A 113,104-nucleotide genomic window follows, 5' to 3' on the forward strand; every position below is an offset into this window, starting at 1 on the left:
GCTGCACCGCCCCCGGCTGCGACCGACCCTTCGCACAAACCCAGGCCCATCACGCACCGGACTGGATCACCCCCGCCGGACGCACCGACATCGACGCCCTCGGCGCCGCCTGCGGACGCCACAACCGCGCCGTCGGCACCAAACGCGGACAATGGGAAACCACCATCCTCCCCGACGGACCCCACACCGGACGCATAGCCTGGCGACCAGCCACCACCGACCAACCCTGGCGACTCAACCCCATCCACCACGCCGGACAAGCGAAGAATCTGCATCCGCCGAATCCGCACCCGCCGGCCCGTGCGGATGCAGCCGCCGGGGACACGACACGTCTGACGGGTAGAGACCCCGATCGGCGGGTAGCGTCGTGACCGTGCTGGGACTCCCTGATGACATCACGGTTGCGCTCTTCGACCTCGACGGAGTGCTCACCGACACCGCATCGGTGCACCGCGTCGCGTGGACGGACGCGTTCAACACCTTCCTGACCCGACGAGCCGGCGGCGACATCGGAGGCCGGACCGACAGCCTCCGCCCGTTCACCGACCAGGACTACTTCGACTACGTCGACGGGAGGCCCCGAATGGACGGCGTGCGCACCTTCCTCGCGTCGCGGAGCATCACCGTCGACGACGACACCGCCGCATCGATCGCGGACGGAAAGAACGACGCCTTTCTCGCCGCGCTCGCCCGCGACGGCGTCACCGCCTACCCCGGTTCCGTCCGCTACCTGCACGCCGCCCGCGAGGCAGGGCTTCACATCGCGGTGGTGACCAGTTCCCGCAACGGCGAGCAGGTCCTCGAAGCCGCGGGACTGACGCAGTTCGTGGAACAGCGCGTCGACGGCAACACCATCGTCGCCGAGCGACTCGCGGGCAAGCCCGCGCCCGACTCGTACCTGCGGGGTGCGGAACTGATGGGTGTCGCTCCCTCCGCCGCGGCGGTCTTCGAGGACGCGGTGTCCGGGGTCGCCGCGGGCGCTGCCGGTGACTTCGGCTACGTCGTGGGCATCGATCGCGTGGGCAGCGGCCAGTCGGATGCGATGAAAGCCGCCGGTGCCTCTATCGTCGTCACCGACCTCGACGATCTTCTCGCCGAGAACTGACCGCCCACCGCGCCGCCGAACCGAGCAGCTACGAGCCCGAGAAGGACCGTCCGTGATCGAACCGACCACCAGCGAGCTGGCCCACACCACGCACGGCGACACGTCGAGCCACACGGACCCGGTCAACATCCCGCAGCACGGCGTGCACCCGGTGGAGGGATTCGACGTCAGCCCGTGGCAGTTGCGCTGGCGGGGACTGGACATCGACATGATCGGCCGCACCGAGACCCTGTTCGCGCTGTCGAACGGTCACATCGGACTGCGCGGCAGCTTCGAGGAAGGCGAACCCGTCGACAAGCCGGGCACCTACTTGAGCGGGTTCTACGAGTTGCGCGACCTGCCCTACGCCGAGAGCGGCTACGGCTACCCCGAGTCCGGACAGACCGTCGTCAATGTGACGGACGCCAAGATCATCCGCCTGCTCGTCGAGGACGAGCCGATGGACCTGAGGTACGGGCGCACCGTCGAGCACGAACGTGTACTCGATTTCCGCACCGGCACCCTGCGGCGCAGCACCCTGTGGACCTCGCCGACCGGGCGCACCGTCCGCATCCGATCCGAAAGACTGGTCTCGTTCACCAAGCGCACCATCGCCGCGATCCGCTACGAGGTGGAGCCGATCGGTGAAGACATGAAACTGGTCCTCCAGTCCGATCTGCTCGCCAACGAGCCGATGGGCGGGGCGGCCTCCGCCAAGGAGGATCCGCGGTTGGCGGCGGCGCTGGAGCGCCCACTGGTCGCCGATCTCGCGGACTGCGAAGACTTCTCCGCGGTTCTCGTCCACCACACCGCACGCTCGGGACTCGCCGTGGCGGCGGGCATGGACCACGAACTGGAACTGCCCGCATCCGCGGACACCTCGATCCGCGCAGACGGCGACCTCGCACGCCTCACCGTCGCGGCCGCCGTGCCCCAGGGCACCAAGCTGGTGCTCACCAAGTACATGGGCTACGGCTGGTCGGCCCGACGGTCGGTGCCCGCGCTGCGCGCCCAGGTGGACGCCGCGCTGGCAATGGCCAAGGAGACCGGTTGGGAGGCCCTTAAACAGGAGCAGTCCGACTACCTCGACGAGTTCTGGCTCGACGCCGACATCGAACTCGACGGCGATCCCGAACTCCAGCAGGCCGTGCGCTTCTCCCTGTTCCATGTGCTGCAGGCCGGTGCACGCGGGCAATCGCGCGCCATCCCGGCCAAGGGGCTCACCGGCCCCGGCTACGACGGCCACACGTTCTGGGACACCGAGAGCTTCGTGCTGCCGATGCTGACCTACACGGTTCCCGCCGCCGCGGGCGAGGAACTCCGCTGGCGGCACGCCACGATGGACAAGGCCCGGTCGCGGGCCGCCGAACTCGCACAGCACGGCGCCATGTTCCCGTGGCGGTCGATCAACGGTGACGAGTGCTCCGGCTACTGGCCGGCCGGCACCGCGGGAGTCCACGTGTCCGCCGACATCGCGAACGCCACCGCCCGCTACATCCGCGCCACCGGCGACGAGGCGTTCGAGGTCGAGTGCGGCGTCGAGCTGCTGGTGGAGATCGCCAGGTTCTTCGCCGGATTCGGCCACCACGATTCGGCGGGCAAGTTCCGCATCGACGGAATCACCGGCCCCGACGAGTACACGGCGATCGTCAACAACAACGTCTTCACCAATCTCGCCGCACAGCAGGCACTGCGCGACGCGGTCGCTGCGTGCTCGCGCCAGCCCGTCGTGGCACGACAGCTCGGCGTGACGCACGACGAGACCGCCTTCTGGACGCAGTGCGCCGACGATATGACCGTGCCCTACGACGACGCACTCGGCGTTCACCAGCAGTGCGAGTCGTTCACCAAACTCGACCGGTGGGACTTCGAGCGGTCGAAGGGCAGGTACCCGCTGCTGCTCAACTACCCGTACTTCGACCTGTACCGCAAGCAGGTGGTGAAGCAGGCCGACCTCGTCTTCGCCATGTACCTGTTCGGCGACCGCTTCACCCCTGAGCAGAAACTGGCGAACTTCGACTACTACTACCCGATCACCGTGCGCGACTCGTCGCTCTCGGCCTGCTGCGAGGCGGTCACCGCGGCCGAGGTCGGATACCTCGACCTCGCCTACGACCTGATGAGCGAATCGGTATTCACCGATCTGCACGACCTGCACAACAACGTCTCGTCGGGACTGCACATCGCGGCCCTGGCCGGCGCCTGGACCGACTGCGTCGCCGGATTCGGCGGGATGCGCGACTTCGACGGTCAGGTCACCTTCGCCCCGCGCCTTCCCTCGAAGCTCAGCTACATGTCGTTCCGCATGATGATCCGCGAATCGCGCATCGTCGTCGCCGTCGACTCCGACACCGCGACCTACCGACTGCTGTCGGGTCCGACGGTCGAACTCGCCCATCACGGTGAGCGATTCGTCCTCGGCGACGATCCGGTCACCCTCGGCATTCCACGGCTCGGGCCGCGCACCGCACCCGAGGCCCCGCCCGGATGCGAGCCGTACCAGCGCTCAGCGCGGTAGACGAATCGCGAGCACGTACAATCGGGCTACTATGCCGAGCGAGTCCTTTGGCGCGTCGTCGCCCTTCTACATCACCACCGCCATCGCGTACCCGAACGGCGCCCCGCATATCGGGCACGCCTATGAGTTCATCTCCGCGGACGTCCTCGCGCGATTCAAGGCGCTGGACGGCTTCGACGTCCGGTTCCAGTCCGGCACCGACGAGCACGGTCAGAAGATGCAGCAGACCGCGGAGAAGGAGGGCGTCTCCACCGCGGAACTGGCGAAGACCAACTCCGATCGCTTCGAGGCGCTGCACGCCGCGCTCGGCACCGATCTGAGCCGGTTCATCCGCACCACCGACTCCGACCACCACCGGGCGTCGGAGGAGATCTGGAAGCGGATGGAGGCGGCGGGCGACATCTACCTCGACTCCTACGCCGGCTGGTACGACGTCCGCGACGAGGCCTTCTTCACCGAGGACGAGACGACCGTCGACGAGGACGGCAACCGCGTTGCGACCGAGAACGGTCACGTCCTCACCTGGACCGAGGAGCAGACCTACTTCTTCCGCCTCTCCAACTATCAGGACCGTCTCCTCGCGTTGTACGACGAGCATCCCGAGTTCATCGGACCGGACGTGCGGCGCAACGAGGTCCGCAGCTTCGTCGCGGGCGGCCTCAACGACCTCTCCATCTCGCGCACCACCTTCGACTGGGGCGTGAAGGTCCCGGGCGCGCCCGAGCACGTGATGTACGTGTGGGTGGACGCCCTCACCAACTACCTCACCGGAGTCGGTTTCCCGGACGACCAGCAGACGCTGGAACGTTACTGGCCCGCCGACCTGCACATCATCGGCAAGGACATCATCCGATTCCACTGCGTCTACTGGCCGGCCTTCTTGATGAGCGCCGGCATCGACGTCCCGAAACGGGTCTTCGCGCACGGCTTCCTGTTCAACCGCGGCCAGAAGATGAGCAAGTCGGTGGGCAACGTCGTCGACCCGCACGAACTGGTCGAGAAGTTCGGGCTCGACACGGTGCGCTACTTCTTCCTCCGCGAAGTGTCGTACGGGCAGGACGGCTCCTACTCGGCGGAGGCGATCGTCTCGCGCAACAACTCCGATCTCGCCAACGAGTACGGCAACCTCGCCCAGCGCACCCTCAGCATGATCGGCAAGTACTTCGGGTCGCAGGTGCCCGAGCCGGGTCCGTTCACGGCCGAGGACCGAGCCCTGCTCGACGCCGCCGACGCTCTGCTGCCGCGAGTCCGTGAACAGTTCGACAAGCAGGCCATTCACCTCGGGCTCGAAGCACTGTGGTCGGTGCTGGCCGACGCCAACCGGTACGTCTCCGCGCAGGAGCCGTGGAAGCTCGCCAAGACCGACCTCGACCGCACCGCCACCGTGCTCTACGTATGCGCCGAAGTGGTGCGCATCGTGACACTGCTGGTGCAGCCGGTGATGCCGCAGTCGGCCTCCACCCTGCTCGATCTGCTCGCCGTCGGCTCAGATGACGCCGATCGCCGGTTCACCGCCGTCGCCGACCGGCTGACGCCGGGCACCGCCCTGCCGAAGCCCGCCCCGGTGTTTCCGCGCCAGGAAAGTCCCGCCGCGGACGCATGACTCGTGATCCGGCGCGGGGACCCTCCGCGCTCGACGTCCTCCGCTCATTCCACGCGGCCGCCGCCGATCGCGGACTGCCCGGCCCGGCCGGGCTGATCGGTGACTGGGCCGATGCCGACGCGGTGATCGCACCGTCGATCGAACTGGTCCCCGGGCTCGCGCCACCCGACCGGCCCGACGGGTACTGGTTCGGCGCACTCGGATTCCCCGTCCGGGCTGAGGAGTCCCCGCTGCCCTCGGTGGTCGGGGGCGTCACCGACGGAGTGCTGACGTTGTCGCACGGCGAATGGTCGTGGAACACCGCCACCGGTGCCCCGCTGCCGGACTGGGCCCGGGCGGCGCTGGAGGCGGCGGCTCCACCCGAGTCGAGGCGGTGGTCGGCCGAATGGGTCTCCCCCGACCGGGACCGACATCTGTTCGCCGTCCAGAAGTGCCTCAACGCCATCGCCGACGGCGAGGTCTACCAAGCATGCGTCTGCACGCAGTTCCACGGGCAGCTCGACGGCCGGCCCATCGATTTCTTCGCCGACATCGCCGCCGCCACGGCGCCGGCGAAGGCGGCCTGGTTGTCCGGGGGTTGGGGATCCGTCGCGAGCTTCAGCCCCGAGTCGTTCCTGGACCGGCGGGGCGACCGGGTGACGTCGTCGCCCATCAAAGGCACGGCTCCGGCCGCCGCCGACCCAGCGGTACTCGCCGCGTCCACCAAGGACGTGGCCGAGAACGTGATGATCGTCGACCTCGTCCGCAACGATCTCGGGCGCGTCGCGCGCACCGGATCGGTGACCGTGCCCGATCTGCTGACGGTGGTCGGCGCCCCGGGCGTGTGGCATCTGGTGTCGACGGTGGCCGCGACCCTGCGTGCGGAGGTCGGCAACCGCTCCCTGCTCGATGCCGCCTTCCCACCCGCATCGGTCACCGGAACCCCGAAGATCCGCGCGGCCGAGTTGCTCGCGGATTGGGAGGATCACGCGCGCGGGATCTACTGCGGCGCGGTGGGCGTCGCGGGCCCGGGCGGCCTGCTCGATCTCAACGTGGCGATCCGCACGGTGGCCGTCGGCCCCGACGGCGGCCTCACGCTCGGCGTCGGCGGCGGGATCACCATCGACTCGTCACCGGCGGCGGAGTGGCAGGAATGCCTCGACAAGGCGGCCTCGATCGTCGGCTTCACCTCGCATCCGGGCCCGCGTTCTCGATAGACCGCAGCGGCAGCAGCCGGGGCGACCGACCGGCCAGCGAAGCCGCGAACCCCGCGAAGGTCACGAACCAGGCCGCCGTGGCGATCCAGATCTCGACGTGCCCGATGTGATCGATCAGCGGGATACCGTTCACCGAGCCGATCTGGTGACTGCCGACTCCGTACATGCCGAGCGGGAACACGATGGCCCAGAACGAGGCGTCGTAGCGGAGTGGTATCCGGTGGCGGATATGCCGCCAGTACCCGGCGAACAGCAACGGCGGTACCAGCCAGGTACCGAACGCCCAGAAGAAGACCGACACCGATTCGACGGTTCCGCGCATCACGTCCAGCACCGGCACGTCCGCCATGCTCTCGATGTTCGCGCCCGCGACCACGGTGATCGCCGTCGCCCCCATCGCGATCCAGTACGCGCCGCTCAACTGGTCCGGTTTCGGATGGTGCATGAATATTCGCGCGGCCACGAACAGAGCCACGGCCATGTAGAGGAACACCCCGACCGCCCAGCACAGCGCGGCCAGCAGCGCGAGCTCGGCCCGACCGCTGGTGACGTGGGGCTGAACGGCGGCGGCGAGAACGGCCACCGACTGCGTCGCCACCACCCAGAGGAACCAGGTGCCGTCGGCCCGCTCGAGCTGCGACTGGCCGATGCGTGCGGTGAACGCCATCGGCGGCAGCGCATAACCCAGGACCAGCCACATCGAGGCGGCGAAGCCCAGCAGCACCAGGGCCGCGACGAGATGGCCGTCGAGCATCAGCCGGGTCCCGAGCACGCTCGTCGCCGCGACGACGGTGAAGAAGCCGAAAGTGCGGTTCGGCACCCGGAGGTCGAAGACCACCGCGTCGCGATGCCGGGCGAGCCGGGCCGCATTGAGCAGCAGCAGCACGCCGAAGGCGAGACCGGTGATCCACATCAGGATCACCGACAGCAGCCGCCAGCCTTCGATCTCGGTCGCGATCGACACGATCCCGGTAGCCATCACCAGGGAGAAGTAGGCGGGATTCAGCTCGCGAACCACGTCGTCGAGACCGCGCAGCCGTGCCACGCTCACTCCCCTCGGCTCTCCAGCACGGCCTGGTACACGTCCCGCCGCGAGTAGGCGGTACCGGCGGCGGCCCGGGCGGACGCGTCCTTCAGCCGCAGCCCCGAGTCTGCGAGCCGGCGGGCCCGCTCCACCACCTCGTCGAGTCCCACCGTCTCGTCCGTCTCGGACGCTCCGGCGATCACGACGGTGATCTCGCCTTTGACGCCATCGGCCGCCCACTCGGCGAGCTCGTCGAGCCGGCCACGCCGCACCTCCTCATAGGTCTTGGTGAGCTCCCGGCAGACCGCGGCGCGGCGGTCCGGACCCAGCACATCGGCGGCGTCGGCGAGAGTCTGCGCCAGCCGGTGCGGAGATTCGAAGAACACGACCGTGCGCGGCTGCGTGCGCAGTTCGGCCAGCCAGTCCCGGCGCGCGCCCTGTTTACGGGGAGCGAAGCCGTCGAAGCAGAACCGTTCGGACGGCATCGCCGACAGCGCCAGCGCGGTCGTCACCGCGGACGGACCCGGCAGACACGTGATCGGCAGCCCCGCGTCGGCACACGCGACCACCAGCCGGTAGCCGGGATCGCTCACCGACGGCATCCCCGCATCGGTCACCAGCAGCACCGTCGCTCCCCCGACGATCGCCTCCACCAGAGCCGGCGCTCTGGACGCTTCCACCTGGTCGTAGTAGCTGATCACCCGGCCGTTGATCTCGACGTCGAGCGCCGCCGCCAGCGCACGCGTCCGGCGAGTGTCCTCGGCGGCCACGATGTCGGCCGAACCGAGCGCCTCGCGGAGCCGGGGCGACGCGTCGCCGGGCTGTCCCATCGGAGTCCCGGCCAGCACCAGCCGTCCGGCCCCCGCTGCGCTCGACTGTCCGTCACTACTGGTCACCGACTCAGACTACTGATCCGGCTACCATCGCACAGGTGACCCCCGCCGCCATCCTCGACCGCGCGACCGCGGAAGACCGCGCGCTCACCGAAGACCTCGGCACGGCACCCGGTCCGCGCGTCCCGGAGCCGGTGTTCGGGCCCACCGACCGGCTCCGCGGCACCGTCGTCGGCGCGATCCTGGTCCTCATCGCGGTGGCCACCAGGTTCTGGGATCTGCAGCACCCGACCGACAAGGGCACACCGGTCTTCGACGAGAAGCACTACGTCCCGCAGGGATGGCAGGTCCTGACCGGCGGCAACTTCATCGAGGACAATCCCGCGTACGGCCTGGTGGTCCACCCGCCCGTGGGCAAGTGGATCCTCGCGGGCGGCGAATGGATGTTCGGCTACAACCCGATGGGCTGGCGTTTCATGTCGGCGGTCTCGGGTGTGATCATCGTGCTCGCGGTGTATCTGACGGTCCGGCGGATGGCGCGGTCGACGCTGATCGGCGCGATCGCCGGCGTCTTCGCGATCTGCGAGGGCGTGCTGTTCGTGCAGTCCCGCATGGGGATGCTCGACATCTTCCAGATCCTGTTCATCGTGCTCGCTTTCGCCGCCTTGATCGCCGACCGCGATCAGATGCGCCAGCGCATGCACCGGGTGTGGCTGCAGGGCCGGATGGACGACTCCCCCTTCGGTCCGCGCTTCGGCTTCCGCTGGTACCGGTTCACCGCCGGGGTGATGCTGGGGCTGGCCTGCGGCGTCAAATGGTCGGGCGCCTATTTCGTCATCGTGTTCACGCTGCTCTCACTGGCCTTCGACGTCTCGGCACGCCGCGCCTACCGCGTCCGGCGTCCGTGGGTCGGTGTGCTGCGACGCGACCTGATCCCGTCGGCGGCGTCACTGGGCGTGCTCCCCTTCCTCATGTACGTGGCGAGTTTCGCACCGTGGTTCTCGTCCGAGACCTCGGTCTACCGTTACGTGGTCGGAGAGAAGATCGGCACCGGCGGCCCGTTCTCCTGGGTGCCTGCGGCCGTCCGGTCGTTCTGGTACTACGAGTCGGGCATCCTCGAGTTCCACGCCGGGCTGACCAACGCGGCGGGCAATCACCATCCGTGGGAGTCGAAACCCTGGACCTGGCCCATGGGTCTGCGTCCGATGCTCTACGCCATCTCCTACGGGCCTGATCAATGCGGTGGTTCGGACTGCGTGCGTGCGCAGATGCTGATCGGGACGCCGGCGATGTGGTGGCTGTCGCTGCCGATGATCGTGTGGGCGCTCTGGCGCATCGTGTCCCGCCGCGACTGGCGCTACGCGGCGGTCCTGGCCGCATACGGCGCGGGCATCCTGCCCTGGTTCGCCGACATCGACCGGCAGATGTACTTCTTCTACGCCACGGCGATGGCCCCGTTCCTGGTGATGGGGTTGGCACTGGTCTGCGGCGACCTCCTGCGCGCCGCACCCCGCGGCGCCACATCGGAGAGACGGCTGATCAGCGTCCTGGTGGTCTCGCTGTACATCGCGCTGGTGATCGCGAACTTCGTGTGGCTCTGGCCGGTTCTGACCGGCGCGCCGATCTCTAACGTCGAATGGGGTCAGCAGATCTGGTTGCCGAGCTGGTCGTGAGCTGACGCGGTGTGACCAGCCACATCGCCAGGGCCAGCAGCACCACACAGCCCGTCACGATGAAGGCCGGGCCGAAACCGAAGACGTCGGCGACGAGACCGGTGAGGATCGGGCCCGACACCGCGCCGAGGTCGGAGGCCATGCCGTAGGCCGCGAGCGCGGATCCGCCACGCCGCTTGCCCGCCAGCATGTCGCCGAGCGCGGCCTGGTGCGTGGGTGCGAACAGGCCCGAGCCGACGCCGGCGACGGCGGTCAGCGCCAGCGCGATCCAGATGTCGGGCGAATAGCCCAGCAGCAGCGTCCCCGCAGCGGCCACGATCAGTCCGGGGATCATCACCGCTCGTCGCCCGTATCGATCCGACAACCGGCCCGACAGCAGGATCGCAATCATGTTGCCCGCGGCGTAGCACGCCAGAATGATGCCCGCCCAGGCCGTCCCGTAACCGAGCCCGTCTTGGACGAAGATCGGCACCAGTGCCACGCGGACCCCCATCGACGCCCAGCCCTGCGCGAAGTTCGAAGTCAGGATCGCGCGGTATTCGCGCTGTCGCAGCGACGCGAAGAACGCCGGCGCAGCGGGCAGGACCGCGTCGGCCGCGTCGGCGCGCTGCGGCTCGGGCGGAGGGGGCATGAACGTCGCCACCACAGCGGTCGCGACCAGCAACGCGATCGCGTACACCACGAACGGCAGACGGAGACCGAAGTCCACCAGCGCCGCACCGATCAGCGGTCCGGTGAGGTTGCCGACGAGAAAGCCCGCCGAGAAGTATCCGGAGGCCCGTCCCCGAACCTCCTGGGGCGAGAGCCGGATCAGCAATGCCATCGCCGAGACGGTGAACATCGTCGAACCGATGCCGCCCGCCGCCCGGAACACCAGCAGTTGCCAGTAGCTCTGCGCGAACGCGCAGGCCGCGGTGCTCAGCGCGACGATCAGCAATCCGGTCAGGTAGATCTTGCGTTCCCCGAGGATCGTCACCAGACGGCCGCCTGCGGGCGCGAACAGCAGCCGCATCAGCGCGAACGCCGAGACCACGAACCCGGCCGCCGCCGACGACACGTCGAAGGTCTTGGCGAAGATCGGCAGCGCCGGGGCGATGAGACCGAAGCCGAGCGCGATCACGGCGTTCGCGATCAGCAGGATCCACAGTCCGCGAGGCAGGTTCTTCATTGTGGACTCAGATTATCGGGTGCGCGCGACCGGCCCGCTCATCCGGTCGGCGACGGTCGGCGGCCGCCGCGAACGTGCAGGAGCCGGGCGCTTCCGCGCCCGGCTCCTGTCGAAACCCTGTCTCCCTACCGACGCTGCCGTCAGCGGCGGACGATCATCACCGGCACCTGCGCGTGATGGAGCACCTTCTGACTGCGCGATCCCAGCAGCAGTCCGGTGAAGCCGCCGCGGCCACGGCTGCCCATGACGATCAGCGAAGCCTTGTCGCCCGCGGCGTCGAGGATCGCCTTCGCCGGCTCCTCCGGAACCACCACGCGCTCCACCTCCACATCCGGGTAGTCCTGGCCGTATCCGGCCATGCGCTCGGCGACGGCCTCGACCGCCTGCTGCGACATCTCGTCGATCTCCTGCTCGTCGAGACCGAAACCGTGCAGGGCGTCGGCATCGAGCGGAGTCCAGGTGTGCACGGCGACCAGCTTCTTCTTCCGCAGATCGGCCTGGCGGTACGCCTCGGCCACCGCCGGGTCGCTGATCTTGGAGTCGTCGACGCCCACCACGACCGGTCCGTCACCGCCGAGGGCCCCGCCGGGCACGATCACGACGCGGCCCTTCGAGTGCGCGGCGACGCTGGTGCTCACCGAACCGAGGAACAGACCCTTCACACTGCTCAGACCGCGCGTGCCGAGCACAGTGATCTGGGCGTGTTCGCCGAGTTCGAGGAGCACGCGAGCGGCGTCTCCCTCGACGATCGAGCCGTTCAGCTTCACGTCCGGAGCCACCTCGCGAGCGGTGGCGGCGGCCTCCTGCACGAACCCGGTTGCTTCGCTGCGGATCGCGTCGATCACGTCCTGCGGGATCACGAGGCCGGGGGCGTAGTCACTGGTGGTGGAGCTGTATGCGGCGACGATCTTCAGATCGAGGTCCTCGAGGGCAGCCGCGGCAGCTGCCCACCGAACCGCATTGGTCGATTCGGGCGATCCGTCTACGCCGACCAGAATCAAGCTCATTTGCGACTGCTCTCCTTCACACCGGCCCGGAGCCCTTGTGTCAGCTTCCGTACTAAGCCTCGGCTCCCATTGTTCACCAAGAGCCCGGCCGCCGCATCGGTACTAGGTCCGGGTGTGTCGATCCGTACAATAGAGGTCAAACGTCCCCAACCCGACGCAATCGAGGTGTCCTGACGATGTCGACCACCACCGCCCCGCGCGAGATCCGCGACGCGGCGACGCATGTCTGCGTCACCGTCGCACTCGGAGTCGTGGTGCTGATCGCGGCGATGTCGACCAGCGGCGGACTCAACGAGTTCTTCATCCTCGCCGCCCCGAGCGTCGTGATCCTCGGGACCCTGGCGGCGATGGTCCGGACCTACCTGAACTGGAAATCGGGCGGCCGGTGGCAGATCTGGCAGGGTGCGACGTGGTTCCTGCTGGCGCTCTCGCTTCTCTGGTTCACCGGCGCACTGCCCAGCGTCATCGTGGACTGACCGGCCCGCAGCCGCTCACCGGCTCGCCTGCGCGTCGAGGCTGATCTCCTCCGCGTCGAGGCGCGCCAGCGCGGAGGTCAGGGCCTCCGAGCTGTAGGCGCCGCGGTCGCGGAGATCGATGAGTTCGGCACGCTGGCGGTCGATGATGACGCGTCGGACGCGCCGCATCTCGACCGCGTTGCGCAGACGCCGGTCCAGGACGTCGCCGGTGGGGTCGCCGTCGTCGGAGGCCTCCAGCGAGCGCACCTGTTCCACATTGCGGGCGAGCATGCTGTCGGAACAGACAGCGGGGTCGGTGAGCACTTCGACGCTGATGGAGGCCATCTCCCGGTTCAGCCGCTGCAGTTCACGCGCCGCGTCGGCACGGTGGTCGGGCAGCCTCATCCATTTGATGAACGCACCCAGCGTGCTGCCCTGGATCATCAGCGACCCGGTCGCGACGACGAAGGCGACGAGTACCAACAGCGAACGGTACGGCGTGTCGGCGGGGAGGGTCTGCGCCGCGGCCAGCGTGACGACACCGCGCATCCCCGCCCAGACCACCACGTGTCCTTCGCGGAAGCCGATCGACTCGGTCCGGTAGTACTCGATGTCCGCGAGCCGCCGGTCGATCCGGCGCTGGAACCGCCGCGTCAGCCGGTCGGCGGCCGCGTCGGGATCTCCCAGTCGGTCCTGCATCTGCTCGAGAATCGGCTCCCGGGCGATCACCCTGCGCGACCGCCGGGAGATGGCCGCGACCAGGGTCATCACGAATCCCCACCGGATCACCATCAACAGCACGAACGCGATCGCCGCGGGCCAGAAGGCGTGGATGACGCTTTCGTGGCTCGCCGTCACATCCATCACCAGGGCCTTCAGTTCGAGTCCCATGAGCAGGAAGACGCCGCCCTCCAAGAGCAACTCGACGGTTCGCCACGTCTGCTGGTCCGACTGCCGGTGCGCCGCGGTGAGCCTGCGCACCGACCCTCGGCCCGTCACCAGTCCGGCGGCCACCGCGGCCACCAGTCCGGAGGCGCCCATGATCTCGGTCGGCACGTACGCGATGTAGGGCGCGGTGAACGAGACCGCCGTCGCCACCGCGGCGTTCGAGATGCGCGCGCGGGCGACGATGAAGACCCAGCCCACTGCGCCGCCGACGATGACGGCGCCGATGATCGCCCAGACGAACGAGAGGGCCACGCCCACCATCGACAGTCCGCCCGCCATCGCGGCGATCGCGGCGCGGAGCACCACCAGCGCGCTCGCGTCGTTGAACAGACTCTCCCCCGAGAGCACCGTGATGAGCCGCTGCGGCGCACCGACCCGTTTGACGGTGGTGGTCGCGACCGCGTCGGTGGGACTGAGAATCGCACCGAGCGCCACGCCGGTGGCGTAATCCGCGTCCGGCAGTATCAGCATGAAGAGCAGTCCCAGCAGGAGCGCGCTGATCACGACCAGCACGATCGACAGTCCGCTGATCGCCTGGAAGTCGCGCTTGAAGTCCATCGCGGGCAGCGCCACGGCCGCGGCGTACAGCAGCGGCGGAAGCACGCCGATCAACACGACCTCCGGATCCACCCAGATAGGCGGGACTCCCGGCAGGTAGCTCACGGCGACCCCGAAACCGACCAGCAGCAACGGCGCGGCGATCCGCACGCGGGGGGCGAGTTGGTTGGCGCCGGCGACCGCCAGCACGCACACGACGACGATTCCCACGATCTCCACGCGGTCATTCTCCCTTGCCGGCGGTGTGACCCGCGACACCGCCATTTGTCCACGCTGACTGTGCCATCGAACATTGACAAGATCGGGCTGCGGTGCGACGCTTGGGACAACAAGTTCTACTTCGGCGGCCTTCGTCCACCGACGCAAGTCAGGAGAAGACAATGACGTCCACGCAGCCCCGGCCCACCACGTACACACCGCCTGCCAAGCAGGACACCGGGACCGACTACCAGCAGGTCCTCGAGGACCTCTCGACCGCGTCGGTCCGACGCAACTTCGACCCCTACATCGACATCGACTGGGACGCGCCGCACATGGCCGTGATCCCGAACGATCCGCGGTGGATCCTCTCGTACAAGGTGGACCCGATCGGCCGGCATCCCTGGTACCAGAGCCTCCCCAAGGAGAAGCAGATCAAGATCGGCATGTGGCGCCAGGCCAATGTCGCGAAGGTCGGTCTTCAGTTCGAGTCGATCCTGATCCGCGGCCTCATGCAGTACGCCGACCGCCTCCCGAACGGTGACAAGCGGTTCCGTTACACCACTCACGAGGCCAAGGAGGAGTGCAACCACACCCTCATGTTCCAGGAGCTGGTGAACCGCATCGGCATGGACACCAAGGGAATGCGCTGGTGGCTGCGCCGTGCATCGCCGATCATCCCGCTGTTCTCCACCTTCTGGCCGACGATCTTCTACTTCGGCGTCCTGGCGGGCGAAGAGCCGATCGACCACATCCAGAAGGACTTCCTGCGCGCACGCGAGGAACTGCACCCCGCGATGTCCGCGGTGATGGAACTCCACGTGGCCGAGGAGGCCCGGCACATCTCGTTCGCGCACAACCACCTGCGCAACACGGTCCCCCGCAAGGGCCCGATCACCAAGTTCGCACTGTCGATCGCGATGCCGATCGTCATGCGCGTGCTGTGCAGCGCGATCGTGGTTCCGCCGAAGGACTTCGAGCGCGAGTTCGACGTGCCGAAGAGCGTCATGAAGGACATCTTCTGGAAGTCGGAGCAGTCGCAGATCTTCCTGTCCGGCGTGTTCGGCGACGTCCGCATGCTCGCCGAGCAGTGTGGCCTGATGAACCCGGCCTCCCGCCAGGTGTGGCGCGCGATGGGCATCGACGGCCGTTCCTCTCGCTACCGCAGCGAGCCCACCTACAACGCGAGCTGAACAGACAACAGTGCCTCACGTCATCACGCAGGCCTGCTGCGGCGACGCCTCGTGCGTCTACGCATGCCCGGTCAACTGCATTCATCCCACTCCAGACGAGCCTGACTTCGGCATCTCGGAGATGCTCTACATCGATCCGTCGACGTGTGTCGACTGCGGTGCGTGCGTCAGCGCGTGCCCGGTCGGCGCGATCGTCCCGGGGCACCGACTTCCCGAGGAGGCCGCGCGCTTCGCCGACGTGAACGCCGGTCACTACCCGGATCCGGCGCCGACCGAGACGCGCTTCCCGGTCCGCACCGACTGGCGGCTGCCGATGGCGCCCATCGTCAAGCCCGCGGCGCTGGGCGGCGCGACACCCGACGAACTGCGCATCGCGATCGTCGGCTCGGGACCGTCGGCCATGTACGCCGCCGACGAGCTTCTGAAGCATCGCCAGGTCAGGGTCACGGTGTACGAGCGTCTGCCGGAACCCTTCGGTCTGGTCCGCTTCGGCGTCGCGCCCGATCACCTGTCCACCAAGACGGTGACCGACCTCTTCAACGAGATCGCGCGTCATCCGAACATCCAGATCCTGCTCAACACCGAGATCGGCCGCGACGTCTCGCTCGACGAGCTCCGCAGTGCTCACCACGCAGTGCTGTGGGCGGGCGGAGCACCCACCGACCGGCCGTTGCAGATCCCCGGTGTGGATCGCGAAGGCGTGCAGAGCGCCACCTCGGTGGTCGGCTGGTACAACGGCCACCCCGATTTCGCGTACGCCGCACCGGATCTCTCGGCCGAGCGAGCGGTCGTTATCGGCAACGGCAACGTGGCCCTCGACGTCGCGCGGATCTTCACCGCCGACACCGATCGGCTCGCACCGACGACGATCGATCCCACCGCCTTGGCGGCACTGCGCGCATCCAATCTGCGCGAAGTGGTTGTGGTGGCGCGCCGCGGTCCCGAGCACGCGGCGTTCACGCTCCCGGAGCTGATCGGCCTCGCCGACGGTCCCGCGCGAGTGTGGGTCGATCCCGCCGAGTTGTCCGGTGTCGACGCGACGAACATCGACGACCCGACGGTGGCGGCCAAGGTGAATCTACTGCGGGAGATCTCGCAGCGGAGCAAGCCCGCCGAGCCCTTCATCCGGCTGTCGTTCGGGCTCACCCCGGTGGAGATCCTGGGCGACGGGCATGCCTCCGGAGTCCGGTTCGTCAAGACCGGCGGCGACGAGGAGTCGGTGATCGACGCGGGTCTGGTGCTCACGGCCATCGGTTACCGCGGTCGCCCCGTTCCGGGTCTGCCCTTCGACGACGAGAAGGGCACGGTCGCGAACGTCGCCGGCCGCGTGGTGGAGAACGGCGAGGCGATTCCGGGCCTGTACGTGACCGGATGGATCAAGCGCGGCCCGACCGGATTCATCGGCACCAACAAGACCGACTCCGGCGAAACCGTGGCGAATCTGCTCGCGGACGCCGAGGCCGGCGCCCTCCCCCGGCCCGGAACCGCACCGGTCCCGGCCTGACCCGAGAGGAGACGGGCCACGCCGGCCTGTGGATGAACGATGGAGCCGAACAAGCTCCGCGTGCGTCTAACGAATGAAGAGTTCATCTCGATCATTCGGAGGCGTCCATGGGATTCGGCATCACTCCCGATCAACTGAACAGCATCGTCGCCCTCTGGCGACGGTCCAGCGATGAGATCGCCGGCCTCGACTGCGCGGCCGGCGATCTGTCTCTGGCGGGCAGCCGGTCGGCGGAATCACTGCGAGCGTGCGCCGCAGCGGTGCACGACGCCGCCGCGGCCCTCTCACGGCACCTCGCCGGCTCGGCCGCGGCGCTCGAGAAGTTCAACACGACGACGGTGGAGTCGGACCGGGCCTGCGCCGCCGACCTCGCCGCCCTCCGGAGGCCGCGGTGACCGGCGTCGCCCAGGTTCTCCGATGGCGTCCGGAGACCCTGCTGGCCACGGCCACCGCTTTCGACGTCGGCGGTGAGAGCGTCGCCAACACCGCCGATGCCGTCCGCCGGTCCTTCGACCTCGATCCGACCTGGTCGGGAGTGACCCGAACCAGTGCCGGGCACCGCGTCGACGCCGAAGTCACGGCGCTGCATCGATTCGAGCGGACGCTCGTCGACCTCTCCGACGCCACGCGAGAGGGACACGGACGGCTGTCCGCGGTGCGCGACCGCATCGTCGGCCAGATCCGCACGGCGCGGAGCTCGGGCTTCAACATCGGCGACGACGGCGCCGTCGCCCACCCGGATCCTCGACGTCGCGCGGACGCCGACTATCTCACCGAGCGGATCACCGCCCTCCTCACTGAGGCCGACGCCGCCGACACCGCGCTGAGCGGCAGGCTCACGATGCTGATGCGGCACCTCGACGGGTCGGGGAACGTGGTGCCCCTCCCGATCGGCGGATACGCTGAGGCCACCGAAGCGGGCCGACTGCTGGACCTGATGCCGCCGGACGTGGTGGAACGGTACTGGGAATCACTCGCTCCGGCGCAGCGACGCAATCTCATCGATTCCGTGCCGGAGGTTGTCGGGAACCTCAACGGCATCGACTTCGCCGACCGCGCGGAGGCCAACACCATCTCGATTCAGCGGACGCTCGACGCCGAAGTCGCGGCCGGCCGGCGCGACGGTGCGAAAGCCCGACAGCTGCGCGCCCTCCTGCGTCCCGCACCCGACCCGCTGCATCCCGGCAGGTTGGTTCCGCGGACCTTTCTGGGTTTCCGCGACGTGGGAGACGGCCGGTTCATCGAACTCGTCGGAGATCTGACAGCGGACGCCACCGGCGCGGCGGTGCTGGTCCCCGGCACCGGAACCGGGTTACACAGCGTCGACGTCTATCGGCGGCGCGCAGCCAACCTGTCGCACGCCAGCGGCGCACCGGTGATCGTCTACGCCGACGGCCCGCTGCCGCAGAAATTGATCGACGCCGATCTCAGCCCGATCGCGGGCACCGCCTCCGACGCCGAGCCCGCACGCCGGATGGCGCCGGGCCTGGTGGAGTTCGCCGCGGCGCTCGACCGGCAGATCGACGCGTCGGGGCTCGACCTGAAGACCACCGTCATCGGGCATTCGTACGGCGGAGCCGTGGTCGGCACGGCGGAACAGTCGGGGCTGCGATCCGATCGCGTGGTGTACGCCTCGTCGGCGGGCACCGGTGTGGAGGACCGGCCTTGGAACAACGCCGAGCCGCACGTCCAGCGGTACTCGCTCACCCCGCCCGGTGACCCGATCCAGTACTGGCAGCAGATGGGCTCATCGGTCCACGGCGGCGATCCGGACACCGCGCCGGGTGTGACACGGCTCGACACCGGGAACTACAGCGACGGCACGCCGGTAGCGGGACGCTCCGCGCACTCGGGCTATCTCGACGACGAGGGTTCCGGGGCGATGCGGGCGATGGCCGCCGTGGTGGCCGGGCGCTGTCCGCCCCCGTACATCGAACGCGCCCCGGATATCGACGCCGCGCAGGACGCCCTCGACGTCGTCGGCGGATGGATCGAGGAGGGGCTGAGCCTGGTGACGCCCGGAAGATGACTCCGCCGAGGCCCATGGAGGCCCATCGGGATCTCAGCCGAATACGTGGGGATCGGCGGCTTCGGTGTGCCGCGCCCATCCGGGATCTCCGGTCTTCGCGAACCGCACCCACGCCGCGTGCATCGCGTCGGCGACCGACTGGTCCGGGTCCGGTCCGGTGAGCGCGTGAGCCGCTTCCAGGTGATCGAAGACGAAGGGCAGCTCGACGGCGTGTCCGGCCCGGATGTCGCACACGGGGCTCTCCCAGGCGAACTCGTAGAGGTATGTCGGCGACTCGGGACGCAGTTCGGCGAGTGCTCTGGTGGGGTCGGCGAAGGCGATCGCCGTGATCGCCTCGCATAACGCATCCCCGGCGCTCACCCCGTCGGCGAGCCGTTCGTCCAGCAGTGCGGTCGGCATTCCGGCACGTGAGAGCATCGCCCGCGCCATCTCGGGAGTCGCCGCCTCGAGCACTCCGGTCGGAGCGAAGAAGAACCGGAACTCGGTGGCGTTCCAGCCGGCGAGCAGCCCGATCCCCGCGCCCGCGCCGTCGGCTATCCGATTCTGCGGAATGTCGGGCAAGATCTCGCCGTCGAGGACCGGGAAAATGTTCATGATGCCCATGCCGATGTCGGTGACGGTCTTGCCCCAGATCTCCGGGTCGGGGTTCATCGTGAACTCGAGGACCGCCTGAGTCTGCGCCTTCAGCAGATCCGCCGTCGGTATCTCGCCGAACGCGGCTGCGGCATGGGGGACTCCGAGCCGCTCGGCGAGTCGCGCGGTCACCTTCCGGGCGTCGTCGACGTCGGCCACCGTGATGCCGTTGCCGCTCTGCATCGCGGCCCGCCCGAACAGGCCGGTGACCCGTGGTGACGACAGCAGCGACGCGACACTCATCGCCCCCGCAGACTCACCGAAGATCGTCACGTTCGCCGGATCGCCGCCGAAGGCGGCGATGTTGTCGCGCACCCACTCCAGCGCCGCGATCTGATCGAGCAGTCCCCGGTCGTCCGGCGCGTCCGGGAAGGCGCCGAATCCCGGAACTCCCAGACGGTAGTTGACGCCGACGCACACCACACCGTCACGCGCGAACGTGTCGCCGGCATAGATCGCGATCCGGTTCGATCCTCGGGCGAAGGCACCGCCGTGGATCCAGACCATCACCGGCAGTCGACCTTCGGACGAAGGATCCGGAGTCCACACGTTCAGGTTCAGATAGTCGTCGCCGAGTTCGACGACGTTGTCGAGGATCGCGGCTATCGGTGCCGGATACCCGACCTGTGGTGCGGTGGGACCGTAGGAGGTGGCGTCGCGGACGCCGTCCCACGGCTCGTGCGGACGCGGTTCCTGAAAGGCGGCGGCCCCGACGGGCGGTGCGGCGTAAGGGATTCCGAGGAACGCGGCGACGCCGCCGCGGATCCTTCCGCGGACACGCCCGGTGGTGGTCGAGACCACCGGGGAACCGTCGCTCGGAAGTCCGGACGCACCGCCGCGTGCAGATGAGGTGTGGGTCACATGTCCACGCTACCCGGCGCGGCGGTCGGTCACCCGTTGCGCGCGAGCCGGATTCGAGGTCGGCGGCTTCGGCCGAAACCGGCCTCACGTCTTATAGGATTCGCTTGTTCACGACAGCTACGGGGTGAGGGACCGACATGTCAGAGCGCATGCACGTACCGGACGCCTTGCGCGGCACCGGCGTGATCTGGGTGTTCCTCGGCGGAATGGCCGGCACCTTCGTCCGCTGGCTCGCCGAGGAGAATCTGCCGTCGGGCAAGGGGCGGTGGCCGTGGGACATCTTCACCGTCAACATCGCCGGCGCACTGATTCTCGGTTTCCTGCTGCAGTTGCTGCTGCGACTGGGGCCGGACGCGGGTCTTCGCAAGAAGATCCGGCTCGGGGTCGGCACCGGCTTCTGCGGCAGCCTCACCACCTACAGTTCCTTCGCCCTGGACCTCTCCGACCTCGGTCGTGACGGTTTCCCGTATCTGGCTGCCGGGTACGCCGCGGCGAGCGTCTTCATCGGACTGATCGCGGTGGCGGTGGGGGTCGCCGCCGCGCGCCGGTGCGTCCCGCAGCCCGCGGAGGCGACACCGTGATCGTCCTCGCCATGATGGTCGGCGGCGGGCTCGGCGCCGTGACCCGCTTCGTCCTCGACGCGCTGATGCGCACACGCAAGCTGACCACCGCGATCGGTCCGACCGCCATCATCAACATCCTGGGTTCACTGCTCATCGGTCTGATCGCCGGGTGGGCGACCACCGGTTCGCTCGACTCGAACTGGAACGTCATCATCGCCACCGGCTTCTGCGGCGGGTTCACCACGTTCTCCACCTCGATGTACGAGACCCTGTTCTTCGGTCTGACACCCCGCGCGGTGATCTATCAGGCGTCGACTCTCGCCGGGTCGGTGGTCGCGTGCCTGCTGGGGCTGGCCCTGACCCTGTGAGCGACCGGCGGGTGTCGGGGACCTCGCGACGTCAGTCGCCGCCCGCGCCCGGATGTCGCGCGCTGTGCGGATGGCCGTGTACGTGGGCGATCCCGACTACGTCGTGCAGGATCTGGTGCACCACGGCGTCGTCGATCATCGAGTAGCGCACGCGGCGCCCGGCCCGGGCGGTCCGCACCCACCCGCTGTCGCGGAGGGCACGGAGCGACTGCGATGCCGCGTTCTCGGTGATCCCCACGCGCTCGGCGAGTTCGGCCACCGCCAGATCGGGCTTGCGATGCATCTCCACCAGGAGCGCGAGGCGGGTGGGATCACCGAGAAGAGCGAAACGGGTCGACCAGATCTCGATCTGTCTCGGCGTCAGCCGCTCCCGCGACTGCGCAGACCGTTCCGCCATGCGCATTTCCTCTCGAACTCGTGTGGTCATTCCATCACGGTCGGGGCCGCGCCCGCGACGGGTCCGTCGATCGTTTCCGCGAATCCGGCCGCGCCGCCGAATCTCTGATACACGTTCAATTCGACATATGTCAGTTCACACACATGTCCCGTCCTCCTTCGACGTCAGGCACAGCTCCATGCGCACCAGCCGCCTCCTGTGTCCCGCCCTCGTCCTCGTTCCGGCTCTCGTCCTCGGCCTCGCCGGGTGCACGTCGTCCGACGCCGGAGGCACCGGCCAGATCGTCCTCGCCGACGCCGTCGAGCTCGGCGGCTACAACCCCCTCGACGGCTACGGGACACTCGGCGTCTCGCCCCTCTACGAGGGTCTCCTCCGGCCGTCGGCAGCGGACAGCTCCCGGGTACCAGACCTGGTGCCGGCGCTCGCGAGTGAGCCCCCGCGCGCGGTGAGCCCGGGGGTCTGGCGGCTGCCGCTGCGCGAGGACGTCCGATTCTCCGACGGCTCGGCACTCGACTCCGCCGACGTGGTCGCCACCTACCGCGCGCTCACCGACCCCGCGGTCGCCTCGTCGATGAGCGCGGCGATCGGCCCTATCTCCGAAGTCGCGGCCGAAGGTCCGCACGCGGTGACCGTCCACGTGACCGGCGAGGCCGATCCGTCGCCGTATCTGCTGCTGGGCATCGTTCCCTCGGAGAAGGTCGAGAATCGTCCGGCCGCGGATTGGGACATCGGCAGGCATCCGGTGGGCACCGGCCCGTACCGACTCGAATCCCTGCAGCCCGATCAAGCGGTCTTCGTCGCGCGCGAGGACTACTGGGGGTCGGCGCCCGCCCTGAAGAAGGTGGTCTACACCTACACGCCCGACGACAACGCCCGGGCGCAACGGATCGTCAGCGGCGAGGTGTCGGGAGCGAACCTGCCGCCCAAACTCGCGAACAGTCTGGCGGACCGATCCGGCGTCACGGTGGTCGACGCCGACTCCGCCGACTGGCGCAGCGTGAGTCTGCCCTCGCAGAACGCGTTCACGGCGGACGTCGCCTCCCGGCTCGCGATGAATCTCGCGGTCGATCGCCGTGCGCTGGTCGACGATGTGCTCGGCGGTCGAGGCACCCCTGCCGCCACCCCGATCTCGGCGGTCTACGGCGAGAACTACGAGCCCGCCGCCCGGTTCACGGTCGACGTCGCTCGCGCGGGCACGATCCTCGACCGCGCCGGGTGGGTCCGCGGGCCGTCGGGCGTCCGCCGGTGCGGCGGCGACAAGGCCGAGTTCACACTGCTCTACCCCGCCGACGACACCCTCCGTCGCGACCTGGCGGTCGCGTTCGCCGCCGCGGTGAAACGCGTCGGGATCTCCGTGGATCCGCACGGCGCCAGCTGGGACGAGATCGAATCCCGGCTCGCCGACGACGCGGTGCTCCTGGCCGGCGGCGAGTTCCCGTACAGCATCGATTCCCAGGTCTACTCCGCACTGCACACCCGGACGCCCGGTGCGTCGCCGTTCTCCAATCCAGGTGACTTCGGCTCTCCGGAGATGGACCGACTGCTCGAACAGGCGCGCGCGAGCGCTCCGGGGCCGGCGAACGAAGCCCGCTACCGCGAGATCCAGCGGCTGTACCGGGAGGCGCCGTCCTCGGTGTTCCTCGCCTTCGTCCATCACACCTACGCCGTTCGCGACGACGGCTGGCGCTACGATCCCCCGGTGCTGGAACCGCATGCTCACGGGGTGGTGTGGGGGCCGTGGTGGAACCTGCCGTCCTGGCGGCGGTGAGACGATGACCATCGCGCCGAACCGGCCCGCCGTACGGGTACCGGCCTCCATCGACGAACCGCCCGAACCGCGCGCCGGCCGATCCCGGACGCGCCGCGCGGGCCGACTGCTCGTGCGCCGCGCCCTCATCGGGGTCCCGACCGTCGGCCTCATCTCGCTCGGCATCTTCGCGCTGGCCGCGGCATCACCGTTCGATCCCCTCACCGCGTATCTGGGCAGCCGGTATCAGAGCGCGACGCAGGCTCAGCGTGAGGCCACCGCCGCCGCCTATCACGTCGATCAGAGCTGGTGGTCGGCGTGGTGGCAGTGGTGGCGCGATGTACTCAGCGGCGACCTCGGCTGGTCCTCGACGCTGTCCCAGCCGGTCGCGACGGCGCTCACCGAACGCCTGCCCTTCACCTTCGGCATGGCCGCGGTCAGCTTGACGCTGGCGACCGTGATCTCACTGTCGGTCGGGACCGTGGCGGGCATGCGGAGGGGCGGACTGCTCGACCGATGCTGCACCGCGGGCGCCACCGTTCTCGCCGCCGTCCCGCCGTTCGTGGTTTCGCTGGTGCTGGTCACCGTCTTCGCCGTCGGTCTGAGCTGGTTCCCGTCCTCGGGTGCGCGAACCCCGGGCAGCCGCTACTCGCCGTCGGATCTGCTCGCGCACGGTGTGCTGCCGACGGTGGCGCTGACCGTGTCGATGATCCCGTGGCTGCTGTTGACCACCCGGGCCTCGGTGGTCGAGGCGACGGGCTCGGATGCCGTCCTCGCGGCGCGTGCGCGCGGGATCAGCGGGATGCGGCTGCTGCGCGGCCACGTGCTCCCGGTGTCGGTGCTGCCGACGCTCGCACTGATCGGGACCCGGCTGCCCGAACTGATCGCGGGCGCCGCGATCGTCGAGACCGTCTTCGGCTGGCCCGGACTGGCGAAGGCACTCGTCGATTCGGCCGTCGGACTCGACTTCCCGCTGCTCGCCGCGCTCACCCTGGGATCGGCGGTGCTGGTCATCGTCGGCTCGGCGCTGTCGGATGCGGCCGCCGCCTGGATCGACCCGAGGATCGGGCTCACCGCATGATCGGGCGAGTGAAGCTGCGCCCCGGCCGGACCGGATGGCTGGCGGCGGGCCTGGCGGCCGTCGCCGTCGTGGTGATCGCGCCGCTCGTCGCGGGCCCGCAGCAGCCCGACTTCGCGCGAGCGCTGACCGCGCCCGGACACGATTTCCTGCTCGGATCCGATCATTCGGGCCACGATCTGGCGATCCGGACCGCTCAGGGCCTGCAGATCTCCCTGCTCATCGCCGCGATCTGCGCCCTGGTGTCGACCGCCATAGGCATCGCCGTCGGCGTGGGAGCGGCCGCTTTCGGCGGCTGGTTCGACGCGTTGACCATGCGGTTGGTCGACGGTGTCAACGCCCTTCCCCATCTGGTGCTCGGGGTGGTCATCGCCGCGATGTGGCGGGGCGCCCCGCTCGCGATCATCGCGTCCATCGCGCTGACCCACTGGCCCGCGGTGGCTCGTGTGGTCCGCGCCGAACTCCTGAGTCTGCAGACCGCGGGATGGATCGAGTCGGCGCGGCTCGCGGGCGCGGGCCGCACTTTCATCGCCACCCGGCACATGGTGCCCGCGGTGACCGGGCAGGCCCTGGTCGCGATGGTGGTGCTTCTGCCCCACGCGGTCTGGCACGAGACCACACTGTCGTTCCTCGGCGTGGGTCTGTCGCCGGATCGGGCGAGCCTGGGCACCCTGCTCGACGACGCCCGCGGCGACGTGCTCACCGGTGCGTGGTGGACGCTGGTGGTGCCGGGGCTGGCGCTGATCGCCGCCGCGCTCGCGGTGACGCGCCTGGGAACACTGGTGGCGCGGCGTCACCGACCGCCGGCCGGGAGCGTCTGGTGACGGCGGCGGTCGCCTCCCTGGCCGGCGTCACGGTGGACGTGTCCGCGGACCGGGGCCGGCGGCGCACCGCGGTGCGCGTGCTCGACGACGTCTCGCTCGAACTCGCACCCGGCACGGTCACGGCGCTGATCGGCGAATCCGGCTGCGGCAAGTCGATGGTCGCCTCGGCTCTGTGCGGACTGCTCCCCGTCGGCTCGGTCGCCACCGGACGCGTGCGGATCGGCGACCGCACGCTGGACCCTCGCGACTCGGCGTGGCATCGGGTACGAGGACGAGAGGTGGGCCTGGTCCCGCAGTCGCCGGCCACGAGCTTCACGCCGGTGCGGACCATCGGAAGCCACTTGTCCGAGACGGTGACGGTACTGGGCGCGGACCGCTCGGTCCGTGAACTGGCCGACGCGGTCGCGTATCCGGCGCGGGCGCTGGACCGGTATCCGCACGAGGTGTCCGGCGGGATGGCGCAGCGTGCGGCGATAGCCGGGGCCGTCGCGGGCCGGCCGCGAGTCCTCGTCGCCGACGAGCCGACCTCGGCGCTCGACCCCGAGTTGGCCGCGGCGACCTGGCGGTTGCTCGCCGGAGCCGCGGCCGACGGCGCGGGCGTCCTCGTCGTCACCCACGACATCGAGACCCTCCGGCAGGTCGGCGTCTGCGATGCGATCGCCGTGATGCGCGAGGGCCGACTGCTCGCCCGGTTCTCAGCCGGCGAGTTCGACGGCCTCGCCGCCACGTCGGCGTCGGACGCGGCGGACGCTGCGTACTCTGCGGACGCGACGACGCGACTGACCGACGACGAGTACATCGCGCAGTTCCTGCAGGAGGTCCGGTGATCGAGGCGAAGGGTTTGACCGTCTGCTACGACGGTGTCGAGGTGGTGAGCGACGTGGACGTCCACGTCCGTCCCGGCTCGATCACCGGTGTCCTCGGGCGGTCGGGCAGTGGCAAGACCACGCTGCTGCGGGCTCTCGCCGGCCTGGTCCGGCCCGCTCGCGGATCGGTCACGTACGGCGGATCGGTCTGTCCGAGGCCGGGATCGATCGCCATGCTCGCGCAGCATCCGCGACAGGTGGCCGATCCCCGATGGACCCTGGCCCAGACCATCACCGAACCGGCGCGGATCGCCGGCAGGCGCGCCGAGCGCGACACCGCCGCCGTCGCGGCGCAACGCGCCGGGCTCGCCCTCGATCTTCTCGACCGGTTCCCGTCACAAGTGAGCGACGGTCAGCTCCAGCGCGCCTGCCTGGCACGAGTGCTCGTGCAGCGTCCGGGATATCTGCTGTGCGACGAGCCGACGGCGATGCTCGACCCGATCTCGGCGCGCGCCGTCGTCGAGGTGATCAGCGCGCTGGCGCGCGACGGGGTCGGCGTCGCACTCGTGAGCCACAGCCGCGCGCTCGTGCGAGCGCGCAGCCGGTGTGTGCTGGACCTGTCGGACGACGCTGCGGGTCAGCTGCCGGCCGTCGGCCGGACCGACGTGGAACCCGTCACCGACTCGTCGTCGTTGTAGGCGCAGGCCCCCTGTTCCACCTCGTCCATGCGGTCCTCGTCGGCCGGGTCCACCCGCAGCCCGACCGTCCACTTGATGAGAAGCGCGATGATCAACGTCAGGACGAACGAGTAGCCGATGACCGCCAGCAGTGCCACCACCTGGTGTCCGAGGAGTGCCCCGCCGCCGCCGAAGAACAGCCCGTCGTGGCCCGAGTCGTTGATCTCACGGCTGCCGAAGAAACCGACGGCGAGGGTGCCGAGAACGCCGCCGACGAAGTGGACGGCGATCACGTCGAGCGCGTCGTCGTATTTGAAGACGTCCTTGAGCCGCAGCGCCAGGTGGCAGACGGCGCCCGCCAGCACGCCGATGACCAACGCACTGACGGTGCTGACGTATCCGGCCGCGGGAGTGATCGTCGCCAGTCCGGCGACGCCGCCGGTCACCGCGCCGAGCACGGTGGCCTTGCGGGTCAGGACCCATTCGATGAACAGCCACACCACCAGTGCCGCCGCACCGGCGACGTGCGTGTTCAGCAGGGCCTGCGCGGCGAGCCCGTCGGCGCGCAGGCCGTCGCCCGCGTTGAACCCGAACCAGCCGAACCACAGGATTCCGGCACCGACGATCACGAACGGGATCGAGTGCGGCAGCGGAGCGCGGTTCCCGAACACCTTCCGCCGGCCGAGCACCAGCAGCAACGCGACCACGGCGGCTCCCGCCGACGCGTGCACCACAATTCCGCCGCCCAGTCCTGCGCTCCGAGTTTCACCAGCCAGCCGCCCGGGTTCCACAGCCAGTGCGTGATCGGCGGGTACACCACCACCGACCAGGCGATCAGGAACACCACCCACCCGAAGGCCTTCAACCGGCCGACCACCGCGCCGGTGATCAGCGCGGGTGTGATGATCGCGAACATCATCTGGTAGGCGACGAAGGCGAGCGTCGGAATCGCCAGATGCGTCGCGGCGTCGACCACGTGACGCGGGTTGGTGGGCACCGACCCCAGATCCGAGAGCCCGAACAGTTCGAGATCGCCGGTGACCCCGCCCTTCGACGGCCCGAACGCCAGGGTGTATCCGATGACGACCCACGTGAGAGTGACGATTCCGATCGGCACGATGTTCTGCTGCATCATCGTCAGCACGTTCCGCTTGCTGACCATGCCCGCGTAGAACAGCGCCAGACCCGGTGTCATGAACAGCACCAGGGCCGCGCAGATCAGCACCCAGCCGGTGTCACCCGGACTCACTTCCAGGGACGCTCCGGCGGCCAGCACGCTCGCTGAAGGTTCAGACATTCACTCGTCTCCTCGGCTTGTCGGAGTCTGCAGGCTCCTCCTGCAGGGGGTTGGCGAAACCGCGGGCGGGGTGAGCCGCGGCCGTCGTCACTGCTGGCCCCGCCACAGTTGTGCGGGGCCGATCGGTGCACCGAGCACTTCCTCGCGCACGATCGACCAGAAGGCCCGGACCCGTTCGGTGACGGGCTGGCGCTCCACGCCGAGCACCTTGAAGATGAGTCCGCAGTCGCCGGGGAGCCGGCTAGCGCCGCTGTAGGCGCCGTCGATGAGGCCGGTCGGCACTCGGACCAGGATGGCCTCGGCGTGCTCGGGCGGGGTCAGCACGACAACGTTGCCGAAGACGTCGTAGCGCCCCATGGCGCCGGGATGGCGGATGGGGCTGCGCTGCGGTTCGATCAGGATCTTCTCGGTGAACAACCGCGTCCCGTCGGGGCGCCGCGCCTTCATCAGCGAGGAGAAGACGTCGTACCCGAAGACCTCGTCGGCGCGGTGGTGCTTGCGGCCGGACAGCACGATCTCCGAGGACAGCAGGGTCGCCGACTCGGCGATCTCGATGTCGCTCGTCACCACGTACCGCGAGTTGCGGTGCGGGATCGTCGAACCCGGGAGGTACTCGACGTAGGCCCCGTCGCCGAGCACGAAGGTCTGCGCGTGCACGGCGTAGTTGGCGTCCATCTGCTGCACCTTGGTGGCCGACTGGGTGGTGATGTGGACGCGCGTATCGGTCTCGGCCACGACGTCGACCGACAGGCGGTCGCCCTGCACCACTCCGCCGGAGGTGGAGACGATGCAGACGCACGCCATGTCGGGGACGGCCTCGTCCCAGTACAGGGCCTGCTGCACCAGCAGCGGCGTCTGGCGGTACAGGTCGGCGAGAACGGTTCTGCCACGCCGTTGTTCGAATCGCATTCGCAACGCACCGATCTTTCCGGGGGTGCCCACCCGGGCCTGTCTGGGCTGATCCTGGTAGATCGCCAGCTCGGGCAGGTCCACGGCGCCCACGGCCTCGGTCAGCCGCCGACGGAGTCGAAGAGGACTCCGTGGGCGATCAGGTCGACGACCTCTTCGACACCCTCTCCGGTCTTGCAGTTGGTGAACACGAAGGGCTTACCGTTGCGCTGCGCGGCCGAATCGCGTTCCATCACCGACAGATCCGCGCCGACGTACGGCGCCAGATCGGTCTTGTTGATGACGAGGATGTCCGACTGCGCGATGCCCGGACCGTTCTTGCGCGGGATCTTGTCGCCGGCGGCCACGTCGATCACGTAGATGAAGAAGTCGACGAGGGCCGGGCTGAAGGTGAGCGTCAGGTTGTCGCCGCCGCTCTCGATGAACACGATGTCGGCGTCGGGGAAGGTCGCCTCCATCTCCTCGACCGCGGCCAGGTTCATGCTCGGGTCCTCCCGCACCGCGGTGTGCGGGCACGCGCCGGTCTCGACGCCGACGATCCGCTCCTCGATGAGCACCCCTTTGAGCGCCTTCTGCACGTGCTTGGCGTCTTCGGTGGTGACGACGTCGTTGGTGATGATCAGCACGCTGGTGCCGCGCTCCACGAAGTGCGGCGTGATCGCCTCCAGCAGTGCCGTCTTGCCCGAGCCGACGGGTCCGCCGACGCCGATGCGAGTGGTCTTCTTCATTGGGTCCTCAATTCAAGAACATGCGTACGTGCGATCGGACATGGATCGGCGCGAAGATGTCGAGCATGGGAGCGAACGTGGACATGTCGTCCAAGCTCAGGTCTTTCACCGCGTGGTAGTCCTCGTCGGCGGTCGCGCCGACATCGAAGAGGATCTGCTGGGTGTCCATGTGGTCCACGCGAACCACCCGCAGCGCCGCTCCCACCACGGTCGCGGCGACGCCGTACTGGTGGATGCCGAACGACTCCTGTTCGCCGGCACCGATTTCGGCGAGCACCAGGGCCCGGGTGGCGGGATAGGTGCCGGGCACCTCGCCCGATTTGATCCGCTCGAGCCAGTCGGCGATCGGCGCCAGACGGAGTCCCAGTTCGGCGAGCTTGCGGCCCATCCGCGTCACCATGACGCGGCCCTCCTCGTTGAGCTTGCGCTCGATCACCGCGAAGTCGGCATCCGCGAGCCCCGCGTCGTCGCAGGCGAGCGCGGCGCGGTGCGCGTGCAGCACGGCGATGCCGTCGCAGGACGCTCCCTGCTTCACGCACACCTGCACGAACTGCCGCAGGCTCTCGGCGTCGGTGACCAGGCCTTCGGCGACGGCCGTCTCCAGGCCGTTGGAGAAGGAGAACGAGCCGACCGGCAGCATCGTGTCGGAGAACTGCATCGCCCGCATGAAGCGGGTGATGTCGGGGACGGCGCCGGTCTCGGTCACGTCAGTGGTCGTCACCGGCGTGGCCGTGCGGATGCGTGTGGGTGTGGCCCCCGCCCTCGCGGGCCGCACCGCCGAACAGCCGTCGAGCCTCGTGCGGCGCGATGTACGGGATCACCTCGGCGCCGGGGATGAACCGGTGCACCACGCCCTCGAGTGCGTGCGTGCGCATCACCGAGTTCATCACCGGCTGCGCGACGGTGAGCGGCACGTACACCTTGACGCCCTTGACCACGGCGGGCCAGTGCGGGTTGCCGATCGCATGCCCCAGCTCCAGACAGGTCTGGATCACGGTGTTCTCGTCGCGTCCAGCCACCTGGCTCAGGTCCACCTCCATCACGTCCTGAAGGGTGATCCGGGCGATGATCGCGGTCTTTGCGTCCTCGTCGTATTCGAGCACGTCGCCGTCGCGGAGCTGCACGCCGCGGTCCAGCGACACGGCCACCTCGTCGCCGTTGGCGGTGGTCCGCCGCAGCCGCGACTTCTGCGCCTCCCACTGGTCGAGGAAGACGTAGTCGCAGTCGGCGTCGGCCAACCGCGCCTTCCATTCGTCGTCGTGCTCGTTGCCGAGAATCGACTCCACGACGTTGAGCCCGGTCGCCGGACTTTTCATGAAGAGTTGCCTCCGTAATACGGTCGGTAGCGGGTGCGGTCAGCTGATGAAGTTCAGCTGAAGAAGTACAGCTGGTTGAGACTGATGTGGGTGGCCGGTTCGACGTACGCGTGCTCGCCGTCGACGGTGACCGCGAAGGTCTCGGGATTCACCTCGATGTCGGGTATGTAGTCGTTGCGGACCATGTTGTCCTTGCTGATCTCACGGGTGTCCTGGACGGGGATCACCTGGCGTTCGAGTCCGTACCGTTCGGCGATCCCCGACTCGTACGCCGCCTTGGAGACGAAGGTCGCGGACGTCTCCTGCAGGGTCTTCCCGTAGGCGCCGTACATCGGGCGGTACATCACCGGCTGCGGGGTCGGCAGGGACGTGTTCGGATCACCCATCGCATGCCAGTTGATCACTCCGCCCTTGATGACGGTGCGGGGCTTGGCGCCGAAGAAGACCGGCTCCCACAGCACCAGGTCGGCCATCTTGCCCGGGGCGATCGAACCGACCGAGTGGGCCAGACCGAAGGTGATCGCCGGATTGATCGTCACCTTGGCGACGTAGCGGAGCACGCGGAAGTTGTCGTTGCCCGGCGCGTCCTCGGGCAGCTTGCCGCGGGACCGCTTCATCGCGTCAGCCATCTGAACGGTGCGCAGCCAGTTCTCGCCGATCCGGCCCATCGCCTGCGAGTCGCTCGACACGATCGAGATGACGCCCATGTCGTGCAGCACGTTCTCTGCGCCGATCGTCTCGGCGCGGACGCGGCTCTCGGCGAAGGCGACGTCGGACGGCACCAGCGGATTCAGGTTGTGGCAGACCATGATCATGTCGAACAGCTCCGCCTGCGAGTTGATCCCGTAGGGCAGCGTCGGGTTGGTGGACGCGGGCAGCACATTGCGTTCCGCGGTCACGCGGAGCAGGTCGGGCGCGTGACCGCCACCCGCGCCCTCCGAGTGATAGGTGTGAATCGTCCGGCCGTCGAATGCGGCGATGGTGTCCTCGACGTAGCCGGCCTCGTTCAGCGTGTCGGTGTGGATCGCCACCTGGATGTCGTAATCGTCGGCGACGGCCAGCGCCGTCTTGATCGCCTCCGGTGTGGAACCCCAGTCCTCGTGGATCTTGAGACCGCCCGCCCCGGCGAGCAGCTGCTCCTCGATCGGCGGACGCCGCGACGAGTTGCCCTTGCCGCAGTGCAGGACATTCACCGGCAGACCTTCGTTGGCCTTGAGCATCATCTCCAGATTCCATGCGCCGGAGGTGATCGTGGTGCCGTTGGTTCCGTCGGTGGGACCGACGCCGCCGCCGATCAGCGTGGTGATGCCGCCGGACAGTGCGGTGTACGACTGCTGCGGCGAGATCATGTGGACGTGCGAGTCGAGGCCCGCCGCGGTGAGGATCAACTGCTCGCCGGAGATCGCATCGGTGGCCGGCCCGGTGATCAGGCCCGGCGTGACTCCGTGCATGGTGGACGCGTTGCCCGCCTTGCCGATACCGGCGATCTTGCCGTCCTTGATACCGACGTCGGCCTTCACCACGCCCAGTTCGGCGTCGATGATGACGACGTTGGTGATGACGATGTCGAGGGCGCCGGTGTCGCTCGTCGACGACGGGTCCTGGCCCATACCGTCGCGCAGCGTCTTGCCTCCGCCGTAGATGGCTTCGTCTCCGATGACCCGGAGGTCCTTCTCCACCTCGACGTACAGATCGGTGTTGCCGAGGCGGATCTTGTCGCCGGCGACCGGACCGAAGAGTCCCGAGTAATCCTTCCGAGAAATGCTGGTCATCACTTGTCCTCAATTTCTGACGTACGGGCTTGTGCGGGCTGTGGCGCGGACTTGAAGCCTCGCTGCTCGAGCAGGTCCACCACGTGCTGATAGCGCGGCCGGTAGATGTCGCGCACCGGAGCCCAGCCGTTGACGATGCCGTTGAACCCGTACACCCGGCTCTTGCCGGCGAACGGAACCAGCGTCACGTCCTGTTCGTCGCCCGGCTCGAATCGCACCGCGGTGCCCGCCGGAATGTCCAGGCGCCATCCGAAGGTGGCGGGCCGATCGAACTCGAGTGCCCGGTTCGCCTCCGTGAAGTGGAAGTGTGATCCGACCTGGACCGGCCGGTCACCGGTGTTGCGCACGGTGATCTTCTGTCGGGGCCGCCCGACGTTGAGCTCGATCGGCTCGTCCCGCAGGACGTACCCGCCCACCGGGACTCCCGAGGGCACCCCATCGTCGTTCGTCGAATTCTCCGAGGCCATGCTGCGCTACCCTTCGTAAGCTCGCCGAGTGGTGGTCAACGAATCGGATTGTGGACCGTCACGAGACGGGTGCCGTCGGTGAACACGGCTTCCACTCGGACCTTGGTGATCATGTCGCCGACGCCTTCCATCACGTCGTCGACGGTGAGGACGTTGGCGGCCTCGCTCATGACCTGTTCGACGGTCTTGCCGTCGCGAGCGCCCTCGAGTGCGGCGGCGGTGATGATCGCGACTGACTCGGGGTGGTTCAGTTTGAGCCCGCGGGCTTTTCGACGTTCGGCCACCATCGCGAGATTCAGAATCGTCAGCTTGTCGAGCTCACGCGGCGTCAAATGCATGCCATCCCCTTGAAAGACATCGAGCGGTGATCCCGCCGCCGTCTCCGCACGGAAGACCGCGGTGTGACTCATGTGATTTGAACTAGCACCGGCTCCGACTCGCCGCTGAGTTCTGGACAACTCGCCCGAAGACCGGCGCACGGTAGCACCCGATGGCGCGGAATGTGTTCCAGATCAGTGGATTTCGGCCGTCCGAATGGTCACGCCACTTTCCGGCGTCGACGACCCCACTCGGCGATAAGACCTCGCCGTCAACCGTAGGTGCGGCGCACGGCGTCCGACTCGGTCGGCAGCGGCTGATCAGGGCACTTCTCGAGAACCCGGGAGATCGCGTCCTTCTCGGCGCCGGTGACCCACAGGCGGTACTTGAGTTTGACCGCCACCTGCCGCGCCACGTATGCGCAGCGAAAGCTCTTGTTCGGCACGAGCCAGGACGCCGCGTCCGAGTCGGACTTGGCGGAGTTGGGGGCGCGCGTCGAGGCGATCAGGTTCAGCGGATCGTTCGAGAAGGCGATCCGCTCGGCCCGGCTCAACTGCTGTGCGCCCTTCTGCCACCCGTCGCCCAGGCTCACGACGTGGTCGATCGGCACCAATGCCGATGTCTTGTTCCCGCGCACGAATTCGACCACCGAGCCGGTGTACGGGTCGTGCAGAGTCCCTGACTGCACCACGCACGGCGGCACGCGGGGCGAGGTGCCGCGGACCTTGCACGTCACATCGGTCAGATCGCGGGAGAGGATGTCCTCCCGCGTACTCAGCCCGTTGCGACCCCAGGCGGCGGTTTGGTCGTCGGTCCATGCCGGACCGAACTCGGCGCGCGCGTACCCCGTCTTCGGCGCCCGCCCCTTGACCGCGAGTCGCGCCAGCCCGGCCCGCGCCGTCCCCACGGGAGCGGGCGCCTGCGTCTCCGGCTCGACGGCCCCGGACGGGGACACCGGTACGGGAACGTGCGAGCGCGTCACCGAGGGAGTTGCCGGAGCCTGCGCGGCGGGCGCGGGCAGCGAGCATCCGGACACCAGGCCGGCGACGAGCGCTCCGGAGGCGACTGCCAGAGCTGTCCGTCGCGGCCTCCTCGTCATTCCCACATGCGCGAGAGTAGACGGCGCCTCGGACACCGGAACCAGCGAGTCTCGACTGCCACTCAAGACTTCCCCGGCGCCCCGTGCGTTAACCAGAAGTGAGGTCAGGTTAACTTCGGGTGTCCGGATCTCCGCGGAGCGCGGCGCGCACCAGATATTCACAGCAACCCCGCAGGTAAAACGCACTTTCTTTCATGCACGAACGGCACTGTGTTCGTAGCCACCACCGCAGGTGAATGTGATTCGGGTCTGCATAGAGATACCGATTCGACCGGTTGTGTAACGATTTTCTGGCATCGCCCGATGCGGCCAACTCCTACCGAAAGGCGAACACATGTTCCCCGCTCTGACCCAGTTCTTCAACGACTTCACCGTCTTCGGCGGCGACCTCCTGCACGTCGCCATCACCATCGGTTTCGGCGGATAGGCCACCGTTGGACGCCGGTACGCGGCCCCTCGACGCAGGGGCTTTGCGTACCGGCGTTCGCGTCCTGTTAGACTGATCTCCGGTCGTCGGCAAGACGCTCAGGGGCTATGGCGCAGTTGGTAGCGCGACTCGTTCGCATCGAGTAGGTCAGGGGTTCGATTCCCCTTAGCTCCACAGAAGTGAGGCCAGGTCAGAGGAAATCCTCGACCTGGCCTCACTCGTTCTCACGGCCGCATCCCCGGAAGCGCTTCCGCCAACAGACGAGCGATGAGAAGACGGCGCACGCCACCGCCACGCTGATCGGCACCGCCCACGCGATCACGCCGAGACCAGCCAAGATCAGCAGCATCACCAGGGGCACGAACAGCGGGAGGAGCGAGCCCGCACCGGGCCACGAGCTCATGAGCCGTCGCCGGCGGCGGCGTCGGGTAGGTGGACGCGCCGCGCGTGATCGACGAACTCCGCCAACGCACGCCACGGGTCCGCTACCTGTGCGGCCCCCCGACATGCCCGCAGGATCATCCCGCCACGCGCCGCGCACTGCGGCGCTGATCTCAGCGTCATCACCCGTGACCTGTACGGAGAGTTCTTCCATCCGGCTCACGAGCTTCTGCACGCGCGGGTCGTCGGCGGTCGCACCGGACAGGCGCAATTCCTCGACTCGTCGGTACAGATGAGGCCATTCGATCTCGGTCCGGTAGGCCAGGCCCGGACCGGTCTCCGCCGCTGCGGCAGCGAGGCGCTCGCGTTGCTCCCCGTTCAAGTGGCGGTCGAGCACCTCGCCCGCGCCGGTGCGAGCCGCTCGCATGAGCCGCAGCATCTCCGCAGGGTCGACGCACTCGACACTGGCGTCCCCGGCGGCGACCACTGCGGCCAGTCGTTCCCGCAACCGGCCCAGAGCGATCAGTTCCGGATCGACGCGCCGGAGTTGATCAGACAGCACCCGTAGCGGGGCGAGCCATCTCGTCCCAGTGATGCAGGGTCCGCACCGTCAGTCCGCTCGTCTCCGCGGCCTGACCGACGCTCCACCGCTTCGACACGTTCGCCATGTCTCCACCATGCAACCTCACGTCGCGTGAGGTGCAAGCCGCGCGAGACACACCGCGCGTGAGCTCCACCCCGAACTCCGGAAATCGGACGCTACCTGCGGTTTCGTGTCTCACCTCACAAACTGGGCGAGGCGCCGTCGTTGACCTGCATTATCACCGAACTACTACAAAGCACCATAGGCGCTTGGTAACGACCCAATAACGGTATCGCGACGAACTCATGTACGTTCGTCCGCAGTCCTCGAACAGCCGCCGTTCGCGGCCCGAATCGCCTGCGTGGCCGGCTGTCGAGAGGAAGCCACCCTCCCCGATACCAAGGTCTGACCATGCATCCGAATCGCAAACCGCTGAAGTCCGCCCTGCTCGTCGCGGCCGGCCTGGTTCCGGTCACCGGAGCCCTGATGGGCGTGACGTCGAGTTCCCCGGACCGCGTGGCATCCCCCGACCACGCCGCGGCCTCGACGCCCATCCGTGCCGAGGCCGACCCCCGTCCGGCACCGTCGACCACCCAGACCCCCGTCCGGCCGGTCGCCGCCACACGGCACGCCACCCCTCCCGCACCCGCGCTGCCCGCCTCGGTGACGACCGGCGTGATCCCGCGCATCAACTTCGAGGCCTACCGCTCGGCTGCGGCCACGATGGCCAAGACCACGCCCCGATGCCATATCGATTGGAAGCTGATCGCAGGCATCGGCCGGGTGGAGTCGCAGCACGCCAACTTCGGTGACGCCGACTCGCGCGGCCAGTTGCGGCATCCGATATACGGCCCCGTCCTCGACGGCTCGCTCGCCGGCAACCAGGTCATCGCCGACACCGATGGCGGACGCCTCGACGGCAACGCACAGTACGACCGCGCCGTCGGACCGACCCAGTTCCTCCCCGCGACGTGGGAACACTATGCGGCCGACGGCAACGGCGACGGCAAGGCCGACCCGCAGAACCTCTTCGACGCGGCACTGACGACGGCGCGCTACCTCTGCGACGAGAACCTGGACCTGGCCGATCCGGCCGGGCAGAGCCGCGCCGTCCTGCGATACAACAACTCCGCCGAGTACGTCAGCAACGTCCTCGGATTCGCGCGGAGTTACTGAGCGCGCCATTCCACCGCGCGCGTCCGTTCACGCGACGCCGTTCTGTCGTCCGACTAGACGACTTAAGCCGGTTTGTCCGACCCTTCGCATACCATCCCGGATGTCCGACTGAGGGGTTTCATCCCTCAGGCAACACCTTTCACAGGAGTCCGAGATGACAAACCCCGAGTCGCAGCCTCAGCAGCCGAATCCGTACGGTCAGCAGCCGAATCCGTACGGTCAGCCGTACCCGTACGCCCCGCAGCCGCCGGCGAAGAAGCGAAAGAAGTGGCCGTGGATCGTCGGCGGACTGGTGGTGCTGTTCATCGCCGTGATCGCGGGCTGCTCAGCAATGGTCGGCGGCGTCGCGAATGAGATCGACAAGGCCGCGAACAGCACCGCCACCGTCACCTACCGGGTCACCGGCGGGGGTACCGCGTCGGTGACCTACAGCGACAAGGACTTCAACATGGCCCAGGACACCGCAGCGCAGCTGCCCTGGACCAAGGACGTGACCCTGCAGGGGTTCGGCAAGATCGCCAGCCTCACCGCCACGAACGACTTCGAGGCCGACGCGAGCCAGACGATCACCTGCGAGATCCTGGTGAACGGCCAGGTGAAGAACACCCAGACCAGCAAGGGTCCGGCGGCCACCGCGAACTGCACCTACAGCGTTCCCACCGAGGAGAGCCAGCCGAGCAGCTAGTCGCCCGGGTTGTCCGCAGGTCCCGTCGCCATGACGGGACCTGCACGCCCCGGCCCACGACGATAAGCTCAGCGGCATGGCGCTCAGTGATACAGAGGTCGCGACGGTCCTCGACCGCGCGATCGCGACGATCGACCCGATGCTCGACGTGCTCATCACCGCCGATCCGCTGGACCTGAAGCCTCGGACGCACGCCTTCCAGAATCCGCGGAACTGCCTCGACCGCAGTGCCGTCGCAGCGTCCGGCGTTCTCAACGTCCTCGACTGGCCGGGTACCGCCGGATGGGACGACCTGCCACTGCGCGACCACGCCGACTGGTGGGTCTCCCGCATCGGTCTGGTGACGACCGGCGGCGTCGCGTTCCCCAGCATCTTCGGTCCCTGGACCAAGAAGCTGCCGATGTCCGATTACCTGGGATTCGCCAGCCAGGCGCTGGTGCTGCGTGCGGTGAGCCGTGAGTACGGCGTGGTGTCACGCGACGCCGCGGTCACGATGCTCGCATCGATCCTGTTCGGCCGGAACCTCGATGTCCGACTCGAATCCCCTGCCGACGCCGAACCCTTCGACGACGGTTCGACCCGCCGAGAGAAGGCGTTCGTGTCCCGGCTGTGGAGCGTTGGCCGCACCCTTCACGACCTGTCCCGGTCGCTCGGCGATCGACCGGGCTCTCCACGCCTGTTGAGCTGGCTGGGCTGGATCCCGTTCGTCGGCGGCGCCGCGAGCTATCTCGGTGAACTCATCGCACTTCGCCGCGCTGCCAAACTGTGCAGGGAATGGGTAGTCGCCCACCCCGACACGATCAGCACCGGCGAGCAGCCCTGACAGCGTGCATCTCGCGGAAGACGCCTACGACTCCTCGTCGTCCTGAGAATCGGCCGCCGCGTTGCGCGCGGCGGCGATCTCCAGCGCACGACGCGCCGTCGCCTCATCCGGATAGGGTCCCATCCGATTGAATACGTTGCCGATCTTGCCCTGCGTCACGTTGCCCGTGGAGAGATCGAAGTACCACTGGTCGTCGTCGCTCATGTCTCCAGCCTAGGGCGAATCATGCCGCACGGCAGCGTTACACAGCCGTTCGACGGAACTGCAGGCTGTCGTGATCATCGTCGGCGCTGTCGTCGTACTCGGACTGGTAGGCGAAGTCGTAAGTCGGGAGATGGTCGAAGGCCGGGTCCTCGTCGTCGATCTCGAGGACGATCGCTCCGCCGGGCCGGCGGAGGCGTGCGGGCGGCTCCATGTAGGTGGGTTCGGCTCGACGAGACTGCAGCCGCTCGTCCTCCAACCGCTGACGTCGGCGGCGAGCCGCGCGCTGAGCAGCTCGCGCGTGCTCCTCACGCACTGTTCTGCGCAGGAACACCAGGTACAGCGAGAACACCGCGACCATCGCGACCGCGGCGATGATCCCCCACGGCCGGAAGACGAATGCGCCGACGATAGATCCGATCGTGAGCACTGCCAGGATGAGGACCATCCGCTGCCGTTCGCGGTACTGCATCCGCTCACGTTCGGCCACATGGTCCGGTCCGCGCCCGCCGCGACCGCGGAGTTCGCGCGCCGTCGGAGCAGACCCCGCGTCGTCGTCCAGGACGGAGCCGAACTCGCCCGCCGCCGCTGCATCGTCGTCATCGTCCTGCGCGTACTCGTCCTGCGCGTACTCGCTCTCGTCGTCCTCGGTGTCGTACTCGTCGTACTCGTACGCGTCCTGGTCGTCCTCGGCGTGCTCCTCGTACTGGTCTTCCTCGAACACCTCGCCGTCGTTCGCCTCGTCGTATGCCTCGTCCACCGGGATCTGATCCGCGTCACGCGCGGCCTGTGCCTCGTCGAGGTCGACCACGTCCGCTACAACCACCGGGATCTGGTCGGTCATCTCGACCGCCGACAGGACGTCCACATCCGGCCCCGCCTCAGACTCCGCCTCAGGCTCCTCGGCAGACTCTTCGGCGTCGACCATCTCGGCGTCGTCCAGTCCATCCAGGTCGGCGTCGTCGAGTTCGACATCGACCACATCGTCGTCCTCGGTCTCCGCCGGTGTCTGGTCTTCGGCTTCGTCGACGAGCTCCGCGTCGACGGTCTCGATGACCCCCGAATCGGCCTCCAGACGGTCGACGTCGTCATCCCGATCGTCGACTGCCGCATCCGCTTCGTCCGCCGCTTGCGTCGCGGAAACGGCCGTGACGTCGGCCTTGCGCTGCGCGGCCTTCGCCTGTTCGGCGGCCTTCGCGGCGGCGCGCTGGGCGGCGCGCGCCCGAGCCGCGGTCCTGCTCGACGTCCGCCGACTCGAGCCGCCACGGTGCACCAGGCGGGTGTTCGCAGCCGCTTCGGTTGTCTTGCGGGCCTGAGGCCGACCGCGCAGCACCATGGGGACCAGCACGAACAGCCAAACTGCGATCAGGGTCACCCACAGCACAGAAGTCGGCATGACCGGCAGCTCCTTTCCGGGTCGAGCGACGAGTATCCACTCCACAGGGTAGGAACCGTCCGACGGCGTGCGGCTCAGGCGCGCCGGGGAACTTCCATTTCTCAGCGAACGATCAGCACCTCAGACGGCGTGGGCGCGACCGGCGCGGATCAGTGTGTCGACCGCGCTCCCCGACACCTCGTCGACGGTGAGCCCGAACAGCAGATGGTCGCGCCACCGCGCGTTCACATCCATGTACCGCTTCAACAATCCCTCGCGACGGAAGCCGATCTTGGTCAGCACCGCCTGCGACGCCGCGTTCTCCGGCTGCACGGTGGCTTCCAGCCGGTGCAGTCCGACCGGCCCGAAGGCGTGATCGACACCCAGCGCCACGGCGGCCGAGGCCACGCCACCGCCCGCCACGTCGGAATCGACCCAGTACCCGATCCACGCGCTGCGCACCGCCCCGCGCTGAACGTTGCCGATGGTCAGCTGCCCGGCGTACCGTCCGTCCACCTCGATCACGAAGGGCAGCACCGTTCCGCGCTTGGCCTCGGACTTCAGGAGCGAGAACAGCGGCGCCCAGGACGACGGCTGGTGGCGCGCGTCCCACGGCCCCTGGCCGGTCGGTTCCCACGGAAGCAAGTCGTTCTGGTTCTTGATCCGCAGTCGACTCCACTCGCCCGCATCACGCATCCGGATCGGGCGCACGCGAACCACACCGGACTTGACCCGGACGGGTCCCAGCTCCGCCGGCCAACCCGGGCTCCGCGGCGAATCGACCAACCACCTCAGCACAGGGCGATTGTAGTCAGGCGGCCCGGCCCGCTATCCGCGCTGCGCCAAGAACATGACATCGACGTGATCACCGGTCCGCAGTTCTTCGACGTCCTCGTCCACCACGATCAGGCAGTTGGCCTCGGCCAACTCCGCCAGCAGATGGGAGGCGCCGCTCTCCGACTCGCCGATCACCTGGACGAGATACTCCCCGGACCGCTCGTCGCGCATCAGCTGGCCGCGCAGGAATCCGCGCCGGCCCTCCACCGACAGAATCGGGCCGATCGTCCGTGCCGTCACCATGCGCCGCATCGGCTGCCGTTTGCCGAGGGCGATGCGGATGAGGGGCCGGACCATCACTTCGAAGGTGACGAGCGCGCTGACCGGGTTGGCGGGCAGCAGGAAGGTGGGGATCTCGTCCCGCCCGAGCCGTCCGAAGCCCTGCACCGATCCCGGATGCATTGCCACACGCCCGATCTCGAGGTCGCCGAGATCGGCGAGCGCCTCGCCCACGGCGCGCGACGCGGCCCCGCCGATCGATCCGCAGATCACCACGATCTCCGACCGGATCAGCTGGGCCTCCACGGCTTCGCGCAGGCGGGCGGGGTCGCGCTCGGCGATCCCGACGCGGTGCACGTCGGCGCCGGCGTCGCGCGCGGCGGCCGCGAGGGAATAGCTGTTGATGTCGAAGACCTGCCCGGCACCGGGTTTCCGATCGATGTCGACCAGTTCGTTGCCGACGGCGATCACCGAGACCCGCGGTCGCGGATGCACCAGGACCCGCGACCGTCCGACCGCGGCCAGCAGACCGACCTGCGCGGGGCCGATCACCGCGCCCGCGCTGACCGCGACGTCACCGGGACGGACGTCGTCGCCGGTGCGCCGGACGTAGTCGCCGCTGTCGACGGCGTGCCCGACCATCACCCGCGATTCGCCCCCGTCGGTCCATCTGACCGGCACGACCGCGTCGGCCAGCGTGGGCATCGGCGCTCCGGTCTCGACCCGGACCGCCTGTCCCGGCTGCAGCCGGGTCGGGGTGCGCGAACCCGCGGTCACGTCTCCGACCACCGGGAGATGCACCACGAGCCGGCCGCTGTCGTCGAGTTCCTCCACCTCGATCCCGTCCGCGTTCAGCTCGGTCACATCGTCGGGGGCGGGAGCGCCGGCCGGCGCCACATCCACCGCGCGCACCGCGTAACCGTCGACGGCGGCTTGATCGAAACCGGGCAGCGGGTCGGAGGTGACGACCTCCTCCGCGCACAGCAGGCCCTCGGCCTCGGAGATGGCCACCTGCACCGGTCGCGGTGCGACCACCGAAGCCGTCACGAGGCTCAAATGGTCCTCGACCGAGCGCATAGTTCTCCTCACGTCCCCCGAGTGGTCTCAGATCGGTGCGCGCCGACCGCTCGCACGACCGGGCAACGCGCAGTTCGAGGCTAACGGCCCGCTCCGCGCAGAGCCCGCAGGCGCGCTGAACACAGCGAGATCGGTCAGTCGTCGGCGAGCCGTCGAACCAGCCATTCCCGCAGCTCCGGACCGTAGTCGTCACGGTCGAGAGCGAAGTCGACGGCGGCCTTCAGGTATCCGCCGGGATTCCCGAGATCGTGCCGGCTGCCCTCGTGGACCACGACATGGACGGGCTCGCCCCACTCGATCAACAACGCGATCGCATCCGTCAGCTGGAGTTCGCCGCCCGCGCCCGGCTCGATGGTGCGCAACGCGTCGAAGATCTTGCGGTCGAGGATGTACCGGCCCGCCGCCGCCAGATTCGAGGGAGCTTCCGCTGCGGGCGGCTTCTCGACCATGCCGCGCACCCGCTTGACCTCCGGATCGTCGGCGACCTCCTCGACGCCGAATACGCCGTACGCGCTGATCTTCTCCCCGGGCACCTCGATCGCGCACAGGACGCTGCCGCCGTACCGAGCGTGTGCGGCCGCCATCCGGCCGAGGACTCCGCCGGGCAGCACCAGATCGTCGGGCAGCAGCACCGCGATCGCATCCTCGTCGTCAGCCAGTTCCGGTTCCACGCAGCCGACGGCGTGGCCGAGGCCGAGCGGGCGGTCCTGCACCACCGAGTCCACCTCCAGCAGCGACGGGGCGTTCCGCACCTTGGCGAGCATCGCCTCCTTGCCGCGCTTGGCGAGGCGGCCCTCGAGGACCAGGTCTTCGACGAAGTGCGCGACCACACCGTCTTTACCCGGCGAGGTGACGATCAGCAGCCGCTCGGCACCCGCCGACTTCGCCTCTTCGGCCACCAACTCGATGCCGGGGGTGTCGACGATGGGCAGCAGTTCCTTCGGCACCGTCTTGGTGGCCGGCAGAAACCTGGTGCCGAGACCGGCCGCGGGAACGACGGCGGTGTACGGGATGGGCGGCGCATGCATCACGGCGCGCCGGCCTGACGGTCGAGCGGAGGTGTCGGACATGTGCCTCAGCGTAATGGCCGTTTCTGGCAGGATCGGACGTGAGTCTCTGAAAGGGAGCCATGAGCACCGAAAAGTCCGACATGCGGCGCCGCGTCCTCGATGCCAGGTCCCGGATGTCGCCCTTCGTTCTCGCCCAGTGCAATGCGGAACTCGCCGAATGGATGTATCGGTTGCCCGTCGAACTCGCCGCGGGCGACACGGTCGCAGCATACGTCGCCACCCGCGCCGAACCCGGCGGGACGGCGATGCTCGACGCGCTGCTCGATCAGGGGCTGCGGGTGCTGCTTCCGATCGTCCCCGAGGGCGATCCGGCACGACTGCAGTGGGGCGAGTACCGCGGCGAGAGCTCACTGACTCAGGGCCGGTGGCGCCTGCTCGAACCTCAGGGCTACCGGCTCGATCCGGATGTGCTGCACGACGCCGCCCTCATCCTGGTCCCGGCGGTGGCCGCCGACCGCACCGGCGCGCGGCTCGGCCGGGGTGCCGGCTATTACGACCGCACCCTCGCCGCCGTGGAGGCGCCGGTGGTGGCCGTGGTGCACGATGCCGAGTTGTTCGACGACGGCGTCCCGCACGAGGCCAACGACGTCCCGATGGACTGGGTGCTGACCCCGGGCGGCGGATTCAGCCGCGTGTCACCGGGCTGATCGGACATTTGCGCGGAGCGACCCGCGCGAGCCCGTGTCAGGCGGAGGCTGCCGCCGGTGCCGCCGCGGCGCTCGTCCCGGAGGCCGAACCGCTCGTCGACGAGTCGGACGACGACGAGGTCGAGCCGGAGTCGCTGGAGGAGGAATTGGCTGCCACCGATCCGCCCGAGCGAGAGTCGGTGCGGTAGAAACCGCTGCCCTTGAAGACGATGCCGACCGAATTGAAGAGCTTGCGCAAGCGGCCGCTGCACTGCGGGCACTCGGTCAGCGAGTCGTCAGAGAACGCCTGCTGGATGTCGAACTTGTTGTCGCACTCAGTGCACGCGTAGCTGTAGGTGGGCACGGAAACCTCCGAAGGTCGAGAACTCGTTGTCTAGTGTAAACCGAATCTGGCACTCAATCATTCCGAGTGCCAGCGACGGTGCGGATCGAGTGCTTTCGGCCTAGTCGTCCAGCTCGACGGCGGCCTCGCCGTTCACGCGCGCATGCCGCACGTCCCACCGGAGCAACGCACCGCCGAGGACGGCCGCGACCAGCGAACCGAGCAGGATCCCCACCTTCGCCGCGGGTTGGTGATCCGCGGGGAGACCGGTGGCGTCGGAGAACGACAGTTCGGCGATCAGCAGTGCGACTGTGAAGCCGATACCTGTCAGCAGTCCCACGGGCACGAGGCTGCGCACAGAGATGCCCTCCGCGAGACGCAGCGGCGTCAGCCGTGTCACCAGGAAGGTGGTGACCACCACTCCGAGCACTTTGCCGACCACGAGACCGCAGAACACGCCGATGCTCACCGGCTGCACGATGTGCCCCACCCCGATGACCGTCACACCCGCAGAGGCGAACGCGAACAACGGCAGGGCGATGCCCGCCGAGATCGGCGCCACGGTCTCCGCGAACGATTCGGTGCGCGGGTGACGCTCGTCGAATACCAGAGCGGCGGGGACCGCGAAACCGAGGAGGACGCCGGCCACGGTGGAATGGACACCGGACGCGTGGACGAATCCCCACGCGGCCAGCCCCAGCGGCGCCAGAATCCACCAGTGCGTGCGACGCAATCTCACCGCGAACCCGAAGGCCACGACGCAGACCAGCCCGATCGCGAGCATCACGAAGTCGATGGTCTCGGTGTAGACCGTGGCGATCACGATGATTCCGAGCAGGTCGTCGACCACCGCGAGTGTCATCAGGAAGACGCGCAGCGCGCTGGGCAGTCCTGCGCCGAAGATCGCGAACACCGCCAGCGCGAAGGCGATGTCGGTAGCGGTCGGCGTCGCCCACCCGCGCAGCGCCTCGGGATCGTTGGTGGCGACGATCGCCACATAGATGAGTGCGGGAACCACCATCCCGCCCACCGCCGCCGCCACGGGCACACCGGCGCGGCGCGGGTCACGCAGACTGCCTGCGACGAATTCGTGCTTGAGTTCGAGCCCGACGACGAAGAAGAAGATCGCGAGCAGACCGTCGGCCGCCCACTCGGCCAGCGACAGGTCGAGATGGAGCGACGCCGGCCCCACCACGGTTTCCAGCATCGAGTGATACCCCTCGCGCCACGGCGAGTTCGCGAGGGCGAAGCCGAGCAGTGCGGCGACCAGAAGAACCGCGCCGCCCTGGATGTCACCGCTGATCCAGCCCTTCCACGCCTGTCGCCGCGACGATCCCTGATCGGTCCCCGAGTCGGTCGTCGATGGGCCGTAGACCTCGTGATCGCTCATGTACACATCTTTGCAGACACCGAATCTGTGGAAATCGTTGTCGAGCGAGCGTGCGCATCCACAATCGGCGAATTGCCCACGACCGGCGGCGCCACCCAGCGGACTGTTGCGGTATGAGGATTTCGCATCGCCCCGGCCATCTCTCACCGAGCGCGTTGTCGCGGGTGCAGGCCATTCTCGGTACTGGACGATTTCGGTCAATTCGGATTCGACGAATCGCTGCGGCACTTCTCGTCATCGCCGCGCTCGGCGCATTCGCCGTATCGCGGCGGCACGTCGGTTCGCCGATCGTACTGACGGCTGCGACCGATCTTCGACCGGGCACTCTCCTCACCGCCGCGGATCTCGCCGCGCGTGCCGTACCGGCCGACCTGTCCCCTCCCGGTGCGCTCACCGATACCGGCTCCGCGATCGGCCGCAAGCTGACCGGACCGGTGCGCCGCGGCGAGATGATCACCGAGACACGGCTGCTCACGTCGCGGCTGCCCACCGCACTGACCGGCGATCCGGGAGCGCGGCTGGTGCCGATCCGCCCCGCCGACGAGTCGGTCGTCGCCCTGGTCCGCCAGGGCGACGTGGTGGACGTCCTCGATTCGGAGGCCACCGTTCTGGCCCGAGGCGCGATAGTCGCCGGCGAACCGTCGAATCCGTCGGGCAAACCGATGAACTCGGCGGCGACGCCGATTCTTCTGGCGATGAACGAGCAGGCGGCCCGCCGAGTGGCATCGACCGGATTAGACATGGCCTTGGCCGTCATACTCCACTGAATGACAGCCGAACGGTCCTGTTCCACCGCACGAAACCTTTATATGTGGTTTAGACTCAGCAACCAGCAATAGCACCAAGATCAGAGGGGACGCGCGTGCTCAAAGGTTTCAAAGACTTCATAATGCGGGGCAATGTGGTCGAACTGGCCACAGCGGTGATCATCGGTGCGGCGTTCACGGCGATTGTCACCGCATTCACCGAGAAGATCATCAATCCCCTCCTCGCCACGATTCCCAGCGGCGACTGCCCCACCGCGGACGGCGCCGCCAGTGGCCCCGCCCAGATCTGCGGGTTCGGATTCTCGATCAAGTCCGACGACCCCGCGACCTTCCTCGACTTCGGTGCCGTCATCTCCGCGGTCATCAACTTCATCATCGTCGCCGCGGTGGTCTACTTCCTGATCGTCGTTCCGTACAACAAGCTGCAGGAACTCCGGAAGCTCCAGGACAAGGAGGAGGATCCGGATCCCGAGATCGTCCTGCTGACGCAGATCCGCAATGCCCTCGACCCCGACGCCAAGGAGCGCGACGAAGCCGAGAAGGCCGCGAAGGAGGCGGAGATGGCTGCCGCCGATCGCGCGAACCGCGAGCCGGCACCGACGCCGCCTGCGCCGATGGCGCCTCCCCCGTCACCCGGCTACGGCGATCGGACGCAGACCATGAACATCCCGCCTCAGGCGCAGCAGGCTCCGCCGCAGGCCCACCCGCAGCACGAGCAGCAGCCGGGGCACCAGGGTTTCACGCCGCCGTCCGGCCCGCCGACCGGAGGCTTTCCGACCCCGAATCCGGCGCCGGGCGAGTACCCGCCTCCGGGCAATCTGCCCCCGGGTCAGTACGCTCCGGGCCAGTACCCGCCGCCTCCGGGTCAGAATCCCGGTGACGCGCCGCGTCACTCACGCTGACTCATCGACGAGACCGAATTCTCGACGAGACGCACGGCACCCGCCGCGGGGCGGGTGCCGTGCGTCGTTTTCGGGCACTCCGACTCGCGTGTACGACGCGAAATTGTTACCTTAGCCTTGCCTTTAACTCGATCTCTGAAGGGGACGTTATGCCGACCACCGCATCTCCCGACCTCGCGGCAGACCTCCGCTTGTCGGAGCAGATGAAGCAGGGATCGTCCTCCGAGCACGAGCAGGCCGAGAACTCCGAGTTCATCTCTGAGCTGCTGGCCGGCCGGATCAACGAGGCTGGGTACATCGCTTACCTGCAGCGCCTGCGCATCGTGTACGACGCGCTCGAGCGCGCATCGCGTGCCCTCGCCGACGACCCCCAGGTGTCACTGGTCCACGACCCGGCGCTGGAGCGGGTCGCGACGATCGACGCCGATCTGGCTCACTGGAGCGCGCGCGGGGGCATCGTTCCCGAGCCGGTCGACTCTCCGGCCGCCGACGCCTATGCCGCGCGCATCACCGAATCCGCGTCGCGGGGTGGCCATCTGGTGGCTCACCACTACACGCGCTACCTCGGCGACCTGTCCGGCGGCCAGGCCATCGGCCGCCTCCTGGACCGGGAGTTCGAGCTCGGCGGCGAGGGCGTCTCGATGTACTCCTTCGAGCTCGCCACCGCGAACAAGCCCTACAAGGACGCGTACCGGGCCAAGCTCGACGCGATCGGCGATTCGCTCAGCGCCGCCGACCGCGAGCGCATCGTCGACGAGGTCCGGGTGGCCTTCCGACTCAACCAGCAACTCTTCGCCGAACTGGTCGGCCTGCTGGACGACTACCGCCGCTGACCGGCGCCCGGCTCGAAAGCCACCGGCACAGGAAAGGGCCGCGACCTCCTCGGAGGTCGCGGCCCTTTTCGCCTGGTGCTCGGTCAGCCGATGCTGAACGGCTTGCCGTAGAGCGTCACGTTGCCGACGTAAGTGTCGGTGGAGACGCGGACGGTCACCTTGGCACGCGCCTGGGCGTAGCCCGCGCAGCCGTCGACGCCGAAGCGCTCGTTGCTGTAGGCGACGCCGCCCTGAGCGTTCTTGAAGGTGAACGCGTTGGTCTCGTAGTCGTCGACCACGGAATGGATGACCGGCGTGTAGACAGCCTTGCCCGGGGACAGCTTGATGCCGCCCGTGCCCCCGAATGCCTTCGGGTCTAGCGTGACCGTCTGATCCGGGATGCTGCCGGTGATCTTGCCGGTGGCGCCCATGTCGGCACCGAAGTTGACCTGGCAACCGACGATGTAGCCGGCATTGACACTGCCGCCCTTGACGCCGCCGGTGGTCTTGACGCTGACCTTGCCGGAGACGAAGACCTCTCGGGAAAGCGGGGTGCTGGTGACGGCGCGGCCGATCCTGGCCGACTCGCCGTACAGCTTGATGGTGACGCTGCCCTCGGGCAGCGACTTGGTCTTCGAGACGCTCGGCAGTGCGACGGCATTGGCCGGAGCGGCGAGCGTGGCGCCGGCGGCGACGGCGCCGGCGAGTGCTGCGGACGCGGTGAGACCGCGGACTACGCGCTTGTTCATTCTTCTACCTCGTGAGTCTGTGATCTCGGGTCAGCCGAGGCTGAACGGGGTGCCGAGCAGGTTGGCCTGCACGTAACCGCTGTTGCCGGACAGGGACTTCTCCTCGGCGTCGTAGCCGTCGGCCGCGACCACCTGGACCACCGAGCGCGCCGAGGCGTACCCGCCGCACTGCTGCACGTCGATCGAGAAGCTGTCGACCATGATCGTGCCCTTGCTCTTCTTGAGGCTGATCTTGTCCGTCTTGGCGTACACGACCTGGCCCGGAGCCAGCGGCACGGACAGCGAACCGCTACCGGACACGCCTCCCGACAGGTCGAACGATCCGCTGAGCGTGCCGGTGAAGCCCGTCAGGTTCACCTGGCAACCGACCAGGTAACCGACGGTCATGACACCGGTGCCCTTGCTCAAGGTCGTCTTGTAGGTTCCCGACACGGCGGCCGCGCGGCCCGCACCGTTGGCGGCCAACGACGGCATGATCCGGCTGCTCTCGCCGCTGCGCGAGATCTCCACCACCTGGCCGTCGACACCGACAGCCTTGGTGCGGCCACCCGGCAGACGACCTGCGTCAGCCTGACCTGCTCCGACTACTGCTCCGGTTACTGCGGTGAGCGCGACTGCAGCCAGGGCTGCAGCGCGGCGCTTACCGACACCACTGAACTTCACACGTATCACCCTTCAACGTGACCGACACCACGGTCGGCTTAAGACTGTGCGGCAGATAATGGATTCTCAGCCGCGGCTTAGATTAACCCAGCCGCACAGTCGCCGCTCGGCGCCGGAGAGGATTGCCGGATTTCACGTGAGAAGGGTCACTTACCCGCTAGTTATGGTGTGGGGGCCGGTTCTCGTCGTACCAACGACGACCACGCCCGGAATGCGCGTCTTCGCCCGGGTCGGTCCTGACCTCGGGCAATTCATCGCCGAAGACGGCGTCGAGGCGCCGCTTGCGACGCCACGCCTCCTCCTCCGACCGGTCGGCCGAAGACGTCTCAGAACTCACTGATCGCGGCGATGACGTGATGCGCCAACGGGATCAGCGTCGCCATGCCGTCACGGACGGCCGCGCGGGAGTCGGCGAGATTGACCACGACCGTCTGCCCCGAGATGCCGGCGAGTCCGCGCGAGAGCCCCGCGTCGGTAGCGCCCGCGGACAGTCCCGAACTGCGAATGGCCTCCTCGATGCCGGCCAGCCGACGATCGAGCAGGGGCTCGGCCGCCTCGGGCGTCACGTCCCGCGGCCCCACCCCGACACCGCCGACCGAGACGACGAGATCGACGCCGCCGATCACGGCGGTGTTGATCGCGTTCCGGATCTCCACCTCGTCGCCGGAGACCGTGGTGGTCGCGTCGACGTGGAAGTCCGCCTCCTCGAGCAGTTCCACCACCAGCGGCCCCAGCAGATCGTGATCCTCCCCGCCGACGGCGCGGTCGTCGATCACCACCACCAGGGCCCGCGGCGTCACGATGCCCTGGACCACGGCTTCGGCTTCGGCTTCTGCGGCGTCAATCATGATTCGACCTTCCTCGAGTGCACCGCCGTCGCGGCGCTCGTGTGTGGCTTGTCCTCCGGGCGCCCGGTGCCGATCAGCTGGCGCCCAGCTTCACGTCGACGGTCTTGGTCTGCCCGTTGACGACGTACGTGATCTTCACGGTATCCCCCGGAGCATAGGAACGGATAGCGGCGACGAGCGCGTCCGACGAAGCGATCTTGCGGTCTTCGACCTGCGTGATGACCGCGCCCTTCGGGATTCCCGCCTGATCGGCGGCACCGCCGCCGACCACATTCACCACCTGGGCGCCCGGCTGCGTCACGTCGCTGCTGGGCCGGACGTTGACGCCGAGGCTCGCTTGCTGGACACGGCCGCCCGAGCGCAGCGCGTTCGCGATCCGCATCGCCTGGTCCACGGGAATCGCGAAACCCAGGCCGATGCTGCCGGACTGCTGCTCGGTGCCGCCGTTCACGGTCGCGATGGCGGTGTTGATGCCGATCAACGCACCGTTGGCGTTGACGAGTGCGCCGCCGGAGTTGCCCGGGTTGATCGCCGCGTCGGTCTGGATGGCGTCCATCACCGATTCCACCGAACCGTCGGCGCCGGAGGTGGACACCGGCCGGTTCAGGGAACTGATGATGCCGGTCGTGACCGTCCCTTCGAGTCCGAGCGGCGACCCGACGGCGATCACCTCCTGGCCCACCGAGAGGTTGGCCGACGAGCCGATGGTGATCGGCCGCAGACCGGTCTTGTCGACCTGGATGACCGCGATGTCGGATGTGGGATCGGTGCCGAGCACCTTCGCCATCGCTCGACTGCCGTCGTAGAAGCTGACCAGGATCTTGTCCGCGGGCTTACCGCCGCCGGCGCTGATGACATGGTTGTTGGTCAGGATCACGCCGTTGTCGCTGAGAATGACGCCCGAGCCCGATCCGACCTGATTCCCGACCTCGACGGTGATCGAGACGACCGACGGGAGGACCTGGGCCGCGGTGGCCTGCACCGAACCCGGCGCGGCACTGGGCTGCGCGGTGTTGGTGGGTCCGGAGGCGACGACGTTCGACGTCGACGATCCGTCTTTGTTCGAACCGCCCGCGACCGAGGCGCCGATCGCTCCTCCCGCGCCGCCCGCGAGGAGCGCGACGGCCACGGCGCCGATGAGAAGCTTGCGACCCCCGTTCGACCGTGCCGGCGGAATGTCGGCCGACGATCCGGGCGCCTGCGGCATCTGCCCTAGCGGTGCGGTTCCGCCCGGCTGCTGCTGGTAGTACGGCGCGGTCGGCTGATCGGGCCGCGGGTACTGACCGAGCGGGCCGGTCGCTCCCGGAGGCGGCGACGGGAACTGACCGCTGGGCGGGTTCGACGGCGAGCCCGGTGAATGGTTTCCAGCGTCCGCACTGCCGTAGGGATTCGTGGGAAGTCCGCCGGTCGGAGGTTGATTCGGATCTCCGGGGACCTGACGCCAATCGTCGTTGCCGGGGTGTTCGCCGTTGGTCATGGATTAGACCCTATTGCACCATTCTGTGAAGCCGCTCAGTCCCCGTTGCCGAGTTACTGCGAGGTTCCTGCCGAGTACCTGTGAACGATCGTCAGCGTCTCACGACGATCGGATCGGGCTCAGTATGGTGCGGCAGACCGGGTATCCGCATGCGAATCAGCGCACCTCCCTGGTCGGATCCCTCGGCCACCACCGAGCCCCCGAGACGGGTGAGAACCTGCCGCACGATCGCCAGGCCGAGGCCCGAACCCGGCATCGATCGAGTCGCGTCGGCGCGGTAGAACCGTTCGAACACCATCTCGCGATCCTCCGGGGCGATGCCCGGCCCCGCGTCGGCCACCGTCAGCTCGGCACTGGCCGGTCCCACCTGATGGAGCCGCACGTGCACGGTGCGGCCAGGCGGACTCCACTTCGCTGCGTTGTCGAGCACGTTCAGCACCGCCCGCGCGAGGCCGTGCTCCTCACCGAAGACGAACCACGGAACGGTTTCCACGTCGAAGTCGATGTCGGCGCGCCGGCGCCGGACCCGCTCGAGTGCGGCGTCGATGACGTCTTCGAGGGCGACCTCCTGGTGCACGGCCTCCAGCGCGTCGTCGCGCGCGAGATCGACGAGATCGCCGACCAGGGTCGACAGTTCCTCGATCTGCGCCATCACATCCGAGCGCAGTTCCACCATGTCGGCCGCGGGTACGGGCGGTGCACCCGGTGCCGATGAGGCGATGAGCAGTTCGAGGTTGGTGCGCAGCGAGGTGAGCGGAGTCTTGAGTTCGTGTCCGGCGTCGGCGACGAGACGGGCCTGCTTGTCGCGCGACTCGGCGAGCGCGCGCAGCATCGTGTTGAAACTCTCGGTGAGCCGCGCGAGTTCGTCCTTGCCGGTCACCGGGATCGGCGTGAGGTCTTGAGTTCGTGCGACGCGTTCGGCCGCGGCCGTGAGACGGGTGACCGGGCGCAGTCCGGTGCGGGCCACCGCGGTTCCGGCGATCGCGGCGAAGGCCACCCCCGCTCCGCCGACGATGAACAGCACCGAGCCGAGCCGGCCGAGGACCGCGTCCGTCCGGTCCAGCGACTGCGCCAACACCAGCGTGCTGCCGTCGGACAGTTTGCGCGCCAGCACCCGGTGGTTGGCGGTGGTTCGCAGACTCTGATTGAGCTTGCCCGGCGGATTGGTCGACTTCGCCACATCCTTCTCCGGATCCCCGAAGGGGACGTCGCCGACCATGATGGCGCGGCCGTCCTGCTCGATCAGTGCGATCGAGATGGACGTGGAGAACACGGTGCCCGCCACCAGCGCCTCGGGACCGTTGCTCAGCCGGCCGAGCTTGGCGAGGGCAGTGAGACCGTCGGCACGGGCGACGAGTTGGGTGTCGACGTCGTTGTACATCGCGCGCGACACCACGAAGTACGCGGCTCCGGCCATCAGCACCGCCGACAGCAGGACCACCGCGGCGGCCAGGAGCGCGACGCGGCGTCGCAGTGAGACCGCGCGCGTCAGGCGGAACGGACCACGCATCGGCTACGGTGTGCCCTCGCGCAGAACGTATCCGACGCCGCGCACGGTGTGGATCAGGCGCGGCTCGCCGTCGGCCTCGGTCTTGCGGCGCAGGTAGCCGATGTAGACCTCCAGCGCGTTGCCGGAGGTCGGGAAGTCGTAGCCCCACACCTCCTCGAGGATGCGACTGCGGGTCAGCACCCGCTTCGGGTTGCTCATCAGCATCTCCAACAGCGCGAACTCCGTGCGGGTGAGGCTGATCTGGCGCTCGCCGCGGGTCACCTCGCGGGTCACGGGGTCGAGGGTGAGGTCGGCGAAGGAGACCGCCTCGCTCTCCTCCTCGTCCCGGGTGGTGCGGCGCAGCAGCGACCGCAACCGGGCCAGCAGTTCCTCGAGTGCGAAGGGCTTGGGCAGGTAGTCGTCGGCGCCCGCGTCCAACCCGCTGACCCGCTCCGAGACCGAATCGCGGGCCGTGAGCACGAGGATCGGCAGGTCGTCGCCCGCCGACCGGAGTCGCCGGCACACCTCGAGACCGTCCAGACGCGGCATCATCACGTCCAGAATCATCAGGTCCGGGCGATCGGCGATCACCTTCTCCAGCGCCTCCAGCCCGTCGCCCGCGGTCTCGACCGAGTATCCGTTGAAGCTGAGCGACCGTCGGAGCGATTCGCGGACCGCACGATCGTCGTCCACCACCAGGATGCGCATGGTTACAGTCTTATATCCACAACTGAGATTCGACTGAGCGAACACGCCGTTCGGCGCGATTCGGTCGCGCTCAGCGACGCCGCCGTCCCGCCGCCGCCAGCATGTCGGCCACCTCGGTGAACTTCACCCGGGGACGCCCCTGACGGGCGCCCAGCTCGCGCTCGCGCCGGTCGATCGCCGCGATCCCCCGGTAGCCGATCGCCTGACGTCGCCTGCGCCGCAACAGTGCACTGAACTCCTCGGCGGTACCGCCTGCGCGACGCAGACCGGATGCGGCGTCCTCGATGAACGCCTCGACCGTGTCGATGGCGTGCAACTTGTTGGAGCCGATACCGCCGGTGGATCCGCGGGCGGCCCAGCCGACGGCGTACGCACCGGGAATCGGTATGCCCTCGGCGTCGACGATTCGGCCCTCGCGCACCGGGAACCGGCCCGCTTCGGTGTCGAACGGAAGCCCGCCGACCGGTACGGACCGGTAACCGATCGATCGGACCAGCAGATCTGCGGCGATGCGGTACGAGCGTCCGCCGGTGTTCACCGAGACCGACTGCAGCGCGCCGTCTCCGTGTGCGGCCTCGGGGACCGTGTTGAAGAGGAACACGATCCGGCGGCGGTCGGAGGACGCGGGTCCCGAGAGGTCGGGCGGCAGGTCGGGCAGCGGGTCGAGCGAGGCCGTGCCGTCGTGCACCACCACCTCCACGCCGGGAAGCACCGACAGCGCGCGGTACTCGGCCGCGGTGTACGCCGCGGCGTCCTGACCTCGCCGGCCGAGCAGGACCACCTCATGGATGTCCTGCCTGCGCAGGAGGTCGAGCGCACGGTCGGCGATGTCGGTGACCGCCAGTGCCTCCGGCGGCGATACGAGAATGCGGGCGATGTCGAGCGCGACGTTGCCCGTCCCGACGATCACGGCCCGGCCGCTGCCGCCGACCGGGATGTTCGGACCCGAAGCGCCGGGCACGGCGTTGTACCAGGCCACCAGTTCGGTGGCCGACGTACTGCCCGGCAGATCCTCGCCGGCGATCCCGAGGCGGCGGGCCTGCGATGCACCGGTCGCGTAGAAGACGGCGTCGAAGTGGTGCGCCAGTTCGCCCGGCGTGATCTGACCGGCCCGTACATCGGGGCCGATCTCGACATTGGTGGCCATCGTGACCCGCGGGTCCCGGTACAGGATGTCGAAGGTCTTCATGACGTCCTTGGTGCTCGGATGGTCGGGCGCGACGCCCGCGCGGACCAATCCGCCCGGTGTGGGCAGCTTGTCGAACACCGTCACCTGCGCGTCCGTCCGGTTCAGCACCGTCCGCAGGGCGTATCCGCCCGACGGACCCGTGCCGACGATCGCGACCCGCAGATCGCGCGGCAAACGCGGGATCTCCGGGTACACCACATCGGTCCAGCCGGACGAGACATCGGGGTTGTCGCGATAGTAGGCGGCGTTGATGTCGGCGAAGATCTCGTCGCGCTCACCGAGCCGGTCGGCCGGGAAGATCGCATTGACCGGGCACGCGTCGGCGCATGCTCCGCAGTCGATGCACGCGTCGGGGTCGATGTGCAGGATGTCGGAGGTGCCGAAACCCCGTTCCTCCGGCGTCGGGTGGATGCAGTTCACCGGGCACACCGACACGCAGGCGGCGTCGCTGCAGCAGGACTGGGTGATGACGAACGACAACGAGTGCCCCTTTACTTCGAGCGCGTCCGGGCTGGTCGGGAAGCGGGTCCGGCGATCGATCCGCCGCTAGATCATGTGCGCCTTGCGGTAGTAGTGCATGGCCGGCTTGGTCAGCAGGCCCACCTCGTCGAGGAACTCCATGAGGTGACCGCAGCTGCTGCGGATCATCGAGTGGAAGTGGCCGTTGTCGCGGCGCTCGGCCAGCGCACGCTTCACGTCGAGTCCCGCATCGGCGTAGGCCTTCGGCTGGATCAGACTGCTCACGATGAGGTACGCGCCCGCCGCCACCGACAGCGCGCTGAACTGCCTGCGGGCCCAGCCGATCCCGTCGACCGACTCACGCACCTGTTCGCGCGCGAACTTCATGTGCCGGGATTCCTCGAGAACGTGGATCTCGTTGACGGTCCGGATGAAGGGGAGCACCCGCTCGTCGCGCATGCATCCGCGTTGGAACACGTCGAGAACCTCCTCGGCGACGAGAATGCCCGCATAGGCGACCTCGTTGCGCGCAAGGAGCTTGAAAGACTTGCCCAACTGGGCGATCTTCGGGTGCGGATGATACGAAGTGCCGACCATCTTCTCCGACGCCTTGGCGAACATCAGCGAATGCCGGCACTCATCGGCGATCTCCACCAGCGCGAACTGGAACTCGGAGGAGTGGTAGTCGCCGACGTACTGATCGCGCAGAACCATCTCCTGCAGAATCATCTCGAACCAGATGCCGATGTTCATGATCGACGCGAACTCGTGACGCGTCAGATCGACTCGCTGCTCGTCGGTGAGCTCGTCCCAGTAGTCGGTGCCGTACAGCGACGACCACTCCGGGCTGCATCCGTACTTGTCGGGATCCATCGGCAACGACCAGTCGATCTCGGTCATCGCATTGCGCGAGAGCCGGGCGGCCGATCGCAGCAACCGTTCGGACACCTGCTCGGCACCCGAGTCCTGCAGGCTGATCAGGTTGTCGCCCGCATTCTCCCGTTCGATCGCTGCCGTCATGTTGACCTCCGGTACATTGTTCCATCGCATCTTGTAACAACAATCATTGTCACGGTAACACTCGCGTCCTGCGACGTAAACGGTCTAGAGTTCCTACCGGAGAGTAATATCAATGCGAGGGGCGTCCTCGCAGGTCACAGTGGGGAGAATCCAGAGTCATGCCTTCGATCTTCATTTCCGGCGGTGCCGCGGGCATCGGCCTCGCGACCGCCGAGCGATTCGCCCTCGAAGGCTGGACGGTCGGCGTCTACGACGTCAGCGACGAGGCGCTGGCCGCCGTCCGCGAGGAGCACCCCGACTTCATCACCGGTCACCTCGACGTCCGCGACCCGCAGCAGTGGTCGACGGCACTGGCCGAGTTCACCTCGCACACCGACGGCCGCCTCGACGTGCTCGACAACAACGCCGGGATCCTGGTGGCGGGCCCCCTCACCGAGATCTCGACCGACGCGATCAAGGCGCAGATCGACATCGACGCACTGGGAGTGACCCTGGGCGCCCAGGCGGCCCACCGGTATCTCAAGGCGACTCCGGGATCGCATCTGGTGAACATCGCCTCCGCATCCGCGATCTACGGCCAGCCGGGAATCGCCACCTACAGCGCGACCAAGTTCTACGTCGCAGGCCTCACCGAGGCGCTGGAGTTGGAGTGGGCGGCCGACGACATCCGCGTCGTGAGCATCTGGCCGCTGTGGGCCAAGACCGCGCTCGCCGACAACGATGCGAAATCAACCAGGACGCTCGGTGTCCGCATCACCCCCGAACAGGTCGCCGACAAGGTCTGGGAATCGGTTCATCCGACCATCGCGGACCGCGTGCTGAGCCGCACGAGCTACTCGGTGGGGCTGCAGACCACGGTTCTGGGCAACGCGGCCAAGTTCATTCCCAACGTCCTCAACCGCGGCGTGAACAAGATCCTCTCGCAGTAGCCTCCGACGAGACGGAGCCTCCGCAGGCCCCACGACGAAACGGCTGGGGCCGGCGATCTCTCGCCGGCCCCAGCCGTTGAAGTCTGTGTGTCAGCCGCGCTCAGCGACGGTCGAGATCGACCAGACCGAGCTTCGCTGCCTTGACCAGGCGGCGCGGGATGCGCTGCGAAACACCGTTGATCTTCTCTTCCTGCAGTGCGACGTTGTCCGCCTTCCACTGCGAACGACGGCTACGGGTGTTGGCCCGCGACATCCGGCGCTTGGGTACTGCCATGGTTCCAGCCCTTCTCTTACCTGGCGCGGGTGGGCTCGGGCTGTCTCCCGACCCGCCAGACCCGCTGAAGTCTTCTCACCACGGCACAGCGGCCGCGGCACACAACCAGACCAGGTTAGCCGCCGCGGGCTCCCGGATGCAAAACGCGGCGGCCCGGACGAGGTCGTGACCGGAGGGTTCGGGCGCCGCGGGCATAATGCGTCGGGTGTCTGGCGTCATCTCGGGGTTCACCGTCATCTTCATCGTCGTCGCCCTGGGTTACGTTCTCGGCCGGACGGGCAGTCTCGGCGAACACGCGGCGGCGGTGCTGGCGCGCACCGTCTTCTTCGTCTGCACACCCGCACTGCTCATCCACTCTCTGGCCACCAGCGATCTGTCGGCGATCTTCTCGTCCACGCTCGTGGTCGCCTCGGCATCGGCCGTCGCCGTGGGCGCGGTCTACGCGCTGATCGCGTGGTTCTGGCTGCGCCGCGCCGTACCGGAGATCGTGATCGGCGCGTTGTCCTCCTCGTACGTCAACAGCGTGAACCTGGGTCTGCCGATCGCGATCTTCGTGCTCGACGACGCGTCGTTCATCGCTCCCCTGCTGCTGTTCCAGATCGTCTTCTATTCCCCGGTCGCCCTCGCGACCCTCGATCTGACCGCGCTGTCGGCCGAGCGACGGACCTCGACGCTGCGCACGGTGACCACGCCGTTGAAGAACCCGATCCTGGTCGGCGGCGTGATCGGCCTGATCGTCTCGGTGGCCGGATGGCATCCGCCGCAGGCCGTGATGGAACCGCTGGACATGCTGGGGCAGGCCTCAGTCCCGCTGGCGCTGCTCACCTTCGGCCTCACGCTCACCGGCGTCACCGTATTCAAGAAGGGCCAGAGTCCGCGGCGAGACGTCGCGCTGGCCGCCGCGATGAAGGTGGTCGCGATGCCGCTCGTCGCCTACGCGCTCGCACGCTGGGGATTCGGGATGACCGGGCATCGGTTGTTCGCGCAGGTCGTGATCGCCGCCCTGCCGACCGCGCAGAACGTCCTGGTCTACGCGACCAGATACCGGCGCGGTGAGGTCCTCGCCCGCGACTCGGCCCTGATCACCACGCTCCTGTCGATCCCCGTCATCGCGCTGATCGCCGCCACGCTGGCCTGACCGGCCCGCCGTCAGCGGGCACGACGGGGGCCGAGCCGGTCGGCCCGGCCGCGCCTCTGCACACGGACCCCGCCCATCAACGAGAATCCGGTGATCACCACCCGCGGGGCGCCCTCGCCGCCGGGACCGGCGGCGCTGCCGTCGAAGCCGCCCATGACAGCCCTCCCGTGCACCTCCACGGTGACGTCCGGCGGGACCACGATGTCGACGCCGCCCATGATCGCCTTGCACTTCACCGTGAGCACAGGCGCCGTGTACTCGACGTTCCGCAGGTCGAGCACCACGCCGCCCATCACTGCGGTGGCCTTCAGTCGATCACCCACGACCGCGCCCCCGCCGACTTCGGTTCCGCCGAAGAAGCCGGACGCGGACGTGACGGGATCGGCACCGGAGGCACTGACACGGGTCTGGCCGAATGCGGCGTCGGCGGCCACCGAGCGGAGCTGATCGAGGGGCAGGTCCCGAGTCAATGCGTCCAGATCGGCCCGGGTCCGCGCGACCGAGGCATCGCCGGCGCGCCGGCTGTACTCCTCCGGAGTGAGCACGCCCATCGTCATCGCGGCCGATAGATAGGAATGAGTGCGTTCGCGGTCGGCGTCGCTGACCAGCATCGCGGCGGCATCACCGGCGGATGGCTGCGGAGCACGGGAGGCGCGGGGCTCGATGTCGCTCATCTGCCCAAGCCTAGACAAGAATCGCCCGGCTCACCGGCGACGCACATCGCGTACCCCGGCCGCGTCCGCCGCCCGCCGGTACGCAGCCGCCAGGGTCTCGACGGTCTCGTGCGCATTCAACCCGCTCGGGTTCGGCAGTACCCAGAGCTCGGCGCCGCCGATCGACTCCGGCTGCCGGCCCACCACGGCCGTGCGGCGCCCGAACGCCGCGCGATAGGCGGTGACCCCCAGGATCGCGAGGACGCGCGGCCGCACCCGGAGCACCGTCGCCTCCAGTTCCCGACCGCCGCGCAGCAGCTCGTCCCGAGCCAGGTCGGAGGCTTTCGCGGTGGCCCGCGCGACGACATTGGTGATGCCGATCCCGGCATCGGTGAGCGCCGCGGCGTCGTCGTCGGACATCCCCGCCGACGCGTCGATCACGTGATCGGTGATGCCCGCGGCGTGCAGTGCCGGATAGAAGCGATTGCCGGGCCGGGCGAAGTGGGCCCCGGTCGCCGCGGTCCACAGCCCGGGATTGATGCCCGCGATCAGCAGCCGGCAGTCGGGGCCGATCAGATCCGGAACGGTCGCACCGATCCGGTCGAGCAGTTCCTCTCGGGTGAACCCCACCGCCGGCTACCGGGCCCGTCGCGACCGGAGGTAATCCCCGACCACGGCCGCACCGAGACCGTCGAGGTCCGGCGCCACGACGCGGCCGCCGATCCGGCGCGCGATGCGGTCGATGAACCGCGCCAGGCCGGGATCCTCGCCCAGCCGGAAGAACGTGATCTGGGTGCCCATGCGCGAGAGATGATCCAGCTCCGACACCGTGAGCCCGATAGTGCGCGGATGCGGCGGGTAGAAGAAGAAGTCCTCTCCGTCCGGCTCCAGATGCGCGGTCGGCTCACCGTCGGTGACGATCAGCACCACCGGCTGGGCATTCGGGAACCGCCGGAGGTGCCGCTGCGCCAGCAACAGCGCGTGGTGCAGGTTGGTGCCCTGCTCCATCCGCGGCTCGAGCGCGGTCAATACGTCGACGGTGGTGTCGCGGGCCACGCGGCCGAACTCGATCAAGTGCAGTTCGTCGGTGCGGAACCGGGTGCTGATGAGCTGATTGAGGGCCAATGCCGTCCGCTTCATCGGAGTCCAACGGCCCTCCATCACCATGGAGAACGAGGTGTCGACGAGGAGGACGACGGCGGCCTGGGTCCGCGCCTCGGTCTCGATCACTTCGATGTCACCGACGTCGAGGCGCACGCCGTCGCCCGATGCGAGACGAGCGGCCGCGGACGGGTCCTCGGCGACGGTGCGCAACACCGCGTTGGTGACGGTGCGGGTGACGTTCCACGGCTGGGTGTCGCCGAACTGCCACTCACGGCTGCTTCCGGTGGGCTCCCCGAGCCGGCCGGCGAGGTCGGACTGCCGGTCGCCGCCGCGTGCGGACAACTGCTGGGCGATGTCACGCAGGATCGCCTGCCCGAGTCGGCGCATCGCCTTCGGACTCAACCTCGTCTGACCGTCCGGGGCGCGGTCGAAGAAGCCCTCCTCGCGCATCGCCCGGTCGAGTTCGGCGAGCGTCCGCGCATCGGCCGCGGCTTCGTCACCGAGTTGCCGCGCGAGGGCGTCGAGGTCCACGTCCTCGAGCTGCGCCCCCGCGTATCCCTGCGACAGCTGCTCTGCCAGGTTCTCGAGCTCGGCGATATCGCGCAGCGCCGCCGCGCCCTCGCCGAGTCCCATCGGCTGATCGCCGGAGAACTCCTGGCCGCCGTTCCAGTCGAGGTCGGGCCGCGCCTGACGCAGCGCGTCGTCCATCTGCGCGAGCTGCGACATCAGCGCAGGCGAACCGAAGGCCTGCTGCGACAGTTCGGCGAGCTCCGCCTGCTGTTCGGGGGTCAGCGAGTTGAAGAACTGCTGCGCTGCGGCGGACCGGCGCGCCAGGGAGTCGATCAGCTCCTCGGTGCTGCGCGGATCCTCCGGGAAGAACTCGCCGTGCTTGTCCATGAACTCGGCGAACTGCTCGCTCGTGTCCTCGCCGCGATTGTGCGCGGCGAGCAGGTCGTTGAGATCGTCGAGCATCTCCGAGATGCGCCGACGATCGTCGTCGGTGGCGCCCTCCAGAGCCTGCTTCATTCCGGCGAACCGCTGGTCGAGCACTTCGCGCCCGAGCAGGTCGGAGATCTTCTCGTAGTCGGCGCGCGCCTGCGGACTGCGCCAGTCGTAGTCGGCGAGTTCGCGGACCGCCTGCGCCGTCGACGCCGGAAGGCTCTCGATCTGCATCTCGGCGAGCCGGGCGTCGTCGTCGAGGTCGCGCGCGAGTTGCTTGCGTTCGCTGAGCACCGCCGAATCGAGCAGTTCGCGGATCTCGTCGAACGTCCCGTCGAGGTTCCGGTTCCGTAGCAGTTCGCGCCGTCTGCGGTTCGCCATCTCCGCCAGCCGGTCCAGCCCGCGCATGTTCTCGCTCCCGCGACGGAGGAACTCGCGAAGCGCACGGTCGGGCGAGGATCCCGCCATCACGTCGTCACCGATCGCCTCCAGGGCCTCGCGGAGGTCGACGGGCGGCGCCAGCGGGTCGGGCCCGCCGGTGTAGCGCCGGTAGGACGAGCGGTGGAAGCGCCTTCTGCTCATGAGCTAGGCCGTGTCGTCCTCGTCGACCTGTTCCACCAGGTAGGCGGTGCGGCCGTACTCGTCGGTGTCCTTGCCGATCCGGCGCGCGAGATACAACCCCTCCAGGGCCAGTTCGGCGGCGCTGGCGCGCTCGGCGGCGTCGGTGGAGTCCAGGCGCCGGCTGATCTCGTCGATCACCTCGGCCACCGCGCCGGTGTCGCCGAGCGCTGTGAGCACGTCGCCCGCGGGAACGCGGTCGCCGGTGAGCACCTCCTCGCCCGCCTCCAGCGCCGCGACGAGCGGCGCCATGTCGACGCCGCCTAGGTGGGCCCGGACGGTGTCGGCGACGGATTTGCGGAGCAGGTAGTCGAGGATCTCGAGCTCACGCCCCTCCTCGCCGGACTCGAACTCCACTTTGCCGCGCAGCACCTCGATCACCGCGTGCAGGTCGACCGGTCGCGCGACCGGGAACTCCTCGCCGGCCACCACGGAACGATGCAGCGCGGCCGCGGCCACCGTCTCCGCACCGGCGATCGAGAACCGCGCGGACACACCCGAGCGCTGGTCGATCGACGGATGCTCGCGGGCGTAGCGGGTGAATCGCGCCAGCACCTCGATCAGATAGGACGGCACCGAGGCGACGAGGTCGGCCTCCTGCTCGATGACGTCCACCTCGTCCTGCAGGTCGAGCGGGTAGTGCGTGCGGATCTCGGCACCGAACCGGTCTTTGAGCGGAGTGATGATCCGCCCTCGATTGGTGTAGTCCTCGGGATTCGCGCTGGCCGTCACGAGGACGTCGAGGGGCAGTCGCAGGCTGTAGCCGCGGACCTGGATGTCTCGCTCCTCCATCACATTGAGCATCGACACCTGGATCCGTTCGGCGAGGTCGGGCAGCTCGTTGATCGCGATGATGCCGCGATGAGCCCGCGGGATGAGACCGAATGCGATGGTCTCCGGATCGCCAAGACTCCGCCCCTGGGCCACCTTCATCGGGTCGATGTCGCCGACCAGGTCGGCCACCGAGGTGTCCGGGGTCGCGAGCTTCTCGCTGTACCGTTCGCTCCGATGCCGCCATGCCACCGGCAGCGCGTCACCGAGCTCCGCGGCCCGCCGGATCGAGGCGGGCAGGATGGGGTTGTACGGATGCTCGTCGAGTTCGGAGCCGTCGATGACCGGCGTCCATTCGTCGAGCAGCCCGGCCAGCGTGCGCAGCAGCCTGGTCTTGCCCTGTCCGCGCTCACCGAGCATCACCACGTCGTGCCCCGCGATCAACGCGCGTTCGAGCTGCGGGATCACGGTGTCGTCGAATCCGACGATGCCGTCCCACGGGTCGTCGCCTGCGCGCAGCGCCGTCAGCAGATTGTTGCGGATCTCGTCCCGGACGTCACGTTCCACGTGCCCGGAGGCACGCAGTTCGCCGACGGTGGTGAGAGCCGGTGCAGGAGTGTCGATATCGGTGACAGCCACGTCATCCACGCTACCTCCCGATCCGGCCCGCCCGCTGAAGGCGGCGAATTCGTCCGTGGTCTGTCAGTGCTCGTCGATACGCTCTACTCACCTCTTCGGAAGGATTCGCATCATGTCCTCGAACACCGCTCCCTGGGATTCCCTCGACACCTACGACAACGGGCTGACCTTCTTCACCGGCGTGGTGGAGACCGTGCCCGCCGACCGCTGGACCGCTCCGTCTCCCTGCGACGGATGGACGGCACTGGACGTCCTCGGGCACGTGGGCGAGGCGGCACTGGTCGGCGCGCGCATACTCCGCGGAGGCGAGCGCGAGTTCAACAGACACGATCCGCCCTCGTCGGCGGTCGAGGGCGACCCGGCGGTGTGGTGGGCGGCCGCAGCGGCACAGGCCCGTCAGGCCCTGGCCGAGGTGACCGATCTGGACCGCGAGGTCGACAGCCCCGTCGGACGCCGGACGGTGAGGGAGGGTCTGTCCTTCCCCGCGGTGGACTTGTACCTGCACGGTTGGGACCTCGCCGCGGCCACCGGCTCGCGCGTGCGGTTCCCGGCCGCAGCCGTCCAGTTCATCCGCGACGTCTTCGCCCACGTCCCCGACGAGGTGACCCGCAGGCCCGGCGTTTTCGGCGCCCCCGTCGAGGTCGGCGCGGATCGCGACGAGACGGACCACATCCTCGGATTCGCCGGCCGGGACCCGGCCTGGTCCGCCTGAGGGCCCTGCTCCGGACGGCTATCGGGCGTCGGCGAAGTGCGGGTCGCGGCCGATGAACGCCGCCAGGCGCATCACTGGGTCGGCGCCGGCCGGTGCGGTCTTCGCGGGACCGTACTGACCGGACGAGCGCAGCACCTCTTCCATCCCCCGCAGTCCGTCCAGCAACTGCGCCGCGAACTCCGCGTCCAGGTCCGGGCGACGGCCGCTCGCCTGCGCGAGATCCCAGGTGTGCATGAACACGTCGGCTGTGTAGAAGCGGTCGACGGCATCAGCCAGCGGCATCGTGCCCACCCTCGGGTGCGAGAACTCGACGTCGTCGCGCATGAACAGCTCCTGGACACGCGCCGAGTGCGCCGACCAGACGGCGGCCGGATCGTCGGCCGACGGCGCCGCGTCGAACCGAACGCCGCCGTCGGCGAGAAACGCCGGAAACCACCCGGTGAGGTGGGCGACGACGTCCCGTGCCCGCCAGCCGTCGACGGGCGACGGCGCGTCCCAGTCGGCCGTGGCGGCCGCCTGCGAACCGAAGTCGGAGGCGACCACGCGGTGACGATCGGACGCCGTGAGACCGCTCAGTCGGCTCACGCCCGGACCTCGCCGTCGGCGAGCAATCGGTCGAGCTTCGCATAGCCCTCCCGCACGCCGACCTCCATACCCGACCGCAGCCAGGCGTCACGGACCTCGATGGAGTCGCAGAGCGACTGCGCCTCCAATCGGGTGCGCCCGTCGCCCAGATCGATGAAGCGGAGGGTCTCCAACGACACCTCGTCGGGCATGCCCTCGAAGGTGAAAGTCTGAACGATGCGATCGTCGCCGACGGTGTGGAAGCAGCCCCGGAACCCGAACTCCTGCCCCTCGTGTTCGGAGACGTACCGCCATTCGCCGCCGCTGCGGGCATCCCAGATCACGACGCGCGAGGTGATGGCGTCGGGTCCCACCCACCGCATGAAAAGTTCCGGGTCGAGGTGCGCTTTGGCGAGTTGGGCCGGTGTGGCCCGGAAGTCGCGGGTGATCCGGATGATCGGCAGCGCCGGGTCGGCGTCGATCGCGGCTTCGGGATAGGTCTCGGTGTTCATGATGCGGCCCCTTCGGTGTCGGTGGAGTGCGCGGCATCGGCGCCCGTCATCTCTGCGAGGACTGCGTCGAGCCGCTGGTACCGCGCTTCCGCTCGGCGGCGATACCGTTCGATCCATTTGGCCATCAGGTCGAAGACCTCGGTCTCCAGGTGCACCGGACGTCGTTGCCCGTCCCGTGAGCGCGTCACCAGGCCGGCCTCTTCGAGCACCTTCAGATGCTTGGAGATCGCCTGCACGCTGACGTCGTAGGGTTCGGCGAGCTGCCCCACGGTCGCGTCCGCGGCCGTGAGACGCGCGACCATGTCTCGACGCGTCGGATCCGCCAGTGCCGCGAATATGAGAGACAACTCGTCGGCCATCGCCGTCGACCTCCTTATTCAACCAAATGGTTGTCTACGAGTAGACGCCGCGTGAGGTGCGTTGTCAACCCCTTGGTTGAGTATCGACGACTGCCGCCTGTCGCAGGAGAACGCCGCGGCAGCCCGTTCACAGCGCGTGGCGGCCGCTTCACACCGCGTGCACGCCGTCCACGTAGAGCCAGACACGGCCGACTCGGACGAATCTACTGCGCTCGTGCAGTTCACCGCGGCCTCCGGAGTCGCGGAAGACGGCAGTGAAGGCGACGACGCCCGTCTGATGAAAGGGCGACCCGTCCACGACCTCGTCGATATGGAGATGCAGCCAGCGCGTGCCGGATTCGGGCGCACACTCGTCCGGCCTGGTGTCCGGATGCCAGGTCGCGAGCAGGTGCTCCTCGTCACCGAGTGCGAACGCCGTGAACCTGCTGCGCATCAACGCTTCGGCCGTCGGCGCCGGCCTCCCCACACCGAGGCCCGTGAGGTAGCGCCCGCAACACTCCGACAGCACCTCTCCCGAACCGCACGGGCATCGCCGATCGCTCATTCGGCCAACCTATCGCACCGCACCCCTTGACAACCTCCGACGACTGGTTGCATGGTTAGTTAGTCGAGTAATTAACCAAGAAACCGAGGCGGTCCAATGATTGACGACGGGAGGGCCATCTTCCAGCAGGTCGCCGACCACGTTGCCGATTCGATCATCGACGGCACCCTGCCCGAGGAGACTCGCGCGCCCTCCACCAACGAACTCGCCGCCTTCTACCGCATCAATCCCGCGACCGCAGCGAAGGGCATCAACCTGCTCGTCGACCAAGGCGTCCTCTACAAGAAGCGCGGCGTGGGAATGTTCGTCGCCGCCGGGGCCCGCGCCGCGTTGAGCGTGCGTCGCCGGGAGGCCTTCGCCGACCGGTTCGTGACTCCGCTGCTGGTGGAGTCACGCCGGCTGAACCTGACCGCCGACGACGTCGTCGCCCTCATTCACGAACGTTCCACCACCATCGATCAGCCGTCGGAAGGAGTCCGGCCATGACCAGCCAGACCAGCGCACCCGCCATCAGCGCGCGAGGCCTCACCAAGCGATACGGATCGACGAACGCCCTCGACGACGTGAGCTTCGACCTTCCGGCGAACACCGTCTGCGGGCTGTTCGGCCGCAACGGCGCGGGCAAGACCACGCTGATGTCGATCCTCACCGCTCAGAACTTCGCGACGTCCGGTGAGCCCCGGATCTTCGGCGAAGACCCGTACGAGAACACGCACGTCCTGCCGCGCATCTGCTTCGTACGCGAGAGCCAGCGCTACCCCGAGGACTCCACTCCGGCCCAGGCTTTCCAGATGGCACGGTTGTTCTTCCCGAACTGGGACCAAGAACTCGCCGACCGCCTCGTGGAGGAGTTCCGGCTTCCCGACTGCCGGCGCATCAAGAAGCTCTCCCGGGGTCAGCTGTCCGCGGTCGGAGTCATCATCGGCCTCGCCTCCCGCGCCGACGTGACCTTCTTCGACGAGCCCTACCTCGGTCTCGACGCCGTCGCCCGACAACTGTTCTACGACCGTCTCCTCGAGGACTACAGCGACTTCCCCCGCACCATTCTGCTGTCGAGCCATCTCATCGACGAGGTCTCGAACCTCGTCGAGCAGGTGCTCGTGGTCGACGAGGGCAGGCTCGTCCTGAACGAGTCGGCCGACGACCTCCGCGGCATGGCGTTCACCGTGGTCGGCGCCGAATCCGCCGTCGACGCCTTCATCGGCGACCGCGAAGAACTGCACCGCGACCGACTCGGCTCCGTCGCCTCGGTGACCGTCCTGGGACGACTCGAGGACACCGACCTGGCCGAACTGTCCGCCCGCGGCATCGCCACCGCTCCGGTCTCGATGCAGGAACTGATCGTCCGTCTCACCACTCGCGCCGACCGGCGTGAGCCAACCTCTCGTCCGATGGGAGCCTCGCGATGAACCGCACAGCGAACGTCGTCCGCATGCAACTGATCAACAAGAAGATCTTCGTCTGGCTGCCGCTGACGATCTTCGGCGCCGCGTTCGCGATCTCGCTGATCATCTACGGGGCGATCTACGCCTCGGTCAGCGACCTCACCGACCCGATCTACGGCGGCGCATCACAGGCACCCCTCTGGTACTTCGCCGTGATCGGCATCCAGGCGATGTCGCTGACCTTCCCGTTCTCCCAGGCCATGAGCGTCACTCGTCGCGAGTTCTATCTCGGGACCACCCTCACCGCCCTCCTCGCGTCCATCGGCCTCGCCGTGCTGTACGTGATCGGCGGCCTGATCGAGAAGGCCACCGACGGTTGGGGGATCGACGGCTACTTCTTCGCGGTGCCGTGGATCTGGAACCAGGGACCCGCGGCCGCCGGCCTGCTGTACTTCATGGCGCCGATGCTCACGTTCACCATCGGCTTCTTCGCCGCCACCGTGTACAAGCGGTTCGGCATGCTGACACTGGTCCTCATCGGCATCGGTCTGGCCGCGGCGATCGCCCTCGCGATCTTGGGCATCAGTCTCGGCGGCGGCTGGCCGGCCGTCGGACGCTGGTTCACCGGTCTCACGCCGGTCGCGGTAGGCGGTTACGGGCTCGTCCTGGTGGCGGCGCTGTCGGGCGTCTCGTACGCGACTCTGCGGCGAGCGATTCCGTAGGACGCGTACGGCTCAGGTACGCGTACGGCTCAGCCGGCCGGACGGAGGCCGAGCCATACCGCGAGTCCGAGACCGCACAGACCGATCGCGATCCGCAGGGGCCGGGCAGGCAGCCGAGCGACCAGCGACGGCCCCATCCAGCCGCCGAGCAGACAGCCGATGCCCATCGCCACCGCCGCCGGCCAGTGCACCGGACCGAAGACGATGAAGGCGACGGCCGCGACCGCATTGGCGACGCCCAGAAGCGCCGATTTCAGCAGCATGGAGTGCCACAGCGGCAGACTCGTCAGGAGCAGCGCGAGCGCGAGAAAGATCACGCCGGCTCCCGCACCGAAATAGCCGCCGTAGATCGACACCACGAACACCGCGACCGGCCAGGCCACCGGACGGTCGGAGCCGTGCTCGATCCACCGTCGAAGACCGGGCTGCGCCAGCAGCGCGACCGACGCCAGCGCCACCAGGTACGGAACGACGTATCCGAACGCCGCGGCGGGCGCCAGCAGCAGCAACGCCGCACCCACGATTCCGCCGGCCAGCGCCATCAGCGACGAGCGCAGCAGCGACCGGCCGCCGTCGTCGGCAGTGAGCGCCCGGCCCGACTTCGCGAAGCTCCCCACACCGACGGCGACCAGAGCCACCGTGTTGGTGACATTGGCGGACAGGGGCGTCAAGCCCGCCGCGAGCAGCGCCGGATAGCTCACGATAGAAGCCAGCCCGGTCATGTAGCCGACCACGCCCGCACCGAACCCCGCGGCCACGAGTGGGAGGAGCCCGATCACCGTCATGCGGCGAGAGCGCTGTTCATGCGCGCCTCACGTGCCGTACGGCACTCAGTGTGCGAAGTGACGCGCCCCGGTCAGGTACATCGTGACGCCCGCAGCCTTGGCGGCCTCGATCACCTCGTTGTCGCGGACCGAACCGCCCGGCTGGACCACCGCGCGCACGCCGGCGTCGATCAGCACCTGAAGACCGTCGGGGAACGGGAAGAAGGCGTCGGACGCACCGACCGCGCCCGCCGCGCGCTCGCCCGCCCGGTTCACCGCCAGATGCGCGGAGTCGACGCGGTTGACCTGACCCATCCCGACGCCGACCGACGCACCGTCGGAGGCGAGCAGAATGGCGTTCGACTTGACCGCACGGCAGGCACGCCAGGCGAAGACCAGATCGCGCAGCGTCTGCTCGTCGGCCGCGGTACCCGTGGCGAGCGTCCAGTTGGCCGGATCGTCGCCCTCGGCGTCGATCACGTCGCGCTCCTGCAGAAGCAACCCGCCCGAGACCGGACGCATCTCGATACCGCTCCCGGCCGGAGCCTGCGCGACGAGGATGCGGATGTTCTTCTTCCGCGAGAGGACGTCCACCGCGCCGTCGGCGTAGCTCGGCGCGATGATGACCTCGGTGAAGATCTCCGCCACCTGCTCGGCCATCTCGACCGACACCTCGCGGTTGGTGGCGATCACGCCCCCGTACGCGCTGACCGGATCGCAGGCGTGCGCCTTGCGGTGCGCTTCGGCGATGTCGGCCCCCACCGCGATGCCGCAGGGGTTCGCGTGTTTGATGATCGCGACCGCCGGTCCGGCGTGGTCGTAGGCGGCACGCCAGGCGGCGTCGCCGTCGGTGTAATTGTTGAACGACATCTCCTTGCCGTGCAGCTGCTCGGCCTGAGCCAGCCCCGGTGCTGCGTCGGTGTCGACGTAGAGCGCGGCCGCCTGATGCGGGTTCTCCCCGTAGCGCAGGGTGGCCGACCGCTTCCAGGTGGCGCCGGCCCACACGGGGAACTGCGCGCCGGTGGTCGCACCCGGTTCGCCTGCGGTCTCCTCCGACGGCGCGACCACCGAGGTCATCCACGAGGCGACGGCGACGTCGTAATCGGCTGTATGACGGAAGGCCTTGGCCGCCAGCTGCTTCCGCTGTGCCAGGGTGAACCCGCCACCGGCGACGGCGGCGGCTGCGTCCGGGTAGTCGGCGGGATCCACCACCACGCCCACCGACGGGTGGTTCTTGGCGGCGGCACGGACCATCGAAGGACCGCCGATGTCGATCTGCTCGACGCACTCGTCGGGGGCGGCACCGGAGGCGACGGTCTCGGTGAACGGGTACAGGTTCACGACCACCAACTCGAAGGGCGCCACGCCCAGCTCGTCGAGCTGCGCCAGATGATCGTCCTTGCGAGTGTCGGCCAGGATGCCCGCGTGCACCCGCGGATGCAGGGTCTTGACCCGCCCCTCGAGGCACTCCGGGAAGCCGGTCAGTTCGCTGACCTCGACCACCGGAACGCCCGCACCGGCGATGGTCTTGGCGGTGGAGCCGGTCGAGACGATCTCGACGCCCGCGCAGTGGAGGGCGGTCGCCAGTTCGGTGAGCCCGCTCTTGTCGTAGACGCTGATCAGCGCGCGCTTCACCGCGCGAGCTCCGGAGTCTGCAGGTGCATTCACTTGATGTGTGCCTTTCGTCCATCTGTGACAACGCCACGGGTCACGACCGCATGCACCACTTCCGGCAGCAGCACACGTTCGACTTCTTTGATGCGTTCGTGAAGGGTCTCTTCGGAATCGTCGGGCAGCACCTCCACGATGCGCTGCGCGAGGATCGGTCCGGTGTCGACGCCGTCGTCGACGAGGTGCACCGTGGTGCCGGTGACCTTGACGCCGTACGCGAGGGCGTCGGCGACCCCGTGCGCGCCGGGGAACGCGGGCAGCAGCGCGGGATGCGAGTTGAGGATCCGGCCGCCGAAACGGTCGAGGAATGCGGGGCCGAGGATCTTCATGAAGCCTGCGGTGACCACCCACTCCGGGGCCAACTCCGCGACCGAGGCGGTGAGCGCCGCGTCCCACGCCTCACGGTCGGGGTACTCCCGCAACTCGCAGAGGATCACGGGCAGGTCGGCGTCGACGGCGCGGTCGGCGGCCCCGCAGTCGCGGTCGACCACTACGCCGACGACGCGGAAGGGTGCGTCCTCGGTTGCTGCGAGGTCGAGGACTGCGGCCATCAACGATCCGGTGCCGGATGCCATGACGACCACGGGCACACGGGCGTCCTGGGCTGATGTCACGACCTACAGCTTAGTTGTCCAGCTCCCGCACTGAACCGGGAGGTCGGTCGCCCGCCGGGGGTCCGTGGTCTGCGCCACTCGCGACCGCCGGATCGACGTCGTCGAGCGCCTCGGTCCCGTCCTCGTCACCCGAGTCCGGATCTTGGTCCGAATCCGCGTCCGCTCCCGGGTTCGAGTCCGCATCCGCGTCCACCGGTTCCGGCTCGTCGAGCAGTTCGTCAAGATCCAGGTCGGGAGCCCCGGACGCCCGCCGACCGCCGAACCCGCGGTTGAGCCAGAGGATCCCGGCGGTCGCCGTCGCCGTCACCCCGAGCGCGGTCAGCGTGAAGACCCCGGCCAGCGGAACACTGACGCCGGCCTCCCCCATCTCGCCGAGCGTGCCGCCCGAGAACGCCACAGCCACCACCATCAGCAGTGAGGCCACCGCCGCCCCCACGCCGATCGCCCGCAGATGGGCGACGAGGTCGTCACTGCGGGTGTGCCAGCCGATCAGCACACCGGCCAGTGCGGGCACGGCGTAGAGCAACGCCCCCCAGGCGCCGAGATCGGAGCCGGGGACCACCGCCGCGATCGGCACCGGCGGCAGCGTCCCCGGATGCGTGCTCAGCGCATCGATCGTCGTGCCGCCCAGCGTCGCGCTCGCGCCCGCGGTGACGGCCGCGGCGTTCACCACGAAGTTCGGCAGGTAGAGGATCGACAACACCGACAGCCCGAGGTAGCCGTCGAAGGTGTTGCCTCGCGAGAGGAGATCGGAGACCGCGCCGAGATGCGCGAGGAAGCCCGCGAACACGGCAACCCCGCCCCCGGCGATCAAGGCGAAGAAGGCGGCGACCCCGGCTTCGGCGCCGATCCGGTCGGACGCCGCGACGGCGAACTCATCGAGGAACGGCCCGATCACGCGAGGGACCACGCCTGCCAGCGCCGCCACACCGTGGACCACGATCGTCATGCCGAACGCGGCGAGCGGACTCGGACTGCCCACCGGACCGGACGAACTGCCGTCGGCGACCACCGCGAGAGCGAGCGCGGTCGCGACCAGTGGCCCGACCACAGCCGTTCCAGCGATGCGCAGGAGCTCGTTGAACGAGGTCGCGTCGACCGTCGCCCGACGGACCACCCGGTACGTTCCGTATCCGATCAGGAGTGTCGGAACCAGCGGAAGCACCCCGATGGTGACGCCGCCGACGGTCAGCGCCGTCTGATTGGCCGCGAGCCATCCGGCCGCGGTCGCGGACCCGAAGCTGGAGAACCCCGCGCCCGCCGCGACCTTGGTGATCAGCACGGTCACCGCCGACACCAGCCAGGCGACGGTCGGAACGGTGAGCCCGACCTTGATCACGTCCCAGGTGGCGGGCAGTTTCGGCTCCTGGTCGGCACGGCGGGCCAGACGGACCTGCCGAAGACGGGCCGCCAGATTCGAAGTTGAAGGCGCGGACATCGCTTACCAGGGTGTCACGGTCCGGCAGTCGAGCCCCGCCGACGCGCCGCACTCCCCTGCCCCGAACGAAAAACTGTCGAGTTCGTACCCCGTACGGGTACGAACTCGACAGTTTCTTGACTGAGCGAGCAGTGCTACTGCTTGTCGGCATCCTCCGGCTTCACGAAGGCGGTGGTCGCCCCGGCGTCCGAGGCCGGCGGGGTGTCGGACTGACCGTACGACGGTGTCGCCGACGGCTGGCCGTAACTCGAACCGGGCTGGTAGGAGGCCTGCGCCTGCTGACCGTATCCGGCCGCCGGCTGCTGGGCCGCCTGCTGCTGGGCCTGCTGACCGTAGCCGTGGCCGTACGACGACGCCGCGGGATCCGCCGCCGGCGCCGCGTGGGCGGCGGCGGGAGCCGCGACCGCGGCCGACGCGTCGGCTGCGGCCGTCTTGATCTGACCCGCCTCGATGAGCAGCCACACCACCGCGGCCAGGAAGGCCAGGATGGAGGTGATCAGCAGGATGATCGCGCCGGCTCCCTTGCCCGCGTCAGCGGTCGCGAACTGGAACACCGTGATGAGGGCACCGACGGTCGACAGCGCGAACACCACGCCTGCGACCCACTTCTCAGTACCGAGCAGGAAGGTCACGAGAGCCAGCACACCCGCGACGGCGATCAGACCGTACGGGGTCGCGAACTCGGTCTCGAACAGCTTCGCGCTGTACTGGGCACCGTACGGACCGGTCTCCTTGAAACCCGCCACGAAGCCGCAGAACAGCGTGATGACGCCGAGCGCGCCGATGACGGCGGCGAGGATGGTCGTCGTGTTGGCGGGAAGGCCCTGACTCGCGGGCTGCTGCGGCTGCTGGTAGCCGTAGCCCTGCTGGCCGTACTGCTGCTGCGCCGCGTACTGCTGGCCGTAGCCGGCCTGCTGCCCGTACTGCTGCTGGCCGTACTGCTGCTGACCGTAGCCGGACTGCTGGCCGTACTGCTGACCGTAGGCCGACTGGGATCCGGCGTCGCCCTGGCCATAGCCAGACCCCGACTGCGGGTACGTCATCCGATCACTCCTCGTGAGACTAGGGCCACCGTGGGCGATGGCCGGCGAACTTCTGGTCCACGCTAATACACGTCCCTGTCTGTCCGCTGAACGCCGTCCATCGGTCGAATCACCAGCGATGGGCTCTTCCCTGCTCGGCGTACCACTCGATGAGGCCGTAGTCGTCGACCGACTTCGGATCCACGTTGACCTCGCTCCGGCCGGCGAGAATCGCCGTGACCGGCACTTCCAGCTTCTTCCCCGTCCGGGTGTGCGGGATGCCCGGCGCGAGGATCATCTCGTCGGGAACGTGCCGCGGCGACAACCGAGTCTTCACCTCGGCGGCGACACGCGCGGACAGTTCATCGGTGAGTTCGGCACCGGGGACCAGGGTCACGAACAGCGGCATCCAGTATTTGCCGTCCGGTCCGTCGACGCCGAGCACGAAGGCCTCGGCGATCTCCGGCATACCCTCGACCACCTCGTAGATGTCGGCCGAACCCATGCGGATGCCGTGCCGGTTCAGCGTCGCATCGCTGCGGCCGTGGATCACCAGCGATCCGCGCTCGGTGACGGTGACCCAGTCACCGTGCCGCCACACCGGCTTAGCCGGGCCCTCGCCCTCCCATTCGTGAGCGAAGTACGCCTTCCGGTAGCGCTCCCCGTCGGGGTCGTTCCAGAATCTGACCGGCATGGACGGCATCGGCGTGGTGACGACCATCTCGCCCACTTCGCCGATCAGCGGCCGACCGCTCGGCGACCAGCTCTCGAGTCCGACGCCGAGATAGCGTGCCGACAGTTCCCCGGCGACCACCTCCACTCCCGTGGTACCACCCGCGAATGCGCTCACGACGTCGGTGCCACCGCTGATCGAGGACACCGGCAGACCCGCCTTCACGTTCTCGTCGATCCATCCGAACAGATCCGCCGCGAGCGTCGAACCGGTGCTGCCCAGCAGCCGCAGCGCCGAGAGGTCGTGGTCCGCGCCGGGATGGAGTCCGGCCTTGCGCGAGGCCTGCAGCTGTCCCGGGCTGGTGCCGAAGAAGGTGACCCGTTCGTCGGCCACGATCTGCCAGAGGCGGTCCGCGTCCGGGTAGAGCGGCGAACCGCTGTACGTGATGATCCGGGACCCCACCAGCAGCCCGGCGACCTGGTAGTTCCACATCATCCACGACAGGGCCGTCTGCCAGAAGAAGACCGACTCGGTGTCCAGATCCGACTGGATCGCCGCCGCCTTCAGGTGCTCGAGCACCACGCCGCCGTGCCCGTGGACGATGCCTTTGGGGCGGCCCGTGGTGCCCGAGGAGAACAGCACCCACAGCGGATGATCGAACGCGACCTTCACCGGCTCGGGACGGCGACTCTCGTCCGCGATCACCTCCGACCAGCGCACCACTGCGGCGCCGGGGTCGCCGACGTCACCGGCGCCGGGGTCGCCGACCATGATGTGCGTGACCTCGTCGCCGAGCAGTCCGGCGAGCGTGACCGAGTCGGCGCGCTTGTCGACCTCCTTGCCGTTGTATCGGTAGCTCGCGGCGGAGACGAGCACCGTGGGCTCCAACTGCGCGAGCCGGCCGGCCGCACCCTCCGGCGCATAGTCCTGACCGCAGCCCGACCAGATCGCGCCCAGTGACGCGGTGGCGAGGAACGCGATCACGGCCTCCGGGATGTCGGGCAGGTACGCCGCGACGACGTCGCCGCGGCCGACACCCGCCTCGCGGAGCGCGTGCGCGACGGCGCCGACCCGAACCGGGAGTTCGGCCCACGTGACCGACGTGCGGTTGCCGTCCTCGTCCAATCCGACGATCGCCTCGCCGGGCAGATCCGCATGTCTCAGCACCACGTCGACGTAATTCAGTGCCGTACCGGGGAACCACACGGCACCGGGCATGGTGTCGTCGGCAAGCACCGCGTCGTCCCCGTCGCCCAGCGGCGTCTGGGCGATCTCGTCGAGCGCGAAGAAATCCCACACGCACCGCCAGAAGCCCGGCAGATCGGTCACCGACCGTTGCCAGACGTCGTCGTATGAGGTCAGCGGCGCTCCGGCGCGTTCGGAGAACTTCTCGGCGAAACGATCGAAGACGGTCACGACCCCAGCCCCAGGACCTCGATCGCGCGTTCGCGCATCTCCACTTTGCGCACCTTGCCGGTGACGGTCATCGGGAACTCGTCGACGATCTGCACGTACTTGGGAATCTTGTGACGGGAGATGTGACCGGTGGCGAACTCACGGATCGAGTCCGCGGTCAGTTCGTCCGCGCCTTCGCGAACCCGGATCCAGGCCATCAGTTCCTCGCCGTACTTCTCGTCCGGGACACCGATCACCTGGGCGTCGATGATGTCCGGATGCGTGTAGAGGAACTCCTCGATCTCACGCGGGTAGATGTTCTCTCCGCCGCGGATCACCATGTCCTTGATGCGGCCGGTGATTCTGACGTATCCGTTGTCGGCCATGACCCCGAGGTCGCCGGTGGCCATCCAGCCGTCGGCGTCGAGCACCTCGGCGGTCTTCTCCGGATCGTTCCAGTAGCCCTTCATCACCGAGTACCCGCGGGTGCGGAACTCGCCGGTCTCACCGCGCGGCAGGGTCTCGCCGGTCAGCGGGTCGGCGATCTTGATCTCCAAGTGCGGCCCGACACGGCCGACCGTCCCCACGCGAAGGTCGAGGTCGTCGTCCATGCGCGTCTGCGTCGAGACCGGGCTGGTCTCGGTCATGCCGTAGCAGATCGACACCTGCGACATGTTCATCTCGTCGATCACCCGGCGCATCACCTGCTCCGGGCACGGCGAGCCCGCCATGATGCCGGTACGCAGGGAGGACAGGTCGAAGGCGGTGCCCTCGTCGGCGCTCGAGTCCAGGAGAGCCAACTCGGCGATGAACATCGTCGGCACGCCGTAGAGGCTGGTGCACCGATACTTCTCGACCGCCGCGAGTGTGGCTTTCGGATCGAAGGCCGGGGCGGGGATCACCATGGCGCAGCCGAAGGCGATCGCCGCGAGGTTGCCCATCACCATGCCGAAGCAATGGTAGAAGGGCACCGGCAGGCAGATGCGGTCGTGCTGGGTGTACTCCAGCAGCGATCCGACCAGATAACCGTTGTTGCCGATGTTGAGATGAGTGAGCGTGACGCCCTTCGGCGCGCCGGTGGTACCGGACGTGTACTGGATGTTGATCGGATCGTCCGGGTTCAGTCCGGCCGCGATCTCGGCGATCTCGGCCACCTCCGCCGCCGACGGCGGGGTCAGCATCTCGGCGAAGGCATCCGACTCGAACAGCACCACCTCGCGCAGGTCCGGCGTCTGGTCGCGCACGTCCTCGAGCATGACGGCGTACTCCGAGTCGCGGAAGCTCGTGGCCGCCAGCACCAGCGAGGTGCCCGACTGCTTGAGTGCGTACGCGAGCTCGTGGCGCCGGTACGACGGATTGATCACGACCAGGATCGCGCCGATCTCGGCGGCCGCGAACTGAGTCAGCACCCACTCGAACCGGTTCGGGGCCCAGAGCCCCACGCGATCGCCCGGCGCCACCCCGTGCCGGAGAAGTCCGGCCGCCAACGCCACGACGTCGCGGCGGAACTCGGCGTACGTCCAGGTCCGGTCGACGGCGGCGTCGATCAGGGCGTCGGAGTCCGGATAGCTGCCCGCGGTGGCGGCGAGGGTCGCACCGATCGTCTGGGTGAGAAGTGGGGGCTCGGTCTCCCCGATCGCGTACGAGGGGGCGGCGGCTGTGCCGGTCATGGTGTCCTCCGTGAGGGTTGAGGTGTCTCGTGGGGGTCGGGTGGGTCGGTCGGATGCGGGGGCGAGTGCCGGCTCAGCCGGCGGGAGGCTGCATCACCCGGGCGAGGATCGCTCGGGCTTGGGCGATCACCGGGCCGTCGATCATCTGCCCGTCGACGGCGAACACGCCGCCGTCGTGCGCGAGGGCGCCGTCGCACACCTTGCGGGCCCATTCGACGCGCTCGGCCGACGGTGCGTAGCCGGCGCGGATGTGCTCCACCTGACTCGGATGGATGCAGGCGGTGGCCGTGTAACCCTGGGCGACGGCGTCGCGGACCTCCGCCACGAGTCCGTCCACGTCCGCGATGTCGATGTGGACCGCGTCGATCGCCGCCACACCGAAGGCCGCGGCCGCGAGCCGGACCCGTGCCCGGACGTGCCTGGCGATGTCGCGGTAGCCGCCGGTGCCCGGCTCGTCCGCACCGAACCTGCTCGACGTGCCGCCCATCCCGGCCGCGAGATCCTCGGCACCCCACATCAGGCCGACGCAGTTGGGCGCCGCCGCGATCTCCTCGACACGAACCGCGCCGAGAGGTGTCTCGATGAGCGCGATGGTGGGCAGTCCGTGCGCGGTGATCTGCGCCGCGGATTCGACCTTCGCCTGCATCACGACCCGATACGGCGTGCACTGCACCGCGTCCAGATCCCGCTGATGCTCCACGCTGCCCGCGGGGTTGATCCGCACGATCACCCGGTCGGCCGCGATCGGATCGGCGATCAGCGCCTCCCGGGCGTCGGCCTTGTTGACCTCGGCGACGGCGTCCTCGAGATCGAGGATCACCATGTCGGCGCGGTCGAGCGCCTTGGCGTACCGCTCGGGGCGGTCGGCCGGGCAGAACAGCAGAGCCGGTCCGGCCGGCGTCCAGGATTGCGCTGTGGACCCTGTCATTCCCGACCCTCTCACTCCGGACACTGTCATTCCCCTTCGGGTCGAACGCGCACGAGGGTCGAGCGCGAGGCACGGGCCACGATCACTCCGTCCTGATTGCGGCCGATGTGCGTCAGGTCGACGATCCCCTCGCCCGGACGCGACTTGGACAGCCGCTTGCCGGTGCACTCGGTCTCGCCGTACAGGGTGTCGCCGGCGAACATCGGTGCCGGGAAGGCGATGTCGTGGAAGCCGAGATTCGCGACCAGCGTCCCCTGAGTCAGCTGTGCCACCGACAGCCCGACGATCGTCGACAGCGTGAGCATCGAGTTCACCAGCCGCTGACCGCCGAAGCCCGGCTGCGTGGCCGACCACGCCGCGTCCAAGTGCAGGGCCTGGGTGTTCATCGTCAGCGTGGTGAAGAACGTATTGTCCGCCTCGGTGATGGTGCGCCCGGGACGGTGTTCGTAGACGGTGCCGATCTCGAACTCCTCGAACCAGAGCCCACGCTGCGTGACGTGCTTGGCGCCGCCGTCGGCCGCGGTCATGCCGGCAGTCCCAGCGATCGCGCGATCAGCATGAGCTGCACCTCGGTGGTGCCCTCGCCGATCTCGAGGATCTTGGAGTCGCGGTAGTGCCGGGCCACCGGGTACTCGTTCATGAAGCCGTAGCCGCCGTGGATCTGCGTCGCCGTCCGGGCGTTGTCCATCGCGGCCTCCGAGGAGATCATCTTGGCGATCGCGGCCTCCTTCTTGAAGGGCTTGCCCGCGAGCATCTTGGCGGCGGCGTCGTAGTACGCCATCCGCGCGACGTGCGCCCGGGCCTCCATGCGGGCGATCGCGAACGACACCGACTGGAACTCGGCGATCGCCTTGCCGAACGACTTGCGCTCGCGGGCGTACTTGACCGATTCGTCGACGCAGCCCTGGGCGACGCCGGTCGCGAGACCGGCGATGGCGATCCGGCCCTCGTCGAGGATCGACAGGAAGTTCGCATAGCCGCGGCCTCGTTCGCCGAGCAGGTTCTCCCGTGGCACGCGCGCGTCGTCGAAGCTCAGCGGGTGGGTGTCGGAGGCGTTCCAGCCGACCTTGTTGTACGCGGGTTCAGCGGTGAAACCCGGTGTTCGGGCGGGCACGATGATCGTCGAGATCTCCTTCTTGCCGTTGTCGCGCTGCCCGGTGACCGCCGTGACGGTCACGAGCGAAGTGATGTCGGTGCCGGAGTTGGTGATGAACTGCTTGCCACCGTTGATAACCCACTCGTCGCCGTCCTCGCGTGCCGTGGTCGCGGTGGCGCCGGCGTCCGAACCGGCGCCGGGCTCGGTGAGACCGAAGCCCGCGAGACGGCGGCCCGCGAGCAGATCCGGCAGCCAGGTCTCCTTCTGCTCCTGGGTGCCGAACTTGTAGATCGGCATCGCGCCGAGACCGACCCCGGCCTCGAGCGTGATCGCGACCGATTGGTCGACCTTCCCGAGTTCCTCGAGTGCGAGGGCGAGCGCGAAGTAGTCGCCGCCCATCCCGCCGAACTCCTCGCTGAACGGCAGGCCGAACAGGCCCATCTCGCCCATCTGCCCGACGACCTCGTACGGGAAGGTCTTCTTCTCATCGTGTTCGGCGGAGACGGGCGCCACCACCTGCTGTGCGAAGTCGCGCACCGTGTTCACCAGGTCGGTGTATTCCTGCGTCAGTTCCATGGAGTGAGATTCCTCGTCGTATGTGGGGCCGGGTCCATCGGTCCGGCGCTGTCTGTGGATCGCTGTCTGGGGTTGAAAGTCTCTGGCTGGGGAGCCGTGTGTCGTTGACGTGGTTCGCGTCGAAGCGGCTCAGTCGTCGACCTGGACGTGCGCGAGCAGTTGCTGCGCGTCCACCTTGTCCCCGACCCGGACCTTGATGGACGCGGTTCCGTCGATCGGAGCGCGAAGGGTGTGCTCCATCTTCATCGCCTCGACCACCACCAGCGGGTCGCCGGCCGCGACCTGCTCGCCGTCGACCCCGGGCACCGCGACCACGGTGCCCGGCATCGGACTGACGATGTGGCCCGCGGCATCGCCTTCATCGTGCTCCGACAGCGCACGGACCGTGTGCAGAATCCAGGTTCCCGGCCGGCCCGACACCCAGCGGCGACCGCCGCGGGCGTCGACCGCCACCTCCCAGCGGTGCGAACGTCCGTCGACGATCAGGTCGAAGGCGTCGCCGGGCACCTGGCGCAGCCGCACCGGGGCCTGCCACGGTTCGCGGTCGAGATCCTCGAAGGAGATCGTCACGTGTGCGTCGAGGGTCCCCGGCCGCGGCGTGCGGTTCTGATCGATCTGCGCCGACACCGTGTAGACGTGCCCGGACTCGGCCAGCCGCGCGAGGACCGGTGACGGTGCGCCGATGCGGAAGCCGATCGCGGACGACCAGAGATCGTCCGGGTCGCCGAGGTCCAGAGCGCCGAGCGCACCCGCGACCAGCGCGTGCGGATCGGGCATCGGGGCGGCGTAGTCGGCGGCGATCCGGTCGAGCAGTTCGGTGTCGAGCACACCGTCGCGCACATCGCGCTGCGCGAGCGCGTAACGGCAGAAGCCGATGTTGGTCACGACGCCGAGCAGCCGGGTCTCCGACAAGGCCTCGTCGAGACGGTCGAGCGCCTCGGCGCGATCGGTGCCGTAAGCGATCACCTTGGCCAGCATCGGGTCGTAATCACTGCCGATCACCGACCCCTCCTCGATGCCGCTGTCGACACGGACACCGGGCCGCTGAGCCCCGGTGGCGAGCCGAGCCGGCTCCATCGAGGCCGCACGCGGCCACGACAGCCGCGTCACCTCGCCACCGGTCGGCAGGAATCCCTGCGCCGGATCCTCGGCGTAGACGCGTGCCTCCACCGCGTGACCGGTCATCACGATGTCGTCCTGCGTCAAGGCCAGCTTCTCGCCGCGGGCGATCCGCACCTGCTGCTCCACCAGGTCGACACCGGTCACCATCTCGGTCACCGGATGCTCCACCTGCAGCCGGGTGTTCATCTCCATGAAGAAGAAGTCCTCGGGCGCGGTGGCCGAGACGATGAACTCGACGGTTCCCGCCCCGGTGTAGCCGACGCTGCGGGCCGCATCGCAGGCCGCCTCGCCGATCCGCTGCCGGGTGGCCTCGTCGAGCAGCGCCGACGGCGCCTCCTCGATGACCTTCTGGTGGCGGCGCTGCAGGGAGCACTCGCGCTCACCGAGATGGATCACGTTGCCGTGCTCGTCGGCCAGGATCTGCACTTCGATGTGCCGCGGCGTGAGCACGAAGTGTTCGAGGAACAGGGTGTCGTCGCCGAACGCCGACGCCGCTTCGCGACGCGCGGTGGCCAGCGCCTCGGGAAGTCCGGACGGGTCCTCCACGCGGTGCATGCCTTTGCCGCCGCCGCCCGCACTCGGCTTGATGAGTACGGGGAAGCCGACGCCGCCCGCGGCGTCGATCAGTTCCTGATCCGTCAGGCCCGGACGGGAGATGCCCGGGACAACGGGCACGCTGCGTTTGGTGACCGCGTCGCGCGCGGTGATCTTGTCGCCCATCGTGGCGATCGCCGATGCGGGCGGTCCGATGAAGATGATGCCCGCTTCGGCCAGTGCCTCGGCGAACTGCTGGTTCTCCGACAGGAAGCCGTAGCCGGGGTGCACGGCGTCGGCACCGGTGAGCCGGGCCGCCTCGATGACGGCGTCGATCCGCAGATAGCTCTGCGTCGCCGGTGCCGGGCCGAGCCGGACGGCCTCGTCCGCGGCCTTGACGTGCGGGGCGTCCGCATCCGCGTCCGAGTACACGGCCACCGATTTGATGCCCATGTCGTGGAGCGTGGCGATCACACGGCAGGCGATCTCGCCGCGGTTGGCGACGAGGACCTTGCGAATGCTGCGAGTGTCAGTAGTGGTGTTCACGTGCATGTCCCTCACATCCGGAAGACGCCGTAGGCGGGATCGTCGAGCGGCGCGTACCGGCAGGCCTCCAGGGCCAGCCCCAGCACGGTTCGGGTATCGGCGGGATCGATGATCCCGTCGTCCCACAGTCTCGCCGTGGAGTAGTACGCGTCGGATTGACGCTCGAACTGATCGCGGATCGGCGCCTTGAAGGCCTCTTCCTCCTCCGCCGACCAAGTGCCGCCGGAACGTTCGATACCGCCCCGACGGACCGTGGCCAGGGTGTCTGCGGCCTGCGGTCCGCCCATGACGGAGATCCGGGCGTTGGGCCACATCCACAGGAAGCGCGGCGAGTATGCGCGGCCGCACATGGAGTAGTTGCCCGCGCCGAACGAGCCGCCGATCATCACGGTCAGCTTGGGCACGCGTGCGCAGGCCACGGCGTTGACCATCTTGGCGCCGTTCTTGGCGATGCCGCCCTCCTCGTACTGGCGACCCACCATGAAACCGGTGATGTTCTGGAGGAAGATCAGCGGGATGCGGCGCTGGTCGCACAGTTCGATGAAGTGCGCTCCCTTGAGCGCCGACTCGCTGAACAGCACGCCGTTGTTGGCCACGAACCCGACCGGGTGACCGTGGATCTTCGCGAACGCCGTCACCAGCGAGGTGCCGTAGCCGGCTTTGAACTCGGTGTACTCGCCGCCGTCGGACAGGATCTCGATGACCTCGCGCACGTCGTACGGGATCCGCGAATCGGTCGGCACCACGTCGTAGATGTCGGTCTGCGGGCGCTGCGGCGCGCGGGTGGGCACCGTCTCCCACTGCGCGGGCTCGCGCGGGCCGAGGGTGGCGATGATCTCGCGCACCTTGGCCAGTGCCTGCTCGTCGTTGTCGACGAGGTGATCGGTGACGCCGGAGACGGTGGAGTGCATGCTTCCGCCGCCGAGTTCCTCCGCGGTCACGTCCTCGCCCGTCGCCGCCTTCACCAGCGGCGGGCCCGCCAGGAAGATGGTGCCCTGGTTCCGCACGATGACGTTCTCGTCGCTCATCGCCGGGACGTAGGCGCCGCCCGCAGTCGAGGAACCGAGAACTGCCGAGATCTGCGGAATCCCGGCCGCGCTCATGGTGGCCTGGTTGTAGAAGATGCGGCCGAAGTGCTCCCGATCCGGGAAGACGTCGTCCTGGTTGAGGAGCATCGCACCGCCGGAGTCGACCAGGTAGATGCACGGCAGCCGGTTCTGCGACGCGATCTCCTGCGCGCGCAAATGCTTCTTGACGGTCACCGGGTAGTACGTGCCGCCCGACACCGTGGCGTCGTTGGCGACGATCATGCATTCGCGGCCGTGGATCCGGCCGATGCCGGCCACCACGCCGGCCGCCGGAGCCTTGCCGTCGTACATGTCGTAGGCCGCGAGCGGAGCCACCTCCAGGAACGGCGAACCCGGATCGATCAGGGCGTCGATCCGGTCGCGTGGGAGGAGCTTACCGCGCGAGAGATGTCGCTCTCGCGCCTTCTCGCCGCCGCCCTGCGCCGCGGCGAGCAGCCGGGTCCGCAACACGGCCACGTTGGCGTGATGCGCGTCTGAAGAGGATGTCGCCGTCATGCCGCCCTTTCAGTTAGCTTCGATTAACTGAAATACAGGATAGGTGACGGCGCCCACATTCGCCAGTCCCTGGCGGGGGCTCACAGCGGAATGAGTGAATTGTGCAGCTGAGGCGCCCTCGCACGGACCCGAAACGGTCTCGTGGGAGCCTGGCCGGCGTGCCGTCAGCTCTGCAACGCGCCCATCGCCATTCCGGTCAGCAATCCGCGCAGCCGGTCCCGGGGAAACTCCGGAAGCCGCGGCGAGGAGTTGAGCAGACCGAACATGGCGTGGATGCGCACCCGCGCCTCCACGGCCTCGAGTGCGACGCCGCGGTCGGCCGCGTGATCCATCAGGACCCGCACCCACACCTCGACGTACCGGCGCTGCAACGAACGCACACGGTGCCGCGCCTGCGGCGACAGCGACCACAGATCGCGGTCCTGCACACTGATCAGGTCCGGCCGGGTCACCAGCACGTCGATGTGGAACTCGATGAGTCGTTCGAGCACCTCGACCGGTGTTCCGCCCTCGGCCGCCGCGGCCACGCCGCCGTCGTGCAGCCGCTCGCTGATGTCGATCAGAATCGTGTCGAGCAACTCGGATTTGGACTGGAAGTGCCGGTACATGGCCGGGCCGCTGATCCCGACCTCGGCGCCGATGTCCTCCAGCCGCACTCCGTTGTAGCCGCGCTGGGCCATCTGCCTGGCCGCCGCCGACAGGATCTCCACGCGCCGCGCCGCCTTCGCCTGTTCACGGCGAGTGGCCGGTCGCGGCGTCGGGACGGGTTGCGAAGACATGACGCTGCCGACTCTACCGCCCGACCCGCACCCGCCCCGAGCGATCGGCGACGGGGTCGGTGGCGATCCAGCGGTCGATGGCCGCCACCGTCTCGTCGAGTGTCGTCACGACCTCGTCGACGATTCCCAGCCGGCGCAGCTCGCGCACCCAGACGTGCTGAGCCCGGGCCATCTCAGCCGCATGGCCGACGTCTCCGTGCATGATGACGCTCGCCCCCTCGGGCGGAAGCGGTGCGAGCCAGCCGTCAGCGGCACCGATCACACGGTCGGCCGGGAACATCGCGAGCGCCGCGCCGCCCGCGCCCTGCCCGAGCAGAACCGACGCCGTGGGAGTCGCGGCCGACAGCAGCTCCATCGTGCACGCGGCGATCTGCCGAGCCAGGCCCGATTCCTCGGCCGCCCGCGACAGTTCGCCGCCGCTGGTGTCGACGACGGTCACCAGCGGCAGTCCCCATCGGACGGCGAGCGCGATACCCCGGCGAGCGACGCGAAGGGCGTCGGCCGAGATCGACCGGCCCTCCGATTGGATTCGGCGATCCTGCCCCGCCAGCACCACTGGACGGCCGCCGAACCTCGCGAGCGCGATACGGATCGGCCCGTCGCCCGCCAGCCGCACCGCCCCGAGGTGAGTCTCGAGTTCGGTCAGCCCGGGGCGCATCCGGTCACGTGTGGCGGCCACCGCCGACCACGCGTCGTCGACCTTCGCGGCGAGCGGTCCCGCCGCCTCGTGCCGGACGGCCGCCGCAGCGGGATCGAGCGCCGCGAGGACGCTCGCGACCCGAGCGCCGAGGCGGCGGTGGTCGACGACGTCGTCGACGAATCCCAGGCGGTGCAGGTTCTCGGCGGTCTGCACGCCCGCCGGGAACTGGCGGCCGTAGATGCCCGCGTACACCCTGGGTCCGAGGAATCCGGTCAGCGCTCCGGGTTGAGCCCAGGTGACGTCGCCGAGCGACCCCCAGGAGGCGAAGACCCCGCCCGTGGTCGGATGTCGCAGATACACCAGGTAGAGCAGCCCGGCGTCGCGGTGCTCGGCTACGGCAGCGGTGATGGCGGCCATCTGAAGGAACGCGGGCGTGCCCTCCTGCATGCGCGTTCCGCCGGACGCCGGGAGCGCCAGCAGAGGGAGCCGCTCCGCCGTGGCGCGGCGCACCGCCTCGACGATCCGCGCACCGGCCGTCGCGCCGATCGACCCGCCCGATACACCGAATTCGCTGACCACCAGGGCGATGGGACGACTGCCGACGCGCCCGGAGCCGGTACAGACCGACTCCGGCTCGGTGGACCGATCCCAGCTGCACCACGTCCCGTCGTCGAGCACGGCGTCGATCATCGCCGCGGCGTCCGGCCGCTCATTACCCGGCCGCCCATTACCCGGCCGCTCAGTACCCATATGCCCGATGATGCCTGACGCCGGGCGTTCGGGCAGTCAACTCATGTTCGGAGTCCACAACGGGTAGCACCAGCGCTGCGGGACCGGCGAGATCGCGTCGATGGCCGCGCAGATCAGAAAGCAGACCGTACCCGTGCAGTACATCCGCGGAGGGGGCGCGTGGGTCGGTGCAGCCGACGCGGCCGGTGCCCCGGCGAAGGCGACGGTGAGTCCGACCGCCGCCACGGCGGCGAGGAGCGTGATTCTGCGGATCATGGCGAGCCTCCAATCCCCTGTGGACTGCCTCCGGCGAACGCTCTGTCCTCGACGCTACGACGAGCGACGAGCCTCGTCCAGGGCGCAGCACGATTCGGCCGAACGATCACCGCTCGCGTCCGACCGAGCTCAGAATCGGGGCGGCGGCCCCTGGTCGGCGGGAGCACGACCGTCGATCACCGCGGCGATCGCCAACAACGCCGCTTGGATGAAACCGACCGTCAGCGCCACATAGGCACCGGCCCCGAGACTCAGGAACGGCGGAAGACCCAGTGCGCAGACGAGCAGACCCAGCCAGCCGAAGATCGCGAGGAAGGCCAGCAACGGCAGGTAGCGCCGCCACCTCGGTGCGGCCAGCCCCGCTGCCGCGACACCGACTGTCCCCAGCAGCAGAAAGAACCAGCCGGGACTGAGAATCAGCGACGGGCTGAGGTAAGCGGGCACGTCGAAGGTTCCGTTCATGCCAGTGGCCCAGACCTCGGCCTTGTGGTCGATCTCGTCTGAGACCGTCACCCAGCCGAGGAATCCCATGAAGAACGTGACCAGTCCGGCGGCCGTGGACCCGACGGCCATCAGGACCGGCGTCGGAGTGCGCGAGAGGAGCGGGGGCCTGACGGGAGGCGGCGGGTAACCGGGCGCGCCGTATATCATCGGCGGCGGTCCCGGCTGCGCACTCGGTCCCGGACCGTATCCGGGCATCGGGTTGGCGGAAGTCCAGGAATTCGTCTCCTGGCCGAGGGCCTGCTGCGAGTCCGGCTTCGGGTCCGGCTGATCCGGATGCGGCGGGTTGGTCATGTCCGTATCTAACCACCCGGATCCGACACTGCGGGCCCGGTCGACGGCGGCGGTCCGCCGCTCTCTCATCCGTCGGTGTAGATCACCTTGGTCCGCAGCACCGCGTCCTGCAACGACATCCGCCGCGGAGACAGCACCACCCAGAACAGTCCGACCGGGAACACCACGCAGGTCAACGCCCGGAGCAGGATCTGCGCAAAGTGCATCGGCCGTCCGCTGACGCGCACCACACGCAGTCCCATCAACACGTTCCCCACCGTCCGGCCGGTCACCGACCACCCGGCGACCAGATAGACGAACGCGATGCCGAGGAATCCGCTGGTGGTGAACCACCACCCGACCTGCGGGAAGGCGAAGTTGGTGATATCCATCGTGAACAGGACGAAGGCCGTCCCCAGATAACCGAGACCGAGAAGCGCGACCACCAGCACCACGTCGATGACGGCGGCGATCAGCCTGGTCACGATCCCCGCGGTCCGCGGCTGCGCGTCACGCGGCTCAGTCATCGTCGGACTTCCGGCGGAAGACCCGGTTCACGAAGCCCTCCACGGCGTCGTCGGCGCGTTCACTGCTTGTCCGGACGTCGGAGATCATCTCGGTCGTCACAGTGGAACTGGCGTCGCGCACGATCGACGAGAGATCCACGCCGTTGATCACCCGGTTGCCGACCACCACCAGATCGACGCCCGCGAGGACGGCGTCGAGATCGATGCGCCGGACCGCCTTGTCGAGGTCGACTCCGTCGACCACCGCGTCGATGTCGAGTCTGGCCAGAACCGGGTTGAGATCGAGCCGGTCGAGGATCGGCGTCAGGTCGATGCCGTCGAGCACCTTCTGCAGATCGATGGTGTCGATCACCGCGTTCAGGTCCAGTCGTTCCACGACGGCCTGCAGATTCACTTCGCCGAGCACCCGGTCGAGGTCGACGGCCGCGAGCAGCACCTCGGTCAGGTCGATCTCTTCGGTGAGGAATGCGATCGCCTCGGACAGCACACCGCGGATCACTGCACGCGGAACATCGAGCACGCGGTTCACGGCACCCGAGACCAGATCGGTTATCACTCGACGATTATGGCTGAATGCGAAACGTCCCGGTGCGGCAATGCAGCCGTACCGGGACGTTTCGTCGTCCGACTCTCAGATCCGTCCGGACCGGAGTCCGATCAGAGTGCGTCGAAGAGCTCGCGCGCCAGTGCGGCGGTCTCGCTCGGGGTCTTGCCGACCTTGACGCCGGCGGCCTCGAGGGCCTCCTTCTTGGCCTGCGCGGTGCCGGAACTGCCGGAGACGATGGCGCCGGCGTGGCCCATGGTCTTGCCCTCCGGCGCGGTGAAGCCCGCGACGTAGCCGACGACCGGCTTGGTGACGTTGGCCTTGATGTAGTCGGCCGCGCGCTCCTCGGCGTCGCCGCCGATCTCGCCGATCATGACGATGAGCTTGGTCTCCGGATCCTTCTCGAAGGCCTCGATCGCGTCGATGTGGGTGGTGCCGATGACCGGGTCTCCGCCGATGCCGATGGCGGTCGAGAAGCCGAGGTCGCGCAGTTCGTACATCATCTGGTAGGTCAGGGTGCCCGACTTCGACACGAGACCGATCGGGCCCTTGCCGGTGATGTTGTTCGGGGTGATGCCGACCAGCGCCTCGCCCGGCGTGATGATGCCGGGGCAGTTCGGGCCGATGATGCGCGTCTTGGCGCCCTTGTCGACGTTGTACGCCCAGGCGTAAGCCGAATCCTGGACCGGGATGCCCTCGGTGATGACCACGAGCAGCGGGATCTCGGCGTCGATGGCCTCGATGATGGCGTCCTTCGAGAAGGCGGGCGGCACGAAGGCGATCGAGGTATCGGCCCCGGTCTTCTCCATGGCCTCGGCGACCGATGCGAACACCGGCAGTTCGACGGTGTTGCCGTCGGCGTCCACGTGCGAGACGGTGGTGCCTGCCTTGCGGGCATTGACACCGCCGACGACGTTGGTGCCGGCCTTCAGCATCAGCGCGGTGTGCTTGGTGCCCTCGCCGCCGGTGATGCCCTGGACGATGACCTTGTTGTTCTTGTTCAGGTAGATCGACATGAGTCTTCTTCGTCTCCTACTGGTTCGCCAGCTCAGCGGCCTTGTCGGCACCCGAGTCCATGGTGTCCGCCAGGGTCACCAGCGGGTGGTTGGCCTCGGCCAGGATCTTGCGACCCTCCTCGACCTTGTTGCCGTCGAGACGGACCACCAGCGGCTTGCTGGCGGTGTCGCCCAGCTTGGCGAGCGCGCCGACGATGCCGTTGGCGACCGCGTCACAGGCGGTGATGCCGCCGAAGACGTTCACGAAGACGCTCTTGACCTGCTCGTCGCCGAGAATGACGTCCAGACCGGCCGCCATCACCTCGGCGGACGCACCGCCGCCGATGTCGAGGAAGTTGGCCGGCTTCACGCCGCCGTGGTTCTCACCGGCGTAGGCGACCACGTCGAGGGTCGACATGACCAGACCCGCACCGTTGCCGATGACACCGACCTGACCGTCGAGCTTGACGTAGTTGAGGTCGTTCTCCTTGGCCTTGAGCTCGAGCGGATCGGTGGCGTCCTTGTCCGCGAACTCGGCGTGGCCCGGCTGCCGGAACTCGGCGTTGCCGTCCAGCGTCACCTTGCCGTCGAGCGCCAGGATCTGATCGTCCGGCGTGCGCACCAGCGGGTTGACCTCGACGAGCAGTGCGTCTTCGGCGACGAAGACCTCCCACAGCTTCTGAATGGTCACGGCGGCCGCGTCGAGGACCTCGGCGGGCAGATGGCCCTTCTCGGCGATCTCGCGCGCGAACGCCAGGTCGACGCCCTTGACCGCGTCGACGGCGATGCGAGCCAGCCGGTCCGGCTTGGTTGCGGCGACCTCTTCGATCTCCATGCCGCCCTCGACCGAGCACATGGCCAGGTAGGTGCGGTTGGCGCGATCGAGCAGGAAGGAGATGTAGTACTCCTCGGCGATGTCACTGGCCTCGGCAACGAGGAGCTTCTTGACAACGTGGCCCTTGATATCGAGCCCGAGGATGTTTTCAGCGTGCGTCTGTGCGTCATCAGGGGTTGCGGCGTACTTGACGCCACCGGCCTTACCGCGGCCGCCGACCTTGACCTGCGCCTTGATCATCACGGGCTTGCCGATTTCCTCGGCGATCGCCCGCGCATCGGCGGCAGTGTCAGTCACCCGACCTGGTGTGGTGGGTACCCCATGCTTGGCGAACAGTTCCTTCGCCTGGTATTCGAAGAGATCCATTCAGCTCACCATCTGAAGTAATGTTTCGCCCGCTCCGGTGTAACGCGGGCCATAGGCGACTCTAAACCCCCGGCGCCGTCGCATTCGAACGCGACCCCAACCTTGTGCCGCATCTCACGCGCTACTGACCAGTAACCCCTTATGCACCGCAATTGTGGCCGCTGAGCAGCCAGAATGAGGACGTCATAGAGAGAGGCGGTGGACTTAGCGCCGACCGTTCGTTACCGTCGTCAGGGTTGGTAACAACTAGGTCACGACATGCGAGCCGCTGCCTCGAGCGGCAGCGCTGAGGATTTGAGGTGAACGACTTGGCAGCACGGAGCCTTCTCGACCGTGACGGCGCAACCGCCGGCCAAGCCGACCCCACTCCTCTCGACACCCCCAGCACTCACGACTTCCCGCTCCCTTCGCGCTCGCTGCGCATCGGCCTCGGCGGGTCCGCGCTGAACCAGGACACCGTCAGCACCACCGAGATCCTTCTCACCGACGACGCAACGGTCGACGACACCGCCCCCGCTGCGGCCGCGCAAGCGGAGACCGGCAAGCCGAAGCACCGCCTCCGCGCCCCCTCGTCGGCCCTGCGTGCTCGTACCGCCCTATTCGCCATCGCCGCGGGCGCCACCGCGATCGCCGTCACCGGCTCCGGATCCGACGGCCAGGCGAGCCCACTCGCCCAGGCCCCCGCCGACCCCGCGCCGGTCGACGGATCGAACGTCGTCCCGGTAGCGAACACCTCCGCGAGCGACACCGGCCCCGGAGCCGTTCCGGCCGCCTCGCAGGCCGATATGAGCGATTTCGGCGATCAGCTCTCGCAGGGCGTGAAGATCGCCAAGGAGCAGGCGGCCGCCATCGCCGCGAAGCAGAAGCCCCTCGTGGTCTCCCCGATCCCGATGGGCGTCTACAACCTCACGTCGGCCTTCGCGCCCCGCTGGGGCACCTTCCACGGCGGCATCGACATGGCCGCACCGCTCGGTACGCCCATCCATGCCGCCACCGACGGCGTGGTGATCGACGCCGGACCGGCCTCCGGGTTCGGCAACTGGGTGCGGCTCAAGGCGCCGGACGGCACCATCACCGTCTACGGCCATATGGCCTCCTCCGGTGTGCTGGTCCACAAGGGCCAGCAGGTCACCGCCGGCGACACCATCGCGCTGGTGGGCTCCGAGGGGTTCTCCACCGGACCGCACTGCCACTTCGAGGTGTGGATCAAGGGCCCGAGCGGCGCCTACGTGAAGATCGATCCCGCCATCTGGCTCGCCAAGAAGGGCGTCCGCCTCTCCGCACTCACCGGCTAGTCAGACACCGACGGGTTCGGTTCGCCGAGCCGCACCGGCCCACCGACCTTGCCGAGCAGCACCAGCTCCCCAGGCCGGTCGAGTAGCACCAGCCCCCCAGGCTTGCCGAGCAGCACCAGCCCCCCAGGCTGGTCGAGTAGCACGCGAACGTAGTGAGCGAGCGTATCGAGACGTCTGCTCTGCCCACCACCCCCGCCCTACAGCTTCTCCCCCGGCAGTCCGCCGACGGTCATCAACGTCACGCGGCCCACTTTCCCGCCGAAGTCGAACGTGATGCGCTCGGTGACACCGCTCCCCTCCTTCGCCACGGCCTTCCCCATCCCGTACTGCGGATGGTTCATCCGGTCGCCGATCTCGTAGTGGACGTTCTTGTTCCGCCCACGGGTCGGGTCGGACGAGTACGACGACCGTCCGCGCAGCCCCGAGCCGAAACCCGACTCGGAACCGTTGGACGATCCTCCGCCGGCTGAACCGAATCCGAAGCTGCCGCCGCGAGAGCCGAACTCTCGCATGCCACGCTTCGGCTCGGTACGCCGCCAGTCGATCAAGTGCTGCGGAACCTCTTGCAGGAACCGCGATTCCGGATTCGACACCGGCTGTCCCCACGATGCGCGCGACATCGCACGGGTCAGATAGAGACGCTGGCGGGCTCGAGTGATCCCGACATACGCCAGCCGTCGCTCCTCGCTGAGTTCGGCCGGATCGCCGAGAGCCCTCATATGCGGGAAGTGCCCGTCCTCCCAGCCGGTGACGAAGACGACAGGGAATTCCAGCCCCTTGGCGGTGTGCAGCGTCATCAGGGTGACGACGCCCTCTCCCTCGTCGGGCACCTGGTCGGCATCGGCCACTAGGGCCACCTTCTCCAGGAACGCCGCGAGCGAGCCGGGCTCGGGTTCACCGTCGCCAACGATCTCGCCGGCCGCGTCCGTGTCGGGGTCGGTCGGCTCATCGGCCCGCTGCGCGGCTTCCATGCTGAAATCTCGGGCGACGGCGATCAGTTCGTTGAGGTTGTCCATCCGTGCGGCGTCCTGCGGGTCGTTGGACGCCTCCAACTCGGCACGGTAGCCACTGCGATCGACGATCGCGTCGACCAGTTCGCCGATGTCGCCGCCCTCCGTGGTCGCGTCGGCGACGGCGTCGTCGACCGATTCGCCGCCGACGGCGCCGAAGGCCATCAGGAAGTCGCTGCGCAGTCCTTCGATGAGGTCGACGAACAGGGTGATCTGCTTGACCGCGCGTGTATTGAGCAATGGGACGCGGTTCTCGGTCGCCTCCACCAGCGCCTGGTAGAAGCTGATGCCGAGATTCTCCGCATGGACGGCGACGCACGCCTCGGCACGATCGCCGATCCCGCGCCGCGGTGTGTTGAGGATCCGGCGCAGGCTGACCGAGTCGTCGGGGTTCGCCACCACGCGCAGGTAAGCGATCACGTCGCGCACTTCCTTGCGCTCGTAGAACTTGGTGCCGCCGACCACCTTGTAGGGGATTCCGTGGCGGACGAAGACCTCCTCAAGCGACCGCGACCCGGTGTTGGTGCGATAGAACACCGCGACGTCGGCGTACGTGTGGCTCGCCGAACCCCCGATCGAGTAATCGACCAGTTCCTCTATCTCCTTCGCGATGAACGCGGCCTCGTCGCGGTCGGAGTCGGCGACGTAACCGACGATCAGGTCGCCGTCGCCCGAATCGGTCCACAACTTCTTCTCACGGCGTCCCGCGTTGCGCGAGATGACGGCGTTGGCCGCCGACAGGATGGTCTGGGTGGAGCGATAGTTCTGTTCGAGCAGAATCGTCTCGGCGTCCGGGTAGTCGCGCTCGAACTCCTCGATGTTGCGGATCGTCGCGCCGCGGAAGGCGTAGATCGACTGGTCGGCGTCGCCGACCACGCACAGCTCCGACGGCTCCAGGCCGCTCGGGGTCGTCTGCTCGCCGACGAGCTCCCGCACCAGCACGTACTGTGCGTGGTTGGTGTCCTGGTACTCGTCGATCAGCACGTGCCGGAAGCGGCGCCGGTAGTACTCGGCGACATTCGGGTGCCGCTGCAGCAACGACACCGTCTCGCCGATCAGATCGTCGAAGTCGAAGGCGTTCGCCGCCGCCAGCCGACGCTGGTACTCGGCGTAGATCTGGGCGACGGTGCCCGCCGCCAGATCACTCTGGCCGTCGGCCGCCGCCTCCGCCGCGGCGTCGTCGGGATCCTTCAGTTCGTTCTTGAAGTTGGAGATCAACGTGCCCACACCGCGCGGGCTGAACTTCTTGGGATCCAGGTCGAGGTCGCGGACCACCATGCCGAGCAGTCTGCGCGAGTCGTCGGCGTCGTAGATGGAGAAGTTCGAGTTGCGATCACCGAGCAGGCTCGACTGCGCCCGCAGAATCCGAACGCAGGTGGAGTGGAAGGTCGAGACCCACATGTAGGCCGCGCGCGGTCCGACCAGGTCGATCACGCGCTCGCGCATCTCGGCTGCGGCCTTGTTCGTGAACGTGATCGCGAGGATCTGTCCCGGCGTCACGTTCCGTTCGGCGAGCAGGAAGGCGATGCGCCGGGTCAGCACGGCCGTCTTACCCGATCCCGCTCCCGCGACGATCAGCAGCGGCGACCCGGTGTGCAGCACCGCATCTCGCTGCTGGGGGTTCAGTCCGTCGAGGAGTTCGCGTCCCCGGTCGCTCAGCTGGGTCTCGTCGATGGCGGCAGGTGAAGAGTTCATGGCCTCTTCAGGCTACCTTCGGCCCCCGACAGTCCTCGCCCTCACGCCTGTCCCCCAACGATCGGTCACGGCGCCGCCTCGGCCATCACCGGCGCCCCCACCCTGCCGTCCCCGGTGTGCAGGCGCAGCCCCGGCGTCACCGGCCGGATCCGGAGTTCGGTGCCGTGCCCGTCGAGCTGGACGTAGGCCGCGTGCAGTCCCGACCGCACCGGGACCTCGACGGGGTCGCCTCCTTCGAGACGGAGTTCCACGGTGCCGGCTCGGTCGGCGCAGTAGCTGAAACCGACGGTCCACTGCCAGTCGATCAACGGGCCGCTCAGCGGCAGCCTGGTGAGGTCGTCGATGCCGGGCTTGGCGCAGCTGCCCCGGCTCGGCTCGAAGGTCCGCACCGGCGACACCGCTCCCGCGACCAGGCGACCCTCCGGATTGAGGACCTTCAACTCATCGGTGACCTTCCCGAAGTCGGGACGCTCGCGCAGGCGGCCGAAGACATGGCTGATCATGTTGTTCGGATAAGCGACCGGCAGCAGCACCTCGAGCGGCACCGGCTGATCGAACATCGTCTTGCCGTCCATCGACGCCAGCGACGCACGCGCGGTGCGCAGATAGTCGCCGGTCGGATCGTCACGCCAGGACTGCCCGAAGGACATCGTGGCCGTGACCGCCGAGACCAGGAAGGCCGCACCCGCCACCGCGGCCGCGATCGCCGTCCGCCGGTCGGGCTGTGAGGGTCCCGCGGTGTGTGCACCGACATTCGGCGGCGCCGCGGCGATCAGGGCCAACGCGATCGCCAGCACCAGCGCGGTGTCGGGCAGGTACCGCATGGTCTGCGCCAGCTCGAGCGCGGTGTTGCCGCTCGACCGGTTCCACATCACCGGAATCTGGGCCGCCACCGCGTACAGCAGTGCGAAGAACCAGATCAGCGCCACGCCGCGTCTGCGGCGCACGGTGATCGCGATCGCCGCCGCCAGCACCACCCAGCCGAGGACGATCATCCACACGCTCGGGAAACCCATCGGCGGCGACGGCGTCCACCGCTCCCACACCCACGGACCGCCGGTGAACGAGGGCACGATCGCGTTGTTGATGCTGCGCCACACCAGATGGGCCGTCTGCCCGATGGAGTGGACGCCGGCCGTGGCCGTCGACGTCGCGAGAAAGACCGCGGCCCACACCACGAACACGCCGCCGAGGATCAGCCACAGCGGACGAGCCCGCAGAAAGGCCTGGCTCAGCGGTGACGATCGGTAGTCGGCCTCGTCGTCCCAGCGGGCCGATGAGCGACTGCGGAGCGCGAGAACCGCCGCGACGAAGGCGACGGGCAGGATGAACAGTGACTTCTCGAAGAACAGCAGACCGACCACGAAGGCGGCCACCGCGCCGATCAGCAGACGCCGGCTGCGCACCGGGTCCGGGCGGTCGCGGACCAGCGCTACCGCGTTGCCGACCACGACTGCCATCGCGGCCTGCATCGGCAGGGTGTTCAGACCGGCCGCCCACCAGACGTAGGCACTGACGGTCATCGGAACGAACAGATAGAAGCCCAGGGCGGCCAGCGCCCAGCCCCCCGCCCGCGGCGCGAGGATGCGGATCATCCGCCACACCGCCAGTGAGGCGACCGCCTGCAGGACCACCAGCGTCAGCGCGGGCAGCCACCACTGCACGGGGGCCAGTGCCGTGGTGAGCCCGGCGACCAGGAACGCGGCGGGCATGAAGTGGCCGTCGTGGCTGTAACCCAGGAAATCCCACGACAGAATCGGGTACGTGGACGCCCGCCCCATGAGGATGAGGTCGTCCCAGTAGAAGTTTCCCCAGATCACCAGCACCGCGCGCACGACGAGCTGCACCATGATCAGCGCCAGTGCCAGTGCTCCGACTCTTCTCGCGGCGGTCGTTCTCGCGGTGGTCATCGCGGCGGTGGTCATCACTGCATTGTTCACTACGCGCCGCCACGCCTGCGAACCCTGCGTGGCAAAATCGGAAGACGTGAGTGACCAGGATGATCAGCAGACCAATGACGGCGCGGCCCACGGAAACGACGGCGGCGGACGGTTCGCGCTGGATCTGGAAGCGCTGGGGCTGAGCGACGATGTCACCGCCCTGCCCGACGACATCGAGGAGCTCCGGGTCGAGATCGACCGCATGGACGCCGTCATCCTCGCCGCCATTCAGCGGCGCAGCGCCGTATCGAAGAAGATCGGCGCGCACCGCATGGCTACGGGTGGACCGCGCCTGGTGCACAGCCGCGAGATGAAGGTCCTCGACCGCTTCTCCGCGCTGGGGTCCGAGGGACACACCCTCGCGATGCTGCTCCTGAGACTGGGCCGCGGACCGCTGGGGCGTTAGCGACCTCGCTGCCTCCCGGCGGCCTCAGGACGGCCGGCCGCGTTCGGTGCGGTACCAGCGCACCAGTGCGTCGGTCGACGAGTCCGGCAGCGGCGCAGGCGCAGCGTCGTCGCTGATCACGCCGAGCAGATCGACGGCCTGCTTCTTCCCGAGTTCCACACCCCACTGGTCGAAGGGGTTGATCCCCCAGATCATCGCCTTCACGAAGGTCTCGTGCTCGTAGAGTGCGATCAGTTGTCCGAGGACCGAGGGCGTGAGCTTGGGCGCCAGAATCGACGTCGACGGGCGGTTTCCGGGCATCACCTTGTGCGGCACCAGCTTCGGCGACACCCCCTCGGCGGCGATGTCGTCGGCGGTCTTGCCGAAGGCGAGCACCTGCGTCTGTGCGAAGAAGTTGCTCATCAGGATGTCGTGCATCGAACGTCCGTCGGCCGCGGGCAGATCGTCGAGCGGTTGCGCGAACCCGATGAAATCGGCCGGGATCAGCCAGGTCCCCTGATGCAGGAGCTGGTAGAAGGCGTGCTGCCCGTTGGTCCCCGGCTCACCCCAGTAGATCGAGCCGGTCGGCGAGGTGACGTGATGTCCGGCGGCGGTGACCGACTTCCCGTTCGACTCCATCGTCAGCTGCTGCAGGTATGCCGGAAACCGAGCCATGTCGTCGGAGTACGGCAGCACGGCCTGCGACTGCGCATCCCAGAAGTTGGAGTACCACAGACCCACCAGCGCGAGGATCGCCGGCGCGTTCCGCTCCAGCGGCGCGGTCCGGAAGTGCTCGTCCATCGCGTGGAAACCGGCGAGGAATTCGCCGAACAGCTCACGGCCGATGGCGATCATCAACGACAGTCCGATCGCCGAGTCGATCGAGTAGCGGCCGCCCACCCAGTTCCAGAATCCGAACATGTTGGCGGTGTCGATACCGAACTTCGCGACCTCGTCGGTGTTGGTGCTGACGGCGACGAAATGCTTGGCGACCGCGTCCGAGTCGGCCCCGTCGACCCCGAGCTCGCGCAGCAGCCACCGTTTCGCCGCGGTCGCGTTGGTGATGGTCTCGAGGGTGGTGAAGGTCTTCGACGAGACGACGAACAGCGTGGTCTGGGGGTCGAGTCCCTCGAGCACCGACACCAGATCGGACGGGTCGCTGTTGGAGACGAAGTGCCCGGCGATCCCCGGGTGACGGTAGTGGCGGAGCGCCTCGTACGCCATGACCGGACCGAGGTCGCTGCCCCCGATTCCGATGTTGACCACGTCGGTGATCGGCTTGCCCGTGTAGCCGGTCCACTCGCCGTTGCGCACCCGGTCGGTGAACTCGCCCATCGCATCGAGGACCGCGTGCACGTCGGCCACCACGTCCTGGCCGTCGACCACGAGTTCGGCGTCGCGCGGGAGCCGCAACGCGATGTGCAGCGCGGCACGGTCTTCCGAGGTGTTCAGATGCGCCCCGGCGAACATGGCATCGCGCTGCTCTTCCACACCGGCCTCACGGGCGAGTGCCGCGAGCAGTTCCACGGTCTCCCGGGTGATCAGGTTCTTGGAGAAGTCGATGTGCAGATCGGCGGCGTCGACCGTCAGATCACGTCCGCGATCAGGATCCATCACGAAGAGTTCACGCAGGTGCAGCGAGTACACATGCTGCTGGTGAGCAGCCAGAGCGTGCCACGAGACAGTCGATGTGATGTCGAAATCGTCCGTCCCGTCGAGCCGTCCACGCAGATTCGTCATCATTGTCCCCACATTATTCGGTCGAACGAGTTCCTGGCGAGGTGTGGCTCAGATCAGCCTCGCCGAGAGCGACTCCGGCAGGTAGCGCAGCGCCCACGAGATCGGCGTCCACGGCCACGCCGGAACCGCCGCGCGGGCGCGTTCGGATTCGATCGCCGCGACCATCGCCTTCACCCCGCGCTCGGTGTCGGTCATCATCGAGGTCTTCACTCCGCGGTTGATGTCCGTCTCGATGTAACCCGGAAGCAGCACCGTCACCGTGATCGGGCTTCCCGCGAGTTCGGCTCTGAGCCCCTGTCCGAGGGCCGAGACTCCTGCCTTCGAGGCCGAGTACGCGGTCTGAGCCTTCGGCAGGCCCCGGACCGCACTCATCGAACTCACCAGGACGAGGTGTCCTGCGTTCTGCCTGCGGAAGATCTCCATCGCCGCGTCGGCTTGCGCGAGCGCACCGACGAGATTGGTCTGAACGGTCTCCATGTTGGCCGCGGCGTGTCCGGTTCCGATCGGAGCACCCTTGCCGAGCCCGGCGTTCACGATCACCCGGTCGACACCGCCGAGGTCCTCCGACAGCGCCTCGAAGGCCACTGGGACCGCGTCCGCGTCAGTCACGTCGAGTTGCCTGACTGCCACCCGGCGCGCGGATGATTCGAGTTGCCCGGCAAGCGATTCCAGCCGATCGATCCGTCGCGCCGCGAGTCCCAGACTGCGGCCGCGGGCCGCGAACTCGCGGGCCATCCCCTCTCCGAGACCTGAACTCGCACCGGTGATGATGATCTTCTCGCGAACCATGCAGCCGAATCTACCGGCCGTGACGAGGGTCGGCACCGCGGCGTGATCGGCCGGACGCGCCGTTGCGCGGCGAACCGACGAGATGAGACAATCAACGTCACTCTAGTAACTTCCATCACAATTTCACCTTGCGTAACAGGAGTGAGCCCATGCCTCCCTTCCGCCGCCTCCTTCCCTTCCGCAGCCTCCTCCGCTTCCGCAGCCTCACTGTGTCGGCCGCGACGGCTGCGACGATCACCGCGGCCGTCCTCGTGACGGTTCCGGGAGCCGGAGACGCCGCCGCGGCACCCTGCGGCACCCAGGGCAACGGGTCGAGCCTGCCCTTCTTCGACACCGGATCGCTGGGCTCATCAGGATCGCCGGGCTCATCTGGCTCGCTGGGTTCGTCGGGATCCGGTTCGGGTGCCGCGCAAGGTCCGCAGGGCCCACTCCCGCACTTCGACAACGGAATCACCCGCACCGTCGCGTGGACCACCGGACCCCGCAGCGCGAATCGGACCTTCACCCGCTTCGGCATCTCGGGCACCGATCTGGGCATCGCCTGGGACAACGGCGCGGGCCAGACCCTCCTGGCCTTCGGCGACACATTCGGTGACTGCACAGCACCGGGCAGGCAGTGGCGGCACAACGTTCTGCTCCGCACCACCGACGACGACCTGACGAACGGACTCACCGTGCCGGACGGCGTTCCGGGCGACGTCCACTCCGGCGCTTCGGTGGCCGCGGACGCGCCGGCCTTCGCCCGTCAGATGATCGACGCGATCGGCTGGAGCGGCGTCGAGGTCACCACCATCCCCACATCTGCGATCGCCATCGACGGCAAGCAGTACCTGAACTACATGTCGGTCCGGAAGTGGGGACTCCCCGGCCAGTGGGACACCAATTTCTCCGCGACCGCCGTCTCCTCCGACAATGGACAGACCTGGACCACGCCACCTGCGACCATCCGCGTGAACGCCGGCGTCTCGCTGCCCATCCCGGAGGGATGGCCGTCTGTTCACGCCAACGACAGCAAGTTCCAGCAGGCCGCCTACGTGAAGGGGCACGGCGAAGATGACGGCTGGGTGTATCAGTTCGGCACCCCGAACGGCCGGTTCGGTGGCGCCTACCTCGCCCGATTCCGGCCGTCGGACGTCCTCGACCTGAGCCGCTATCACTACTGGACCGGCAGTGGCTGGTCCGACTCCATCGACGACATCCCCGGCGGCTCCGCCGGGAGGGTCCTTCCCGCACCGGTCACCGAACTGTCGGTGGCGTGGAGTCCGTTCCTGAACAAGTACGTGATGCTGCACAGTCCCACCACCGGGGTCCAGATGCGGACCGCCGACCATCCCGAAGGACCGTGGAGCGCACCCAGGCTGCTCGTCCCCGGGACGCTGGGCTTCTACGCTCCGATGATGCTCCCCCAGTCGCCCGCGCTCACCGGCACCGGACCCGACCTCTACTTCCACGGCAGCCGATGGGACGACTACAACGTCGCGTTGGTGCGAACTCGCCTGTCACGGTGATATCGCCCATTTCACTCGGGTCAGCGGCACCCGTGCCGTATCGCGGTACGAGCACCGAACCCGCCTGTTACCAAAGAGAGGCACGGTAAGCACTCCAGCCACAGATAAGGAACCATGCGCCGTCTGAGACTCCGAACGCTCCAGATGCTCACCGCCTGTGTCATCACGGCCGCAGCCGCGGCGGCGGCACTGTCGGTGACCGCACCCGCCGACGCTCGCGCCTGCAGCAACAGCGGCCCGGTGGTCCCGATTCCCGTGATCGGCAAGTTCCTGCCCCGCGGCGGTGCCCCGGCCGGTCCGCAGAAGGCCATGCCCGCCTACGACGACGGGACCACCGCGACCGTCGCGTGGGTCACCGGTCCCCGCAGCCCCAATAGGACCTTCGGACGGTTCGGCGTCTCCGGCACCGATGTCGGAGTCGCCTGGGACAACGGCCGCGGGCAGACGCTCCTCGCTTTCGGCGACACCTTCGGCAACTGCCTCACCGGCGATCAGCAGTGGCGCCACAACGCGCTGTTGCGGTCGTCCGACCGGAACCTGTCCGACGCGCTGCGCCTCGACGGCAGCGGCTACGCCGGCCAGATGTTCGGCGCGCTCGGGTTCGACGGCATCGAGAAGACCACGATTCCGACCGCCGGCATCTCGATCGGCGGCCGACAGTACGTCAACTACATGTCGGTCCGAGCCTGGGGCCCGCCCAGTGTCTGGTACACGAACTACTCGGCGACGGCGGTCTCGAACGACAACGGCCGCACCTGGTCCACCCCGCAGAACACCATCCGCGTCAATGCCGGAGTCACGGTGCCCACCGGAGCGGGCTCGCCGTCGATCCGGGCCGGTGACGCGCACTTCCAGCAGAGCGCCTACGTGAAGGGGCGCGGCGCCGACGCCGGCTGGATCTACCAGTACGGCACCCCGAACGGCCGCTTCGGTTCCGCGTACGTCGCTCGCTTCCGGCCCTCCGACATCCTCGACCTCGGCAGGTATCAGTACTGGACCGGGCGCGTCTGGGCGCCGTCGCCCGACGCCGCGCGACCGGTGGTGCGCGGACCGGTCACCGAACTGTCGGTGGCCTGGAGTCCCTTCCTGAACAAGTACGTGATGCTCGACAGCCCGCGCGGCGTGCTGATGCGCACGGCACCGTCTCCGCAGGGCCCGTGGAGCGGCCCGCGCCGGATCGCTCCGGCGAGCCTGGATCTGTACGCGCCGATGATGCTCCCGAACTCACCCGCCCTGCGCGGCACCGGTCCCGATCTCTACTTCAACGCGAGCCGCTGGGACGACTACAACGTGCTCCTAGTGCGTACGCGGGTGTAGGAGCGGCGGTCGACGGCCCGGAGCGCAGCGGCCACGCGCGTCGATCGCCTACTTCAGCAGCCGCGACATCCGGCGGTCGGCCAGCACCTTGCCGCCCGTCTGACACGTCGGGCAGTACTGGAACGAGCGGTCGGCGAAGGACACCTCACGGACGGTGTCGCCGCACACCGGACAGGGCAGGCCGGTGCGCGCGTGGACCCGAAGCCCGGTGCGCTTCTCCGACTTGAGGCGGGCCACCTCCTGTCCTTCGAGCCGTTCGATCGCATCGTGCAGCACCGAGCGGACGGCCCGGTACAGGTCGTCGATCTGCTTGTCCGAGAGGCTCTTCGACGTGGCGAAGGGCGACAGCCGAGCGGTGTGCAGGATCTCGTCCGAGTAGGCGTTGCCCACGCCGGCGACGACCCGCTGATCGGTCAGCAGGTTCTTGATCCGCGCGCTGCTGCCGGCGAGGATTGCGGCGAACTGGTCGCGGTCCAGCGCCAGAACGTCGGGCCCGAGGCCGGCGATCCGTTCCACTTCTGCGGTGTCGCGGACGATCCAGGCCGCCAGCCGCTTCTGCGTCCCGGCCTCGGTGACGTCGAATCCCTCACCGGGCAGCCCGCAGTGAACGCGCAGCGCGATGGGGCCCTTGCCTCCCGGTTTCGGCGGAGTCTGCGAGAGCGAGTCGCTCCAACGCACCCACCCGGCACGGGACAGGTGGATCACCAGGTCGATCTCGTCGTCGACCGCGGCATCGCCGTCCGCGGGCCCGGGCGCGGTCCGGATCACCAGGTACTTCCCGATACGGTCGACGCTCGACACGATGCGGCCCGTCAGCGCCGTGTACGGCGGATCGGCGGTCTTGAGCACGGCGAGCGAGGCGACGTCGACCCGCCGGATCGGCAGGCCGGCGGCCCGCGAGTCGAGGTACGTCGCGATGGCGGTCACTTCGGGAAGCTCCGGCATGCCCCCAGTGTGCGCCACGGGTCGGACTTTCTCACGTGAGCCGGACCGACCCGACCGGAAATCCGCCGGGTGCTCCAGCCTGCGCCCGTGTGTTCTAGTTAGAGAATGCGCCCGTCCCCTCCCGCGATGTCCGACGCCGAACTCGCCGCCGCTATCGCCGAAGGCGCGGGCGAGATCCTCCTGGGCATCCGCCACCGGAATCTGCTCACCGGCCCCCTGGTCGGCGATGTGGGAGACGCACTGGCGCAAGCATGGATCTCCACCGTCCTGCGCAGGCACCGAGGACGGGACGCCGTGCTCTCGGAGGAGGCCGAGGACGTCGGCGACCGCTCGCGCGCCGAGCGGGTGTGGATCATCGATCCGCTCGACGGCACGAGCGAGTTCGCGATGGGTACATCGGACTGGGCGGTGCACGTTGCGCTCGCGGTGGACGGCACGCCGGCCGCGGCCGCGGTGTCGCTCCCGGCGCAGAACGAGGTGTTCCGCAGCGACGACGTACCGGCCACTCACGGGCCGCTCACGGGCCGACTCGCGGTGTCGCGGTACGGACACTCGTATCATTCCGCGGCGGTCGCCGATCGGCTCGGCATGGACGCGGTCCGCATCGGTTCGGCGGGCGCCAAGGCGATGGCCGTGGTCCGCGGCGATGTCGACGCCTACGTGCACTCCGGCGGCCAGTACGAGTGGGACAACTGCGCGCCGGTCGGCGTCGCGCTGGCGGCGGGACTGCATTGCAGCCGGCTCGACGGACGGCCGATCGTCTACAACAACCCGCAGCCGTACATGCCCGACTTCGTCATCTGCCGCGCGGAGATCGCCGACGCCGTTCTCGAGGCGGTCGCGACACCCTGGTGAGAGAGCCGCTCAGCGAGCCTTCTGCAGCAGGTAGATGTCCATGATCCAGCCGAGCCGTTCACGCGCTCGCGCCCGCTTCTCCTCGATCTCCGCGGTCACGTCCGCCACCCGGCCGCTCACCAGGATCTCGTGTTCGGTGCCCAGGTAGGCGCCCCAGTACACCAGGTCGTCGGGTGCGGCCGTCTCGCGGAAGGCGAGGTCGGAATCGAGCATGACGATCTGATTGGCGTCGGCACCCGCGGGCGTGGCCGAGAGCCGGCGGCCCGTGGTGGTCAGGATCGGTTCGCCGATGCCGTGCGCGACGATCCCGTGCGCGGCGGTCAGCGCCGACGCGCTCGTCACACCGGCGATCACCTCGACCTCGACGGAGACGTCGTCGCGCGCGGCGAGCTGGTCCAGGATGCGGAGTGTGGAGTCGTACAGCGCGGGATCGCCCCACACCAGGAAACCGCCGGTCTCGCCGGGACGCAGATGCTCGGAGACCGCGGCTCGCACCGCGTCGACGCGCGCGGCGTGCCAGCGCCGGACCTCGGCCTCGTAATCGTCGGGACGACGATCGCGCGGCGGGTCGGCGATGGCCACCACGCGATGTCCGGGCGCACCGTGCTCGGTCAGGAACTGCTCCCGGAGGGCGGTCAGTTCGCTTGTGCGAGAGCCCTTGTCGAGCAGGAAGAAGACGTCCGTGGCGCCGATCGCATCCACCGCCTCCAGTGTGATCTGGCGCGGCGACCCCGGTCCGATCCCGATGACGCGCAGCAACACTGCGTTCAGAGCCGCACCTTCTTCAAGCCGTGGATGCGCGCGGTGAGGTCGAGCACCGTTTGACGCGGAACCAGACGCCGCAGTGCGAAGACGATCGGCGCCCGATTGCCGCGGGCGTACAGCGGTCGCGGGTGCTCCGCGAGCGCGGCTTCGACGATCTCCTGCGCCATCGACGCCGCCGAGATCCCCTTCGCCTCATTGCGGCGCGTCGCCGCCGCGAGGGTCTCGTACTCCTCCCGGTACACCGAGTCGGGTTTGATGTGGATGGTGCGCCGCTCGCCGATCCCCGTCGCGATGGTGCCGGGTTCGACGGTGGTGACGCGGATTCCGTACGGCGCCACCTCGCGGCGCAGCGCCATCGCGTAGCCCTTGAGCGCCGACTTGGTGGCCGCGTAGTTGGTGCGGAACGCGACCGGGAAGCTCGAGAGCATCGACCCCACCATCACGATGGTCCCGGTGCGACGATGGCGCATACACGGCAGCACCGCCTTCGTCAGCGCGACCGGCCCGAAGACGTTGACCTTGAACAGGTGCTCGACGGCGTCCATCGGCGTGTCCTCGAAGGCACCCGCGGCACTCTCTCCCGCGTTGTTGATGAGGATGTCGAGATCGCCGACAGCCTCGGCGCACTCGGTGGCCGACGCGTAGTCCTCGTTGTCGAGGCGCAGGTACGTGACGCCCGGGATCGGGTTGCGCACCGAGTCCGGGTTGCGGCTGGTGCCGTACACCTTGTGTCCGAGCGCCACGAACTGTCGCGCCACGGCCTCCCCGATTCCGCTGCTCGCTCCGGTGACCAGCACAGTCCGCTGCCCGGTGATCGATTTGGTCATGGCACCTACGGTAGCCGGGACAGCGGGCCGCGGGGCGAACGACCGGTCCGGACACCGGCGATGTGGAGTGAGCGTCGCGGGTGCGGAGGAGCAGAGGCGCTCGGCGTCGCAGCCGAGCCGGTGACGTAGACTTCTCCTCGTCGGCGACCGCGTCCCCATCTCGGCCGCCGACCGGGCCGGCGGCGAACCGATGACGCTCACCGCGGTCCCCGCTCTCGTAGCTCAGGGGATAGAGCACCGCTCTCCTAAAGCGGGTGTCGTAGGTTCGAATCCTACCGGGAGCACGCAGTGTCCAGAGTGCTGTGTCTAGAGTCGTGAGCGAAGCACCCGCAATGCTGTTCAGCTCAGGAGGATCTCTCAGTGATGACGTCGCGAATCCGCGCACTCACCCTCGGACTGGCCGTCGCGGTCACCGCCGCGCTGTCGGTTCCGGCCCCCGCTCACGCCGACACGCGCGACGACGCACGGCAGGCGATCAACCAACTCTCGGTCACCATGGAGGACTCCCTCGGTGAGCAGCAGGGCGATCTGGTCCGGACCGGCGACGGTTACCGGCAGCTGTACGAGAACGGCGTTATCGTGTGGACCGCGGAGTCGGGCGCGCAGAACGTCTTCTCCGACCCCGAACGCACAATGCGTGAGGACGGTCATGAGCCGTTGAACGGCGTCGTGATGGTGAAGCCGTTCGTCGGCGCCACGTACGTCGACGTTCCGGCATCTGCCGTCCACCCCGTCGCCGAAGCAGACGACTCCACCGACGGCATCTCCGCCTGGTGGTGGATGCTCCTGCTGCTGATCCCGCTCGTCGGCCTGATGCTGGCGTGGCTGCGCGGCCTGAACTCCTACAACTACAAGACCTACACCCCGGCGACCGGACCGGGATTCCCTCCGGTCACCGACGAGCGCGCGGACCGGCTGCGGGCCTTGGCGGACGGCCGGGAGACGAGCGCAGCGGACGCGATCGCGAGGGCCGAGGCGGCCGCCGCAGCGGCGAAGGCCGCCGAGGTGCCCGTGCGGCCGGGCGCGCGAGTCCCTTCCCAGGGCGGAGAGGTGCCGCTGCCGATCGGGGCGTCGCGCCCGCTGCCGAACGATCCGATGCAAGCACCCGACGGGTACCCGATCAAGGCGATCGTCGAAGCGGGCCTGTACTACCGGCCGGGCGACGCCGAGTATGCGTCAGTGACACCCGACCTCTGGTTCGCCACTGCCCCGACCGCAGATAAAGGCGGCTTCGCGCCGGCTGGGGACTGACACCGTCGATCCGGGCCGCGCCCCCGAGGACGCACCACCACACGGCGGCTCTCCACACGGCGGCGGAACCGCCGATTTGTGCCACCGGCCGGCACTGCGGCACAGGAACTGTCCGACGATCACACGAAGTGCGGCACGACCCCGCTTCATAGTCGGCACATCGCGTTATGTTTCACGCGCTGACATCCGTCGGCGCGCCCGCCTGTCGGGCACACCTCGCCGTCTACCCGATCAGGTCGCCGAGGTTCCTCCCACCCGATCGGCCACATCACCAGAGAGCCCCGAAACATGCGCAAACTCCCACTCGTCACGGCGGTGGCCGCCGCTGCCGCCGCCGGAATCCTCGTCCCCTCCGGCGCTGCCGAGGCCGCACCATCGGCCGACACCCAGGTGACCTTCGTCGTGGCCGGCCAGGGCGGCGATCTGTCGATCACCGCGGGGCCGCTCGGCGCCATCGTCCCGAACGCGAACGGCACCCTGGCGACCGGGGGCCTCCCGACGGCCTCGGTGACCGACAATCGCAATGGCTCTCCCCGCTCCTGGGAGACCACGGCATCCTCCACCGACTTCACCGGTCAGGGCGTCACGATTCCCGCCTCCGACGTGAAGTACGAGGCGAACGCGATCATCGGCAAGGTCGGCGGCGGCGACGTCACCGGGCAGGGAGAGAAGAGCCTCGGATCCCCCGCTACCGTCGTCACCCGGACCGGCCTCACCTGGCCGCTCGAGATCATCACCTGGAGTCCGGCTCTGACGGTCGACTTCCCCACCGGCGGTCTGCCGATTGGGAGCTATTCCGGCACCGTGACCGTCTCCGTCGCCTGACCCCGACAGGCTAGAACCTCGTGGCCGGGACACGCACCGCGCGTGTCCCGGCCACCGCACTCGAAAGCCCAGCATGCGCCCCACCTCCTCCCTCCGTGCACTTCTCGCGACGCTGACAGCGGCCCTCCTGACCGGTGTCGTCCTCCTCACCGGTCCCGCCGTCGCCGGTGCCGCGCCCGGATCGTCGACGGCACCGGCCGACCGCGGAACGCCGGACGGTTCCATCGGTATCCGACTGCTCGACGTCCCCGCGAAGTCGAAGGACGATCCTCGGGCGCAGCTCTACATCATCGACAACCTGAACCCCGGCACCACGATCACACGCCATGTCCAGGTGACGAACGGCACCGACACCGCGATGAAGATCGCCGTCTACCCGGGACCGGCCGGCATCGTCGACGGCAGCTTCGTCCCGGGCGAGCCGGGGACGAAGAACCTCCTGACGTCGTGGACGAGCGTCGACAAGCCGAATCTGAACCTCGCGCCGGGACAGAAGGCCAGAGTCGCGGTGACGATCGCCGTACCCAAGGACGCGCCGGAGATGGAGCAGTACGGCGTCATTTGGGCGTCCACGGTGCCGAACCAGAACAAGGAGACCGGCATCGGCCTCGCATCCCGTGTCGGCGTCCGCATGTACCTCTCCACCGGACCCGGCAACGGCCCGCCGTCGGACTTCGCGATCGAGAAGCTCGAGGGACGTCGCGGTGCGGACAACGGCGCCGAAGTGACCGCCCACGTCACGAATACCGGAGGGCGCGCCGTCGACGTCACCGGCACCCTGAAGCTGAGTGAGGGACCCGGAGGGCTCTCCGCCAAGGCGGTCTCGTCGAAGGGCATGACCATCGCTCCGGGTGAGTCGGCCGACGTCGTGTTCGCAGTCCCGAACAGCGCACAGCTCCCGGACGGCCCGTGGAAGGCCGAGGTGCAGTTGGAGAGCGGGGTGCACACGCACGACTCGACCGCATCGATCAGCTTCGACCAGTCGGATCAGACCGAAGGATCGTCGAACACCGCGCTGATCGTCACGATCGTCGTCATCGCCGCCGCAGCACTGGCGGGCATCGCCGCGTGGCTGCTCCGACGACGCCGGGGATCGTCGTCCGGGCCGGGAGAGTCCGTGTGAACAGCGCACTGAGGGCCGCGCTCGGCACCGTCGCCCTCGCGACTGCCGGAGTGTTGGCTGTCGGCGTCTGCCCCGCCTCGGCCACACCCTCTGAATCGACCACGTCGACGACGTCGCCGGCCGATTCCGCGGATGCGCAGTTCTCCGAGTCGCCGGCTCCGGACACGACGGCCGTGGTTCCGACCGCGGAGCCGACTGTCACGCCTACCGCGGAGACCACTGAGCTCATCACCGAGACCACCCCCGAGGCCGCCACCAGCCGTCCCCCGTCGTCGGTGTCCCCGGCGACCTCGACGACTTCCTCGAACCCGTCCACCGAGGACGTGAAACACGGACGCGCCGCCGTCGCGCCGTCGGCGGCATCGGATCTGTCGGTCTCGGCGGGCTCCTACGGGACCATCGTGCCGTACGCCACCAGCGCCACCGGCATCCTGCCCGCCGTCACGGTGAGTACGTGGCAGGGACAGGGCTGGTCCGCGAGCGCGTCTTCGACGGACTTCACCTGCCCGAACGGCGCAGTGATTCCTAAATCGCAGGTCACCTACAGTGCGACGGCGCCCGCCGGCGTCGCGGGCACCGCGACCGGCCCGCAGACGCTCGCGTCGCCGAAGACCGTGTTCACCAGCGGCGGATCTGGGCTGAACGGTGTTCTCAACACCGGCACCTGGACTCCGGCGCTCACCGTCGCCTACCCGAACGGCGCCTCGATGTGCACCTACACGGGAACGATCACCGTGTCGGCGTACTGATCGGTCGGCTCCGCTCTGCCGGGCTCAGCCGAACAATTCGTTGAACTTGACGAGCGACTTCTCGATGTCGCCCTTGACCGCCATCGCCGCGGCCTTGCCCGCCGGTCCGATCAGCGGCAGACCGCCGAGGTCGATGAGGAACGTGACCCGGGAGCCGTCGCCCTCCGGCTTCACGAGCAGGTTGATCTTGGCCTTCACTCCGCCCTTGCCGTTACCCTTGAGCACGACCTCGCCGGGCCGGTCGAGCTTCTCGATCTCCCACGCGAACCGCACGCGCGCCCCCTTGACGGAGACCACCGACGAGACCGCGGTGCCCTTCTTGAGGTCGTCGGGGGCGGGCAGCGGGCTGCGCCAGCCGTCGTGGAGGACCAGCCAGTCGTCGTACCGGGCGAGATCGGCGGCACACTTGAAGGCGTCTTCCGGGGAGAGCGCGACATGAATGGAGTCACTGGTCTTTGCCATGAGTACAGAGACTAACCGCCACCGCGCGTCACAGGTAGATCCGGCCCACGCCGGGACGGCACCCGAGCCGACGATCCTCGCGGCGGCGCGGTCGCTCCTGAACCGTGTCCTGGTGGGGCACGGCGTGTCGGTGCGAATCACCGAAGTGGAGGCGTACAACGGGCCCGACGACCCCGCTTCGCACGCGTTCACCCGGACGCCGCGGTCGGAGATCATGTACGGTCCGCCGAACCGCCTGTACGTGTATCAGATCCACACCCACCACTGCGCGAACGTGGTCACCAGTCCGGAGGGGCAGGGCTCGGCGGTGCTGATCCGAGCCGGCGCGGTGATCGACGGAGTGCAGGCGGCCCGCGACCGCCGCGGAGGCGTCGCCGATCATCTCCTCGCACGCGGCCCGGGCAATCTCACCCGCGCACTCGGAATCACCAAAGCCGACCTCGACACCGATCTGCTCGATCCGGTCGGCGTGCACCTGCTGCCCGCCGACCCGGCGTCGGATCCGACCGCCGGCGGGCACGTGATCGCCGGGCCGCGCGTGGGCGTCCGGCTCGCCGCCGACCGACCGTGGCGGTTCTGGATCGACGGCGAGCCGTCGGTGTCGGCGTACCGGCGGCATCCACGGGCCTGACCGACCCCCGGGAGTTGCCTACTGGGCCGGGCCTTCGCCCTTCGGCGGTTCGGCCTGTTCGGCCTGGGGCTGCTCGGCCGGGGCGTGCTCGGCTCTGCGGTCCTCGGGCTTCGACTGCTCGGCACCGACCGCCTTGCGCGCGGCGTCCTGAGCCTTGTCGACCTGCGAGGCGTACTTGTTGCCGGTGGCCTTGTCGATGAGGTCGCCGCCCTTCTCGATGAGATCGGGGTTCGACTTCAGCGCGTCCTTGGCCTTGTCCACGAGTCCTTTGAGATCCATGTGCCGATGGTACGTCGACTCAGTCGGGCGCGCGTCACACCGGCGGTCCAGTCACACCAGCGGTTCAGCGGTGCGCGACCGCCGATTCAGCACGCCGTCGAGCACGCGTGTGGAGACCTCCACCGCGACGATGCCCACGACCGCACACACTCCCGCGACCGCCATCATCGGACCGTTCGACGAGTCGAGGTGGAACCACCGCTGGCTCAGCGGAAGCATGAAGATCAGCACGTACATCCCGACCGAGACCGCGAGCAGCAGGATCTTCCACCAGTTGTAGGGACGCGCGACCACCACGAGCACGTACACCGCGACCGCGATCATGGTCGCGAGCGCGGCCGTGGCAGCCTGCGTCTGGACCGCGCCGACGGTCTGCGTGGCGTTGGCGACGGCGGCGATCCCGTCGGAGGGCCGGGTCGCCGCGTTCGCGACGTACCCGCCCAGGGCCGCGGAGTAGTCGCGGTTCACCAGCAGGAAGCAGACGAATGTGGACAGGCCCACGATGATGCCGTTCGGCACCGCCTGCGTCAGCACCCGGCGGACGAAGCCCGGCTGAGCGCGCTCGTTGTTCGGCGCCAGCGAGAGGATGAAGGCAGGCACCCCGATGGTGAACCAGGCCGAGATGGTGACATGGATCGGCTGGAACGGGTAGCTGATCGACGCCCAGCCCATCACCTTGGCGAGCAGCCCCGCGCCGCCGATGAGCAGCGCCAGCAGCACCGCGTACACCGTCTTGGTGAGGAACAGGTTCGACACACGCTCGATGTTGCCGATCACTCGGCGGCCCTCGCCGACCACGTAGGGCAGCGTCGCGAACTTGTTGTCCAGCAGGACGATCTGCGCCACCGAACGCGCGGCCGACGAACCCGAACCCATCGCGACGCCGATGTCGGAGTCCTTGAGCGCGAGCACGTCGTTGACGCCGTCGCCGGTCATCGCGACGGTGTGGTCCTTGGACTGCAGGGCCTTGACCATCGCGCGTTTCTGGTCCGGGCGCACCCGGCCGAAGGCATCGTGGTCGGCGATCACACCGGCCAGTTCGGCGTCGTCGGTCGGCAACTCGCGAGCGTCGACGGCGGTCTCGGGCGAGCCGAGTCCCAGCGACTCCCCGACGGCGCCCACCGATCGGGCGTTGTCGCCGGAGATGATCTTGACCGCGACATTCTGCGACTCGAAGTACTCGATGGTGTCGCGGGCGTCGGGTCGCACACGCTGCTCCAACACCACCAGGGCGGTGGGCACGAGCGTTCCGGGCACCGCCGTGTCGGCCGTCGGCTCGGTATCGACCGGAACATCGGTGGTCGCGACCAGCAGCACCCGCAATCCGGTCGATCCGAGGTCGGACGCCAGCCGGGCCGTGTCGCTGTCGGGGTCGAGCAATACGTCGGGTGCGCCGATCAGCCAGTTCCCCACCGAGACGCCGGACGCGTCGATGAACGACATGCCCGAGAACTTGTTGGCCGAACTGAACGGCAGCACCGCGGAGGTCGACCACTCGGGAGCGTCCGGGAACGCCTCCTGGATCGCCGCGATGCTGGCGTTGGGCCGCGGATCGTGCGCGGCGATCGCCGCGAGGGCCGCTTCCACATCCCCCTGCTTCACCGCG

Annotated in this window: 112 protein-coding genes, 2 tRNA genes and 1 pseudogene (1 of these 115 cut by a window edge); 43 read left to right on the top strand and 72 right to left on the bottom strand. The window is 68.6% G+C overall.

Annotation, left to right across the window (positions count from 1 at the left end; translation table 11 throughout):
- The 5 genes and pseudogenes from Y710_RS19145 to Y710_RS12915 form a co-directional block, all read left to right on the top strand.
- A pseudogene (locus Y710_RS19145) lies at positions 1-371 on the top strand (HNH endonuclease); the annotation flags it as partial.
- A 2-nt stretch (positions 372-373) separates the two neighbouring features.
- On the top strand, positions 374-1,105 hold the full coding sequence (locus Y710_RS12900; RefSeq protein ID WP_045537780.1) for an HAD family hydrolase: 732 nt from the start codon (positions 374-376) through the stop codon (positions 1,103-1,105).
- A 142-nt stretch (positions 1,106-1,247) separates the two neighbouring features.
- Positions 1,248-3,602 (top strand): glycoside hydrolase family 65 protein, encoded by a 2,355-nt coding sequence (locus Y710_RS12905; protein ID WP_156150450.1) that lies wholly within the window; start codon positions 1,248-1,250, stop codon positions 3,600-3,602.
- 31 nt (positions 3,603-3,633) lie between these two features.
- A complete protein-coding gene (gene metG / locus Y710_RS12910) occupies positions 3,634-5,205 on the top strand; it encodes a methionine--tRNA ligase (RefSeq protein WP_006894775.1) in 1,572 nt (523 codons plus the stop codon).
- Entirely contained in the window at positions 5,202-6,401 is a 1,200-nt protein-coding gene (locus Y710_RS12915) for an aminodeoxychorismate synthase component I (RefSeq protein WP_062367624.1), read from the top strand. Before metG ends, Y710_RS12915 begins: the two co-directional genes overlap by 4 nt.
- On the opposite strand, the gene Y710_RS12920 is transcribed toward Y710_RS12915, so the two are convergent.
- Together Y710_RS12920 and rsmI are read right to left on the bottom strand one after the other, a co-directional pair.
- Positions 6,370-7,446, bottom strand: a complete 1,077-nt coding sequence (locus Y710_RS12920; RefSeq protein ID WP_062367625.1) for a tellurite resistance/C4-dicarboxylate transporter family protein — start codon at positions 7,444-7,446, stop codon at positions 6,370-6,372. The genes Y710_RS12915 and Y710_RS12920 overlap by 32 nt on opposite strands.
- Positions 7,447-7,448: 2 nt before the next feature.
- Positions 7,449-8,321: a 16S rRNA (cytidine(1402)-2'-O)-methyltransferase gene (gene rsmI, locus Y710_RS12925; RefSeq protein WP_006894772.1), complete on the bottom strand. Its 873-nt coding sequence runs from the start codon at positions 8,319-8,321 to the stop codon at positions 7,449-7,451.
- Positions 8,322-8,356: 35 nt separating this feature from the next.
- Here rsmI and Y710_RS12930 point away from each other — a divergent pair, with 35 nt between their 5' ends.
- Entirely contained in the window at positions 8,357-9,931 is a 1,575-nt protein-coding gene (locus tag Y710_RS12930; RefSeq protein WP_082781313.1) for a dolichyl-phosphate-mannose--protein mannosyltransferase, read from the top strand.
- Here the strand turns inward: Y710_RS12930 and Y710_RS12935 are convergent.
- Positions 9,885-11,099, bottom strand: coding sequence for an MFS transporter (locus tag Y710_RS12935; RefSeq protein ID WP_006894770.1), 1,215 nt, complete (start codon positions 11,097-11,099; stop codon positions 9,885-9,887). The two genes, Y710_RS12930 and Y710_RS12935, sit on opposite strands and share 47 nt — an antisense overlap.
- A gap of 140 nt (positions 11,100-11,239) precedes the next feature.
- Complete coding sequence (locus Y710_RS12940) at positions 11,240-12,106, bottom strand: universal stress protein (protein WP_006894768.1); 867 nt, start codon at positions 12,104-12,106, stop codon at positions 11,240-11,242.
- Positions 12,107-12,282: 176 nt separating this feature from the next.
- On the opposite strand from Y710_RS12940, the gene Y710_RS12945 reads away from it, so the two are divergent.
- Positions 12,283-12,582: a hypothetical protein gene (locus Y710_RS12945; protein WP_006894767.1), complete on the top strand. Its 300-nt coding sequence runs from the start codon at positions 12,283-12,285 to the stop codon at positions 12,580-12,582.
- Between the two features lie 15 nt (positions 12,583-12,597).
- On the opposite strand, the gene Y710_RS12950 is transcribed toward Y710_RS12945, so the two are convergent.
- Positions 12,598-14,286 carry a cation:proton antiporter gene (locus Y710_RS12950; RefSeq protein ID WP_062367669.1) on the bottom strand — a complete coding sequence of 563 codons (1,689 nt, stop codon included), beginning with the start codon at positions 14,284-14,286 and terminating at the stop codon, positions 12,598-12,600.
- Positions 14,287-14,447: 161 nt separating this feature from the next.
- On the opposite strand from Y710_RS12950, the gene Y710_RS12955 reads away from it, so the two are divergent.
- The 4 genes from Y710_RS12955 (at position 14,448) to Y710_RS12970 (ending at position 18,991) form a co-directional block, all read left to right on the top strand.
- A complete protein-coding gene (locus tag Y710_RS12955) occupies positions 14,448-15,458 on the top strand; it encodes an AurF N-oxygenase family protein (RefSeq protein ID WP_006894764.1) in 1,011 nt (336 codons plus the stop codon).
- A 10-nt stretch (positions 15,459-15,468) separates the two neighbouring features.
- Positions 15,469-16,962: an FAD-dependent oxidoreductase gene (locus Y710_RS12960; RefSeq protein ID WP_006894763.1), complete on the top strand. Its 1,494-nt coding sequence runs from the start codon at positions 15,469-15,471 to the stop codon at positions 16,960-16,962.
- A 107-nt stretch (positions 16,963-17,069) separates the two neighbouring features.
- A complete protein-coding gene (locus tag Y710_RS12965) occupies positions 17,070-17,357 on the top strand; it encodes a hypothetical protein (protein WP_062367626.1) in 288 nt (95 codons plus the stop codon).
- Entirely contained in the window at positions 17,354-18,991 is a 1,638-nt protein-coding gene (locus Y710_RS12970; RefSeq protein WP_062367627.1) for an alpha/beta hydrolase, read from the top strand. Before Y710_RS12965 ends, Y710_RS12970 begins: the two co-directional genes overlap by 4 nt.
- Positions 18,992-19,024: 33 nt before the next feature.
- On the opposite strand, the gene Y710_RS12975 is transcribed toward Y710_RS12970, so the two are convergent.
- Positions 19,025-20,485, bottom strand: coding sequence for a carboxylesterase/lipase family protein (locus Y710_RS12975; RefSeq protein WP_051999585.1), 1,461 nt, complete (start codon positions 20,483-20,485; stop codon positions 19,025-19,027).
- 137 nt (positions 20,486-20,622) lie between these two features.
- Here Y710_RS12975 and Y710_RS12980 point away from each other — a divergent pair, with 137 nt between their 5' ends.
- Together Y710_RS12980 and Y710_RS12985 are read left to right on the top strand one after the other, a co-directional pair.
- Entirely contained in the window at positions 20,623-21,066 is a 444-nt protein-coding gene (locus tag Y710_RS12980) for a FluC/FEX family fluoride channel (protein WP_006894759.1), read from the top strand.
- Entirely contained in the window at positions 21,063-21,416 is a 354-nt protein-coding gene (locus tag Y710_RS12985; protein WP_006894758.1) for a fluoride efflux transporter FluC, read from the top strand. Before Y710_RS12980 ends, Y710_RS12985 begins: the two co-directional genes overlap by 4 nt.
- 31 nt (positions 21,417-21,447) lie before the next feature.
- Here the strand turns inward: Y710_RS12985 and Y710_RS12990 are convergent, their stop codons facing one another.
- Complete coding sequence (locus Y710_RS12990) at positions 21,448-21,813, bottom strand: ArsR/SmtB family transcription factor (RefSeq protein ID WP_156479448.1); 366 nt, start codon at positions 21,811-21,813, stop codon at positions 21,448-21,450.
- 178 nt (positions 21,814-21,991) lie between these two features.
- Between Y710_RS12990 and Y710_RS12995 the strand changes: the two genes are divergently transcribed.
- From Y710_RS12995 to Y710_RS13015, 5 genes are read left to right on the top strand one after another with little or no spacing between them, the layout of a single operon-like run.
- Positions 21,992-23,581 carry an ABC transporter substrate-binding protein gene (locus Y710_RS12995; protein WP_062367629.1) on the top strand — a complete coding sequence of 530 codons (1,590 nt, stop codon included), beginning with the start codon at positions 21,992-21,994 and terminating at the stop codon, positions 23,579-23,581.
- Between the two features lie 4 nt (positions 23,582-23,585).
- On the top strand, positions 23,586-24,641 hold the full coding sequence (locus Y710_RS13000; protein WP_082781315.1) for an ABC transporter permease: 1,056 nt from the start codon (positions 23,586-23,588) through the stop codon (positions 24,639-24,641).
- Positions 24,638-25,462, top strand: coding sequence for an ABC transporter permease (locus Y710_RS13005; protein ID WP_062367630.1), 825 nt, complete (start codon positions 24,638-24,640; stop codon positions 25,460-25,462). The genes Y710_RS13000 and Y710_RS13005 overlap by 4 nt, the downstream gene beginning before the upstream one ends.
- The gene (locus tag Y710_RS13010; protein WP_062367631.1) at positions 25,459-26,289 is read left to right on the top strand and encodes an ATP-binding cassette domain-containing protein; all 831 of its coding nucleotides are present in this window, start codon (positions 25,459-25,461) and stop codon (positions 26,287-26,289) included. Before Y710_RS13005 ends, Y710_RS13010 begins: the two co-directional genes overlap by 4 nt.
- Entirely contained in the window at positions 26,286-26,966 is a 681-nt protein-coding gene (locus Y710_RS13015; RefSeq protein WP_062367632.1) for an ABC transporter ATP-binding protein, read from the top strand. The genes Y710_RS13010 and Y710_RS13015 overlap by 4 nt, the downstream gene beginning before the upstream one ends.
- Here Y710_RS13015 and Y710_RS19150 read toward each other — a convergent pair.
- From Y710_RS19150 to Y710_RS13065, 10 genes are all read right to left on the bottom strand, one after another.
- The gene (locus Y710_RS19150) at positions 26,906-27,652 is read right to left on the bottom strand and encodes an ammonium transporter (RefSeq protein WP_062367633.1); all 747 of its coding nucleotides are present in this window, start codon (positions 27,650-27,652) and stop codon (positions 26,906-26,908) included. The genes Y710_RS13015 and Y710_RS19150 overlap by 61 nt on opposite strands.
- Entirely contained in the window at positions 27,571-28,242 is a 672-nt protein-coding gene (locus tag Y710_RS19155) for an ammonium transporter (protein WP_231875741.1), read from the bottom strand. The genes Y710_RS19150 and Y710_RS19155 overlap by 82 nt, the downstream gene beginning before the upstream one ends.
- Positions 28,243-28,329: 87 nt before the next feature.
- Positions 28,330-29,244 (bottom strand): urease accessory protein UreD, encoded by a 915-nt coding sequence (locus Y710_RS13030; RefSeq protein WP_052692460.1) that lies wholly within the window; start codon positions 29,242-29,244, stop codon positions 28,330-28,332.
- Between the two features lie 8 nt (positions 29,245-29,252).
- Positions 29,253-29,879, bottom strand: a complete 627-nt coding sequence (gene ureG / locus Y710_RS13035) for an urease accessory protein UreG (protein ID WP_006894749.1) — start codon at positions 29,877-29,879, stop codon at positions 29,253-29,255.
- Positions 29,880-29,886: 7 nt separating this feature from the next.
- Positions 29,887-30,600 carry an urease accessory protein UreF gene (locus Y710_RS13040; protein ID WP_231875742.1) on the bottom strand — a complete coding sequence of 238 codons (714 nt, stop codon included), beginning with the start codon at positions 30,598-30,600 and terminating at the stop codon, positions 29,887-29,889.
- Positions 30,587-31,195, bottom strand: coding sequence for an urease accessory protein UreE (gene ureE, locus Y710_RS13045; RefSeq protein ID WP_062367635.1), 609 nt, complete (start codon positions 31,193-31,195; stop codon positions 30,587-30,589). The genes Y710_RS13040 and ureE overlap by 14 nt, the downstream gene beginning before the upstream one ends.
- Before the next feature lie 53 nt (positions 31,196-31,248).
- Entirely contained in the window at positions 31,249-32,967 is a 1,719-nt protein-coding gene (locus tag Y710_RS13050) for an urease subunit alpha (protein ID WP_062367636.1), read from the bottom strand.
- Entirely contained in the window at positions 32,967-33,434 is a 468-nt protein-coding gene (locus tag Y710_RS13055; protein WP_062367637.1) for an urease subunit beta, read from the bottom strand. The genes Y710_RS13050 and Y710_RS13055 overlap by 1 nt, the downstream gene beginning before the upstream one ends.
- Before the next feature lie 35 nt (positions 33,435-33,469).
- Positions 33,470-33,772, bottom strand: coding sequence for an urease subunit gamma (locus tag Y710_RS13060; protein ID WP_006894743.1), 303 nt, complete (start codon positions 33,770-33,772; stop codon positions 33,470-33,472).
- Between the two features lie 251 nt (positions 33,773-34,023).
- Positions 34,024-34,851 carry an HNH endonuclease family protein gene (locus tag Y710_RS13065; protein WP_081598052.1) on the bottom strand — a complete coding sequence of 276 codons (828 nt, stop codon included), beginning with the start codon at positions 34,849-34,851 and terminating at the stop codon, positions 34,024-34,026.
- 528 nt (positions 34,852-35,379) lie between these two features.
- Between Y710_RS13065 and Y710_RS13070 the strand changes: the two genes are divergently transcribed.
- Positions 35,380-35,452 (top strand) — tRNA-Ala (locus Y710_RS13070).
- A gap of 40 nt (positions 35,453-35,492) precedes the next feature.
- Here Y710_RS13070 and Y710_RS13075 read toward each other — a convergent pair.
- Complete coding sequence (locus tag Y710_RS13075; protein ID WP_062367638.1) at positions 35,493-36,221, bottom strand: hypothetical protein; 729 nt, start codon at positions 36,219-36,221, stop codon at positions 35,493-35,495.
- Between the two features lie 432 nt (positions 36,222-36,653).
- Between Y710_RS13075 and Y710_RS13080 the strand changes: the two genes are divergently transcribed.
- From Y710_RS13080 to Y710_RS13090, 3 genes are all read left to right on the top strand, one after another.
- A complete protein-coding gene (locus Y710_RS13080; RefSeq protein WP_062367639.1) occupies positions 36,654-37,418 on the top strand; it encodes a lytic transglycosylase domain-containing protein in 765 nt (254 codons plus the stop codon).
- A gap of 154 nt (positions 37,419-37,572) precedes the next feature.
- Complete coding sequence (locus tag Y710_RS13085; RefSeq protein ID WP_006894716.1) at positions 37,573-38,103, top strand: MmpS family transport accessory protein; 531 nt, start codon at positions 37,573-37,575, stop codon at positions 38,101-38,103.
- Between the two features lie 76 nt (positions 38,104-38,179).
- A complete protein-coding gene (locus Y710_RS13090) occupies positions 38,180-38,926 on the top strand; it encodes a hypothetical protein (protein ID WP_006894715.1) in 747 nt (248 codons plus the stop codon).
- A gap of 24 nt (positions 38,927-38,950) precedes the next feature.
- Here the strand turns inward: Y710_RS13090 and Y710_RS13095 are convergent, their stop codons facing one another.
- The 5 genes from Y710_RS13095 to Y710_RS13115 form a co-directional block, all read right to left on the bottom strand.
- A complete protein-coding gene (locus tag Y710_RS13095; RefSeq protein ID WP_006894714.1) occupies positions 38,951-39,130 on the bottom strand; it encodes a hypothetical protein in 180 nt (59 codons plus the stop codon).
- 37 nt (positions 39,131-39,167) lie between these two features.
- Positions 39,168-40,523, bottom strand: coding sequence for a gephyrin-like molybdotransferase receptor GlpR (glpR, locus tag Y710_RS13100; RefSeq protein WP_062367672.1), 1,356 nt, complete (start codon positions 40,521-40,523; stop codon positions 39,168-39,170).
- A gap of 120 nt (positions 40,524-40,643) precedes the next feature.
- The gene (locus tag Y710_RS13105) at positions 40,644-41,300 is read right to left on the bottom strand and encodes a GNAT family N-acetyltransferase (protein WP_039866720.1); all 657 of its coding nucleotides are present in this window, start codon (positions 41,298-41,300) and stop codon (positions 40,644-40,646) included.
- Between the two features lie 30 nt (positions 41,301-41,330).
- The gene (gene glp, locus Y710_RS13110) at positions 41,331-42,635 is read right to left on the bottom strand and encodes a molybdotransferase-like divisome protein Glp (RefSeq protein ID WP_062367640.1); all 1,305 of its coding nucleotides are present in this window, start codon (positions 42,633-42,635) and stop codon (positions 41,331-41,333) included.
- 134 nt (positions 42,636-42,769) lie between these two features.
- A complete protein-coding gene (locus Y710_RS13115) occupies positions 42,770-43,705 on the bottom strand; it encodes a UTP--glucose-1-phosphate uridylyltransferase (protein ID WP_062367641.1) in 936 nt (311 codons plus the stop codon).
- Positions 43,706-43,764: 59 nt separating this feature from the next.
- Between Y710_RS13115 and Y710_RS13120 the strand changes: the two genes are divergently transcribed.
- Positions 43,765-44,352 carry a 5-formyltetrahydrofolate cyclo-ligase gene (locus Y710_RS13120; RefSeq protein WP_006894709.1) on the top strand — a complete coding sequence of 196 codons (588 nt, stop codon included), beginning with the start codon at positions 43,765-43,767 and terminating at the stop codon, positions 44,350-44,352.
- Positions 44,353-44,389: 37 nt separating this feature from the next.
- Here Y710_RS13120 and Y710_RS13125 read toward each other — a convergent pair whose 3' ends face one another.
- The gene (locus tag Y710_RS13125; RefSeq protein ID WP_006894708.1) at positions 44,390-44,695 is read right to left on the bottom strand and encodes an FmdB family zinc ribbon protein; all 306 of its coding nucleotides are present in this window, start codon (positions 44,693-44,695) and stop codon (positions 44,390-44,392) included.
- Positions 44,696-44,795: 100 nt separating this feature from the next.
- Positions 44,796-46,064, bottom strand: coding sequence for a Na+/H+ antiporter NhaA (gene nhaA / locus Y710_RS13130; RefSeq protein ID WP_062367673.1), 1,269 nt, complete (start codon positions 46,062-46,064; stop codon positions 44,796-44,798).
- 113 nt (positions 46,065-46,177) lie between these two features.
- Between nhaA and Y710_RS13135 the strand changes: the two genes are divergently transcribed.
- The 3 genes from Y710_RS13135 to Y710_RS13145 all read left to right on the top strand — a co-directional run bounded on the left by Y710_RS13135 (position 46,178) and on the right by Y710_RS13145 (position 48,566).
- Positions 46,178-46,831: an SAF domain-containing protein gene (locus tag Y710_RS13135; protein WP_062367642.1), complete on the top strand. Its 654-nt coding sequence runs from the start codon at positions 46,178-46,180 to the stop codon at positions 46,829-46,831.
- Between the two features lie 95 nt (positions 46,832-46,926).
- On the top strand, positions 46,927-47,733 hold the full coding sequence (gene mscL, locus Y710_RS13140; protein WP_045538908.1) for a large conductance mechanosensitive channel protein MscL: 807 nt from the start codon (positions 46,927-46,929) through the stop codon (positions 47,731-47,733).
- Positions 47,734-47,882: 149 nt separating this feature from the next.
- Positions 47,883-48,566 carry a biliverdin-producing heme oxygenase gene (locus tag Y710_RS13145; protein WP_045538910.1) on the top strand — a complete coding sequence of 228 codons (684 nt, stop codon included), beginning with the start codon at positions 47,883-47,885 and terminating at the stop codon, positions 48,564-48,566.
- 83 nt (positions 48,567-48,649) lie between these two features.
- Here the strand turns inward: Y710_RS13145 and Y710_RS13150 are convergent, their stop codons facing one another.
- The 8 genes from Y710_RS13150 to Y710_RS13185 all read right to left on the bottom strand — a co-directional run bounded on the left by Y710_RS13150 (position 48,650) and on the right by Y710_RS13185 (position 57,147).
- The gene (locus tag Y710_RS13150) at positions 48,650-49,294 is read right to left on the bottom strand and encodes an MspA family porin (protein WP_045538912.1); all 645 of its coding nucleotides are present in this window, start codon (positions 49,292-49,294) and stop codon (positions 48,650-48,652) included.
- A 30-nt stretch (positions 49,295-49,324) separates the two neighbouring features.
- Positions 49,325-49,957 (bottom strand): MspA family porin, encoded by a 633-nt coding sequence (locus tag Y710_RS13155; RefSeq protein WP_045538914.1) that lies wholly within the window; start codon positions 49,955-49,957, stop codon positions 49,325-49,327.
- Between the two features lie 326 nt (positions 49,958-50,283).
- The gene (locus Y710_RS13160; RefSeq protein ID WP_006894701.1) at positions 50,284-50,805 is read right to left on the bottom strand and encodes a MogA/MoaB family molybdenum cofactor biosynthesis protein; all 522 of its coding nucleotides are present in this window, start codon (positions 50,803-50,805) and stop codon (positions 50,284-50,286) included.
- A 73-nt stretch (positions 50,806-50,878) separates the two neighbouring features.
- Positions 50,879-52,282, bottom strand: a complete 1,404-nt coding sequence (locus Y710_RS13165) for a trypsin-like peptidase domain-containing protein (protein WP_045538916.1) — start codon at positions 52,280-52,282, stop codon at positions 50,879-50,881.
- A 91-nt stretch (positions 52,283-52,373) separates the two neighbouring features.
- Positions 52,374-53,792, bottom strand: coding sequence for a HAMP domain-containing sensor histidine kinase (locus Y710_RS13170; RefSeq protein ID WP_045538918.1), 1,419 nt, complete (start codon positions 53,790-53,792; stop codon positions 52,374-52,376).
- A 3-nt stretch (positions 53,793-53,795) separates the two neighbouring features.
- The gene (locus tag Y710_RS13175) at positions 53,796-54,479 is read right to left on the bottom strand and encodes a response regulator transcription factor (protein ID WP_006894695.1); all 684 of its coding nucleotides are present in this window, start codon (positions 54,477-54,479) and stop codon (positions 53,796-53,798) included.
- Between the two features lie 70 nt (positions 54,480-54,549).
- Positions 54,550-56,148 carry an FAD-dependent oxidoreductase gene (locus tag Y710_RS13180; RefSeq protein WP_062367643.1) on the bottom strand — a complete coding sequence of 533 codons (1,599 nt, stop codon included), beginning with the start codon at positions 56,146-56,148 and terminating at the stop codon, positions 54,550-54,552.
- A 66-nt stretch (positions 56,149-56,214) separates the two neighbouring features.
- Positions 56,215-57,147 carry an AurF N-oxygenase family protein gene (locus tag Y710_RS13185; protein ID WP_062367674.1) on the bottom strand — a complete coding sequence of 311 codons (933 nt, stop codon included), beginning with the start codon at positions 57,145-57,147 and terminating at the stop codon, positions 56,215-56,217.
- 158 nt (positions 57,148-57,305) lie between these two features.
- Between Y710_RS13185 and Y710_RS13190 the strand changes: the two genes are divergently transcribed.
- On the top strand, positions 57,306-58,076 hold the full coding sequence (locus Y710_RS13190; protein ID WP_006894692.1) for an SDR family oxidoreductase: 771 nt from the start codon (positions 57,306-57,308) through the stop codon (positions 58,074-58,076).
- A gap of 100 nt (positions 58,077-58,176) precedes the next feature.
- Here the strand turns inward: Y710_RS13190 and rpmF are convergent, their stop codons facing one another.
- Positions 58,177-58,350, bottom strand: coding sequence for a 50S ribosomal protein L32 (rpmF, locus tag Y710_RS13195; protein ID WP_006894691.1), 174 nt, complete (start codon positions 58,348-58,350; stop codon positions 58,177-58,179).
- A gap of 205 nt (positions 58,351-58,555) precedes the next feature.
- Here rpmF and Y710_RS13200 point away from each other — a divergent pair, with 205 nt between their 5' ends.
- The gene (locus tag Y710_RS13200) at positions 58,556-59,488 is read left to right on the top strand and encodes an AEC family transporter (protein WP_006894690.1); all 933 of its coding nucleotides are present in this window, start codon (positions 58,556-58,558) and stop codon (positions 59,486-59,488) included.
- A gap of 11 nt (positions 59,489-59,499) precedes the next feature.
- Here the strand turns inward: Y710_RS13200 and Y710_RS13205 are convergent, their stop codons facing one another.
- Genes Y710_RS13205 through Y710_RS13220 form a run of 4 tightly spaced genes read right to left on the bottom strand, consistent with a single transcriptional unit; the run spans position 59,500 to position 64,212 of the window.
- On the bottom strand, positions 59,500-60,162 hold the full coding sequence (locus Y710_RS13205) for a DUF1707 SHOCT-like domain-containing protein (RefSeq protein ID WP_062367644.1): 663 nt from the start codon (positions 60,160-60,162) through the stop codon (positions 59,500-59,502).
- 30 nt (positions 60,163-60,192) lie between these two features.
- On the bottom strand, positions 60,193-60,771 hold the full coding sequence (gene mug / locus Y710_RS13210; protein WP_062367645.1) for a G/U mismatch-specific DNA glycosylase: 579 nt from the start codon (positions 60,769-60,771) through the stop codon (positions 60,193-60,195).
- 6 nt (positions 60,772-60,777) lie between these two features.
- A complete protein-coding gene (locus tag Y710_RS13215) occupies positions 60,778-62,766 on the bottom strand; it encodes a VWA domain-containing protein (RefSeq protein WP_045539332.1) in 1,989 nt (662 codons plus the stop codon).
- Positions 62,767-62,769: 3 nt separating this feature from the next.
- Positions 62,770-64,212 carry a sigma 54-interacting transcriptional regulator gene (locus Y710_RS13220; protein WP_039866739.1) on the bottom strand — a complete coding sequence of 481 codons (1,443 nt, stop codon included), beginning with the start codon at positions 64,210-64,212 and terminating at the stop codon, positions 62,770-62,772.
- A gap of 112 nt (positions 64,213-64,324) precedes the next feature.
- Here Y710_RS13220 and Y710_RS13225 point away from each other — a divergent pair, with 112 nt between their 5' ends.
- A complete protein-coding gene (locus Y710_RS13225) occupies positions 64,325-64,924 on the top strand; it encodes a TIGR03086 family metal-binding protein (RefSeq protein ID WP_062367646.1) in 600 nt (199 codons plus the stop codon).
- Positions 64,925-64,942: 18 nt separating this feature from the next.
- Here Y710_RS13225 and Y710_RS13230 read toward each other — a convergent pair whose 3' ends face one another.
- From Y710_RS13230 to Y710_RS13245, 4 genes are all read right to left on the bottom strand, one after another.
- A complete protein-coding gene (locus tag Y710_RS13230; protein WP_006894684.1) occupies positions 64,943-65,509 on the bottom strand; it encodes a maleylpyruvate isomerase family mycothiol-dependent enzyme in 567 nt (188 codons plus the stop codon).
- Complete coding sequence (locus Y710_RS13235; protein WP_045539336.1) at positions 65,506-66,000, bottom strand: SRPBCC family protein; 495 nt, start codon at positions 65,998-66,000, stop codon at positions 65,506-65,508. The genes Y710_RS13230 and Y710_RS13235 overlap by 4 nt, the downstream gene beginning before the upstream one ends.
- Positions 65,997-66,359: an ArsR/SmtB family transcription factor gene (locus Y710_RS13240; RefSeq protein WP_045539337.1), complete on the bottom strand. Its 363-nt coding sequence runs from the start codon at positions 66,357-66,359 to the stop codon at positions 65,997-65,999. The genes Y710_RS13235 and Y710_RS13240 overlap by 4 nt, the downstream gene beginning before the upstream one ends.
- Before the next feature lie 148 nt (positions 66,360-66,507).
- Positions 66,508-66,903 (bottom strand): YchJ family protein, encoded by a 396-nt coding sequence (locus Y710_RS13245; protein WP_062367647.1) that lies wholly within the window; start codon positions 66,901-66,903, stop codon positions 66,508-66,510.
- 96 nt (positions 66,904-66,999) lie between these two features.
- On the opposite strand from Y710_RS13245, the gene Y710_RS13250 reads away from it, so the two are divergent.
- From Y710_RS13250 to Y710_RS13260, 3 genes are read left to right on the top strand one after another with little or no spacing between them, the layout of a single operon-like run.
- Positions 67,000-67,389: a GntR family transcriptional regulator gene (locus tag Y710_RS13250; RefSeq protein WP_045539340.1), complete on the top strand. Its 390-nt coding sequence runs from the start codon at positions 67,000-67,002 to the stop codon at positions 67,387-67,389.
- Positions 67,386-68,312 carry an ABC transporter ATP-binding protein gene (locus tag Y710_RS13255; RefSeq protein WP_045539342.1) on the top strand — a complete coding sequence of 309 codons (927 nt, stop codon included), beginning with the start codon at positions 67,386-67,388 and terminating at the stop codon, positions 68,310-68,312. Before Y710_RS13250 ends, Y710_RS13255 begins: the two co-directional genes overlap by 4 nt.
- The gene (locus Y710_RS13260; RefSeq protein WP_006894677.1) at positions 68,309-69,010 is read left to right on the top strand and encodes a hypothetical protein; all 702 of its coding nucleotides are present in this window, start codon (positions 68,309-68,311) and stop codon (positions 69,008-69,010) included. The genes Y710_RS13255 and Y710_RS13260 overlap by 4 nt, the downstream gene beginning before the upstream one ends.
- A 29-nt stretch (positions 69,011-69,039) precedes the next feature.
- Here the strand turns inward: Y710_RS13260 and Y710_RS13265 are convergent, their stop codons facing one another.
- The 20 genes from Y710_RS13265 to sucC all read right to left on the bottom strand — a co-directional run bounded on the left by Y710_RS13265 (position 69,040) and on the right by sucC (position 91,107).
- Positions 69,040-69,795, bottom strand: coding sequence for a sulfite exporter TauE/SafE family protein (locus Y710_RS13265; RefSeq protein ID WP_062367648.1), 756 nt, complete (start codon positions 69,793-69,795; stop codon positions 69,040-69,042).
- A gap of 45 nt (positions 69,796-69,840) precedes the next feature.
- On the bottom strand, positions 69,841-71,442 hold the full coding sequence (gene purH, locus Y710_RS13270) for a bifunctional phosphoribosylaminoimidazolecarboxamide formyltransferase/IMP cyclohydrolase (RefSeq protein ID WP_045539346.1): 1,602 nt from the start codon (positions 71,440-71,442) through the stop codon (positions 69,841-69,843).
- Entirely contained in the window at positions 71,439-72,020 is a 582-nt protein-coding gene (gene purN / locus Y710_RS13275; protein WP_045539350.1) for a phosphoribosylglycinamide formyltransferase, read from the bottom strand. The genes purH and purN overlap by 4 nt, the downstream gene beginning before the upstream one ends.
- Before the next feature lie 49 nt (positions 72,021-72,069).
- Positions 72,070-73,497, bottom strand: a complete 1,428-nt coding sequence (locus Y710_RS13280) for a cell division protein PerM (RefSeq protein WP_062367649.1) — start codon at positions 73,495-73,497, stop codon at positions 72,070-72,072.
- A 134-nt stretch (positions 73,498-73,631) separates the two neighbouring features.
- On the bottom strand, positions 73,632-74,540 hold the full coding sequence (locus Y710_RS13285; RefSeq protein ID WP_062367650.1) for a DUF5336 domain-containing protein: 909 nt from the start codon (positions 74,538-74,540) through the stop codon (positions 73,632-73,634).
- A 109-nt stretch (positions 74,541-74,649) separates the two neighbouring features.
- On the bottom strand, positions 74,650-76,608 hold the full coding sequence (locus Y710_RS13290) for an acetoacetate--CoA ligase (protein ID WP_082781316.1): 1,959 nt from the start codon (positions 76,606-76,608) through the stop codon (positions 74,650-74,652).
- Positions 76,605-78,257 carry an AMP-binding protein gene (locus Y710_RS13295; RefSeq protein ID WP_045539572.1) on the bottom strand — a complete coding sequence of 551 codons (1,653 nt, stop codon included), beginning with the start codon at positions 78,255-78,257 and terminating at the stop codon, positions 76,605-76,607. Before Y710_RS13295 ends, Y710_RS13290 begins: the two co-directional genes overlap by 4 nt.
- Before the next feature lie 73 nt (positions 78,258-78,330).
- The gene (locus tag Y710_RS13300) at positions 78,331-79,185 is read right to left on the bottom strand and encodes an HpcH/HpaI aldolase/citrate lyase family protein (protein ID WP_101841611.1); all 855 of its coding nucleotides are present in this window, start codon (positions 79,183-79,185) and stop codon (positions 78,331-78,333) included.
- A gap of 26 nt (positions 79,186-79,211) precedes the next feature.
- Positions 79,212-79,712 carry a MaoC family dehydratase gene (locus tag Y710_RS13305; RefSeq protein WP_006894664.1) on the bottom strand — a complete coding sequence of 167 codons (501 nt, stop codon included), beginning with the start codon at positions 79,710-79,712 and terminating at the stop codon, positions 79,212-79,214.
- Complete coding sequence (locus Y710_RS13310; protein WP_062367651.1) at positions 79,709-80,857, bottom strand: acyl-CoA dehydrogenase family protein; 1,149 nt, start codon at positions 80,855-80,857, stop codon at positions 79,709-79,711. The genes Y710_RS13305 and Y710_RS13310 overlap by 4 nt, the downstream gene beginning before the upstream one ends.
- A gap of 129 nt (positions 80,858-80,986) precedes the next feature.
- Complete coding sequence (locus Y710_RS13315) at positions 80,987-83,065, bottom strand: acetyl/propionyl/methylcrotonyl-CoA carboxylase subunit alpha (protein WP_006894661.1); 2,079 nt, start codon at positions 83,063-83,065, stop codon at positions 80,987-80,989.
- Positions 83,066-83,070: 5 nt separating this feature from the next.
- Positions 83,071-84,642 carry a carboxyl transferase domain-containing protein gene (locus Y710_RS13320; RefSeq protein WP_006894660.1) on the bottom strand — a complete coding sequence of 524 codons (1,572 nt, stop codon included), beginning with the start codon at positions 84,640-84,642 and terminating at the stop codon, positions 83,071-83,073.
- A 164-nt stretch (positions 84,643-84,806) separates the two neighbouring features.
- Positions 84,807-85,421 (bottom strand): TetR/AcrR family transcriptional regulator, encoded by a 615-nt coding sequence (locus tag Y710_RS13325; protein WP_082781317.1) that lies wholly within the window; start codon positions 85,419-85,421, stop codon positions 84,807-84,809.
- Positions 85,422-85,434: 13 nt separating this feature from the next.
- Positions 85,435-86,751 carry a carboxyl transferase domain-containing protein gene (locus tag Y710_RS13330; protein ID WP_062367653.1) on the bottom strand — a complete coding sequence of 439 codons (1,317 nt, stop codon included), beginning with the start codon at positions 86,749-86,751 and terminating at the stop codon, positions 85,435-85,437.
- A 96-nt stretch (positions 86,752-86,847) separates the two neighbouring features.
- On the bottom strand, positions 86,848-87,066 hold the full coding sequence (locus tag Y710_RS13335; RefSeq protein WP_045538625.1) for a hypothetical protein: 219 nt from the start codon (positions 87,064-87,066) through the stop codon (positions 86,848-86,850).
- Between the two features lie 129 nt (positions 87,067-87,195).
- On the bottom strand, positions 87,196-87,861 hold the full coding sequence (locus Y710_RS13340) for a DUF5336 domain-containing protein (protein WP_231875743.1): 666 nt from the start codon (positions 87,859-87,861) through the stop codon (positions 87,196-87,198).
- 65 nt (positions 87,862-87,926) lie between these two features.
- A complete protein-coding gene (locus Y710_RS13345; RefSeq protein WP_062367655.1) occupies positions 87,927-88,367 on the bottom strand; it encodes an RDD family protein in 441 nt (146 codons plus the stop codon).
- On the bottom strand, positions 88,360-88,923 hold the full coding sequence (locus Y710_RS13350; RefSeq protein ID WP_006894655.1) for a hypothetical protein: 564 nt from the start codon (positions 88,921-88,923) through the stop codon (positions 88,360-88,362). Before Y710_RS13350 ends, Y710_RS13345 begins: the two co-directional genes overlap by 8 nt.
- A 101-nt stretch (positions 88,924-89,024) precedes the next feature.
- On the bottom strand, positions 89,025-89,927 hold the full coding sequence (sucD, locus tag Y710_RS13355; protein ID WP_006894654.1) for a succinate--CoA ligase subunit alpha: 903 nt from the start codon (positions 89,925-89,927) through the stop codon (positions 89,025-89,027).
- Between the two features lie 16 nt (positions 89,928-89,943).
- The gene (gene sucC / locus Y710_RS13360; protein ID WP_062367656.1) at positions 89,944-91,107 is read right to left on the bottom strand and encodes an ADP-forming succinate--CoA ligase subunit beta; all 1,164 of its coding nucleotides are present in this window, start codon (positions 91,105-91,107) and stop codon (positions 89,944-89,946) included.
- A gap of 299 nt (positions 91,108-91,406) precedes the next feature.
- Here sucC and Y710_RS13365 point away from each other — a divergent pair, with 299 nt between their 5' ends.
- Entirely contained in the window at positions 91,407-92,402 is a 996-nt protein-coding gene (locus tag Y710_RS13365; RefSeq protein ID WP_062367657.1) for a M23 family metallopeptidase, read from the top strand.
- 197 nt (positions 92,403-92,599) lie between these two features.
- Here the strand turns inward: Y710_RS13365 and Y710_RS13370 are convergent, their stop codons facing one another.
- Both Y710_RS13370 and Y710_RS13375 read right to left on the bottom strand, forming a co-directional pair.
- Positions 92,600-95,107, bottom strand: coding sequence for a UvrD-helicase domain-containing protein (locus Y710_RS13370; RefSeq protein ID WP_062367658.1), 2,508 nt, complete (start codon positions 95,105-95,107; stop codon positions 92,600-92,602).
- Positions 95,108-95,172: 65 nt separating this feature from the next.
- Positions 95,173-97,032, bottom strand: a complete 1,860-nt coding sequence (locus Y710_RS13375) for a TgpA N-terminal domain-containing protein (protein WP_062367659.1) — start codon at positions 97,030-97,032, stop codon at positions 95,173-95,175.
- 133 nt (positions 97,033-97,165) lie between these two features.
- On the opposite strand from Y710_RS13375, the gene Y710_RS13380 reads away from it, so the two are divergent.
- On the top strand, positions 97,166-97,453 hold the full coding sequence (locus Y710_RS13380; protein ID WP_231650238.1) for a chorismate mutase: 288 nt from the start codon (positions 97,166-97,168) through the stop codon (positions 97,451-97,453).
- A gap of 24 nt (positions 97,454-97,477) precedes the next feature.
- On the opposite strand, the gene pgi is transcribed toward Y710_RS13380, so the two are convergent.
- Positions 97,478-99,172 carry a glucose-6-phosphate isomerase gene (gene pgi / locus Y710_RS13385; RefSeq protein ID WP_062367676.1) on the bottom strand — a complete coding sequence of 565 codons (1,695 nt, stop codon included), beginning with the start codon at positions 99,170-99,172 and terminating at the stop codon, positions 97,478-97,480.
- A gap of 48 nt (positions 99,173-99,220) precedes the next feature.
- Positions 99,221-99,961, bottom strand: coding sequence for an SDR family oxidoreductase (locus tag Y710_RS13390; RefSeq protein WP_062367660.1), 741 nt, complete (start codon positions 99,959-99,961; stop codon positions 99,221-99,223).
- A 149-nt stretch (positions 99,962-100,110) separates the two neighbouring features.
- Here Y710_RS13390 and Y710_RS13395 point away from each other — a divergent pair, with 149 nt between their 5' ends.
- Positions 100,111-101,469 (top strand): DUF4185 domain-containing protein, encoded by a 1,359-nt coding sequence (locus tag Y710_RS13395; protein WP_197462937.1) that lies wholly within the window; start codon positions 100,111-100,113, stop codon positions 101,467-101,469.
- A gap of 114 nt (positions 101,470-101,583) precedes the next feature.
- Entirely contained in the window at positions 101,584-102,786 is a 1,203-nt protein-coding gene (locus tag Y710_RS13400; RefSeq protein ID WP_062367661.1) for a DUF4185 domain-containing protein, read from the top strand.
- A 48-nt stretch (positions 102,787-102,834) separates the two neighbouring features.
- Here Y710_RS13400 and Y710_RS13405 read toward each other — a convergent pair whose 3' ends face one another.
- Positions 102,835-103,731 (bottom strand): Fpg/Nei family DNA glycosylase, encoded by an 897-nt coding sequence (locus Y710_RS13405; protein ID WP_062367662.1) that lies wholly within the window; start codon positions 103,729-103,731, stop codon positions 102,835-102,837.
- Between the two features lie 105 nt (positions 103,732-103,836).
- Here Y710_RS13405 and Y710_RS13410 point away from each other — a divergent pair, with 105 nt between their 5' ends.
- Entirely contained in the window at positions 103,837-104,586 is a 750-nt protein-coding gene (locus Y710_RS13410) for a 3'(2'),5'-bisphosphate nucleotidase CysQ (RefSeq protein WP_062367663.1), read from the top strand.
- 9 nt (positions 104,587-104,595) lie between these two features.
- On the opposite strand, the gene cobF is transcribed toward Y710_RS13410, so the two are convergent.
- Together cobF and Y710_RS13420 are read right to left on the bottom strand one after the other, a co-directional pair.
- Positions 104,596-105,348, bottom strand: coding sequence for a precorrin-6A synthase (deacetylating) (cobF, locus tag Y710_RS13415; RefSeq protein ID WP_062367664.1), 753 nt, complete (start codon positions 105,346-105,348; stop codon positions 104,596-104,598).
- Positions 105,349-105,353: 5 nt separating this feature from the next.
- On the bottom strand, positions 105,354-106,178 hold the full coding sequence (locus Y710_RS13420) for an SDR family oxidoreductase (protein ID WP_062367665.1): 825 nt from the start codon (positions 106,176-106,178) through the stop codon (positions 105,354-105,356).
- A gap of 211 nt (positions 106,179-106,389) precedes the next feature.
- On the opposite strand from Y710_RS13420, the gene Y710_RS13425 reads away from it, so the two are divergent.
- The 5 genes from Y710_RS13425 to Y710_RS13445 all read left to right on the top strand — a co-directional run bounded on the left by Y710_RS13425 (position 106,390) and on the right by Y710_RS13445 (position 110,126).
- Positions 106,390-106,462 (top strand) — tRNA-Arg (locus tag Y710_RS13425).
- A 79-nt stretch (positions 106,463-106,541) separates the two neighbouring features.
- Positions 106,542-107,429, top strand: a complete 888-nt coding sequence (locus tag Y710_RS13430) for a sunset domain-containing protein (protein ID WP_062367666.1) — start codon at positions 106,542-106,544, stop codon at positions 107,427-107,429.
- Between the two features lie 288 nt (positions 107,430-107,717).
- On the top strand, positions 107,718-108,254 hold the full coding sequence (locus Y710_RS13435) for a hypothetical protein (RefSeq protein WP_045539179.1): 537 nt from the start codon (positions 107,718-107,720) through the stop codon (positions 108,252-108,254).
- A gap of 73 nt (positions 108,255-108,327) precedes the next feature.
- A complete protein-coding gene (locus tag Y710_RS13440; protein ID WP_082781319.1) occupies positions 108,328-109,377 on the top strand; it encodes a hypothetical protein in 1,050 nt (349 codons plus the stop codon).
- On the top strand, positions 109,374-110,126 hold the full coding sequence (locus Y710_RS13445; RefSeq protein ID WP_062367667.1) for a hypothetical protein: 753 nt from the start codon (positions 109,374-109,376) through the stop codon (positions 110,124-110,126). Before Y710_RS13440 ends, Y710_RS13445 begins: the two co-directional genes overlap by 4 nt.
- 24 nt (positions 110,127-110,150) lie before the next feature.
- Here Y710_RS13445 and Y710_RS13450 read toward each other — a convergent pair whose 3' ends face one another.
- Positions 110,151-110,588, bottom strand: coding sequence for a type II toxin-antitoxin system Rv0910 family toxin (locus tag Y710_RS13450; RefSeq protein ID WP_006894629.1), 438 nt, complete (start codon positions 110,586-110,588; stop codon positions 110,151-110,153).
- On the opposite strand from Y710_RS13450, the gene Y710_RS13455 reads away from it, so the two are divergent.
- On the top strand, positions 110,566-111,219 hold the full coding sequence (locus Y710_RS13455; protein ID WP_062367679.1) for a DNA-3-methyladenine glycosylase: 654 nt from the start codon (positions 110,566-110,568) through the stop codon (positions 111,217-111,219). The two genes, Y710_RS13450 and Y710_RS13455, sit on opposite strands and share 23 nt — an antisense overlap.
- 18 nt (positions 111,220-111,237) lie before the next feature.
- On the opposite strand, the gene Y710_RS13460 is transcribed toward Y710_RS13455, so the two are convergent.
- The gene (locus Y710_RS13460) at positions 111,238-111,498 is read right to left on the bottom strand and encodes an antitoxin (protein WP_039866711.1); all 261 of its coding nucleotides are present in this window, start codon (positions 111,496-111,498) and stop codon (positions 111,238-111,240) included.
- Positions 111,499-111,549: 51 nt separating this feature from the next.
- Positions 111,550-113,104 carry the 3' portion of an HAD-IC family P-type ATPase gene (locus Y710_RS13465; protein WP_006894625.1) on the bottom strand. It continues 983 nt past the right edge of the window, so 1,555 of the gene's 2,538 nt are visible here — the last part of the coding sequence; its start codon lies off the right edge, out of view; its stop codon occupies positions 111,550-111,552.

The sequence above is a fragment of the Gordonia sp. QH-12 genome (genome assembly GCF_001578675.1).
GTDB lineage: Bacteria > Actinomycetota > Actinomycetes > Mycobacteriales > Mycobacteriaceae > Gordonia > Gordonia sihwensis.

Bases quoted from the DNA above. Each gene is read 5' to 3' on its own strand.
- metG (WP_006894775.1), top strand. From the start codon at position 3,634: ATGCCGAGCGAGTCCTTTGGCGCGTCGTCGCCCTTCTACATCACCACC.
- Y710_RS12915 (WP_062367624.1), top strand. From the start codon at position 5,202: ATGACTCGTGATCCGGCGCGGGGACCCTCCGCGCTCGACGTCCTCCGC.
- Y710_RS12935 (WP_006894770.1), bottom strand. From the start codon at position 11,099: ATGAAGAACCTGCCTCGCGGACTGTGGATCCTGCTGATCGCGAACGCC.
- Y710_RS12940 (WP_006894768.1), bottom strand. From the start codon at position 12,106: ATGAGCTTGATTCTGGTCGGCGTAGACGGATCGCCCGAATCGACCAAT.
- Y710_RS12945 (WP_006894767.1), top strand. From the start codon at position 12,283: ATGTCGACCACCACCGCCCCGCGCGAGATCCGCGACGCGGCGACGCAT.
- Y710_RS12955 (WP_006894764.1), top strand. From the start codon at position 14,448: ATGACGTCCACGCAGCCCCGGCCCACCACGTACACACCGCCTGCCAAG.
- Y710_RS12965 (WP_062367626.1), top strand. From the start codon at position 17,070: ATGGGATTCGGCATCACTCCCGATCAACTGAACAGCATCGTCGCCCTC.
- Y710_RS12980 (WP_006894759.1), top strand. From the start codon at position 20,623: ATGTCAGAGCGCATGCACGTACCGGACGCCTTGCGCGGCACCGGCGTG.
- Y710_RS12990 (WP_156479448.1), bottom strand. From the start codon at position 21,813: ATGGCGGAACGGTCTGCGCAGTCGCGGGAGCGGCTGACGCCGAGACAG.
- Y710_RS12995 (WP_062367629.1), top strand. From the start codon at position 21,992: ATGCGCACCAGCCGCCTCCTGTGTCCCGCCCTCGTCCTCGTTCCGGCT.
- Y710_RS13000 (WP_082781315.1), top strand. From the start codon at position 23,586: ATGACCATCGCGCCGAACCGGCCCGCCGTACGGGTACCGGCCTCCATC.
- Y710_RS13005 (WP_062367630.1), top strand. From the start codon at position 24,638: ATGATCGGGCGAGTGAAGCTGCGCCCCGGCCGGACCGGATGGCTGGCG.
- Y710_RS19155 (WP_231875741.1), bottom strand. From the start codon at position 28,242: ATGTCTGAACCTTCAGCGAGCGTGCTGGCCGCCGGAGCGTCCCTGGAA.
- ureG (WP_006894749.1), bottom strand. From the start codon at position 29,879: ATGAAGAAGACCACTCGCATCGGCGTCGGCGGACCCGTCGGCTCGGGC.
- ureE (WP_062367635.1), bottom strand. From the start codon at position 31,195: ATGAAAAGTCCGGCGACCGGGCTCAACGTCGTGGAGTCGATTCTCGGC.
- Y710_RS13050 (WP_062367636.1), bottom strand. From the start codon at position 32,967: ATGACCAGCATTTCTCGGAAGGATTACTCGGGACTCTTCGGTCCGGTC.
- Y710_RS13055 (WP_062367637.1), bottom strand. From the start codon at position 33,434: ATGGCCTCGGAGAATTCGACGAACGACGATGGGGTGCCCTCGGGAGTC.
- Y710_RS13060 (WP_006894743.1), bottom strand. From the start codon at position 33,772: ATGCATTTGACGCCGCGTGAGCTCGACAAGCTGACGATTCTGAATCTC.
- Y710_RS13065 (WP_081598052.1), bottom strand. From the start codon at position 34,851: ATGACGAGGAGGCCGCGACGGACAGCTCTGGCAGTCGCCTCCGGAGCG.
- Y710_RS13080 (WP_062367639.1), top strand. From the start codon at position 36,654: ATGCATCCGAATCGCAAACCGCTGAAGTCCGCCCTGCTCGTCGCGGCC.
- Y710_RS13085 (WP_006894716.1), top strand. From the start codon at position 37,573: ATGACAAACCCCGAGTCGCAGCCTCAGCAGCCGAATCCGTACGGTCAG.
- Y710_RS13090 (WP_006894715.1), top strand. From the start codon at position 38,180: ATGGCGCTCAGTGATACAGAGGTCGCGACGGTCCTCGACCGCGCGATC.
- Y710_RS13095 (WP_006894714.1), bottom strand. From the start codon at position 39,130: ATGAGCGACGACGACCAGTGGTACTTCGATCTCTCCACGGGCAACGTG.
- glpR (WP_062367672.1), bottom strand. From the start codon at position 40,523: ATGCCGACTTCTGTGCTGTGGGTGACCCTGATCGCAGTTTGGCTGTTC.
- glp (WP_062367640.1), bottom strand. From the start codon at position 42,635: ATGCGCTCGGTCGAGGACCATTTGAGCCTCGTGACGGCTTCGGTGGTC.
- Y710_RS13115 (WP_062367641.1), bottom strand. From the start codon at position 43,705: ATGTCCGACACCTCCGCTCGACCGTCAGGCCGGCGCGCCGTGATGCAT.
- Y710_RS13120 (WP_006894709.1), top strand. From the start codon at position 43,765: ATGAGCACCGAAAAGTCCGACATGCGGCGCCGCGTCCTCGATGCCAGG.
- nhaA (WP_062367673.1), bottom strand. From the start codon at position 46,064: ATGAGCGATCACGAGGTCTACGGCCCATCGACGACCGACTCGGGGACC.
- Y710_RS13135 (WP_062367642.1), top strand. From the start codon at position 46,178: ATGAGGATTTCGCATCGCCCCGGCCATCTCTCACCGAGCGCGTTGTCG.
- Y710_RS13145 (WP_045538910.1), top strand. From the start codon at position 47,883: ATGCCGACCACCGCATCTCCCGACCTCGCGGCAGACCTCCGCTTGTCG.
- Y710_RS13150 (WP_045538912.1), bottom strand. From the start codon at position 49,294: ATGAACAAGCGCGTAGTCCGCGGTCTCACCGCGTCCGCAGCACTCGCC.
- Y710_RS13160 (WP_006894701.1), bottom strand. From the start codon at position 50,805: ATGATTGACGCCGCAGAAGCCGAAGCCGAAGCCGTGGTCCAGGGCATC.
- Y710_RS13165 (WP_045538916.1), bottom strand. From the start codon at position 52,282: ATGACCAACGGCGAACACCCCGGCAACGACGATTGGCGTCAGGTCCCC.
- Y710_RS13170 (WP_045538918.1), bottom strand. From the start codon at position 53,792: ATGCGTGGTCCGTTCCGCCTGACGCGCGCGGTCTCACTGCGACGCCGC.
- Y710_RS13175 (WP_006894695.1), bottom strand. From the start codon at position 54,479: ATGCGCATCCTGGTGGTGGACGACGATCGTGCGGTCCGCGAATCGCTC.
- Y710_RS13185 (WP_062367674.1), bottom strand. From the start codon at position 57,147: ATGACGGCAGCGATCGAACGGGAGAATGCGGGCGACAACCTGATCAGC.
- Y710_RS13190 (WP_006894692.1), top strand. From the start codon at position 57,306: ATGCCTTCGATCTTCATTTCCGGCGGTGCCGCGGGCATCGGCCTCGCG.
- rpmF (WP_006894691.1), bottom strand. From the start codon at position 58,350: ATGGCAGTACCCAAGCGCCGGATGTCGCGGGCCAACACCCGTAGCCGT.
- Y710_RS13205 (WP_062367644.1), bottom strand. From the start codon at position 60,162: ATGAGCGACATCGAGCCCCGCGCCTCCCGTGCTCCGCAGCCATCCGCC.
- Y710_RS13215 (WP_045539332.1), bottom strand. From the start codon at position 62,766: ATGAGCAGAAGGCGCTTCCACCGCTCGTCCTACCGGCGCTACACCGGC.
- Y710_RS13225 (WP_062367646.1), top strand. From the start codon at position 64,325: ATGTCCTCGAACACCGCTCCCTGGGATTCCCTCGACACCTACGACAAC.
- Y710_RS13235 (WP_045539336.1), bottom strand. From the start codon at position 66,000: ATGAACACCGAGACCTATCCCGAAGCCGCGATCGACGCCGACCCGGCG.
- Y710_RS13240 (WP_045539337.1), bottom strand. From the start codon at position 66,359: ATGGCCGACGAGTTGTCTCTCATATTCGCGGCACTGGCGGATCCGACG.
- Y710_RS13245 (WP_062367647.1), bottom strand. From the start codon at position 66,903: ATGAGCGATCGGCGATGCCCGTGCGGTTCGGGAGAGGTGCTGTCGGAG.
- Y710_RS13250 (WP_045539340.1), top strand. From the start codon at position 67,000: ATGATTGACGACGGGAGGGCCATCTTCCAGCAGGTCGCCGACCACGTT.
- Y710_RS13255 (WP_045539342.1), top strand. From the start codon at position 67,386: ATGACCAGCCAGACCAGCGCACCCGCCATCAGCGCGCGAGGCCTCACC.
- Y710_RS13260 (WP_006894677.1), top strand. From the start codon at position 68,309: ATGAACCGCACAGCGAACGTCGTCCGCATGCAACTGATCAACAAGAAG.
- Y710_RS13265 (WP_062367648.1), bottom strand. From the start codon at position 69,795: ATGACGGTGATCGGGCTCCTCCCACTCGTGGCCGCGGGGTTCGGTGCG.
- purN (WP_045539350.1), bottom strand. From the start codon at position 72,020: ATGGCATCCGGCACCGGATCGTTGATGGCCGCAGTCCTCGACCTCGCA.
- Y710_RS13280 (WP_062367649.1), bottom strand. From the start codon at position 73,497: ATGTCCGCGCCTTCAACTTCGAATCTGGCGGCCCGTCTTCGGCAGGTC.
- Y710_RS13285 (WP_062367650.1), bottom strand. From the start codon at position 74,540: ATGACGTACCCGCAGTCGGGGTCTGGCTATGGCCAGGGCGACGCCGGA.
- Y710_RS13295 (WP_045539572.1), bottom strand. From the start codon at position 78,257: ATGACCGGCACAGCCGCCGCCCCCTCGTACGCGATCGGGGAGACCGAG.
- Y710_RS13300 (WP_101841611.1), bottom strand. From the start codon at position 79,185: ATGACAGGGTCCACAGCGCAATCCTGGACGCCGGCCGGACCGGCTCTG.
- Y710_RS13305 (WP_006894664.1), bottom strand. From the start codon at position 79,712: ATGACCGCGGCCGACGGCGGCGCCAAGCACGTCACGCAGCGTGGGCTC.
- Y710_RS13310 (WP_062367651.1), bottom strand. From the start codon at position 80,857: ATGGAACTGACGCAGGAATACACCGACCTGGTGAACACGGTGCGCGAC.
- Y710_RS13315 (WP_006894661.1), bottom strand. From the start codon at position 83,065: ATGCACGTGAACACCACTACTGACACTCGCAGCATTCGCAAGGTCCTC.
- Y710_RS13320 (WP_006894660.1), bottom strand. From the start codon at position 84,642: ATGACGGCGACATCCTCTTCAGACGCGCATCACGCCAACGTGGCCGTG.
- Y710_RS13325 (WP_082781317.1), bottom strand. From the start codon at position 85,421: ATGTCTTCGCAACCCGTCCCGACGCCGCGACCGGCCACTCGCCGTGAA.
- Y710_RS13330 (WP_062367653.1), bottom strand. From the start codon at position 86,751: ATGATCGACGCCGTGCTCGACGACGGGACGTGGTGCAGCTGGGATCGG.
- Y710_RS13335 (WP_045538625.1), bottom strand. From the start codon at position 87,066: ATGATCCGCAGAATCACGCTCCTCGCCGCCGTGGCGGCGGTCGGACTC.
- Y710_RS13340 (WP_231875743.1), bottom strand. From the start codon at position 87,861: ATGACCAACCCGCCGCATCCGGATCAGCCGGACCCGAAGCCGGACTCG.
- Y710_RS13345 (WP_062367655.1), bottom strand. From the start codon at position 88,367: ATGACTGAGCCGCGTGACGCGCAGCCGCGGACCGCGGGGATCGTGACC.
- sucD (WP_006894654.1), bottom strand. From the start codon at position 89,927: ATGTCGATCTACCTGAACAAGAACAACAAGGTCATCGTCCAGGGCATC.
- sucC (WP_062367656.1), bottom strand. From the start codon at position 91,107: ATGGATCTCTTCGAATACCAGGCGAAGGAACTGTTCGCCAAGCATGGG.
- Y710_RS13370 (WP_062367658.1), bottom strand. From the start codon at position 95,107: ATGAACTCTTCACCTGCCGCCATCGACGAGACCCAGCTGAGCGACCGG.
- Y710_RS13375 (WP_062367659.1), bottom strand. From the start codon at position 97,032: ATGACCACCGCCGCGATGACCACCGCGAGAACGACCGCCGCGAGAAGA.
- pgi (WP_062367676.1), bottom strand. From the start codon at position 99,172: ATGACGAATCTGCGTGGACGGCTCGACGGGACGGACGATTTCGACATC.
- Y710_RS13390 (WP_062367660.1), bottom strand. From the start codon at position 99,961: ATGGTTCGCGAGAAGATCATCATCACCGGTGCGAGTTCAGGTCTCGGA.
- Y710_RS13395 (WP_197462937.1), top strand. From the start codon at position 100,111: ATGCCTCCCTTCCGCCGCCTCCTTCCCTTCCGCAGCCTCCTCCGCTTC.
- Y710_RS13400 (WP_062367661.1), top strand. From the start codon at position 101,584: ATGCGCCGTCTGAGACTCCGAACGCTCCAGATGCTCACCGCCTGTGTC.
- Y710_RS13405 (WP_062367662.1), bottom strand. From the start codon at position 103,731: ATGCCGGAGCTTCCCGAAGTGACCGCCATCGCGACGTACCTCGACTCG.
- Y710_RS13410 (WP_062367663.1), top strand. From the start codon at position 103,837: ATGCGCCCGTCCCCTCCCGCGATGTCCGACGCCGAACTCGCCGCCGCT.
- Y710_RS13420 (WP_062367665.1), bottom strand. From the start codon at position 106,178: ATGACCAAATCGATCACCGGGCAGCGGACTGTGCTGGTCACCGGAGCG.
- Y710_RS13430 (WP_062367666.1), top strand. From the start codon at position 106,542: ATGACGTCGCGAATCCGCGCACTCACCCTCGGACTGGCCGTCGCGGTC.
- Y710_RS13435 (WP_045539179.1), top strand. From the start codon at position 107,718: ATGCGCAAACTCCCACTCGTCACGGCGGTGGCCGCCGCTGCCGCCGCC.
- Y710_RS13440 (WP_082781319.1), top strand. From the start codon at position 108,328: ATGCGCCCCACCTCCTCCCTCCGTGCACTTCTCGCGACGCTGACAGCG.
- Y710_RS13455 (WP_062367679.1), top strand. From the start codon at position 110,566: ATGGAGTCACTGGTCTTTGCCATGAGTACAGAGACTAACCGCCACCGC.
- Y710_RS13450 (WP_006894629.1), bottom strand. From the start codon at position 110,588: ATGGCAAAGACCAGTGACTCCATTCATGTCGCGCTCTCCCCGGAAGAC.
- Y710_RS13460 (WP_039866711.1), bottom strand. From the start codon at position 111,498: ATGGATCTCAAAGGACTCGTGGACAAGGCCAAGGACGCGCTGAAGTCG.